Raw genomic sequence first — 109,968 nt, forward strand, 5'->3', positions numbered from 1 at the left:
CACCAACCACCAGTCCCCCGGCGGCGGCTGCACTTACCAGTCACCAACCGACCTGACCACTGACTGGCACACGATCGCCCAGCAACTCGGCCCCGACGAGACCGTCTGGTATCTCGACGGCAAGGAGATCTGCCGGCAGGGCGCGTACACCGCCGGCACCAGTGACGCGCTGATCCTCGACCTGTTCGTGTACGGCAAGATCCCGCCGACGGTCAGCTCGGGGTCGATGCAGATCGACTACGTCCACGTCTACCGCCCGTAAAGGCTGAGGCCCAGCACCTCGTGAAGAGGTGCTGGGCCTCGGGGAACACCTGTCGTGCCCGGGTGTGGCTACTGCCCGGTGAAGGTGAAGGTGCTGCCGGGCTCCTTCAGGATGTCGCCGTCGCGGGAGTTGGTGATCGTGACGTTCGACAGGTTCGCGTTGCCGCGGGCGCCGCCCATCGCGAGGATGCCGGAGCCGTTGTTCGACTTGTCGATCTTCACGTTGCTGATCGCAACGTTCGGCATCTCCCCGCCGCCGGTCTTGAACTGGATGCCGTCGTAGGTCGAATCGTAGATCTCGGTGTCCCGGATGGTGACGCCGGGGATCGGGAGGTTCGACGGGAACAGCGTGATCGCGCCGAACTCCTGGTCCTCGTTCCAGAACACCCCGCCGCACCGGTAGAGCGCGTTGTTCGCGATCGTCGTCGTCCCGGAGAACGGCAGCGGATCGTGGTCGGTGGCCAGCATGATGCCCGGGTAGTTCATCGTGTCGTAGACCAGGTTGTTCTCGATCCGGTTGCCGTACCCGCCGTAGATCGCGAGGCCGTTCGCCCGCCAGGGCAGCTGGATGGTGTTGTTGGTGAACGCGTTGTCGTGGCCGACGTCCACCGACTGGTCCTTGACGTACTTGTTCGCCCACACCGCGAGCGCGTCGTCGCCGGTGGTGCGGAACGACGAGTTGAACACCTTCGAGTTCCGGGTTCCGTTGGAGAAGTTGATGCCGTCGGCGTACGTGTCCCGGATCCGCATCCCGCTGAACTCGAGCCCGTCGGCCGGACCCCACAGCTCCGGGATGTTGTCGTAGTCGCGGCCGACCCAGACCCCGACGTTCGAATGCTCGATCCAGACGTTGCTGATCTTGGTACCGGTCCCGAAGCGGCCGTTCAGCCCCACCCCGCCCTCGGCGTTCCCGTCGCCGCCGCGGATCCGGCCGGACCCGAAGATCGCGATGTCCGACAGCTGCACATTCTTGTCGATGTCGAACCCGAAGTTGCCTTCGTGCGGGTGGTTGATCCCACCCGCGTTCTGCGGCTCGATCAGCGAGTACAGCTGCGAGTACCACATCCCGGCGCCGCGGATCGTCGCGTTGCTGATCCCGACCTGGTTGAACTGACCCCGATTCTGCGGGTCGTCGGTGAGGATCTTCTTCTCCTGCCGCCACTGGCCTTCGGGGATCCAGACGCAGCTGATCACGCCGTTCTGGTCGTCCGTCACCGCGCGCTGGATGGCGTCCGCGTCGTCGATCCCGTCGTTCGGCACCGCGCCGTACTGCGTGATCGACGTACACCCGGCCGGCTGGGACAGCGCCGGCGCGACCTGCTCGAGGTCGACCAGGTCGATGATGTAGTACGACGCCGTGTCGCCGGCGTCCCGCTGCAGACGGAACGTGGTGCCGGCCGGGTAGGACTGGTTGAGCAGGGCGTGCGACTCGTCGAAGAGGCGGCGGGCGTCACCGCCGGGGGTGTTGGTGAGACCCTCCGGCGAGTCGGTGTTGCCGTAGAGCCAGCTGTTGTGGCTGCTCAGGTTGAGCTTCTGCTTGAACGTGCCGTTCACGTACAGACTGATCGTTGCCTGGAGCCCCTGTCCGTCGGCGGAGTCCGGGATCGAGTTGCGGACCACGACCGAGTTGGTCGGCACGGTCGAGGTGAACTCGACGTACTGACCGCTGGAGTTCAGCCGGACCGACTGCCGGCCGGACGACTCCGTGGCGAAGTTGGTGTGCCCGAAGGTCCGCTGCGCGTCGGCGGTCAGCAGGGTGCCGGTGTAGTTGCCCGCCTCGGCCTCGTACGACGTGAACGGTACGGCGGCGCCGCGGCCGACCACCATCGACTTGGTGAAGGTGTTGTTGGTTTCGTTGGTCTCGGCAACGGCGTTGCCCGCATCGGCCGCGGCCGTCAGCGTCGCGCCGCCGTTCGTCGCGGTCCAGGTACCGCTGATCGCGACGTTGGCGGTGGCGCCGGCCGCGATCGACGGCGCGTTGCCGTTGAGGGTGGTCGTGCCGACGACCAGGCGCGCCACGCTGGCCGCGGCGGCCGACGTACCGCGGTTGTTCACGGCGACCGTGAACGAGACCTGGGCACCGGGTGCCGGATTGGCCGGGTTGGCCGTGATGCCGGTGACCTGGAGGTCAGGCCCCGCGGCCTGGGCGACTGTCAGCTGGGTCGCTGCTTGGAGCGTGTTGTTGGTGTCGCTCTGCTCGACGACCACGTTCGCCGGGTCGGCGACGGCGGCGACGGTGTAGTTTCCTTGCGCACGCGTCCCAGCGCTGGCGGTGACCGTGGTGGACGCACCGGCGGCGAGTGCCTGGACGTTCGCGGTTCCGGCGACCGAGCCGCCGAGCAGGAAGTTGAGGCTGCTGGCCGGCGCGGCTGCCGAGCCGTTGTTCTTGACGGTCGCGGTCAGGGTGATCGGCGTCGACTCGGTCGGCGCGGCAGGTGACCAGTTGACGTTCGTCACGACGAGGTCCGGGTTGGGCGCCGCCGTACCGAAGACCTGCAGCTCGGCAACCTGGCCGCCGGGAGCGCCGGTGTTGCTGAACAGTTGCAGGCGAAGGTCGGCGTACCGGCCGGTGACCGGGATCGTCACCGTGTTCTGGTTGGCCGACGGGTCGAACTGGTAGTTGGTCCGCGCGACGGCCGACGTGAACGCGGTCGCGGACTGTTCACGGCCGAGGACCTCGATGCTCTGGGTGCGTGGACCCCAGACCGGGTCCGGGCTGAGCTTGACGACGACCGAGCTGACGTCGGCGTTCGCGCCGAGCTTGACGGTCAAGGTCGACGGGAAGCCGTTCGACTCCCAGTAGGTGCCGGTGTTGCCGTCGTTGGCGTTGGTCGCGACGAAGCCGAACACCGAGCTCGACGCCTCGATCGCCTTGCCGGCGGCAAGGTCCGTGCCGGTCGGGGGTTCGACCGGCCCGCCACCAGGCCCGGCCAGCGCGAACTCCGACAGTTGGGCGGCCGGCCAACCGGTGTTCGCGGTGAACGTCAGCCGGACGTAGCGCACCGAGGTGTTGGTGAAATCGATCGTGACGACGTTGGTGCCGCTGAAGGTGTACGCCGTGCTGCTGACGAGTGTGCTGAACGAGGAGCCGTTCGCGCTGCCCGATACCGTGACGGTCTGGGTGCGCGGCCCCCAGGAGGACGGGAGTTTGAGCGTCACCTGGTTGACGTCCTTCGTGGCGCCCAGGTCCGCCTGCAGCCACTGCGGGAAGGCGTTGTTGCTGCTTTCCCAGTAGCTGTTCTGGTTTCCGTCGCCGGCGTTGCCGCTCGGGTATTCACCAAGCGAACTGCTGGCGGTCAGGGTCTTGGTCAGGTCGGCGGCCATGGCGGTCGGGACCGACAGCAGACCGGCGGCGACGAGCAGGGCGGCCAGCAGGAGCCGCAGAAGATTCTTCCGATGCATCGGGTGGTCCTCCATCGGGGGCGGTGGGAGGTTCCAGCGCTACGGAAATTGCGTGACTCTGACGATTTCTTGCAGCGCGGGTATCCGAAGCTTGCAGCACCGGTCGCAGCACGTCAACACTTCGTCACGACACAACACCCCGCCGCCGGCGAACCGGGGCGGGGTGTCAGGTGCTGGTGATCAGATGCGCCGAGTCAGGCGCGGCGCTGGGTCGCCCAGTCGCGGATCAGCTCGATGCGATCCTTCAGCTCGATCGACGAGGCATGCGCGGCGGCCGGACCGCCGAGCTTGCGGCGCAGGTCGTTGTGGATCACGCCGTGCGGCTGGCCGGTGCGGTGGTGCCAGGCGGCGACCAGACCGTTCAGCTCGCGGCGGAGCAGCGCGATCTGCTCGTGGGTGGCCAGCTCGGTCGGCGTCGGGTCCTCGCGGTCACTCGTGGACCGCGAGGACTTCTTCTGCGCCGCCAGCGACTTCTGCTGGCGTTTGTGCAGCAGCTCGCGCACCTGGTCGGGCTCCAGCAGACCCGGCAGACCGAGGAAGTCCAGCTCCTCGTCGGAGGCGTTCTCGCCGCCGGTCCCGTAGTCACCGCCGTCGAACACCACCCGGTCGAAGCTCGCGTCCGACCCGAGCGCCTCGAAGTTGCCCTCGAGCTCGTCGCTGGCGCCCTCGGCCTGGTTCGCCTGCTTCAGCAGGTCGTCCTCGAGGGCGAAGATGTCGCCGTCCTCGTTCGTGTTCTTCCGGCCGAGGACGTGGTCGCGCTCGACCTCCATCTCGGCCGCGAACCCGAGCAGCCGGGTCACCGAGGGCACGAACACCGACGCCGTCTCGCCGCGCTTGCGGGCCCGCACGAACCGCCCGACGGCCTGCGCGAAGAACAGCGGCGTCGACGTCGGTGTCGCGTACACGCCGACGGCGAGCCGCGGTACGTCGACGCCCTCGGACACCATCCGCACGGCGACCATCCACCGGGAGTTGTCCTCGGAGAACTTCGCGATCTTCTTGCTCGCCGCTTTCTCGTCCGACAGCACGACGGTCGGCGCCTCGCCGGTGAGCTCGCGCAGCGTCTTCGCGTACGCGCGGGCGGTGTTCTGGTCGCCCGAGATCACCAGGGCGCCGGCGTCCGGCATGTGCCGGCGGACCTCAGTCAGCCGCTTGTCCGCGGCCGCCAGCACCGCGCCCATCCACTCGCCCGCCGGGTCCAGCGCGGTGCGCAGCGCCTGGGCGGTCAGGTCCTTGGTGAGCGGCTCGCCCAGCCGCGCGGCGATCTCGTCACCGGCCTTGGTCCGCCACCGCATCTCACCGGAGTACGACATGAAGATCACCGGGCGGACGACGTGGTCGCGCAGCGCGTGCCCGTACCCGTAGGTGTAGTCGGCCTTGCTCCGGGCGACGCCGTCGTGCCCCTCCTCGTACGTCACGAAGGGGATCGGGTTGTCGTCGCTGCGGAACGGCGTCCCGGTCAGACAGAGCCGGCGGGTCGCGGGCTCGAACGCCTCGCGGACACCGTCGCCCCAGCTCAGGGCGTCACCGCCGTGGTGCACCTCGTCGAGGATCACCAGGGTCTTGAACCGCTCGGTCCGGACCCGGAACGCCAGCGGGTTCACCGCGACGCCCGCATACGTCACCGCGACGCCCTGGAAGTCCTTGTTGGTCTTGCCGCGGCGCCCGGCGAACGCCGGGTCGATCGAGATCCCGGCCCGGTCCGCGGCGTCGGCCCACTGCACCTTGAGGTGCTCGGTCGGCGTCACCACGGTGACCCGCTCGATCTGCCGCCGGTGCAGCAGCTCGGCGGCCACGGTCAGCGCGAACGTCGTCTTGCCTGCGCCCGGTGTCGCCACCGCGAGGAAGTCCCGCGGGTTGTTGTCCAGGTACAGCTGGAGCGCCTCGGCCTGCCAGGCTCGCAGCTTGCTCGCGGTCCCCCACGCTGCGCGATCCGGATAGGCCGGTGGCAGGACAGCAGGGTTGGCCGGCACGTGCGAATCCACAGACAGCTACTCCCCCGAAGGTCGACAGTGTGCCGGGCAGGAAGGTTACCCGAGATCCGTTACGAGATCAGATCGGCAGGCACCACCGTCACCTCGTACGGACTCGTCAGGTGCGCCGCTTCGCCGCCCGTGGCCTTCGCGACCTGCACATATGCGCCGTCCTGCAACTCCCAGGCGATCAGACTCGGCGTGTCGGGATCCACCACCCAGTACGCCTGACAACCGGCCGCCTCGAGCCGCGAGAACTTGAGCATCAGATCGAACCGGCGGGTGCTCGGCGACAACACCTCGACGGCCAGTAGCGGCGCGCCAGGCAGGTCCTGCTTCCCGAAATCCTCCCGGGCGGCAACCACCAGGTCCGGCTGCAGCACGGTGTCGGTCGCCAGCACCACGTCGACCGGAGCGAACAGCGCCAGCATGTCGGCCGGGCAGGCCCGCCTGAGAAGATCGCTGAGGTTGCCGGCGACGATCTGATGCCGGATGGCCGGGCCCGGGCTCACGAGCAGCACTCCGTCGATGAGCTCGTACCGGCGGCCGTCATCGGGCATCCGATCGAGATCGGCTCTGGTCAGCGGCATGTTCGGCGGCTCTAGCCACAAGTTCGGGGTCGGGAGAGGTTCCACGACACTCATAGTGCCTCCTTCGGTCGGTCATGCCGGAGAAGGTGCCGTGATCTGCCCCTGGATTCCCCGGGATTCCCCGGGCTGTGGAAAAGTTCCTGGTCTGCTGGTGATGCGTCCTACACTCGGGGGTATGAGCACACAGCTGACCCCCGGCGCGGAGACGGTTGTCGACGAGCGGACGCAGACGTCGCCGGCCGAGCCTGGCGATCACGAGCGGTTCTCGCACTACGTGCCGAAGGACAAGCTGACCGAGGCGATGGTGATGGGCACCCCCGTCGTCGCCCTTTGCGGCAAGGTCTGGGTCCCGAGCCGCGACCCGCAGCGCTTCCCGGTCTGCCCGGAGTGCAAGGAGATCTGGGACTCCCTCAACCCCGGCGACGACGACCAGGGCGGCGACGAGTAGTCCCCCGCAAGGGGTTAGTTGAGCGTGGGGTCGTCGGGGTAGGTGGCCAGGTAGGCCATCTGGTCTTTCTGGCGGCGGAGGACTCGGCGCCAGAGGGTGTCGGGGTCGTGGCCGAAGACGTCCTCGGGGTGGGATTCGACGACGTACCAGGCGCCTTCGGCGATCTCGCCCTCGAGCTGGCCGCTGGACCAGCCGGCGTAGCCGGCGAAGATGCGCATCCGGGTGATCGCGCCCTCCAGCAGCGCCGGTGGTACGTCGAGGTCGATCAGCCCGATCCGGCCGAAGCACTCCCGCCAGCCGGGCGGGTCGGTGGTGGCGATGACCTCTGCGACCGCGAGTGCACTGTCGGTGCCGACGGGGCCGCCCATGAACAGCACGCCGGGCTCGTCGACCGCGGACGACCAGTTCGGCAGCACCTGGTCCACGGACAGGTCGGCGGCGCGGTTCACCACCACCCCGAGTGCGCCGTCGTCGTCGTGATCCAGCAGCAGGATCACCGACCGGCGGAAGGGCGGCTCGTCGAGCAACGGGGTCGCCACCAGCAGCGAACCGGTCAGGGTCGAGACCGTCATACCTCCATCATGGCGTACGACGGGTCGCCCGTGACCCCAGCCAAGCGCCCAGCGCGACCCCGGCCAGGTCGGCCAAGGTGTCGAACGGGTCGCCGTCGCGCTGCGGCAGCCAGTGCTGCACCAGCTCGCTGACCACCGCGTTCGCGACGAGAGCTCCGAGCAGCCAGCGCGCCGGTACACCGACCTTCAGACCGGTGAACGCCACCGCCGCGAACAGGAAGCAGTGCGCGATCTTGTCCACCTGCGGGAGCCCGACGTGCGGACCGGCCTCGCGCGGCGCGTAGACGCCGTACAGCTGCAGTGCCACCGCCGCCACGAAGGCGATCCGCCAGGCCCAGACCCGTACCCGCGACCCGGTGGCCGGCCCCGTCAGCGTAGAAGTCACCTGTCCACCGTACTCACAGCGCGGGAGCGTCGTCCGGGTAGCTCTCGTGGGCCGGAGCCTTGCCGCCGGCCGCCTCACGAACGGCGTGGGCCACCATCGTGTGCACCTCCGGGTGGAAGACGCTCGGCACGATGTAGCTCGCGTTCAGCTCGTCGTCGGTCACCACGCCGGCCAGGGCGCGCGCAGCGGCCAACTCCATGTCGACCGACACCTTGGACGACTGTGCGTCGAGCAGACCGCGGAAGACCCCCGGGAAGACCAGCACGTTGTTGATCTGGTTCGGGTAGTCGCTGCGGCCGGTCGCGACCACGGCGGCGTGCTCGCCGGCCTCGGCCGGGTCGACCTCGGGCACCGGGTTGGCCAGCGCGAACACGATGGCGTCCTCGTTCATGGTGGCGATGTCGGCGCCGGTCAGGATGTTCGGCGCGGAGACGCCGATGAACACGTCCGCACCGGCCAGCGCACCCTTCAGGTCGCCGCTGTACTTGGCGGCGTTGGTGTTCTCCGCGATCCAGCGCAGCTCCGGCGACAGCCCGTCGCGCTCCGGGTGGATGACGCCGCCGATGTCGGCGACACAGGTGTCCTTCACGCCGGCCGCGAGCAGCAACTTCAGGATCGCCGTACCCGCCGCGCCCGCGCCGGACAGCACGACCCGCACGTTGCTGATGTCCTTGCCCACCACGCGAAGCGCGTTGTACAGCGCGCCGACGACGACCACCGCCGTACCGTGCTGGTCGTCGTGGAAGACCGGGATGTCGAGCTCCTCACGCAGCCGGGCCTCGATCTCGAAGCAGCGCGGCGCGGAGATGTCCTCGAGGTTGATCCCGGCGAAGCCCGGCGCGATCGCCTTGACGATCGAGACGATCTCGTCCGGGTCCTGGGTGTCCAGGCACAGCGGCCAGGCGTCGATCCCGGCGAACCGCTTGAACAGCGCGGCCTTGCCCTCCATCACCGGCAGCGCGGCCTTCGGGCCGATGTTGCCGAGCCCCAGGACGGCCGAACCGTCGGTGACCACCGCGACGCTGTTGCGCTTGATGGTCAGCCGACGGGCGTCGTCGGGGTTGGCCGCGATCGCCAGGCAGACCCGCGCGACACCCGGCGTGTAGATCATCGACAGGTCGTCACGGTTGCGGATCGGGTGCTTGGCCTCCATCGAGATCTTGCCGCCGAGGTGCATCAGGAAGGTCCGGTCCGAGACCCGGGCGATCTCGACGCCCGGTACGGCGCGCATCGCCTCGACCAGGCGGCCCGCGTGCTCGGTGTCGGCCGCCGCGCAGGTGACGTCGATCCGCAGCCGCTCGTGGCCGGACGCGGTCACGTCGAGCGCGGTGACCAGACCGCCGGCCTGCTCGACCGCGGTCGTCAGCTTGCTCACCGTCGAGCCGCCGGCGGGCACCTCGAGGCGAACGGTGATGGAGTACGAAACACTCGGCAAGGCAGTCACGCGGGTGATCCTCTCACGTCACTGGTCATGCTCCGAGGTTACGTACGTTAAGTGCACGGCACACCTCTGGGTAATCCATTACTCGCCCGGCATACTGGTCGGTCAGGAAGGGAGCCAGAGTGCCGACTGTCAGCGACGTGGCCACACGGGCCGGGGTGTCGACGGCGACCGTCTCCCGGGCCCTGAACGGCAAGCCGACGGTCGACCCGGACCTCGCGGCACGGGTACGGCGGGCCGCCCACGAGCTCGGGTACCAGCCGAACGGCCCCGCGCGCAACCTGCGCCGCCAGGAGGCCGCGGTGGTCGCGCTGATCATCTCCGACGTGGAGAACCCGTTCTTCACCGCGATCGCCCGCGGGGTGGAGGACGTGGCGCACGAGGTCGGGTACTCGGTCGTGCTGTGCAACTCCGACGAGAGCGCGGAGAAGGAGAGCCGCTACGTCGACATCGCCCTCCAGGAACGGGTCGCGGGCGTCATCCTGTCGCCGAGCGGCCCGGCGTCCTCGGTCGCGAAACTCGCCGCGCGAGGTACAGCGTACGTCGCGGTGGACCGGCCGCTGCCGGGACAGGACAGCGACGTCGTCCTCGTCGACACCCGGCTCGCGGCCCGCGAGGCGACCTCGCATTTGGTTGCCCAAGGCTACGAACGGATCGGCTGCATCACCGGCCCGGCCGGCGTCCGTACGGCGGACGACCGGCTGGCCGGATACCGCGAGGCACTGAAGGCCGCGCGGCGGCGCCGGACGACGAAACTCGTCAGGCGCTGCGAGTACAAGGCCGCCGGCGCGCACCGCGCCGCGCTCGACCTGCTCGCACAGCCGGAGCCGCCGGACGCCCTGCTCGTTGCGAACAGCGCGATGGCCGTCGGCGTATTGCAGGCCCTGCAGGAGCGCGGTGTGCGGGCAGGACGTGACGTCGGGCTGGTCACGTTCGACGACGCGCCGTGGACGGCACTCGTCGACCCGCCGCTGACGGTCGTCGCGCAACCGGCGTACGAGATCGGCACCGTCGCCGCCCGCCTCCTCCTGGCACGCATCGCCGACAGCACCCGGCCCGCCACCGCCACCACCCTCGGCGCCCGCCTGATCCCGCGCGCCAGCTCCAGCCGCTGAGGGCAGGACATCTGTCTCAGCCGGTGGGGTTCTCCTCGGCGTAGATCTGGGCCGCGTTGGTGGTGTCGATCAGGCGGGTCGGGAGGATCTGGGACTTCTCGATGGTGCCGCAGTCGACGAGCAGCTTCTTGGCGGCGGCGACGGCCTCCTTGCCGTTCGTCGGGTAGGTGAAGGTGGCCGACAGCCGGCCCTGCTCGACGGCCTTGATGCCGCCGGACGGGATCGGCAGCGCGTCGATGCCGGTGAACTTCATCTCCTTCTCCCGGCCGACCGCCTTCGCGGCCAGGTACGCGCCCTCGGCCATCGGGTCGTTGTGCGAGTAGACGACGTCGATCTTCGGATTCGCCTTCAGCAGCGCGTCCATCTGCGCCTGGCCCTTCTCCCGCAGCCAGTCACCACTCGCGGCGGCGATCACCTTGACCTTCGGGTTGCCCTTGATGCCCTCGACGAATCCCTCGTGCCGTTCGGCCTGCGGTGTCGCGCCGGCCAGGCCCTTCAGCTCCACCACGTTGCCGCCCTGCGGCAGCAGCTTCTCGGCGATGTACTTCCCGGCCTCGCGCCCGATCTGTACGTTGTCGCCGCCGATGAACCCGGTGTACGCGTCGCCCTCGACCTTGCGGTCCAGCACGATCACCGGGATGCCCTTGTCGTAGGCCTTCTTCACGACGGCGGTCAGCGGCTTCGCCTCGTTCGGGCTGATGATCAGCAGGTCGATCTGCTGGGTGATGTAGTTCTCCACGTCCGCGACCTGCTTGGCGTTGTCCTGCGCCGCGTCCGCGAACTTCACGTCGAACTGCGGCACCTCCTTGGCCGCGGACCTGATGTCGTCGTCCATCCGCTGCCGGTACGGCTCGGCGACGTTGGCCTGGCTCATCCCGATCGTGTACTTGCCGTCGGCTCCCTTGCAGGACGTTGACGAGCCCGGCGACGCCGCGCCCGAGGTCCGTTCACTGGTGGTCCCACAGCCGGCCAGCACGAGTGCAGCGACTGCCGCTGCTGCCAACGGAATCTTCACAGAACGCATGACGGAACCTTCCTCACGAGGCGGGGCGGAGTCGCTGCAGCGCGGCGGCGGCAACGATCACCAGTCCCTTGATCAGGAGCTGGATGTTGGAGTCGATGTTGTTCAGGGCAAGGATGTTGTTCAGGACGCCGAGCAGCAGCGCGCCCGCCACCGTCCCGGCCACCGAACCGCGGCCGCCCGCCAGGCTGGTGCCGCCGATCACCACCGCGGCGATCGCGTCCAGCTCGTAGCCGATGCCGTCGTTCGGGCTGCCCTGGTTGAGCTGGACGGCGTGCACGATGCCTGCCAACGAGGCGAGCAACCCGCAGATCGCGAACACGGCGATCTTCACCCGGACGACCGGTACGCCGGACAGCCGCGCGGCCTTCTCGTTGCCGCCGACGGCGTACAGGTGCCGGGAGAACGCGCTGACCCGGAGGAACACCACCGCGGCGATCGCGACCACCGCGAAGATCAGCACCGGGATCGGCACCAGCCCGCCGAAGGTCCGTTCGCCGAGCAGTGCGAACGACGCCGGCGCTTCCTTGGGCCCGTCGCCGTACGCGATCGCGACGCCCTGCCCGCCGGACCAGATCCGGGCCAGCCCGCGGGCTATCTGCAGGCCGGCGAGGGTGACGATGAAGGACTGGATCCCGATCATCGCGGTCGCGGCGCCTTGCAGGGCGCCGAACACCAGTCCGATCGCGAGCACGAGCACGACCGACGGCAGGAAGCCCCAGTCGTTCTCGACCATCAGGACGGCGGACCCGACCGCGGCGAGCCCGAGGACCGCGCCCACCGACAGGTCGATCCCGCCGATCAGGATCACGAACGTCATGCCGACCGCGATGATCCCGATCTCGGACACGGCGCGGACCACGTTCGCCAGGTTGTCGGCGCTGACGAACAGGATCTCGCCGTTCTTGCGCGGCGAGAAGATGATCGCCGCGACGAAGACCGCGATCAGCCCGAAGACACTCTGGAACCGGAAGAGCGTGGCGGCCAGGCTGCGCTGCTCCACCGGGCCGTCCTGCCCAGGCGCGACGGTTCGGTCCTGTACGTCGGTCATGGCATTCCTCCGACCTCGATTTGTCCCATCGCGGCGGCGAGCAGATCGCCTTCGCCCGAGTCCGCCGTACTGAACGAGGCGACGTCGCGGCCGTCCCGCAGCACGACGACGCGGTCGCAGACGCCGACCAGTTCCGGCAGCTCGGACGAGGCGAGCAGTACGCCGAGCCCCTGCCCCGCGAGTTCGCCCAGCAGCCGGTAGATCTCGGCCTTCGCGCCGACGTCGACGCCGCGCGTGGGCTCGTCGAGGAGCAGCAGCTTGGGCTCGGTGAGCAGCATCCGCCCGAACACGACCTTCTGCTGGTTGCCGCCGGACAACGTGCCGACCTCGTCCTGCAGGCGCCCGAACTTCAGCCGCAGCCGGTCGGCCATCCGCACCGACGCGGCCCGCTCCCTGCGGCGCGCGATCACCCCGAGCCGGCCGTACGCCGGGAGGCTCGAGACGACCGTGTTGGCCAGGATCGAGTGGAACAGCACGAGCCCCGACGTCCGCCGGTCCTCCGGGACGAACCCGATGCCGTGGGCCAGCGCCTGCCGCGGCCCGCGCGGGCGAATCGGCTTGCCCTGCAGGAGGATCCGACCCGTGTGGGTGCCGCCGGGCGCGACGCCGTACAGGGTCTCGAGCAGTTCGGTGCGGCCCGCGCCGAGCAGACCGGCCAGGCCGACGATCTCGCCGGCGCGGACGGTGAGCGAGATACCGTCGGGGTCGCGGCGGCCGGGCCGCGGGCGGCGCGCCTTCAGCCTCAGGTTCTCGACGCGGAGCAGTTCGTCGCCGGTGGCGCTGTCGGGGGTCGTGAACATGGTCTGCACCGGGCGGCCGACCATCGCCTCGACGACCTCCGCGGTACTGAGCTCGCGCGGGTCGAAACTGGTCACGATGCTGCCGTTGCGGAGCACGGTCGCGCGGTCGGCGACCCGGGAGATCTCCTCCATCCGGTGCGAGATGTAGACGATGCCGACGCCGCTCTGCCGGAGCTCGCGGATGACGTCGAACAGCCGCTCGACCTCGGAGCTGGTGAGCGCCGAGGTCGGCTCGTCCATGATCAGCACCCGGGCGTCGAGCGAGATCGCCTTCGCGATCGTGACGAGCTGCTGCTCGCCGACCCGCAGGTCGCCGACCGGCCGCCGCGGATCGAGGCCGACGCCGCTGCGGTCGAGCAGCTCGCGGGCCTCGCGTTCCATCCGGCGCCGGTCCACCGTGCGCACCGCGGTCCGCAGCTCGCGGCCTAGGAAGATGTTGTCCGCGACCGACAGGCCCGGGACGAGGTCGAGCTCCTGGTGGATCATCGCGATCCCCGCGGCCTGCGCGTCGGTCGGTCCGCTGAACCGCACCGGCGCGCCGTTGATCGCGATGCTGCCGTCGTACTCGGTCACGTCGCCGGACAGGATCTTCATCAGCGTGCTCTTGCCGGCGCCGTTCTCGCCGAGCAGCGCGTGCACCTCCCCGGCGCCGAGCACGAAGTCCACCTCGTGACAGGCCCGCACACCGCCGTACCGCTTCCCGATCGCCGTCATCCGCACGAGGTCCGGCACACAACACCTCCGCGATTCGGGCGAGTAATCGATTTCCCGGACGCTAGACCGCAGCCTGCTGACCCGTCAACCCCTCACCACGCCAACGGCCGGAACCGTGACCAAGCTTCCGTGATGCGCCGGTGATCGGGCAGCTGTTCGATCTGGGTGGAAGGTCGGGGCGGACCTCCACCACCCACCAACTCGTCCGGCCGACGCGCGACTCCGCCCGCGGGAGCGTGAGCTCGCACGGGCGGAGGCAGTTGGTGAGTGATGGCGGTCCGGGATCAGCTGCCGGCGACGCTCACCTTTGCGAACAGCGGGCGGCCGCTCGGCGGCATCACGAAGCCCTGGACGCGGGAGCGGACGGCGGCGTTGGACGCGAGCTCGGCCGGGAAGATGCCGACGGCGTCGTCCCAGATCGTCTGGCCGGCCTGCTGGTAGAGCTTCGGGCGGGCTGCCTGGTCGACCGACGAGCGGGCGTCGAGAAGCAGCTTGTCGAGGGCCGGGTTGCAGTAGCCGTTGCGCTTCGCGGTGCACACGTACAGGCGGGCCAGGGTGTAGTCGGCGTCACCAGTGCCGGTCACGTTGGTCTGCAGGTTCATGTCCCAGTTGAGCTTGCCGAAGTCCTCCAGCCACTGCGCGCGTTCCTTCTCCAGCGGCTTGACCGTGACGCCGATCTTCGCCCAGTCCGAGATCATCGCCTGCGCCAGCGCGCGGATGTTCGGCCCGCCCTCGAGCGGCCACTGCATCGAGGTGGTGAAGCCGTTCGGGTACCCGGCCTCGGTCAGCAGCTGTTTCGCCTTCGCCGGGTCGTAGGTGTACGGCGACAGCTTCGGCGCGCCGATCACGCCCTGGGCGAGCGGCGCCTGCGCGACCGACGCGAGATCGCCGAACAGGTCCTTCACGGTGCCCTCGAGGTTGAGCGCGTGCCACATCGCCTGCCGGACCCGCTTGTCGGTGAACGGCTTGCGGTTGGAGTTGAACCAGTCGAAGTAGTACGTCCAGCTCGGCGTGGTCGAGTACGTGATCTGTTCGCTGCCCTTCACCGAACCGACCTGGTCCGGCGGGATCTGCGTCAGCACGTCGACCTCGCCGTTCTCCAGCCCGGTGATCCGCCCGGCGACCTCCGGGATGTTCACGAACTCCAGCTTGTTCAGCTTCGGGGCGCCGTCCCAGTACGTCGGGTTCGCGGCGAGCTCGAGCTTCTCGTCGGGCCGGAACGCGGTGACCGTGAACGGCCCCGTCCCGATCGGCTTGTTGAAGAACCCGTCGGTGTCGACCTTGGCGGCCGGCCCGATGAACAGCAGCGTCAGCGAGCTCAGCAACGTGCCGAGCGGTTTGCTGGTCTTCACCGTCACGGTCTGGTCGTCGGTGGCCGCGAACGACGTCACCGTCGAGTACAGCGGTACCAGCGGACCGTCGAGCTTCTTGTGCCGTTCGTACGACGCGACCACGTCCTTCGCGGTGAACGGCGTACCGTCGGAGAACTTCACGCCGGAGCGGAGCTTGAAGACCCACGTCGTCGGGTCCGGGTTCTCCCAGGACGTGGCCAGCACCGGCACGATCTTGCCGTCGTCGACGCGGACCAGCGGCTCCATGATCTGCTGGATTGCGGTCTGCACAGCCTCCTCACCGGCGTACTTGTGGGTGTCCAGCGACACCGGGAACATCGCCGGCGCGTACCGCAGGACCTGTTCGCCGCTGCTCGGCTCACTGGCCGGCGAGCAGGCGGCCACCGCGGCCAGGGCGATGGCGCCGAGCGCCGCCGCGAATCGCTTCCTCAGCACAGGGGTTCTCCTCAAAGCGTGTAGGTGGCGACGACCGGATGGTGGTCGGAGGGGGCGCAGCCGTCGTGGAAGAAGTCGACGACCTCACTGGACCGGGCGGCGAGCGGGCCGCGGGCGAAGATCCAGTCGATCGCCTTGGGGGGTGAGGCGAGCGGTGACAACCGGGTCCCGATCGGACCGGTCGCGACCGTCGGCACCACCGGATGGGTCACCGGTGAGTGCCGGCCGAGGGCGGTGAAGCTGTCCAGGAACCCGGCGTTGCCGAGCTCCCACTGCGGTGGGCCGATGTCGTTGATGTCGACGGTGAACAGGCAGGCGTCCTGGCCGGCCAGCCGTTCGAGGGCCTCCCCGATCGCGCGGGCCTGGGCGATCCGGCGGTTGACGTGGTCGGTCCGCTCGTCCGGGTGGCCGGGCCAGGTGAGGTGCGCCGTACTGAAGACCAGCTCGGCTTCGTCCGGCGTGCGGAGCCGGACCCAGAACAGGTGCGCGTCGGGCGACAGGATGCCGACGTCCTCGGTGCCGTGCTCGACGTACGTGAACAGGTCACGCCGCCACCACAGGTTGCTCTGCGTCTCCCAGCCCGCGGTCCCGTCGACGCGGTCGTGATCGGGCAGGACGTCGTCGAGCAGCTTGCGGGTGACGGGCCGGAGCTCCTGTACGGCGAGCAGGTCCGGCGGACGGGTCGTGAACAGGCCCGCGATCGCGTCGCGGCGCTGTTCGAGGTGGAAGTCGGCCCACAGGTTGTAGGTCATCGCAACGAACGTGAAGGTCATCGGTCCGTCCCGGTCGGCAGGTTGTACGCCGCGAGTCCGTCGAGGCGCAGGATGGTGAGAGAGCAGTTCACGGGCGGGTCCAGCAACATCTCGGCCCCTGGCTGCAGCTGCAGCGCCGACGCGGCCGCGACCCGGATCGGCCCGCCGTGTGTCACCACCAGCACCCGTCGCCCGCGCCCGCCGACCCGCGCCCCCGCGTCCGCATCAACCGCGCCTCCCGCACCGTCGGCCGTGGTTGCGTGATCGGCGAGCTGCGTCGCCGCCTCCCACACCCGCGCCCGCAGCTGCGCGAAGGTCTCCCCGCCGCCGCGGGCCACGTCTTCGCCCCGGGCGAAGGCGTCCACGACATCCGGCTCGTCGGCGTACACGTCGGTGAAGGTCCGTCCGCCCCAGGTGCCGACGTCGATCTCCCGCCATCTCTTGTCGACCCGCACCGGCAGGTGGTCGCAGGTGTCCAGGTACGGCTGCAACGTCTCCTGCACCCGCTGGAGATCGCTCGCGACGATCGCGTCGAACTCGAACGACCGCAGGTACTCCGCGGCCTGCTTCGCCTGCTGCCGGCCGAGCGCGCTCAATCCGGTGCCTTGCTGGCCCTGGTACCGGTGCTCGGCGTTCCAGACCGATTCGCCGTGCCGGAGGAGGACTAGTTCGGTCACGAGGCGGCTCCGGCGAGTTCGGTGGCGAAGTGGCAGGCGGCAGGGTGCGACTCGAGCCGCGTGGTGAGCTCAGGTACGTCGTGCGCGCAGCGGTCCTCGGCCTTCCAGCAGCGGGTCCGGAAGCCGCACCCGGACGGCGGGTCCGCGGGTGACGGGACGTCGCCGCCGATGATGATCTGCTCGCGGGCGGGTTTGTCCCACGGCTTCGGGTCCGGGACGGCGGACAGCAGCGCCTGTGTGTACGGGTGCAGCGGGCGCGTGAACAGCTCGTCCTGGGACGCGGTCTCGACGATCCGCCCGAGGTACATCACCGCGACCCGGTCCGAGATGTGCCGGACGACGGACAGATCGTGGGCGATGAACAGGTACGCGAGGCCGAGGTCGCGGCGCAGGTCCCCGAGCAGGTTCAGGACCTGGGCCTGGACGGAGACGTCGAGCGCGGAGACCGCCTCGTCGCAGATCACCAGCTTCGGCCGGAGGGCGAGCGCGCGGGCGATGCCGATCCGCTGCCGCTGGCCGCCGGAGAACTGGTGCGGGTACCGCTCGGCGTGGTCGGGGTTGAGGCCGACGCGTTCGAGCAGGTCGCGGACCTCGGCGCGGTGCCGGTTCCGGGGGACGACGTCGGGGTGGATCTGCCAGGCCTCGGCGATGATCTGCTCGACGGTCGCGCGCGGGTTGAGCGAGGCGTACGGGTCCTGGAAGATCATCTGCAGCTGGCGGCGGACCCGGCGCATAGATGCCTTGGGCAACGAGGTCAGTTCCTCGCCGTCGAAGACGACGCTTCCCGACCGCGCCTTCTCCAGCCCGATGACGGTCCGCGCCACGGTCGACTTCCCCGACCCCGACTCCCCCACCAGCCCCAGCGTCCCGCCGGCCGGGATGTCGAAGGACACCCCGGCGACGGCCTGGATCTGCCCCACGGTCCGCCGCAACACCGAGGACCGCATCGGGAAGGAGGTCTGCAGGTCCCGTACGGACAGCAACGGAGACTCAGTGGGCATGGGTGAGAGCTCCTTCCGGGTGGTGACAGGCGGCGCGATGGGTGGGACGGCCGGAGAGTTGGCGGAGGTCGGGCTCGACGTCGGCGCACACGGCGTCGGCGTACTGGCAGCGGGGGCGGAAGGAGCAGCCGGAGGGGAGGGACAGGAGATCTGGTGGGGATCCCTGGATGGGGATCAGGCGGTCGCGGGGACCGTCGAGAGCGGGGACCGACGCCATCAGGCCCGACGTGTACGGGTGGGCGCTGTGCTCGTAGACCTCGCGGAGCGGGCCCGTCTCGACCACGCGGCCGGCGTACATCAGGACCACCCGGTCGGCGACGTCGGCGACCACGCCGAGGTCGTGGGTGATGAGGACGAGAGACATGCCCTCCTCGGACTGCAACCGGGCGAGGAGCTGCATGATCTGCGCCTGCACGGTGACGTCGAGCGCGGTCGTCGGCTCGTCCGCGATCAGCAGCCGCGGCGACAGCGCGAGTGCCATCGCGATCATCACCCGCTGCCGCATCCCGCCGGAGAACTGGTGCGGGTAGTCGTCCAGCCGCTTCGACGCCGCCGGGATCCCGACCCGCTGCATCAGGTCCAGTGCCGCCGCCCGCGCCTCGCGCCGGGACGCCCCGCGATGCCGCCGGAACATCTCGCCGATCTGCGCGCCCACCCGGAAGACCGGGTTCAGCGAGCTCAACGGGTCCTGGAAGACCATCGCGATCTCCCGCCCGCGCAGCCCCTTCGCCGCTCCGGGCGCCAGCAGGTCGCGACCGTCGTACGAGATCGACCCGCCGCACACCCGCCCGGCCGGTTTCGGCACGATCCCCAGCAGGGCCTGGGCGGTCACGCTCTTCCCGCTGCCCGACTCCCCCAGCAGCGCAACGGTCTCACCGGCATCGACGTCGAACGACGCACCGTCGACCGCGGTCACCACCCCGCCGGACGTGGCGAACTCGACCCGCAGGTCGCGGACACTCAGCAACGTCATCACAGACTCCTCAGCCGCGGGTCGTACCGGTCCCGGAGCGCGTCGCCGAGCACGCCGAGCGAGATCACCAGGAAGGCCAGCGCGATGCCCGGGATCGTCGAGATCCACCACGCGTCGGCCAGGTAGTTGCGGCCGTTCGCGATCGTCACGCCCCAGCTGGGCGTTGAGGCCGGCGTCCCGAGACCGAGGAAGCTCAGCGACGCCTCGGCCAGGATCACGTGCCCGATCTCGACCGTCGCGACGACCAGCACCGGCGCGACACAGGCCGGCAGGACGCACCGCGTGACCAGCCGCCAGGTGCCGGCGCCGAGCGTCCGGGACGCGTCGACGAACTCCCGCCGCCTCGTCGCCAGCGCCTGACCGCGGGCGACCCGCGCGAACGTCACCCAGTTCGCCACCGCGAGCACGATCACCACGTTCACCACCGACGGGCCGAGCAGCGCGGCGATGAAGATCGCCAGCAGGATCGACGGAAACGCCAGCTGGACGTCCGCGAGTCGCATCAGCACGCCGTCCAGCCAGCCGCCGAAGTACCCGGCCGCGAGACCGATCGTGACCCCGATCGTCCCGGCCAGCACCAGCGTCGCCAGCCCGACCGCGATCGAGATCCTTGCCCCCTGCAACATCTGCGCGAACAGGTCCTGCCCGACCTGGTCGGTGCCGAAGATCGCGAACGACCCGTCGGACAGCCGCGTGAACGGCGGCTTCAGCCGGTCCGCGGTGCGGGTGCCGACCGGGTCGTACCGGAACAGCCACGGCCCGATCGCCGCGGCCACGACGTACACCGCGATCACCGCGAACCCGAACCGGATCCGGGCCGATCCGGCCCTGGTACGACGGCGCACGGCCACCGGGGCCGGCACGGAAAGCTCGACAGTCAAGGTCAGTCACCCGCCAGACGGACCCGCGGGTCCAAGAAGCCGTACAGGAGGTCGACGAGCAGATTGATCACCACGAAGATCGTTGCCACCAGCAAGATCGAGGCCTGCACGACGCCGTAGTCGCGGCGCCCGATCGAGTCGATCAGCAACCGGCCGACGCCCGGCCACGCGAACACCGTCTCGACGATCACCGTGCCGCCGAGCAGCGCGCCGAACTGCAGCCCGACGACGGTCACGATCGGGATCAGCGCGTTCCGCAACGCGTGCACGAGAACCACGATCCCCTCGCCGAGCCCCTTCGCCCGCGCGGTCTGCACATAGCCCTCGTGCACCACCTCGAGCAGCCCGCTGCGCGTCAGCCGGACCAGGATCGCCAGGAACGGCAACGCCAGCGTGATCGTCGGCAGCACGAGGTGCGCCCACGTCCCGGATCCCGCACTCGGCAACATCTTCAGCCCACGGGCGAACACGAGGATCAGCACGATCCCCAGCCAGAAGGACGGCGTCGACTGCCCCATCAGCGAGAACACCGAGATCGACCGGTCCACCCAGCTGTGCGCGCGGAGCGCGGCGATCACGCCGAGCGGAAGGCCGATCAGCAACGACAGCAGCAACGCGGTGGTCGCGAGCTGGATGGTGGCCGGGACCCGTTGCAGGACAAGGCTCATCGAGTCCGCGTTCAGCCGGAACGACTCGCCGAAGTCCAGGTGTACGACGTTCGCCAGGTACGTCGCGTACTGCTGGATCAGGGACTGGTCGAGCCCGAGCTGCGCGCGCAACGCGGCCACCTGCGCCTGGTCGGCGTCCGGCCCGAGCATGATGTACGCCGGGTCGCCGGGGACGAGCCGCAGGACGACGAAGATGATCGTGACGGCGCCCCACAGGACGAAGAGCGAGAAGAACAACCGCCGGACGACGTACGCCGCCATCAGACGCCGCTCCGCAGCACGGAGACCACGCGCCGCACCTCGTCGACGGACCCCGGCTGGATCAGCTCGGCGCCCAGCGCGCCGGCGCAGGAGCCGTCGGCGCCGCGGACCGGGACGGCGACCATCCGCGGCAGCGACGCGACCGGCCGTGAGTTGTGGGCGAAACCGGACACCCGGATCCGCTGCAAGGCGTCGAGCAGATCAGGCGTGCCGGTCACCTCGTCGACCGGCAGCGCGGAAAGGTACGCGCGACCGAGCGCACTGCGCCGCAGCGAGACGGCATGACCGGGCCGAACCGGTGAGTGGCCGGCGACGCTCACGGCCGGGGCGGAGCCGCCGGGCCGCGTTCCGCCCAGCGGCGTACCACCCCGTGGCGGTAACGCGTAGTCGCCGCTCCCACGAGCGCTGCCGCCTGCGACGTCGGCGACCTGGAGCACCAGGCCGGCGCTCTTCGGCAGCGGCTTGGCCAGCACGACCAGGCGACCGAGGCGGGCTCCCAGCTCGGCCAGCGAGTGCTCCGGTGACGCCGGACGTCGCGTGGCCGGGCGGAGGGCGGCGAGGCCGTCCCGGGCGGTGTAGCGGTGGTCGTCGACGCGCGCGGCCAGGCCGTGCGCGCAGAACGTCGCGAGGATCCGGTGGACGGTGCTCTTGTGCAGGCCGACGGTGACGGCCAGCTCCGTGACGCCGTACGGGCGGTCCTCGCGATTGAGCTCGGCCAGGACGGTGAGGGCACGGCTCAGCGACTGCATGGTGCCTCCCAGGGAAGAGGATGCCACCGTGAACGTTAACGGTAGCGTTAATGCACCGTAGAAGTGTGTGATTTACGTGTCAATAGACCACCGTTGCTGTAGGTGGAACGGCCCGTTGACGGCAATTTCCCGTGAACGTTAACTTCACCTAGAGGTCGCGCAAAGAGGTGGGGCGGCGCGCAGCAGGCGCCACCTCTTTGCGGGACCTCTACCATCCAACTTCCTGGGAGGCACTGCGTGACGACATCCGACGTACGCGCCGCGCTACTGTCCGCCGATCCGAAGCTGTCCAAGTTCTCGCCGCTGCCGCGGATCCTGGCCTTCGACGAGTTCGACAGCGGCGCGCACGGCTGGACCGAGCTGCTCGGCAACTACAACGGCCGCGGCGACCTCAGCACCGTCGACGACCACATGCGCGACTTCCGGCCGCCGCAACTGTCGGCCTGCAACTTCTTCGACATCGGCACGCACGGCGCGCTCAGCGGCACGTACGCGCTCAAGCTCGCCACCCGCCCGTACAAGGGCCACACGGCGGTCGCGATCCGCCGGCTCACGATGAGCGGCCGCGGACTCGTCCAGCTGGAGACGTACTTCGCGTTCAAGTCCGAGGCCACCCTCGGCGGCAGCGCCGAGCTGGACAACTTCGGCGACGTGCAGTGGGACGGCAACACGCACCCGTCCGAAGCACAGTTCGGCGCGTTCACGGTCGCGACCGACCTGTGCGGCGACGGCGGCCTGCGGTACCACACGGTCGCGCGCTACCAGAACACCGATATGGACAACCACTTCACCCGGCGGTGGATGGCGCCGACCGTCCCCGAGCCGACGCCGCGCGAGCACTTCGAGGGCAAGGTGAAGCTGGAGTACGCCGCCGACTTCACCGCACCGAACCCGGAGGACTGGCAGCCGTTCGGCGAGCCGCAGGAGCTCTGCTACAACGAGGTCCCGACCAAGGTGAACTGGCACTACCTGCGCTGGCTGGTCGACACCGACAAGCGGCGCAACGTGGAGCTGCAGGTCAACGACCGGGTGATGGACATGCGCGACGTCCCCGTCCCGCCGTACGAGGAACGCTACGAGACGCTCGAGAACCTGCTGAACTTCTACTTCTCGGTCCGCACCCACAGCTCGGTGCGCAACTTCCTCTTCCTCGACTCCGTCCTCATCTCGGTTGATTGGTAGGCCCATGCGACAGTCCATGACGGCGGTGCTGGAACGCGACACCACCTTCGACACCCGGTTCGCCACCGAGCCCTACGAGGTCGCCTGGGCGAGTGAGGCGCGCTGGTTCGTGCAGCACGTCGGCGGCGACGGTACGGCGACGTACGTCACGCAGGTGTCCCCGGACGGGATCACCTGGTGCGACCTCGACGGCGCGGAGTACGTCGTCGAGCCGGGCAAGCTGGTCAGCTGGCCGGCCGCCGGGTTCGGCCACTGGCTGCGGTTGCGCGCTAAGGTCGAGGGCTCGGTCCAGGTACGGATCCACCTGGCCGTGAAGGCGTAAGAGGGGGACGGATGACGGAGGGCCCACGGCCGCGGCCGACGTTGCGGGACATCGCGACGGCGCTCGGCCTGTCGGTGAACACGGTGTCGCGCGCGCTCGGCGACAAGGACAGTGTCAGCGCCAGCACGCGCGCCGCCGTCCAGGCCGAAGCGGCGCGGATCGGGTACGTCCCGAACACGCTCGCGCGGTCGCTCGTGCTCGGCTCGGCGATGACCCTGGGCCTCGTCATCACCAACCCCTCCAACCCGTTCTACGCGCAGCTGATCAGCAGCATCGAGCTCCGGGTCCGCGCCCAGGGGTACTCCTTGCTGCTGCTCGTCACCGACGAGAGCGTGGAGAACGAGCAGCGCGCCACCGAGGCGTTGCTGCGCTCCGCGGTCGACGGCGCCGTGGTCGTACCGGTGCAGGCCGAGTGGGACCACTGGCGCCGTGTCCGGGACAGCGGGATCCCGCTGGTGTTCGTCAACCGTGACGTGCCCGAGCTCGACTGCGACATGGTCGGCGTCGACTACGAACGCGGGTCGTACGAAGCGACCAGCCACCTGATCGCCGGTGGCGCGCGCAGCCTGCTGCTGCTCGAGGAGGACCTGCCGATCACCACGACGGCGGACCGGATCTCGGGGTTTCGCCGGGCGATGACCGACGCCGGGCTCCCGGTCGCGGACGACCTGGTCCGTACGGTTCCCACCCGCCGGTACGACTCGCTCGCCCTGCCCTGGCAGCCGGAGGAGGCGTACCGGTTCGCACAGTCGCTGGACCTGCCGGACGGCATCGTCACCGGGAACGACTACTTCGCGCTCGGTCTGCTTCGCGTCCTCGCCGAGCGCGGCCTTGCCGTACCGGGCGACGTCGCGATCACCGGATACGGCGACCACCCGTACGCGGCGTACCTGCAGCCGCCGCTCACCACGGTCCGCCTGCCCGCCGCCGAGGTCGGCACCACCGCAGTCGACCTGCTGCTGCAACGTCTGAAGTCCGGTGTCGAGCGTCCGCGAAAGACGTTGATCCGCCCGGAGCTGGTGGTCCGGGCGTCGACGGGCGGACGCCCAGCACTCACCAACCTCCAGGACCAGCCGAGTCCGGCGCCCAGCTGAGCGTTGGCTCGGCGGGTGGGGCGGGGTTGGTGAGTGGCTCAGGTCCGCCTACTCTTCCAGCCAGGCGCGCACCGAGTCGTTGTGTTCGCCCAACCGGGGTGGCGGGAGATTGGTCTCGCGCGCGCCGGCGTAGGCGTTGTCGTCGAAACGCAGCGGCGGGCCGGGCAGCTGGATGGTGCCGAGCGTCGGGTGCTCGACGTCGATGAGCAGGCCCTGGGAGCGGGTCTGCTCCCACTCGTACACCTGCTGGAAGTCGCGGACCTTGCCGGCCGGAATCCCCTTGTCCGCAAGGCGTTGCAGCCACACATCAGCCGGTGCGCCGGCGAACGCGTCCTCGATCGCCGCCGTCAGCTCGTCACGGTGCGCCACCCTCGCCGAGTTGGCCGCGAACCGCTCGTCCGCCGGATCGAGGCCGACGATCGGGGCGAACAGCCGCCACAATCCCTCGCTGCCGACCGCGACCTGCACGATGTCGTCCTGGGTGCGGTAGAGCCCGTACGGCGCGATCTGCGCGTGGTGGTTACCGACCCGCACGGGCAACTCGTGCGCGACCGTCCACTTCGTGCCGTGGAACGCGTGCACGCCGACGACCGATGCGAGCAGGCTGGTCCGCACCACCCGGCCCTTACCGGTGATCGAGCGCTCGTGAAGCGCGGCCAGGGCGCCGTACGCGCCGTACATCCCGGCCAGCAGGTCGGCGATCGGCGCACCGACCTTGGTCGGCTCGGTCTCGCCGGTGATGCTCATCAGGCCGCCCTCGCCCTGGGCGATCTGGTCGTACCCCGCCCGGCCGCCTTCGGGGCCGTCGTGACCGAACCCGGTGATCGAGAGGATCACCAGACCGGGGTTCAGCTCGTGCAGCCGCTCGGTGGAGAAGCCGAGCCGGTCCAGGACGCCGGGCCGGAAGTTCTCCAGCAGGATGTCGGCCTTCCGGACCAGCTTGGTCAGGAACTCCTTGCCCGCGTCCGACTTCAGGTCGGCGGTCACCGACTCCTTGTTCCGGTTCGCCGACAGGTAGTACGTCGACTCGCCGTCCACGAACGGCGGCCCCCAGCCGCGGCTGTCGTCCCCGCCGTCCGGCGTCTCGACCTTGATCACGCGCGCGCCGAGATCCCCCAGCATCATCGCCGCGTGCGGACCGGCCAGCGCGCGGGTCAGATCGACGACCACAACATCGGAGAGAAGGTTCTGCACGAGGTCGAGAGTAGGCGAGGACGCCGCGGCGGGCCGTGACGCGACTCTCAGGCGATCACCTTGCGCGCCAGGGACGCGAGGCGGTGCGTGACGTCTCGGGGACGCTCCTGCATGAGCATGTGCCCGGCGCCCGGGTAGATCCACAGGCGGGCACTCGGGAGTTGCGCGGCGATCCGGTTCGCGTGCCGCGGCGGGAGCAGCCGGTCGCGGGTGCCGTGCATGATCTCCACGGGCAGCTCTTCGAGTACCTTCAGCGCGTCCCCGCGGTCGTGCTCGAGCATGGTCTCGAAGAACCCGCCGTACGACGCACCGGGCACCACCGCCAGATCCGCCATGAACAGGTCCACCTCGGCCGGATCCGGCTTCTTCCCGAACACCACCCGCCGCAACGCCGGCCGCTGCAGACCAGCGGCAACCGCCGCGGCCCGCCGCGCGGCGGTCTGCGCCCTGGCCGCCGCACCAGCCGTCCCGGCCTCGCGCGCTTCGGCTGCCGCCTTCCGGGCCAGAGCTTCTGCCTTGCGGGCGTCGCGGCGGTCGATGCTCCGGCCTACCGCGTTCAGCACCCGCGGCGCGATTCGGCTGGCCGCGGGGTCGAACCTCGTGGGGAGGCCGAGGGCGCCTTCGGTGAGGTGGCCGCAGGTGGTGCTGACCAGGGCCGCGGCGCGGATCCGGGAACCGAACAGCTCCGGGCGCCGGTCGGCGGCCGCCATCAGCGTCATCCCGCCCATCGAGTGCCCGGCGTACACGACCGGGCCGGCACCGACGACCTCGTCGAGAACGGTGGCCAGGTCGTCGGCGAGCTGATCGAGACGCGTCGTCCCGGCCGGTGCCGCGTCCGAGCGTCCGTGGCCGCGGTGGTCATAGGTGACGACGCGAACGGCGTCCGGTCCGAGGATCTGCGGCAGGCTCTCGACCTGGTTGTGCCACGAACGCGTCGAGCACGTCCACCCGTGCACCAGCAGCACCGTCACCGGTGCGTCGGCCGGCCCGGCGACCTCGACGTTCAGCCGCACTCCGTCCGGAGTCGTGACCCCGGAGCGCTCCAACTGGATCGTCACGCAGTCTCCCGTTCCCGTTCACCTTCGGCCAGATGGGCTGCTCGCATCCGCCCACCGCGGGCGCCGCGCCCGACCAGCCAGGCGATCCCGATCACCTCGAGCAGTCCGACCACCGCGAGCAGGGCGTACCCGGCGTTCCACATCCATCGTGGCACGTCGGTCCGCTCCTCGCGCCGCAGCACCTGCTGCTCGTCGACGAACTCGACCGTCTGCCCGTTCGACACCTGGATCGCGGGCTTCTCGATCGCCGGGTCCTCCGGCGCGTACACCCAGCTCGCCACCATGTCCCGCCGACCCTGATGCAGCCGGATCATCGACTTCCACTTCCCGTACATCGGCAGCGGGTCCGCCGACCGGTACGTGCCATCGGCAACCTTCTCCATCGGGTGGAACACCAGCCCGCCGCCCTGCCAGGCCAGCGCCTCGAACCAGCGCGCGCCGTCGGCCGCATCGGCGGGCGTGAGAGTGATCGTGACGTACGCCGTCGGCTCGGCCCCCGTGGCCACCCGCTCCAACGACACGACCCCGGACACACCCGCATCCGCCGTCCGCGGCACGCAGAAGAACACCGTCGCCACTACCGCGACCAGTCCGACCGCGCCCAGTTGATGGGTCCGCCGGACCGCGACCGGGCGGATGTGCTTGATCCCGATCGCCCGCTCCTCGCCGGCCACCTCGGCGTACCGGGTCGCGAGCCAGGCCCCGATCAGGCCGGCGCCGGCGCCGACGACCACGCTGTACCCGATCGCGGACGGCAGCACTGACGACGGCCAGGCGATCGGCATCCAGATGTGGCTCCAGGCGTACTCCGCGACCACGCCGACGGTCCCGATCAGCAGGCCGGCGACGGCGCCGAGCCGGAAGCGGTTCTTGTTGCCGAGGGCAAACGCCACGGCCTCGACCAGCAGCGCCTCGACGACCAGCAGCGGGAAGTGCCCGACGATCTCGCCGAGCGGCTCGGCCACCGCCCAGGCGATCCCGCCGCGGATCACCAGGTACACAGCCAGCGCGGCGAACGTCGTCCCCGGACCGCGCCGCGCGCGCAGGATCGTGAACGCCATCGCGGCGCCGAACACGATCAGCAGCGGCTGCAGGATCAGCGGGAACTGCGGTACCCCGTAGTTGAACTCGGTGCTGAACAGGTCCCAGGCGATCAGCAGCGCGCCGACCGACACGATCTCCTGGAACAGCCGCCGCTTGTTCGGCCCGGCCAGCTGCTCGACCTCGGCGATCGCGAGCAGCCGCGCGAAGATCGAGAACACCACGCCGCCGATCATCAGCAGGTGGGTCGGTCCCCAGAGCGTGACGTCCTCGCCGAACAGCCGGTGCCAGACGTCGTCGAGCGGGAAGCCGACCAGCGCGAACGTGCCGCAGACCGTGACGAGCGCCGCGCTGCACGGGATCCGCCAGCCGCGGGTGAGCTTGATCGTCCGGGCAGGCAGCGGCTTGCCGGCGAGCGCGATCGGCAGCACGCCGGACACGATCACGCCGAGGATGCCGAAGAAGATCGGGTAGTGCGCCGGCGTACCGAACGGGCCGGTGTCACGCCCGCGGTCGATGTGCACCGCGATGTCCCACCAGACACCGAACGCGCAGGCGAGCAGCGAGACGGCGTGCAGGTACGGCGTCAGCGCGGCCCATCGGGGGACTCCATCCAGTCTCCCGATGGTGTCCGCGAACCGTCCTACCAGCGTGACGTGGCCGGTGCGTTCGCGCCACAGCAGCACGGCGAGTGCGAGGTAGAGCACCGACACGACGCCGGTGACGATCGCGATCTGGTCGAACGTCGCCGTACCGGTGGTCGCCAGCGGGATCGCCATGGAACTCCTTCACGACATGAGGCATGCGCCATGGTGCATGTTACATCTACTATGTAACGTGGAGTCTGGAAGACTGTCAAGGGTGGATGAGGAGCTCACTGTCGACCAGCTCGCCGCCAAGGTGGGCATGACGGTCCGGAACGTGCGTGCCTACGCCGGGCGGGGGCTGATCCCGCCGCCGCGGCTGGTCGGCCGGACGGGGTATTACGGGCACGACCACATCGCCCGGCTGACGCTGGTCCGCGAGCTGCTCGACAAGGGCTACACGCTGGCCGCGGTCGAGCGGATGATGGGCGAACTGCCCGACGGCGCGATGGCGCTCGGCGTGTTCGAGACCCTGGTGAACCCGTGGACGCCGTCGGAGCCGGAGGAGCTCGACGAGTTCCAGCTCGCCGAGCGGGCCGGCGTACCGCACGACCCGGCGGTGATCGAGCAGATCGTCGAGCTCGGGATCGCCGAGCGACTGGACGACGGCCGGCTGCGGATCCCGAACCCGGACCTGTTGCGCACCGGCCTCGAGGTGATCAAACTCGGCGTCCCGATGCAGGCGATCTTCGAGATGCTGCCGAAGCTCTTCGCACAGGCCGACGCGGTCGCCAAGACGTACGTCGAACTGTTCCGCTCGACCGTCTGGCGCGACTTCACCAACGCCGGCATGCCCGCCGACGGCTGGCCCGAGATCCAGCGCACCCTCGAAGGCATCATCCCCCTGGCCGGCCAGGCCCTGGTCGCCGCCTTCCGCGAAGCCATGGCCCACGAAATCGAAACCGTCGCCTACGAAGAACTCGGCCTCGACCCCAAAGCCCTCCCCTCAACAGGCTGATCGAGGCGCTCGGCAGGCATTTTCCCTACCCCGAAAAACTGTCCATGGTCCCCGGTAGCGTCCCTTAGAGAACCCGGACGTGACGGCCGGGGGCGGTTGGGTAGTCGGATAGGTAATCCTCCGCATGTCTGAACCGCGCCTCATCCGGGAGCGTTTAGCTACCAGAACAACCCGGCAGGAGGAAGAGGATGCGACAGCAGCAGATTCGTCGGCGGCCCCGCACCACCACCACGCGCCGTCAGACGCAGACCCTCGATCTCCGGACCCCGTCCGGCCGCCGCCTGCCCTTCTGAGAGCCAGTGCCATGAAACTCCGACTGCATGTCCACCACGTCCGCACCGGCGGCTGGTGTGCCGACATCGACGACGACAACGACCGGCAGCCCGACGACCCGTACTGGTGCGTCGCCGACTGGCCGACCCTGGAGTCCGCCCTCACCGCCGGCTGCGCGCGCCTGGCCGAGCTGGCACTGGCCGGCACGCCGTCCCGCGTCAGCGGCTACTACGAACCGGCCCTGGCCGCCTGAACCAACGGGGAACGGGGAGGCCCGGCGAACCGCAGGGGGTTTGCCGGGCCTCCGCCGTTTCAGTCGCCGCGCTGGTCCGTCCAGCGCCCGTCGCGCGGCCGACTCCGAAGTCTCCGCAGGAGGCTTTCAAGCTTGTCCTGCGCGCCTACGTCCATGACTTCGATCTGTGCGCGCTGTGCCTTCGGCCCGGTCGGCGGCGGCAGGATGACGATCGTCCCGCGCGGGACATCCTTGGACCGCGAGATCTTCGCATCGCCCTTTGCATCGATCCTGATCACGACCCCGCGCGCCAGCCCGCGAACCAGCCGAAGAATCGCAGACACGAGCATGGTGAGCGACGCCGAGCCCACCAGCGCGTACTCGAGATAGGTGAATCCCCCAGCGATCTGCGCGTTGCCGCTCTCCTCCGACAGCCCGACCTCAGCCGTCGTCCGGATCTCACTCAGGTACCCGTACGCCTCCAGCCCGTTCTGGATGTTGATGACCTGGTTGAGCGAACCGACGTACTCGAAGGCGAGGATGTCCTCCACCTGACGCACCGACCAACGGGTCTGATCCGAGTTACTCGACCAAGAGGCCGTCTGCGATATGTAGCGCAGCGCATCGAGATCAGGGTCTTCACGAACCTTCGAGAACTCCGGACCCACCGGGTACCAGTACTTGCCACTGGACGTCGGCGACGCGTGCTCGACGTGGAACAAGGTCAACTGCGCGATTCGCGCACCCGGTGTCAGCGCGATCGGAGTGTCGCTGTTGTTGACCAGCTCGAGAGTGACGCACCCCCTCGAACGAGGCTGCACCTGGACAGCAGTCGCTGTCGTCAGTCCGAGACGCCCGTAAGAGCTTCGCGTCACGACCTGAGCGACTACGTCGTCCGGAAGTACGATGTACTCGAGCGTGCTCGCGAGGACCAGCTCGCGCGGATGCAGGATGAAAGACTCGCCCCAGGTCTTCACGACATGCTCCTGGAGGTTGCGCGGATCCTGCTCCGCACTGACCGGATCGAACGCCTTGGTCGCCGAATGCCGGAAGACGATGAAGTCGGGACTGAGCCGTACGTCGATCCCCGCAGCCTGAACAGCTTCGGGAAGCAGCGGCGTGACCACGATCCGTCGCTCGTCGCCAAGCGCGATCCGGCCCTCGATGGCTGCCCGGGACATCACCCCACCTGACAGCTCGACTGCAGGCGCGTTGACGGGCGGCATCGGCAGAACACTCTCACCGGCCGCCCGCCACAGAGCACAGAACTCAAGTGTGTCGATCGCCTTGCTGGCAAGATCGTCCAGCACGACACGCTGTTCGCGGCCCTCGAACGTCACACCCTCGAGCGGCGCAACCTCGTCCTCTTTCGGCTGCTCGACGACAAGCCGCTCGCGCGCATGCCACGAGGCGTTGACCACGTCGGCGACCGAAACCTCTTCGCCGAGGGCGGCCGGACTTAGGCAATGCGTTCCACCGGGCACACCGGACAGCAGCTCGTCGCGCAGCCAGGAGATCACGTCGACACGCGCCGCGGGCGTATACATCTCACCCCACGACATGACGCTCGCCGCGATCTTGTCGATTCCCCGATCCAGAACATTCGTCAGATAGCCGGCCTTCGGCGCCGCACGCCCATTCGTACGCTTCAGATAGTCCCGCCACGCATCGAGCCCTGGGCTCGTCGGTGACTGCCCCATAAGTTCCATCAACCTGAACATCGCGCCGATCCGCGTCCCGAGACTGGGATGCGTGCTCGACGCATCTTGCGGGGCTCCTGACTCGGGCCCCCGTCGTCGTCTCAGCGCCGAGAGGAATTCAGCCACCGCGCTGAGTCCGGCCGGCCCGTACAGACGGACCGCGTTGAGATCACACGCAATCTCCTCGACCCATCGGCCCAGGATCTGCCGAAGATGCTGGACTACGCCCAGCTCGCCACCACCGCCCAACGGCGAGGCCTCGTCGATCAGAGCGGCGAGCTCGGCATCCTCGTCGTCGATCAAACCGCCGAGATTGGGCAGGCCCTTGCCGTAGCCGCGGAGCGCTTCGATCCGTACATGTGCCAGTTCGTGGCCGATGCTGATTGGGTACCACAGCGCCCGAGTGCCCTCGATGTAAGGAACCGAGATAACCGCCAGCCGCGGTATCGGGAGCGTGCTGTTGAACTCACGCCACCTGATGGTGAAGTTCCGGAACAGGTACGAACCCAGATCGGAGCGGTGCGTCTCGAAACTGTCCGGAGGACCGACGGTGAGCACCGGCTCGAAGTCGTTCAGTCCGTGTGCTCGGAGCTCCCTGCGGGCGATGGTCCGCAGCGCCCGCGGTACGTCGCTCTGTTTCCCGCGCGCGAACCTTTCGTCGAAAAGATTCTCCTTCTCGGAGAAATCCTGCAGGCGCATTTCGAGGACGGCGTTCTTCATCGCCGGATTGGCGCTCATGGCCAGGTCCGCTTCGACCTGCAGACCGACCAGGTCCGTGTAGAGATAGAACATCTCAAGCGCGGCGTTATAGGCATCGTCAGTCCGGGAGTGGCTGGCTTGCAGCGATCTCACGTACGACCCCAGGCTTCCGGCTCTGTCCAGCAAAGAACGACTCAGCGTGCTGGCATAGTCGGCCACAAATCCCCCTCTTCGATTTCGCGGCAACTAGAAAATGTCGACGGAGCCGCCACCGACCAGCCGGCGCGCAGCCGAGGAGAAGATGTCCGAGACCTTGGCGGCGCCGGACGTGCTGCCACGCCGGGTCGCGCGGATCCATTCCAAGACTTCGGCAATCAGATCGATCCGCAACTGCCGCTCCTGAGCCGGACTGCCATCCCCCTCGTGCTGCTGTGGCAGGAGCGATTGCAGCGTGATGGCGGACAGTTGGGCACCGTCCCCCAGCGCACTGCGCAGCGCCGCGACCGGCGGTGCCGCGTCGAAATCCTCACCATCCAGCATGATCGCCAACTCGGCGGTCAATGTGCGCTCCGCGTCGTCCAGCGCCCAGTCGAGCGACCTCGGCTGTCCTGTCGCCACCTGATCAGCTGCCACGGCGACATACGGAACAAGTAATGCAGGCGCCATGGGCAATAGGCTGGAATTGTCTGACATCGCCCCTCCACTCCGTCAGTCCCCCATGACGGATAGTCGCACGGAATCAGCCTGTGCGGAACCATTTACGGAGCATCTAAGTTCAAGCGTCTATCTATCTGCGGGCTCAGCCTTCCATGCAGCCGGCGATTCCGGCAGGTCGCCGAGGTCGGCGTCCCAGTCGTCTTCGTCGTCGGGGAGGGTCGACTCGTTGCGGCGGGCGATGCGGAGGAAGGCGACGATGAGGAGGATCGGGCCGAGGACCATCGCGGTCTCGGGGATCCCGCCCATGTGCATCGCGATCATGAGGCCGTCACCAGCGCGATCCCGCCGGCCGTGAAGGCGACCATCGCGGCCAGCATCGGGTACTGCGCCCGGCGCAGCTGCCTGCGGCGGAACAGGCCGGTCGCGCGATCGTGCGCGGACACCACCCCGAGGACGTGTCCGAGCACGATCGCGCCGATCTGGATCCCCGCGATCAGGCCGGTCCCGAGGAACGCGTAGTCGATCGGCGTCCCGCTCGTGCCGAGCAGGTCCCAGCCGCGCCCGAACGGGTCGGTCGCGAGCAGCCAGCCCGCCTGCCCCTGGAACAGCGCGAAGGAGAAGTAGTGCGCGACGGCGTACCCGATCGCGATCGGCAACAGCGAGTGCGCGAACGCTCCTGGCAGTCCGGCCGCCCCGACCGCACCCGGGCGGATCCGCGCCGCGCCGGTCGTGCGCGCGGCCAGCAGGAACAGCCCGGTGACGATCGCGACCGTGACGACCAATCCCAGCGTGTACGCCGGAATGTGGGCGATCCCACCCGTCAGCCGCGTCCAGACGGACCAGCGAGAGATGCCGTCGAAGGCCGTCGACCCGAGCAGCAGGCACAGCAACCCGACGATCCCCGGCTCCTGCGGCATCGTCGCCAGTCCGGCCAGCGGGTTGCGCAGCTCGAGCCGGCCGTGGCCGTCGCGCCCGAGCGGGCTCAGCCGCGCGAGCACCTCGGCGTACACCTCGAAGCTGTCCCCGGTCCCGAACCAGGCCGGCCCGTAAACGATGCCTGCGGCAACGTTCAGCACGGCGTACGTCGTGGCGAAGAACGCGACCACCCGCGGGTCGGATCCCTCCGGGTAGACGAGTTCCAGCCACAGGAACCCGGCCAGTCCGGCGACGGCCGGCCAGTACGCGATCCCGCGGGGCAGCGGCCGGTACGACGTGCGCCGTACGACGCCGGCGATCGTCCGCAACGGGTTCGCGAGCCGCCAGATCGGGCCGCAGAGCAGCGAGAGCGGGATGATCCCGACCCAGATCCACACGTACAGCCAGGTCGGCGCCGGGTTCAGCGATGGGTCGCCGAGCCAGGCGGCGCCGAGCAGCAGCGCCAGCAGCACCAGCCCCACCACCTTGAGGACGACACGGGTCGCCGGGGCGTCGACGATCCGGGTCAGCACGCCGAGCGGCCGGCCCACGGTCCCCTCGAACCGCGGGCGCGACCAGAAGGCAGCCAGCGCGAAGAACGACACCGCGACAGCGGCACCGGCGGAGTAGATCGCCAGCCACAGCGGCACCGGCAGGTCCCCGCGACCGCCGATCCCGTGCAGCGGCAGCAACTGCACCAGCACGCGCGCCGCCTCCGATCAGTATCAGACCGATCGAATGTAACACGCACGATGTCACATAGAAAGCGTCTGATACTCACCGGGATCGAAGTGCCGGGTCAGCTGCCGGAACCGGAAGGTGAACGACGGCCACAGGGTCGTGTTGCGGCCCTCCGAGTCCAGGTACCAACTGGTGCAGCCGCCGCGGGTCCAGACCGTGTTCCGCATCGACGAGCGGACCCCGTCGACGAACGCGCGCTGCACGTCCCGCCGTACTTCGACCTCCCGGAGGCCCTGCACGTCCATGGTCTTCAGCGCGTCGAGGATGTACGCGATCTGGGACTCGATCATGAACACCATCGAGCTGTGGCCGAGGCCGGTGTTCGGCCCGATCAGCATGAAGAAGTTCGGAAAGCCGGCGATCGCCGTCCCGAGATGGGCCTCCATGCCGTCGGCCCAGGCCGCGCGCAGCGAGACGCCGTCGCGGCCGTGCACCATGTCCATCACCGGCAGGTCGGTGACCTTGAAGCCGGTGCCGTAGATGATCGTGTCGACCTCGTGCTTCACGCCGTCGGTGGTGACGATGCCGGTCGGCGTCACCTCGGCGATCCCGTCGGTGACCACCTCGACGTTCGGCCGCGCGAGCGCCGGGTAGTAGTCGTCGGAGATCAGCACGCGCTTGCAGCCGAGCGTGAAGTCCGGCGTCAGCTTGGCCCGCAGCAGCGGGTCGCGGACCTGGTGCGCGAGATGCTTCTCGGCCACCTTCTGCGCCTGCTTCATGATCGCCGGCAGCTTCGTGAACCCGAGCACCATCGACTCGCGACCCCAGTAGATCCCGGCCCGGACAGCCTTCTGCACCAGCGGGAAGCGGCGGTACACAGCCTTCTCGGCCGCGGTGATCTTGCGGTCGGGCCGCGGCATCACCCACGGCGGCGTCCGCTGGAACAGGTGCAGCTCCTCGACCTCGGGCTGGATCGCCGGCACGAACTGGATCGCCGACGCGCCGGTGCCGATCACGGCGACCTTGCGGCCGCTGAGGTCCAGGTCGTGGTTCCAGCGCGCGGAGTGGAAGACCTCCCCCTCGAAGTCCTCGATGCCGGGCAGCTTCGGGTACGACGGCTCGGCCAGCGGGCCCATCCCGGACAGCAGGATGTCCGCGGTGAACGTCTGCTGGTTCGTGGCGATCTGCCAGCTGCCGTCCTGCCGGCGCGCCGACTCGACGGTGTTGCCGAAGCGGATGTGCGGGCGCACGCCGTACGCGTCGGTGACGTTGCGGAGGTAGTCCTCGATCTCGGGCTGCGGCGAGAACGTCGACGACCACTCCGGATTCGGGGCGAAGGAGAACGAGTACAGGTGCGACGGCACGTCGCAGCGGCACCCCGGGTAGGTGTTGTCGCGCCAGGTGCCGCCGACGTCCTCGGCGCGCTCCAGCACGACGAAGTCGTCGTATCCGGCCTGCTTCAGGCGGACCGCCATCCCGATGCCCGCGAACCCGGTCCCGATCACCACGATCCGATGCCGCTCGCCCATGAGGTTCTCCAGCCCATTGTCGGAAGCCACTCGGTCGGAACTTACTCGCAGTAAGTTACTCGGAGTCAGTTAGACTGCGCAAGTGACCTCGACCACGGAACGTCCACCGAAACGCCGCCGTGATCGCGCGGCCCGCGAGCGGGAGATCCTCGAGGCGGCCGAGCGGATCTTCGGCGAGCGCGGATACCAGGGCACGTCGATGGACGACGTCGCCGCGAAGGTCGGGGTGTCCAAGCCGCTGATCTACCAGTACTACGGCTCCAAGGACGGCCTGTTCCTCGCCTGCCTGGCCCGGCTCCGCGGCCACCTGCTCGACACTGTGGCCGACGCGGTGATGGCCGCCCCGAACGCCGAGGACGCGCTGTACGCCGGGTTCCTGGCCTGGTTCCGCTTCCTCGACGAGCACCCGCAGGCGTGGTCCGTCCTGGTCGACGAAGGCATGCTGAGCGCCGGCCCGGCCGCGGCGGCGACCGACGAGGTCCGCGCGGCGTTCATCGAGCTGATCGCGACGATGGTGCGGATGAACCTCCCCGCCGGCCGCGCGATCGACGACGACGAGGTCCAGATCGTCGCCCAGTCCATCTCCGGCGCCACCGAGCGCCTGGCCATCTGGCGCACCCGCACCCCCACCCCGCCGACCCCCGAGAAGGTCGCCCGCACCCTCCAGGACCTCCTCTGGCAGGGCCTGCACACCCTGAAGTCGAGCTGATGCAGGTCGAGTCCTACCCGGAGGCCGCCGTACCCGCGGCCCTTCGCGCCCAGGTCCACGAGCTACAGAACCAGGCCTGGCCGTCCGATCCCCCGCCACCCGCCGATACTCCGGTCCATGACCCGGCGCTGCATCCGCTCTCGATGCTTCTCGTCGACGAAGGGCTGGTGGTCGCCGCGCTGGACGTCCTGCGCAAACCGCTCCAGCACAGCGGCACCACCTTTCGCGCCGGCGGCCTCAGCACTGTCGTCACCCGCGAGACACTCCGCGGCCGCGGGTACGGTCACCAGCTGGTCGCCGCGGCCCGCGACGTGATGGCCGACCTGCGCCTCGACCTCGGCCTCTTCACCTGCGACCGTGCTCTGCAGCCGTTCTACGAGTCAGCAGGCTGGCAGCACCTTGCCGGCACGGTCCTGATCGGTGGCACGCCCGACGACCCGTTCCCCAGCGATCAGCCCGGCTTCGACAAGGTCACGCTGGCCGCGTTCTTCACCTCCACCGCCCGGCAACTCGCCCCGACGTTTCGCAACGCCCGCATCGGACTCTACCCGGGCTCGATCGACAAGCTCTGGTGACTTCAGGCGCTCGACGTGAAGTCGCTCAGGATGTCGGCGACGGATTCCTGGCCGTCCGCGAGGGTGCCGGGGCGGCGGTCGAGGTAGTACGGGATCGCGATGACCACCAGGGAGAGCGCCCAGCCGCGGGCGCGGAGCCAGGTGGCGTCGTCGATCTCGAGGGCTTCGCGGTACGCCGCCCGCGACGCGCCCTCGAACAGCCACCACGCGGGCAGGACGTCGCCGGCCGGGTCGGCCGCGCTCGCCGTACCGAAGTCGATCACCGCCGACAGCTTGCCGTCGGCAACCAATAGGTTGCCGGACATCAGGTCGCCGTGGATCCACCGCGGTACGCCGTCCCAGGTGTCCGCGCCCAGCGACTCCTCCCATGCGGCCGTCAGCAGACCGGTGTCGAAGTGTTCCTTCAGCTGGTCCAACGCCTCGCGGAACATCACGTCACGCGGCGCCAACGGCGTACCCCGGGTGAACGGGTCGCCGTCCGGCACCGGCGCATCGGTCGTGTCCACCTCGCGCAGCGTCCGTACGAAAGCAGCCAGATGCCGTGCAGCTCGTACGGCGTCGACCGACTCCGGCGCGAACGGCGCCCCAGGCAACCATCGGTAGACGCCCCAGGTGAACGGATAGTCCTCGGAGGGCCGCCCGAGCTCCAGCGGTTCCGGGATCGGCAGCGAGACGTGCGGCGCCAGCCGCGGCATCCACGCCAGGTCCTTCTCGACCTGCCCCTGGTTCCGCACGGTGCGCGGCAGCCGGACGGCCAGCTCGTCGCCGACGCGGAACGTCACGTTGTCGGTGCCCGATCGCTCGACCACCCGCGCCGGCAACCCGGCCCACTGCGGGAACTGCTCGGCCAGCAACCGCTCCACCAGCGCGGAGTCGATCGCCACCTCGTCGTCATGCAGCTTCGGCACACCCGTCACCGCGCGACCCTCACACCGGCCACGCCGGACGGTCAACCGATTTCCGGCGGCAGGGCCTAGAGTGTTTACCTCGTGGAGCTTCCTGAGGCGTGGCAGCGCGCCGTCGTACCACCGCTGCCGACCACCAGGTCAGACATCGTCGACGAGTTCGCACGCACGATCTACGGCCGTACGCCGACGGGTGGTGAGGTGACCGAGCTGGTCCTGCGTTCGCGCGACGACGGTGTGCTCGACGGCGCGGCCGATCGGTTGCGGCACCACGCGGTGATCGCGTGCCCGCTCGGCAACCTCGAACTCGACACGCTCACCCACCTGCCGTCCGGCGCGAGCGACGCGCCCGTCGTCGTGGTGCTCAACTTCAAGGGCAACGACGAGACGATCGAGGCCTGGCCGTACGCGAAGGCGACCGCGGCCGGGTACGCCGTACTCACCGTCGACTACCAGCAGATCGAGCCGGACGACCCGGCGCCGTCCGCAGCCGGCGTCCGCGCGTTGTTCCCCGCGGAGACTTGGGGCGCGGTCGCGGCCTGGGCTTGGGGACTATCGCGCCTGCTCGACATCGCCGGACGCATCTCCGGCATCGACACCGTCGGCGCGGTGGTGCTCGGGCACTCGCGGCTCGGGAAGGCCGCGCTCTGGGCCGGCGTGCAGGACGAGCGCTTCGCCGTCACCGCCGCTAACAGTTCCGGCTGCTGCGGCGCGGCGCTGTTCCGGCACCCGGCCGGCGAGGACATCGCGGCGATCACCTCACGGTTCCCGCACTGGTTCGTGCCGTCGTTCGCGGCGTACGCCGGCCGCGAGAACGACCTGCCCGTCGACCAGCACCAGCTCCTGACGAGCATCGCCCCGCGCCGCGTCGCCGTCACCAGCGCCGAGGACGACGCCTGGGCCGACCCGATCGGCGAATACCTCGCCGTGGTCGCCGCCCGCCCGTCGTTCGCCCCGAACGCCATCGGCTACCACCTGCGCCCCGGCGGCCACGACCTCCTCGAGGAGGACTGGCTGTACGTCCTGGACTTCGTACGCAAGCTGGTCGACTGACGGATGACCTATCCTCAGAATCTCACTGAGGGGCGGCAGTTGGGGGCGGAGTTGGACACGCGGGAGAACCGGCACGAAGCAGGTCGGGGATGGGTTGCGCTGCAGGCTTGGATGGCAGCTCTCGGGATCCTGAGTCTCACTGTGTTGGTCGTCTCGGGAGTGCTGTGGATCGCAACCGTTGGCGGTGCTGGGACGGTGGCTCTGTGGTCCTGTGGGATCGCACTCGTGACCTTCCTGCTCGCCTTGGCTCTGGCGCAGCATCCGCAGGTCAAGCAGGACATGCAGAAGCGTTCCGAGGATGCCGAGCAGGAGCGCTTGCGCAAGATCGAGGCGGACGCCGAGGCGGCGACTCGTGAATCCGCGGCCCGGCGACAATTACTTGAGGCCGGCTTCGAGAACTCGGTACGGCGACGGGCACAGGCCATTCCGCCGCTCGGGACTCCACTGAAGGAAGCTTTGACGATCGTTGCTCCTCTGGACAATCAATGGAACCCGGAGCAGATCGCCGCCCGCGCCTATCGGTTCTCGCGGGTAGAGATACGACCTGACGAGCGGATCATCGCCATCATCGCCGACGGCCAGCGCCCCGAGCTGACGGTGGTCATGACGACCCGAGGCGCGGTCGCCAAACGAGGAGCAGATGTCTGGCGTACCGAGGGCGACAGAACGCCCGATCCGTCGCTGATGGCCATCGATCGGGAGCAATGGCTGAGCTACGCGGCCCCCGGCATGCGGCCTGACACTTACACGCTCGCCGTCGAGGTCCGTCGCCGCCTGCAAGGCGAGGAGAAGAGCAGCCGCGGGTCAGGGCGCGGCCGTCGCACATCCGCGACCAGGCCGGTGCAGCGTTTGATCAGGGATGCTCGTGACGCGGAACTCGTCGCCGCCGAATGGATGCGGTTCCTCGGGTTCGCAGATGCCACAGTCACGCCGGTGGGCGCTGACGCCGGGATCGACATCGAGGCATCGAAAGCCGTCGCGCAAGTCAAGATGGAGGCGGTGCCGACGGGGAGACCCGCTCTGCAGCAACTGCACGGGGCGGCCGTCGCAGTCGGCAAGCGTGGCCTGTTCTTCTCGCTCGCCGGCTACACCCCGCAGGCGAGCGCCTGGGCCGAACAGGTAGGCATACCGCTCTTCCGCTTCGATCTCCAGGGCGTTCCTGAACCAGTCAACTCCAGCGCCGGCGTTCTGCTTGCTGACGCCGGACAGGACATTGCACCGGGCGCCTGAACCGCCGCGGTTCAGTCGCCGAACATCTCGTGGATGGCGGCTTCCTGGTCGTCGGTCAGGTCGGTGTGGATCAGCTTGGCGCGCAGGCCGGTGCGCTGGAAGGTCGCACGGACCTGATCGGTCACCTCGTCGCTGGACAGCAGGAACAGCGCCGACGTACCCGGCGTCACCTGGCGACGGACCTCCTTGATGAAGTCGTCGTCGATCCCGACGTCGATCAGCGATCCGGCGACCGCGCCGGCCGCCGCACCGATCGCGGCGCCCGCCCACGGCATCAGGAAGATCGTCCCGAACAGCATTCCCCAGAACAGCCCGCCGACCGCTCCCGGACCTGTCATGTTCCGCACCTGGCGAGTCCGCGGCCGCCGCTTCTCCGGCTGCCACGACACGGACGCTGCGTCATGGATCCGGATCAGCTTCTGCTTCGCCAGACTCTCCAACGTCCCGATCGCCTGGTTGGCCCCGTCCCAGCTCTCGAACTTCCACACCGTCAACGTCGCCACCACACCGCTCCCCTCACGCCCATCCACAGTCTCCTGCGCAGCGCACGCCTGCCGATGTACGCCGACCCGCACGCCCGTAGGCACCCCGCCCCGCGCCCGCCGCACGCACACCCCGCCGTGCACGACGCCCGCCGCACCACGCACTCCAGTCCCCACGTCACTCACCCCGATCGCCTGTCCTGCCTCAACACTTCACTGGACGCTCCTTCCCACCGATCAGTTGCCGACTTCTCACCCCGAGGACGCAGTCCATCACCACCAACCCCCAGGAGCCAGACCTCACCAACCCCTAGGTATCCCTCACAGGGTTTCGGCTGACGGATGTCATGGGTAGCTCGTGACGGGCGATCGATGGGTGCGGCGGGGTGGTCCAGCAGGCTTCTGGGTATGACGACAACGACTGCGGTCAGCCTGCGGGGTGTGACCAAGAGGTATGCGGACGTGCAGGCCGTCGCCGGGGTGGATCTGACCATCCGGGCCGGTGAGGTGGTGGCGCTGCTCGGGCCGAACGGGGCGGGCAAGTCGACCACGATCGAGATGCTGCTGGGTCTGGTCAAGCCGGACCAGGGCGCCGTCCAGGTGTACGGCGGTACGCCGACGGACGCGATCGCCAAGGGCCAGGTCGGCGTGATGCTGCAGAGCGGCGGCATCATCGAGGACGCCAAGGTCGGTGAGCTGCTGGAGTTGGTGGCCGGCCTGCACAACGACCCGATGCCGGTACGGGAGGCCCTGGAGCGGGCCGGGATCGCGGACCTCACCAAGCGGACGATGAAGGCCCTGTCCGGCGGCCAGAAGCAGCGGGTCCGGTTCGCGATGGCGATCATCCCGCAGCCGGACCTGATCGTGCTGGACGAGCCGACGACCGGGATGGACGTCGAGTCCCGGCGCGACTTCTGGGCGTCGATGCACGCCGAGACCGCCCGCGGCCGGACGGTCCTGTTCGCGACCCACTATCTGGAGGAGGCGGACTCGTACGCCGATCGCGTGGTGCTGATGCGCAGCGGCAAGGTCGTTGCCGATGGCACCGCCGCGCAGATCAAGGCGAGCGTGTCCGGCCGCACCATCCGCGCCACGATCCCGGGCGCCGACCTGGCGGCGCTCGCGTCGCTGCCCGGCGTCCGCAACGTCGAGACCCGCGGTGACGTCGTGCTGCTGCAGTGCGGCGACTCCGACGGCACCTTGCGCCACCTGCTCGAGAACACGAGCGCCCACGACATCGAAGTGACGTCCGCCGACCTCGAGGACGCCGTCCTCGCGATCAGCGCGGCCCAAGAGGAGAGCCTGGCATGAACCGCGACTACCTGATCTTCGACATCCGCCGCACACTGCGGAACCGGCGGGTGCTGATCTTCTCGATCCTGATGCCGCTGGTGCTGTTCCTGATCTTCGGCCTGACGATCCCGCAGGACGCCAACGAGGCCGGGATCTCCGCGATCGCGTACGTGATGGTCAGTATGGCGATGTTCGGCTCGATGTCCGCGGCGATGAGCAGCGGCGGTGTGATCGCGGCCGAGCGCGACGGGGGCTGGAACCGCACGCTGCGGCTCACCCCGTTGAAGCCGCAGGCGTACGTCGTCAACAAGGTGATCCTGAGCCTGCTGCTCGCGATCCCGCCGCTGGTCGTGGTGTTCCTGTGCGGCATGACGTTCGGGCACGTGCACCTGAGCGCCGGCCAGTGGCTGACGGTCGCGCTGGTGTCCTGGCTCGGCGCGCTGCCGTTCGCCGCGATCGGCCTGGTCATCGGGTACATCGCGAAGCCGGACAGCGTCCAGCCGATCACCGGTCTGAGCACGATGCTGATCGCGGCGTTCGGCGGCCTGTGGCTCCCGGTCGACCAGATGCCGTCGGTGATGAAGCACATCGCCCAGCTCACCCCGGCGTACTGGACCGGTCAGACCTCGCGGAGCGCGCTGGCGCAAGGCGGGCTGGACACCCACGCGCTGCTGGTGGTGCTCGGCTGGACCGTCGCGCTCGGGTTCATCGGCCTGCGCCGGTTCCGGGCCGACACCGCCCGCGCCTGAGCACCGGGCGATAGCGTGACCACCGTGAAGACACCGCCGACGCTTGTGGAAGCGCTCGCCGAGCGCGGAGGCCGCCCAGGACCTGGGCGGTGGGGCTGGCTGGCGGCCGGGGTCTGGTTGTTCTACCTGTCCCAGCCGTTCGAGGAGATCATCCACCGGCAGGGAACGACCCGGGTCCTCGGTCTGGTCACGCTGTCGCTGTTCGCGCTGTCGTATCTCGGTTTCTTCGGCTGGGTCCGCTGGGTGGGCCTCGGCGCCGGCGGGATGCCGACCTGGCAGCGCCTGCTGTACCTCGGCGGCATGCTCGCCCTCTGCCTGCTGATGCTGCCTGCGGCCGGTCAGCAGGCGCTGACCTGCCTCGTCTACATCTCCGCGGTCGCGATGATGGCCGTCGATCTCCGGATCGCGATCGGCATCGTCGCGCTGCTGCTCGGCGGCGCCGAGTTGTCGATGCGGATCGTGCCGGGCTGGACCGACGACGGCAGCTACGGGTTCGCGATCTTCCTCGGCGCGCTGGCCGTGTTCGGGATGCGCCGGGCGATCCAGCGCAGCCTCGAGCTGAACGCGGCCCGCAAGGACATGGCCGAGCTGGCCGTCCAGGAGGAGCGGAACCGGTTCGCCCGGGACCTGCACGACATCCTCGGCCACTCGCTCACGGTCATCACCGTGAAGGCGGAGCTGGCCGGCAAGCTGATCGCGGCGAACCCGGCGCGGGCAGCCGCCGAGGTCGCGGACGTCGAGAGCCTGGCACGGGCCGCGCTCGCGGACGTGCGGGCGGCAGTCGCCGGGTATCGCGAGCTGAGCCTGGCCGGTGAGCTGGTCTCGGCCCGCGCCGCGCTGCAGGCCGCCGAGATCAAGGCGGACCTCCCGACCGCGGTCGACGAGGTTCCCGAGGAGAACCGCGAGCTGTTCGCCTGGATGGTTCGGGAAGGCGTCACGAACGTCGTACGACATTCCGGCGCGAAGCGCTGCACGATCCGGATCTCGGCGACGCAGATCGAAGTACTCGACGACGGAAAGGGCCCGACGCCGGGCGGCGGCGCGTCCGGCCACGGGCTGGTCGGGCTGCGCGAACGGGCGAACCAGGCCGGTGCGAGTGTGCAGGTCGGTCAGGCGCCGGGCGGCGGGTTCCGGCTGGCAATGAACGTCGGGCTGTGAGGATGGTGCGGTGAGCATCCGACTGCTGATCGCCGACGACCAGGCTCTGGTCCGCGGTGCCCTGGCCGCCCTGCTCGACCTGGAGCCCGACCTGGAGGTGGTGTCCGAGGTCGGTCGCGGCGACGAGGTGATCGACGCGGCGAAGAACGCCCGGCCAGACGTCGCCCTCCTTGACGTGGAGATGCCCGGGCTGGACGGCATCGAGGCGGCCGCCGCGCTGCGCGCCGCCGTACCGGGGGTGCGGGTGCTGATGGTGACCACGTTCGGCCGGCCCGGGTACCTGCGCCGCGCGATGGAGGCCGGGGCTGCCGGGTTCGTCGTCAAGGACACCCCGGCGACGCAGCTCGCGGACGCCGTACGACGCGTCCACCAGGGGCTGCGCGTGGTCGACCCGTCGCTCGCCGCCGAGACCTTGGTGGCGGGGACGAGCCCGTTGACTGGCCGCGAGTCCGACGTACTGCGGGCTGCCCGCGAGGGCGGCACCGTGGCGGACATCGCCAAGGAGCTGCATCTGTCCGAGGGAACGGTGCGCAACCATCTCTCGGCCGCTATCGGCAAGACCGGCGCACGGACCCGCGCCGAGGCGGCGCGGATCGCGCTCGACAACGGCTGGTTGTAGCCGGTCCCTACCTCTAGGGTTGCCTCAGGGGAGGGATGTTCGATGTCGATCGAGAGTTTCAGCGTTCGGGGGCGGTTGGCGGACACGGGTGAGGGGATCACCGCCGACGAGTTGCAGCTGGCGGCGCGGAATCACGGCATGCCGCTGGAGGGTCTGCGGTACGACGTGACGCCGCCGGGACTGCATTACGTGCTGGTGCACTACGACATCCCGGCGACGAACGCGGGCGACTGGGTGCTGAGCGTGGACGGGTGCGTCGAGCAGCCGTTGTCGTTCGGGCTGACCGAGTTGCGCGCGATGGGCCGCCGGACCGTCCGGGTCACGTTGGAGTGCGCCGGCAACGGCCGGGCGACGCTGCAGCCGCGGCCGATCAGTCAGCCGTGGCTGTCGGAGGCGGTCGGTACGGCGGAGTGGACCGGTGTGCTGCTCGCCGACCTGCTGCGGCTGGCCGGGCTGCGCGCGGACGCCGTGGACGTGGTGTTCACCGGCGCGGACCACGGGGTGGAGCGCGGGGTCGAGCAGGACTACCAGCGCGGCCTGTCGGTGGCGGAGGCGATCGACTCGGGCGCGATCGTCGCCTGGGAGATGAACGGCGGGCCGCTGCCGCCGCAGCACGGATACCCGCTGCGCCTCGTCGTACCAGGCTGGTACGGGATGGCCAGCGTGAAGTGGCTGCGGTCGATCGAGGTGATCGACCACGCGTTCGACGGCTTCCAGAACTCCGTCGCGTACCGGATCCGGACCGACGCGGAGGACCCGGGGATGGCGATCACCCGGATCCAGCCGCGCGCACTGCTGATGCCGCCGGGGTTCCCGGACTTCATGAGCCGGCACCGGTTCGTTGCTGCCGGCACCGTTCCGCTGTTCGGCCGGGCCTGGTCCGGGTGGGCGCCGATCGAGCGCGTCGAGGTCAGCACCGACGCCGGCGTGAACTGGCACGAGGCGACATTGGATGCCGTGGGCAATGACGAGCTCGCCTGGCGGGCCTTCGCCTACGACTGGGAGGCGACGCCGGGCGAGCACGTGCTCACGGTCCGCGCGTACGACGCCGCCGGGAACGAGCAGCCGATCGAGGCCGAGTGGAACCGCGGCGGCTTCAGCAACAACACCGCCCAGCGGATCACGGTCCTGGTCACCTGAAGGCGCGTGTCGTTCGGCCGATCCGCGGAGGAACCGTTTCATTCTGGAGACGGACACGGTCTCACTCCAGGAGTGGTGCGGTGAACGAGCTGGGAACAGAGATCCATCTGCACGCGCGGGTGTTCCGGTCGGCCGGTGAGTGGTACGCCGACATCGACGACGAACGCGATCCGCAGCCGGACAACCCGCTCTGGTGGGGCTCGTACGGCTCACAGCGCGCGGCCATCACCGCCGCCTGCGAACGCATCGCCGCCCTGCACCGCGCCCAGGCCCTGCACCTCGACGACCAACGGGCCTCCTGACCCTCACCCGAACGCGATCGCCACGCCCATCCACAGACAGAGCAGCGTGAGGACGATTCCGAGCGGCCAGGCCCACCAAGGCGTCGACCAGTCGACGGCCGCGGCGACCGGATAGCCCGGATCCCCCGGGTCGACCACGATGTCGATCGTGTCTCCGACAGCAGGCCTCGGGTCCAGGTCGTTGCCGCCGTCCACCTCGACCGGAACCCCGTCCCCGGGCCGTGCCACTTTCACGATCACGTCGTCGTACTTGGACCACTTGTCCTCCTCGACCGAGACGACCACGGCCTGCTGGACCGGCCCGTCGGCGACCAACTGCTGGTTGTCGTTCCCGGCCGCGATCCCCAACGGCACGATCGCCAACGACCCCAGCGCAATCGGCACGCCGACCAGGATGCGTCCCGCCCTGATCAGTCCCTCGGCCCATCCGATCCGGCGCCGGCTCCCGGTCCGGGCCCGGTGCCGGGCATCCGCCAGCGCGCGCTTCAGCAGCCGGTCCCGGCGGGCCTGGCGGCGTTGCTCGAGCCGGTTCCACCACGCGAAACGCTCGGCGAGCCAGCGGGCGGGGAAACAGGCCCCGCCCGCGATCGCCGCGCAGACGAGCGGATTGTCGTACAAGAAGCTCGGCCGGGTCAGCCAGCCGACGAGGTACAGGCCGCCGCCGGCCGCGCCGAAGAAGACGAGCAGAAACACCGCCTGCCAGCCGTGCAGGTCGTCGTCAGGCGTGCTCATCGAAACATCATGAGTGATGGACGTCCCGCGACGGCCGGCGGTTTCACTCCGGTTCGTTGTGGGAGTCGCCGCCGACGCGGTACGGCGTGGTCACGCCCTCGTACATCAGGTGGGTCATCAGCCCCTCGGAGGCATGCGGGAGGTTGTGGCAGTGGTCCATCCAGAGGCCGGGGTTGTCGGCGACGAAGGCGATCTCGTACGTCTCCTTGTTGCCGACCTCGAGGGTGTCGACCCACCACGGCGAGCCGGTCGCCGCGACACCGTTGCGGGACAGGACGACGGCGTGGTGCCCGTGCAGGTGCATCGGGTGCGCCTGGCCGCTGGTGTTGGAGATCTTCATCCGGACCACGTCCCCCTCGGCGACCATGAACATCGGTACGTCGGGGAACTTGTGGCCGTTGATCGTCCACCACAACCCCGGCACACCGTCGAGGAACCCGGGCCGGCGCCCGATCCGGTACTCGAAGTTGCGGTCCGCCGCGGCCGGATCGAAACCGATCGGTGCCGCCGTCCCGTAGGTCAGCAGATCAACCGTCTCCGCGGGCAGCTCGCCCTTCGCCGGGTCACCCGGACCGATGCCGAGCGACAACGCCGACGTACCGGCCACGAGCCGCATCCCGCCCGCCGGCACCACCGCCTCCAGATCGACGCGGGCACCGGCCGCCAACGGGAACGCCGCGGTGACCGCTGCCGGGCCGTGGACGTCCCGGCCGTCGACCGCGACCACCTTGTACGGCGTCCCGGTCAGGCCGACCCGCAGGATCGCGTTGTCGGTGTTGATCACCCGCACGCGCGCCGTCGTACCCGGCTTCAGGTCGATGTTCGCGGTCCCGGTGCGGCCGTTGATCGTCCGCTTCCCGTCGTACGTGTGGATCGCGGCCACCACCTCACCGGGCGACGGCGGCGCGATCACGATCGAACCGAACAGCCCGCCCTTCACCTCGTCGCTCGACACCTGGTGCGAGTGGTACCAGTACGTCCCGGCCTGCTCCGCCTTGAACCGGTACACGTGCTTCCCGCCCACCGGTACGGCGTTCTGCGTCACCCCGGCGACCCCGTCCTCGGCGTTCGGCACGTCGATCCCGTGCCAGTGCAGCGTCGCGCCGTCCTTGACGGCCTCGTTCACCAGCGTGACCTGGACGAGGTCGCCGACGCGCGCCCGGATCAGCGGACCCGGAGAGGCGCCGTTCAGGGTGTACCCGTCGACCGTCTCGCCGGACGCCAGCTGGAACTTCTGCTTCCGCGCGACGAGCGTGACGTCCACGTCCGGCGTTCCAGTCTTCGGTCCGGTCAGGTCCGCCACGCTCGTCCCGCCGTGGTGATGCTCGTGGCCTGACGACGGGCCGCCGCCGTAGTCGGCGTACCCCATCTCCGCCGGGTCGTACTCCCCCGGGACCAGGCTGGTCGCCCAGAGGTACCCGAGCGGTACGAGGACCGCCAGGGTGATCCCCAGAGCGAGCAGCCGGCCCCACCGGCGCTTCTTGACGTCAGGCACTGGTCACAGGCTGCTTCGCTACCGCGGCCCGGCGTGCGGCCGCGCTCGCCACACCGGCGATCGCGAGCCCGTTGATGCCGTGCAGCAGGCCGAGCGCCGGCACCCCGAAGGACACCACCGCGAGCAGGAACTGCAGGACCACCAGGCCGACCACGATCCCGGCCAGCACCCGGCCGCGCGGGACGTCGGTCAGGAACGACACGATCAGGAAGGCCAGCGCGAGCAGCGCGATCACCGAACCGGCGATGCTGTGGTAGCTCTGCCCGAAGTTGCTGTAGTCGGCGCCGATCGAGGTGCCGTCGTCGGCGTCCTTCGCGATCGTGAAACCGGCGAGCGCGATCGAGGCGACCTGCAGGACGACCGCGACCGCGATCAGCAGCCCCAGGACGCGGTACACGTTCCTCATGCGCGCCGCTCCGTCCGCCGCTTCCGCACGAACAGCACGGCCCCGACGATCAGCAGCAACGGCAGCACCGGCGGATGCCCACCGCCGACCACGCAGCCGACGGACGCCAGCACGGCGAACACGCCGAGCAGGGCCAGCAACGGGAACGGGATACGCCCTAGAGGCCCACGTGCAGCCCACGGCGGCCTGCTGCTGGATCCAGGACCGCTGGTGTGAGCGGCATCCTCCGGAGCCGTCCACGGCGGCTTGCTCCATCCCCACGGACCGGCCCAGCTCTCAGCCCCCTCGCCGCCGGCAGCCTGGTGGGTCCCGGGCAGGTCGGCGAACAACGCCTCCAGATCCGCGCCGGTTCTGGCACGGAGGGCCTGGTCGACGCGTTCCGAGTGTTCCTCGGCGCTCAGCCGGCCGGCTTCGTAATGCTCGCCCAGACGCTTGACCGCGTCCTCACGCTCACTGTCGCCGATGCGGATCGATCCGCCCGGCCTCTCGTCGCTCATGACACTCCTCGGTGCTCGTGGTCCTTCCAACGGCACCAAGACTGGCTTTCAGGCCCCCTTCACCGCGTCGCCCCAGCGGCGACACCTCCGCTACCCCCGGAGGAGCACGCTGCACCGCAGGACGCAGTACGACGTACTCCCCCGGGCGTAGGACACCCCCAGGGTGAACCCTCAGCTGTTCGCGGACAGGATCTGGTTCACGTCGTCGTTCGCCTTCGCGAGCGACGCCGGTTCGGCCTCGAACGACATCACCGCGTCCATCGCCGGTGTCATCACCGCGGTCACGTCGGCCGCGTTCGGGTTGGCCGGGTACGCGAAGACGTCACCCGCCTCGACCGGTTCCAGGAACGGCGTCACGTCCCACCCGCTCTTCGCGAACGCCGCCTTCGCGGCCGGCATGCTCGCCGCCACCGCCGGGAACACCACCCCCGCCTTCGCGACGATGTCCTGCGCGGTCTGCGAGCCGAGGAACTTCACCCAGGCCCAGGACGCGTCCCGCCGGGTGGTCCCGGCCCAGATCGTGTCCGCGAGGCCGTTCATCATCGACATCCGCTTCCCGACCGGACCGAGCGGCAACCGGGCGAGCTTCGTCTTCACCTGCTTCAGCCCGCCGTACGTGCCGAGCATCCAGGACCCGTTCGGCGTGATCGCGTACTTCCCCGCACCGAACGAGGTCGTCACGTCCACACCGGACTTCGCCTGCGCGTACGTCGGCATGTACCCCTTGGTGATCAGCGAGCGCCACCACCCGATCGTCGCGGTGAACTTCGGGTCGCCGTAGAAGAACTTCGTCCCCCACGGTTCACCCTCGGAGTACTTCCAGCCGTTGCTCGCGGCGTACCAGCTCCAGCTGGTCTGACCGTCACCGCCGCCGGCGTCGCCGTACCCGAGTCCATAGACCTTGACGTTGTCCTTGTCGAAGCCCGGCTGGTCGCCGCGGCGGCCCTTGGAGTCCACCGTCAGCCGGCGGACGATCTGCTCGAACGTGCCGCCGTCCTGCGGGTTCCACGTCATCGAGTTGAGCTGCTCGGTGCTGATCCCGGCCGCCTCGGTGAACGCGCTGTTGTAGAAGTAGACCTCGGTGTCCCAGTCCTTCGGCAGGCCGTACCGCTTGCCGTCGTTGCCGATCCAGCGGTCCGCCAAACCCTTCTCGTAGATGCTCAGATCGACGTTGTCGCGGGACACGTAGTCGTCGATCGGCAGCACCTGCCCCTTGTCCGCGAACAGCGGGTACTTCGACGAGTGCCCGGTGAACACGTCCGGTGCGGTGTCCGAGATGAACCCGGTGACCAGCTTCGACCAGTAGTCGTTCCAGCCGTACTGCTCGATCTTCACCGAGTACTGCGGGTTCTGCTCGTGGAACACCTTCGCGCACTCGGTGTACATCGGCAGCTGGGCGGAGTCCCACAGCCAGTAGATGATTTCGCCGTCGCCCCGGGCCGCCGCCCCGTTGTTGCACGCGGCAACCGACGGTACGGCGAGCGCGGCCAGTCCGGCCTTCAGCAGGGTCCTGCGTGAGAGATTCATCATTTGATCCCCGAGAAGCCGATGGAGTTCGTGATCCGCTTGGCGAACGCCAGGAACAAGATGATCATCGGCAGCGCCGCGATCAGCGTCGCCGCCATCAGGCCCGCCCAGTCCGGGCCGCCCTGCGGCGTCTGGGACCGGAAGACGCCTAGCGCGACCGTCAGCACCCGGACGTTCTCCTGCTGGCCGACCAGCAGCGGCCAGAAGTAGTCGTTCCACGAGTTGATGTAGGTCAGGATCGCCAGCGTCGCGATCGGTGCGCCGCTCATCGGGATGATCAGCCCGAAGAAGATCCGCCGGTGCCCGGCGCCGTCGATCATCGCCGCCTCCTCCAGCTCCCGGTTGATCCCGAGGAAGAACTGCCGGAGGAAGAAGATCGCGAACGGCGTCATGAACGCGCCCGGCAGGATGATGCCGGCGAAGCTGTTCAGCAGCCCGAGGTTCTTGATCAGCACGAAGTTGGGCAGCGTGGTGAAGATCGGCGGCACCATCAGCGCGGCCAGGAACAGCGCGAACACCTTGTCCCGCCCGGGCCAGCGCAGCCGCGCGAACGCGTACGCCGCCATCGCACTGAAGAACACCTGGCACACCGTCGTGATGGTTGCCACCACCAACGAGTTGCGCAGGTACAGCCAGAAGTTGACCGCGGCGCCGGAGCCGCCCTGGGCCTGCGCCTCCTCGATCGTGGACAGCCCGAGCACGCGCTTGAACGCGCCGAGCGTGCTCTCCACCGGCAGCAGCGAACCCGGGTGGCCGGGCAGCTGGGTGTTGTCGGAGAAGGCCGTGCGCAACATCCAGTAGAACGGGAACAGCGTGACGATCAGCAGGATGAACAGCAGCACCCAGGCGACCGTACGGCCGACGCTCATCTGCCGCCTCATGCGAGATCACTCTCCTTGGCGCGCAGCAGCCGCAGCTGCACCAGGGACACGACGGCGAGGATCGCGAACAGCACCAGCGCCATCGCGGACGCGTACCCGAAGTCGAACCGGGTGAACGCCCGCTCGTAGATGTAGTAGTAGATGACCCGGGTCGCGTTGATCGGACCGCCCTGCGTGGTCACGGCGACCGTGTCGAAGATCTGGAACGAGCCGATCATGGTGACCACCAGGACCATCACCAGGACCGGCCGCAGCAGCGGCAGCGTGATCCGCCAGAACGTCTTCCACTCGGTCGACCCGTCCACCTCGGCGGCCTCGTAGACGTACGCCGGGATCGTCTGCAGCCCCGCGAAGACGAGCAGCGCGGTGTACCCCATGTGCCGCCAGACGTTGATTCCGGCGACCGTCGGGATCGCCCAGTGCGAGTCGCCGAAGAACGCCACCGGGTCGATCCCGAGCCAGCTGAGTCCCTGGTTCACGATGCCGACCTGGAAGTCCAGCATCCAGTACCAGACGAGCGCGACGACGACGTTCGCGACCAGGTACGGCGCCAGGATGACCGCGCGGACCGTGATCGACTTGGTCAGCCGGTACATGACCATCGCGATGCCGACCGCGAGCACGGTCTGCACGCCGATGTTGATCACGACGTACTCGACGGTGACCACGAGCGCGTTCCAGAAGAAGCTGTCGTGGAGCATCCGCTCGTAGTTGGCCAGGCCGTTGAACTTCGGCGCCGACAGCAGGCTGTACTCGGTGAAGCTCAGGTACGCGCCGCGCAGCGTCGGCCAGATGTAGAACACGACGAAGCCGAGCGTGGCCGGAGCGAGGAAGATCATCGCGACCTTGAGGTCGCCCAGGCTGCGCCGCCTCCCCGGCGGCGCCGCCTGTTCCCCGTGACTTCGTTTCCTGGTAGGTGGTGCGTTGGTGGTCGCGGTCACGGGGGATCTCCTACTCTGTCTTCTCTGTCCGGCGATCGGGCGGGCTTACCCGATCCCCCTTTGTTCAGAGCACTGTCACGTCCAGCAAGATCGCGCTCTCGGGCCACTGCGCCGGCATCAGCACACCGACCGAGGCGAGGGCGGCGCCGTTCAGTTCCACGCGTCCACCGTCGGCCGACCAGGCCGCGGACCGCGACTCGGGCCCGGGTGTCGCCACCTTGCTGATCCGGTACGTCCGGGCCGGGTCCAGTCCGGGCAGGCGGACCCGCCCGACGGCCGAGGTCACCGACTGCTTCGTCTGGACGACGCTGAACACGGCACGTGCACCGTCCTGCGCGACGACGCCGTGGACCAGCACGTCCTCAGGGCCACGGTCGGCGCGGACCACACGGCCGGAGTGCAGCAACGGCCGCAGCTCCTTGTGCAGCGCGACCCAGCCCTTGAGCTCCGCGCGCTCCTCGGCGGAGGCCGACGCGATGTCCCATTCGATGCCGAAGTGGCCGAACAGCGCGGTGATCGCGCGGAACGACAGCGTCTGGGTCCGGCCGGTGGTGTGCGCCCGCGGCGGGCCGACGTGGCAGCCGATCAGCTCCGGCGGCAGCAGGAGCTGGGTGTAGCGCTGGATGGTCTGCCGCTCGAGCGCGTCGTTGCTGTCACTGCCCCAGATCCGGTCGGTGCGCTCCAGGATGCCGAGGTCGACGCGGGCGCCGCCGGACGAGCAGGACTCGATCTCGAGCCCCGGGTGCCGGCGCTTCAGCTCGTCGATCAGCCGGTACACGGCCAGGGTCTGCTCGTGGATGCCCGCCGTGCCAGTGTGCTGGTTGCCGCCGTCGACGAAGTCGCGGTTGTGGTCCCACTTCAGGTACGCGATGTCGTACTCGGACAGGATGCTGTCCAGCCGCTCGAGGATGTAGTCGCACGCCGCCGGGACGCCGAGGTTCAGGCCCTGCTGGTGGCGTGCGGTCGGCGGCATCCGGTCGCCGGCGGCGAGGATCCAGTCCGGGTGCTCGCGGGCCAGGTCGGAGTCCGGGTTCACCATCTCCGGCTCGACCCAGAGCCCGAACTGCAGGCCGAGGCCGGTCACGTGGTCGACCAGCGGGTGCAGGCCCTTCGGCCAGATCCCCTCGTCGACATACCAGTCGCCGAGCCCGGCGTGGTCGTCGCGCCGGCCGCGGAACCAGCCGTCGTCCAGCACGAACCGCTCGGCGCCGACCTCGGCGGCCGCGTCCGCGAGCGCCTTCAGCTTGTCCAGGTCGAGGTCGAAGTAGACCGCTTCCCAGGTGTTCAGCACGACAGGGCGCTCGGTCGCCGGGTGGTTCGGGCGGGCGCGCAGGTAGTCGTGGAAGCGCTGCGAGACCTGGTCGAGGCCGATGCCGTACGAGCCGTAGATCCACGGGGTGCTGTAGGTGCCGTCCGGTGCGATGCGGCCCTCACCCGGCAGCAGCAGCTCGCCGCCGCCGATCACGCCGTACCCGCTCATGCCGCGCTCGGCGTACGAACGGTGGTTGCCGCTCCAGGCGGTGTGCACGCCCCAGATCTCGCCGGTGCGGAAGCCGAAGCTCTCGGTGCCGGCCAGCAGCAGGAGGGTCGCGTCGGCGCCGGTGCGGCCGCGGCGGTTGTCGCGGATGTGGGCGCCCTGGGTGAACGCGTGCCGCTGCGGGTGCCGCTCGCCGATGTGCCGGCCGGTCATGTCGAGCAGCTCGGTCGCCTCGGTCGGCACCGGCAGCGCCAGGTACAGCCCGTCGACCGTGTACGGCGTCGTGCCGGTGTTCGTCAGGTCGGCCTGTGACCTGACCAGGCCGGAGTCGGTCAGCTCGACGGTCAGCAGCAGTCGCAGACCGGCCTTGGCGTCGGCGGCGCCGACCCGCACGCTGTTGCCCGTCTGCGCGACGCTGGTCAGTTCGAAGCTCGCCGAGAAGTCCTGGCCGTCACGGTGCCCGTTCAGGCCGGGGAGGCCGAACCAGCCGGACGAGTACTCCGGGACGATCGCGATCGGACGGTTCTCGTCCAGGCCGTTGCCGTCCTGGACCGCACCCGCGCCGCGGCGCAGCTCCAGCAGAGCGTTCTCGGTCAGCTCGCCCAGGTCCGCGCCCCAGTGCAGGACGGACGGCAGGCCGGGACCGGAGCAGTCCAGCACCAGGCTGACGCCGCCGGCACGGAGCTGCAGAATCTCGATGTTCGACACTGTTGATTCACTCTGCTTTCTGATTGATTTCAGGACGGAACTATTTACCCCGCCGAGCCGGTTGTCAATGCTTCACGAAGTTAAGTAAATAGCTTAGAGCTGACATCGCTGTCAGGACAGCGGCTTTGGCAACCGCTTCCCCAGCCGCGGTCAGGCGGTGCCGAGACTCCGTCTCCGGACGGACCGCAACCAGCTGTCGACCCGGGCAACGTCGGGCGTCGCCGGGAGGACCGTGTGCTGCAGCGCTTTGTCGAGCTCCTCGTGCAGGGTGAGGCGCCAGCGTTCGACCTCGTCCCAGGGCAGCTCGCCGCGCTTGATCGCGAGCAGGCGTTCGCGGTGCGGGCCGACGTCGACGACGAGGGTTGCCTCGAGCAACAACTCGCGAGCGGACAGCAGCAGCCGGATCAGGTGCATGACGTGCTTCCACTTCGGCCCGCCGTCGCGGCGGAAGTCGGTCTCCAGCTTCTTGAACTGGCTGAGCACGTAGCCCGAATACGTCTGGTAGGCCAGCTGGGACAGGAAGGACCGGCGAAGACTCACGAGTTCCTCGCCCAACGCCGTCTGCCGGACCACGAGCGGAGAATGCAGGACCTCGAGCAGGTTCGGGTTCGACTTCAGCGCGAGCTCGCAGAACCGCTCGACCTCCCAGGAGAACCATTCCGGCTCGGGCCCGTCCACATGGGCCGGCGGTTTCGCGAGCGACCAGAACGCCTCGGTCGGAGCGACGTACACGCCGCGGGTGTCGGTGTCCGAGTCGTCGGTGTCGAGCCCGAAGGCACGCGACCCGACGACCGCGGCATAGATCGTGTGCTCGCGCACCAACCGGTCGCCGTCCGGCTGGTCCAGCTCGATCGCCTCGTCCTGGTACGCCGTCCGCAGACTGAGCTGATCGCGCCGCGCCACCGTGTCCCGCCCGTCGACAAGCCGGACCGTGTAACGGCCGTCGGCAGTGGTCCCGGCGACCCGCCCGGTCGCCCCGCGCTGCGCCGTACCGCCCCGACCATCGGGCGCCGCCACGCGCAGCACCACCTGCGTACCCACCGGCAACTGCGGACCCATACCGGCATCGTTCCATCCGCGCGGTCGATCTATTGACAAATTTTTCTGTCAAGTGGAGATTGAGGGCATGCTGCGGTACGTCGAGGAGCCCGAGAAGGTGCGGCTGGCGCTGTCGCCGATCCGGCGGCGGCTGCTCGACCTGCTGCGCGAGCCGGCGTCGGCGACCCAGCTCGCGGCCGCGCTCGACCTGCCGCGGCAGCGGGTCAACTACCACCTGCGCGAGCTGGAGAAGGCCGGCCTGGTCGAGCTCGTCGAGGAGCGGCGGCGGCGCGGGTTCACTGAGCGGATCCTGCGCGCGTCGGCCTTGGTGATCGACCCGGCCGTGATGGGGCAGGCGTTCACGCAGATCCAGGACCAGTACGCCGCCGAGCACCTGGTCGAGGTCGCCGCCGGCACCGTGCGGGACGTGGCGCGAATGCAGAGCGCCGCCGACGCGGACGGGAAAAGGCTGCTGACGTTCACGCTCGAGGCAGAGGTGCGGTTCGCGGAGCCGGGCGACGTCCACCGGTTCACCGACGCACTGACCGCGGCGATGCAGCGTGTGGTCGAGGAGTTCGACAGCGAGGGCGGGCGGCCGTACCGGTTGATCGCGGGCGGTCATCCCGCGCCCCGCCGTACCGAGGGAGGGACATGAAGATCGTGGTGACGGTGGCCGCGCCGGTGGCGACGGTGTGGGAGGCCCTGCGGAACAAGGACAAGATCCGGCACTGGCACGGCTGGGAGTACGAGGGCGGGCTCGATCAGGAGATCGACCTGATCTACTTCACCCGCGCGGTCGAGGACGGGACCACGCTGCGGCTCGGCAACGGCGACGAGTTCGCCGTCGAGGCCGTCGACGGCGGGTCCCAGGTCACGCTCACCCGCGCGCCGCTGGGTGCGGACCCGGACTGGGACGCGTACTACGACGACGTCACCGAAGGCTGGATCACCTTCCTGCACCAGCTCCGCTTCGCCGTCGAACGCCATCCCGACGACCCCCGGCGCACCCTGTTCTACTCCGGCAACGGCGCCGTGTCCCCGATCGACGAACTGCACATCCCGGCCGGTGACGCCTTCGAGCTCGACCTGATCGGGGAACGGGTGACGTGCGAGGTCTGGTACCGCTCCGCCCACCAGCTCGGCCTCACAGTAGATGCCTGGGGCAACGGGCTGCTGGTGCTCAGCCACATCCCGCCCGGCGACGGCAAGCCGGACGGCGCCACGATGGCGATCCTGTCGCTGTACGGCGACGTGGACCGCGACGCTGTCGACGCCCGCTGGCGCGCCTGGTGGAGCGAGCGCTGGCCGGAGGAGCTGGAGCTCCCGACCGAGCCCTGACCAAGCCCTGACACTGCCGTGACACTGCCGTGACAGCGCGCAAACGTGTCAGCACGCTCGGTCTACCGGACGGTGTTACCGGGAAGTATCTTGCCGACAGTGATCGCACGATCACTGAACTCCGGCGAGAGAGGCCTTCCGGTGAAACCATCCAGAAGTCGTCGAGTGTCAGCCGCAATCCTCCTACTGTCCCTGACCGGGCTCGGCCTGGTCGCTCCCCCGGCGCACGCCGACGGCCCCGGCTCCGGGACGCCGTACGTCGTGACCGTCGGGGACTCCTACATCTCGGGTGAGGCCGGCCGCTGGGCCGGGAGCTCGAACGACTCCGAGACGCCGGCCGACGCGCTCGGTGCGCACGCCTACCACGACAACGCGAGCCACACGGCCGAGGTGATCCCGCGGTGCCACCGCAGCCTGTCGGCGGAGGCGTACATCGGCGGCGGGGTCGGCGGCCTGAACCTGGCCTGCTCGGGTGCGCGCACCACGACCTCGACCGGCGACTACTTCAAGCCGGGCATCGACTTCTACGACGACGGCGCCGGCCACCAGGGCCAGGCGAAGATGCTGCAGGTCTTCGCGGCGACCCACAACGTGCGGCAGGTCGTCGTCTCGATCGGCGGCAACGACTTCAACTTCGCGTCGATCGTCACCCAGTGCGTGCAGGACTTCCTGCTTTCCCCGTCCTGGAACCCCGACTACTGCCGCGATGACTCGTCGGTGGTCGCGAACTTCACCTCCGCCAACATCACGACGGTCCGCGGCAAGATCGCGACGGCGTTCCAGAACGTCCGGACGGCGATGCGCAACGCGGGGTACGGCGACAGCGCGTGGAGCCTCGTAGTCCAGACGTACCCGTCGCCGATCCCGGCGTCCAGCGGCTTCCGCTACGGGCAGTCGGGCTACACCCGGCAGAGCGTCGGCGGCTGCGGCTTCTGGAACGCGGACGCCGACTGGGCCAACGCCACCGCCCTCGTCACGATCAACAACACGGTCCGCGCCGCGATCGGCCAATCCGGCCTCGGCAACGCCCGCCTGCTCGAGCTGCAGTCCGCGTTCAACGGCCGCCGGCTCTGCGAGAAGACCGTCGGCCTGTACGAGGAGGTCGGCCTCAGCTCGTGGACCCAGCCGACCGCGGTCGACAAGACCGAATGGATCAACCAGATCCGCACCGTGACGACCGTCGGCTCGAACTACTACATCCAGGAGTCCCTGCACCCGAACTACTGGGCCCAACTGGCGCTGCGCTCTTGTGTCCGCCAGGCCTACAACCAGAACCGCGGCGGCACCTGCACCATCTCCGGCACCGGCCTCGTCAACGGCGAACCCCGGATGACGCTCAACTGATCGACAGCGAGACAGACACGAAGCGGCCGCCGCACCCCTCGCCCGGGTACGGCGGCCGTTTCAGCTGTTAGGTCAGCTCAGGTTGAGACCCGTGTCGTCGATGACGAACGAGGTCTGCAGGGAGCTGTCCTCGGTGCCCGTGAAGCTGATGGTCACCGTCTGACCCGCGAACGACGAGACGTTGAACGACTTGAGCGAGTAACCGCTCGCCTTGTTCAGGTTCGAGTACGTCGCCAGCGTGGTCGAGCCCGCCTTGACCGTGAGCTTGTCGTACTGCGTGGTCGTGGTGGTCTCGGCGGAGTCGATGTGCAGGTAGAACGACAGCGTCGCGCTGCACCCGGCCGGGATCGCCACCGACTGGCTCAGCGTGTCGGTGTGGGTCGTGCCGTAACCGTCCAGCCACGCCTTCCAGGTGCCGCTGCGGGCCGGCTGGGAGGCGGTGTTGTCAATCACACCCGCCGACGCCGACCACGGCGCCGCCGTACCGGTCTCGAAGCCCGGGTTGCCGAGCTTCTGGCCGGAGCAGCCACCGGTGCCGCCGATCGTGAAGGTGAACGAGGTGTTGCCGGATCCGCCTGCGCTCGCGGTCGCTGTCACGGTGACGTTGAACGTTCCGCTCGCGGTCGGCGTCCCCGACACGGTGCCGGTGGACGAACCGATCGTGATACCGGCCGGGAGACCGGTCGCGGACCAGGTGTACGGCGCGGTGCCGCCGGACGCGGTCATCGTGAACGACGCGATCGCGGTACCGACCGTGCCGGACTTGTTGCCCGGGTTCGTGACCGTGACGCCGCCGGAGGTGGAGCAGGTCGGGTCACCCGTCTGCGCCGGCACGCTGACCGCGTCCCAGGCCGCCTTCACGGTGTTGAACTCGGCGCAGCTGCCCGGGTACAGGTTCTTGGCCGCGGTCAGCGTCCAGGTCCGGTACTTGAGGTACGAGCTGCTGCTGGTCTTCATCAGCATCGCGTTGTACATGATCCGGATGGCCTTCTGGATGCCGATGCCGGTCACGGTCGAGCTGTTGCAGGTCGGGCTCGTCGGGGAGCCGTTGCTGCCCTGCGAGAGCAGGTAGAACCAGTGGTTGCCCGGACCGGCCGCCGCGTGCACCTCGGTGCCCGGGATCGAGCTCGAGTAGCAGTTCGGGTCGCCGAGCGCGGACGGGTTGTACATGTTGCGGATCGGGCCCTGGCCGACCAGGTTGACCTCTTCACCGACCAGGAAGTCCGGCGGGTCGTACGACGCCCCCTGGTTGCTGTAGTACTCGGTCGCCGCGCCGAACGTGTCCGCGACGAACTCCTGCGTCCCGCTGCCGGAGATCCCGCCCGGCGTGTGGTCGTCGATGCCGTGACCCATCTCGTGCGCCACGACGTCGAGCGAACCGATCCAGCCGCCGGCGGTGTTCTTGCCGATCTGGACCTGCGTGCCGTCGTAGTACGCGTTCTGGTCGTTCAGCCCGACCCGGATCGGCCAGGCGCCGCCGCTACCGTCCATACCGTTGCGGCCGAGCCAGTCGGTCAGCATCTTCTTCTCGGTCTGGGCGGCGAACAGCGCGTCGACGCAGCCGGTCTCCTTGTTGGTCGCCGTACCGTTGCCCCAGTTGTCGTCCGGGCCCGAGAACGTGGTGTTGTTCGCGGCGTCCTGGCACGACAGGTTCGTGGTGTTGGGGTCCTTCATCGAGTACGTGCTGCCGGACAGGGTGGTGTCCAGGTGCAACGGGTTCGGGCCGCTGTAGACCGCCGTACCGTTGCCGGCCATCACGTGTTCCTTGGTACCGAGCACCTTGCCGCTCTGCGCGTCGACGTACACCGACAGGCTCGACGGCTCGTGGCCGTTGCTGCCCGTGACCCGGGACTGCCAGGCGAGCTTCGGCGTACCGTTCAGGGCGTAGACCGCGAGCGTCGGCGTGGTCGACTCCTTGACCTGCTTCAGCTGCTTGTTCGCGGTCTGCTTCGCGGCCGCGGAGGTCACCTTCGCGGTCGTGGACAGCTCCGGTACGGCGGTGGTCTGCGCGACCGAGGTGTACTTCACGGCGCCCTTCGCGTCGGTGACCACGACGAAGTCACCACCGACGACCGGGAGGCCCTTGTACGAACGCTCGTACGGGACGTACTGCAGACCGCTCTGCTCCGAGATCACCGGCTTCGCGACGAACTTGTCGTCCTTCGAGGCGTGCAGGGCGCTAGGACGCCCGGCCACCAGCGACGACGCGGAGCCGGCCGCGAACGCCTTGGACTCCGCCTGGGTCGGCCGTGGCGGGGGTGCCGCACTCGGGGCCGCGCCGGCGGCCGATGAGCCGAGCCCGGCGAGTGCCGCCGCCGCGAGGCCGGTCAGCCCCAGGACGACAGCAGGTTTGCGGAAACGCTGGAACAAGACCATGGATGTGGTCCCTTCACGATGCGGTGCTGGGCGGGTTGCGCCTCGCCGGACTGCAGTCGGTGCACCACTCCGGCTGGAACCTCCGGCCTACCCATCGACCCGGGCCGGCGGAGGACCCCTGTCCATCCAGCCCCGATGGATCGCGCGGGGGGACACTATGTCCGCCACCGCGGCCGGGCAAGGCGCTGTCGTGCCGTTGGCACCCCGATGACAACTGACCGCGTTGTCATGGCTACCAAGCGCTGACAAACCCGCCCGAATCTGAGAATCATCACGGCCGGCCCGGATCGGTGAGCGGCTTGTCGCGGAGGGTGGTCGGGTGGGACTGCCGGTGGTCCGGGGCGGGTGTGAATGGCAGAATCGCGCCGACGGAATGGCTGCCACGGGTGCGACGCGCCGGCGGCGGGACCGATCGCGATCAGACGACGCCGGCTGGGGTGTGAGTGGAAACCGAATTCGTGCTGTCGCTCGGAGAGCAGCAGTGGACGCTGCCGGCCGGGACCGACACGATCACCATCGGCCGCGCCTCGAACGCCGACATCCGGCTGCAGGCCGACGACCAGATCTCCCGCATCCACGCCCGCCTCGACCGCGACGGCAGCACCTGGACCCTGTACGACGAGTCCCGCAACGGCACCGGCCTGAACGGCCGCCGCCTCACCGGCCCGACGCCGCTCACCACCGGCGACAAGATCCACATCGGCCGCTCGGTCCTGACCTTCACGAAGTCCAGCACCCCCTCCCCCCGCACCGACCCCACCCCACCGCCGTCCTCGGCAGCTGTGCCACCGGCCGCGTCCGCCGCAGAGCCCTCGGAACCACCGCCTTCGACGCCGCTGGATCCTGCGCCGCCGTCTTCGGCCTGGATGCCAGCTGCGGCGTCCGCCGAAGAAGCCGCTCCCGCGGAACCGCCGTCTTCCGCATCGCCGGCCGCTGCACCGCCGTCCTCGGCACCTGTGCCACCGGCCGCGTCCGCCGCACCGCCGTCAGCCGCCGGCAGCTGGCTCGAGGCAGAGCCGCCCTCGCCCGACGAGTACGGCGCCCCCACGCCGCCGCCCCCTCCCCCCGCGGCCGGTTCGTCCGACCGGGCCAACCACGCCCCGGCCGGTTACCCACCGGCCGACTACGGACCGGCCGACCAATCCCCCGTCGACCATGCACCGGCCGATCACGCACCGGCCGACTACGCACCGGCTGCCGAGCCGCGCGTCGACCGGTCGCGCGGAGAGGGCAGCCCCTTCGCCCCGACACAGCAGGCACCCGACGGCAACCCGTTCGCACAGCAGCGGACGGACGACGCGGAGGAGTACGGAGCCGACGGCAATCCGTTCGCGCGCGAGCGCGTGGACGACGCGGAGGAGTACGGCGCCGCGGGTGTGGTTCCTGGGTTCGAGCGGTCGGGTGACGGCGGGACGTGGGCGGCGTACCCGTCGGCCGACAGCGCGGAACCGGTCCGGTCCCCCTGGGAGGTTTCCGGCCAGATCGACCACGCCGAGCCGAACTGGAACGAGTCGGCCAGCTGGCCCGACCCGACGCCGGCCGCGCCCGACCGCCGGGCCACGCCCGACGCACGAACCGGCCCGGACCCACGAACCGGCAGGGAACAGCGAACCGGCGCGGACCAGCGAACCGGCACGGACCAGCAGACGGGCGCAGACCGCCGGAAAGGCGCCGACCGGCGTGGCGCGTCGCGGGACCGCCGCGCAGCGGGAGCTGACCGCCGCTCGACCACCCCACGACCCGGCACCGAAGGCTACGACGGCTACGGCACGGAACAGCCAAGCAGGCGCTCATCCGAGCAAACAGCTCGCGCGCAGCGGCTGCCCGCCGCGGATCGCAGTACGGACGACGACGCGGTCGGGACCGTACGCCTGACACGGCTGCTCATCGCCGCCGGCGGCGTGATCCTGCTCGGCATCATCGTGAACCTCATCGTCACGTTCCTCGCCGACGGCCCCGACGGAGCACTCCGCTGGCTCGTACCGCCCGGCATCGCGCTCGTCGTCGCGATGGTCCTCGCACTGCTCGACGCAGCCACACCGACGACCCGCCGCCGAGGCCGCCTGGACGTGTCGGTGCTCGTCGCGATCGCGGTGGTGCTCGCCGGCGTCGGTGTCGGCGGGTTCGCGCTGACGGCCGGCGCGGAGTACGTCGGCGGCTACCTGACCGGCAACGAGTCCGGCGAGGACCGGCTGATCAAACCGGTCGCGAAGGCGGGCTCCGGCATCACGATGACGGTCGAGAACGTCACGTACACGAGCCATTTCACCCGCGTCGAGGTCAAGCTGACCAGCACCGCCAAGGAGGCGGTCAAGATCCCGATCGACGGGACGACGTTCACCGCCGCCGACGGCACCGTCCTGCGCGCCGACCCCGGCAAGAGCTCGTGGCCGAGCCGGATCGCGGCCGGCGGCACGGAGCACGGCACGATCACGTTCAAGGGCCACCTCCCGGACAGCGCCGACGCGGCCGTCCTCACCTTCAAGTCCGGCAGCACCACGTTCGCCGTCCCGGTGGCCCTCAGCCACTGAAGTACATCGATTTTTGATATAGTCGCGTCCGTGCCCGACCTGGACGTCGACCGGCTGACCACGGTCATCGAGGACTTCAACACGATCTTCATCCGCCTGCCGTCGGTGCGACGGCTGAACTTCTCGGCCCTGTCCGTGCTGCACACCCTCGGCCGGCGCGGACCGCTGCGACTCACCGACCTGCTGACCACGGAGCAGCTGAAGCAGCCCGCGCTGACCAGCCTGGTCGCGAAACTCGAGCAGGACGGGCTCCTGCAGCGCCGGCCCGATCCCGCCGACGGCCGCGCCAGCCTGCTGTCCCTGACCCGCACCGGCCGGGAGCTCGTCCGGTCCCGGCATGCGAACCGGGTCGAGAAGCTGGCCGCCCTGGTCGCGCGGCTCACCCCCGACGAGCGCGCGGTCCTCGCGGGCTCGATCGACGTACTGCACCGCCTGACCGACCTCGCGGAGGACACCGCATGACTCCCACCCCGATCGCCGTACCCGACGACGTCCTCGACGACCTCCGCCGCCGCCTGCGCGCGACGAAGTGGCCACGTGACGCGGGGAACGACGACGGTTTCTACGGCGTCCGCCGGACCCGCCTGCAACCGCTCGTCGAGTACTGGGCGGACGGTTTCGACTGGCGCGCGGCCGAGCGGAACATCAACGCGTACGAGCATTACCGCGTCGATGTCGGCGACGTGCCGGTGCACTTCCTGCGCCGGCCGGGCGTCGGCCCGCGGCCGGTCCCGCTGATCCTGAGCCACGGCTGGCCGTGGACGTTCTGGCACTGGTCGAAGGTGATCGACCCGCTCGCCGACCCCGCGTCGTACGGCGGTGACCCGGCCGACGCGTTCGACGTGATCGTCCCGTCGCTGCCCGGGTTCGGCTTCTCGACGCCGACCCGCCCGGACATGAACTTCTGGAAGATCGCCGACGTCTGGCACGAACTCATGACGGGCGTCCTCGGCTTCGGAAAGTACGCCGCGGCGGGCTGCGACGTCGGCGCGCTGGTGACCGGGCAACTCGGGCACAAGTACGCCGACGAGCTGTACGGGATCCACATCGGATCGGCGCTGAAACTCGACTTCTTCAACGGCGACCGCGGGTGGGACCTGAGCGGCGGCCGGCCGATCCCGGAGGGGCTGCCGCCGGAGATCCACGCCGGGATCGTCCGGTTCGAGCGCCGCTTCGCCGCGCATCTCGCGGCGCACGTGCTGCACCCGACCACGCTCGGATTCGGCCTCGCGGACTCCCCCGCCGGGATGCTGGCGTGGATCATGGAGCGCTGGCTGAGCTGGTCCGAGGGGGACGCCGCGTTCACCGACGACGACCTGCTCACGCACGCGACGATCTTCTGGGCCGGGGACGCGATCGACACCTCGATCCGCACCTACGCGAACAACAACCGCTACCCGTGGACGCCGTCCCACAACCGGACGCCGGTGGTCGAGGCCCCGACCGGCATCACCTTCGTCGGCTACGAGAACCCGCCCGGCGTCAGCACACCCGAGCAGCGCGTGCAGAACTTCCTCGCAAGCGACCGGGCCGCCTGGTACAACCACACGAACGTCACCGCCCACCCCAACGGCGGCCACTTCATCCCGTGGGAGGCCCCCACGGAATGGACCGACGACCTACGCCGCACCTTCGCTCAGGTACGCCGGAAGTAGTTCAGGAACGTCAGGAACCCAGGCAAACATTTGCTTAACGGAAGGTGAACACGAAAGCGCCACAAGGGGGTTCCATAGGCGGCACGAAAAACCGAGAATGGGCCCCCAAGGGCTACAGGTCATCATCCTGAGGGGGGCACGGATGACCAAGATTCTGGTGATCGACGACGAGCCGGACCTGATCCGGTTCGTCCGGCGGGCGCTCGAGGCCGAGGGCTACCAGGTGCTGGGGTCGGCGGACGGGCTGGGGGGCCTGCGGCTGGCGCTCGAGCACCGGCCGGCGTTGATCGTGCTCGACCTGCTGATGCCGCGGATGCACGGCGAGGCGGTGCTGTCGGCCTTACTGGCGCAGGATCCCGCGTTCCGGATCCTGGTGCTGTCCGCCACGGCGGACATCCAGCTGCGGATCAGCTGCCTGGAGCAGGGCGCGGTCGACTTCCTGGCGAAACCGTTCGCGATCCGCGAGCTGGTCGCCCGGGTCCGTGGCCGGCTCGGCGAGGACGCGAGCAACCGGCGCAAGAACCGGCTCCGCGTCGGTGACATGGTGCTCGACCTGGAGGCCCGGCAGTTGCTGATCGACGGCCGGCCGACGGTGCTACCGAAACGCGAGTTCCTGCTGCTGCGGCACCTGATGCGCAATCCCGATGTCGTCTGCTCCCGGCAGGAACTGCTGTCGGAGGTCTGGGGCTACGACTTCGACCCGTCCACCAACGTGGTGGACGTCTGCGTCGGCCGGCTGCGCTCGAAGATCCGGCCCGACCTCATCGTGACGGTGCGCAATGTGGGCTATCAGCTCCAGAGCGCCTGACCTGGCGGTGCCGCGGGCCGTCCGGCGCCCGTCGCGGCGGATCAGCCTGCTGATCGACATCGCGGTGGCCGTCGTCGTCGTCGGCATGCTCGGGCTGATGATCATCGAGCCCAGCCTCGAGGCGGGCCCGTTCCACATCATGTTCCTCGCGGTGGCGATCGCCTACGGCTACCGGATCTGGCCGCCGCTCCCGACCGTGGCCGCGACCACCGCGTTCACTCTGCTGGCCGGCTGGCTGATGGTCAGGCAGGCTGCCGAGGGCCACTTGCCGAAAGCCGAGCTCGCCGAGATCCCGTTGATGCCGATGGTGCTGCTGGTGATGATCTGGCACGTCCGGCGCCGGGTCGCGGCGATCGAGGAGATGCAGCTGATGGCAGGCCGGCAACTCGAGGCGGCCCAGCGGGAACGCGAGTTCGTCCGGGACACGTCCCATGCGATCCGGACCCCGGTGACGATCGCGCGCGGCCATCTGGAGCTGGTGGCCGCACAGGACCTGGACGTGGAGGTGCGGTCGGACCTGTCGGTCGCGATGCTGCAGCTCGAACGCATGACCGCGCTGTCGAACCGGCTGCTGGCCGTCGCCCGGCTCGACTCCGGTGGCGCACTGTCCGAACAGCCGACCAACCTGAGCAGCCTGGTCCGGGAGCTGGCCTCGAACTGGTCGGCCCAGGAGGACCGCGACTGGCAGGTCGATTGCGAACCGACCGGCTGGATTCCGGCCGACCCGGAGTGGATCGAACTGGCCCTGGACGCCCTGATCGAGAACGCGCTGAACTTCACGCCGGTGGGCGGCGAGATCAGCCTGGGCTGCCGGCGATCCGCCGACCGCTGCGTCGTCGAAGTGGCCGACTCCGGCCCCGGGATCGAGCCGGAGGACCTGCCGCACGTGTTCGAACGGTTCTGGCACCGGCCGCCGCCGAACGGCCGGACGGGCACCGGTCTCGGGCTCGCAATGGCACGGTCCGCCGCGGTCGCGCACGGTGGCCGGCTGTCGGCGCGGAACGGCCCGAACGGCGGCGCGCTCTTCGAGCTGGAGCTGCCGGCCAACTGACCAGTCGATGACGGCCACGTCATCTTTGTTGCCACGCCCGGGCGTCCGGTCCCACCCTGCTGGGGGGAACCCGCTGCGTACGCCCGCCGAACCCCGGACGCACCCCACATGCTCCGGGCGCCGCGCCGGTCCCGGTCCACGACACCCCCCTCGTCGTGACCGGAATTCCTGACCGGCCCGGTCACGAGGCGTACGCAGCCGTTCTCCTGCCGTCGGCACGATCAACTACGCCGAACGGGCGATGCGGACCGGCACCAACCGGCCGCAGTCTGTGGTTATGAAGCTTGGTGTCCGGTTGGCCGGCGTGCTCCTGGTGTCGGGAGCCGCACTCGCGTGTCCACTCGTCGCGCGCGCCGCGACGACGACTCTGTACGTCGACCGGACCGTGGCCGGTTGCTCCGACGCCGGCCCGGGTACGTCGACCACGCCGTACTGCACCGTCACCAAGGGGGTAGCGAAACTCGCCGCCGGGTTCACGCTGTACATCGGTGACGGGACTTACAGCGAAACGATCAAACCCGTCGTCTCAGGGACGGCGGACGCGCCGATCACGATCACCGCCTGGCCGGGGCGGCACCCGGTCCTCACACCTACGAGCTTCGGCGCGAACATCTCCTCGCGCGCCTACCTCACCCTGTCGGGTCTCACCTTCACCGGGACCAAGTACGACGGCGTGTACGTGACCGGCAGCCACGACATCACGGTCAGCGGCAACACGGTCACCGGCGCCGGGCAGCCGGTCTCCGGCCAGACGGCGTACGGGATCAGCATCCGCTCGTCCAGCTCGTCGGTTGTCAGCGGCAACGACGTGAACCACAACAACGGCAGCGGAATCCTGCTCACGTCAGGGTCGACCGGGATCCTGGTCAGCGGCAACGCCGCCAGTTTCAACGCCGAGGGGTACCGCCGGAACGCCAACGGGATCAACGTGATCAGCGCCGGCAACACCGTGCTGCGCAACGTCACGCACGACAACGAGGACTCCGGCATCCAGTTCTACACCGGCGGCAACGACAACCTGGCGGCGCTGAACGTCACGTACAACAACGGCGACCACGGCATTGACGACCTGAACGTCACCGGTGGCCGGCTGATCGGCAACACCGTGTACCGCAACTGCACGACCGGCATCAACGTCGAGGGCACCTCCGGCAACTATGTGGTCTCGAACAACGTCGCGGTCGACAACGCGGTGTACCCGGCGTACAACGGCATCGCCTGTACGCGGCGGGCCGGGAACATCGGCATCTGGGACTCGGCGCCCGCATCCACGACCGTGGACCACAACCTGGTCTGGCTGACGACGAGCGGGAAGATGTACGCCTTCGGTACGACGTACACTTCGCTGGCGGCCATGCAGGCGGCCACCCACCAGGAGTCACACGGGGTACAGGCCGATCCTCGCTTCGTGTCGGCCGGCTCGTGGAACCTGCACATCGGGGCCGGGTCCGCGGCGATCGACCGCGGCGACTCGGGCGTGTCCGGTGCCCAGTCCACCGACATCCAAGGGCTGGCCAGGGTCGACGATCCGGCGACCGCCAACACCTTCGCGGAGGGGCCGCGGCGCTACGACGACCTCGGCGCCTACGAGTACCAGCCCTGACCTCGGGCCGAAACATGACGTGAAGATGACCGAATCATGACGTCTGCCGCCTGCCCCTGCCTCTTCACCTGGTGACGGCCTGTACTGGTCCCTTAAGACCGGGACGCGTGCCGTGGGGGGCCACAGCGGAGAGGCCAGGACGGAAGGAATGACCGTCCGTTGTCGTCGAGGGCTCGGTGCGTGTGGCCGCGGTGGGCGGCCGGCTCGGTCGGGGGACCTGAGGGGGGTCATCGATGAGCGCTGCCGACCCGTCGCCGGCCAGGGGTGGATTTGCCGGCGACCCGGAGCACCTGCTGCGCCTGTGCCACGATCTGCGGCAGTACGTCGCCGCAGGTCTGTGTCTGTCCGAACCGACGGCCGAGCTCGACGCGGTACCGGCGCGGCTGGCACTGATCCGTCAGCAGTTCGACGCGATCGCCGAACTCCTGGACGTCGAGCAGGTGCCCGCGCGGCGGATCGGCGGGGTCAACCTGACCCAGCTGGCCGGTGAGTGCGCCGACGTGGTTCGGCTGACGTACCGCGCGCCGGTGATCTTCGACCGCGTCGCGCGGGTCGTGGTCGCCGGGGACCAGGCACTGCTGCGGCGTGCCATCGGCAACCTGCTCGACAACGCCTGTCGCGCGGCCGGCGGCACCGGGCACGTCCACGTTCGCGTCGGTGCCGACGAGTCGGCCGATGGGGAGGCGTACGTCGAGGTGTCCGACGACGGCCCGGGCTTCGGTGACGTCGCCGCCGGAACAGGCCACGGCCTGCGGGTGGTGGCGGCAGCGGCGCGCGCTTTCGACGGCCGGCTGGAGATCAGCAGCGTGCCCGGTCGTGGAACCACCGTCCGGCTCTGTCTGCCCCGTGGGGGCCACCCGCCGGTGAGGTCGGCATGAGGCTCGCGATCTGTGAGGAGAACTGGCTGTTCGCCTCGGTCGTCGCCGCCGCATTCGAACTGCAGGGCCACGAGGTCGTCACGACCACCGACGATCCGCGCCAGTTGTTCGACGGCACCGGCCGCCGTCCGGACCTGTACGTCCTGGACAGCTCTGCCGTGACCGAACTACCGCACCGCGGTGACCGGACGCCGTACGTGGTACTGCTCACCGATCCGCAGGACGAACAGGCGTGGGACGCCTTCGACACCGGGACGGCCGACGGCGTGGTCAGCAAGACCTGCAGTCTGCGAACGTTGCTCGAGGCCACCGAATCGGTTGCCAACGGCCACCACATTGCGGCCGGGCGGCCGGCCGCGGACCGGCGCAAGCAACAGCCGGTGGTCGACGCCCTGACCGCCCGGGAGCTGGAGGTACTGCACCTGGTCGTCCAGGGCTACAACACCGAACAGATGGCCCGCATCCTCGGCGTCAGCAGGCACACCATCCGCACCCACGTCCAGCAGGTACTGCGCAAGCTCGGCGTGCACGGCCGCGGCAAGCTCGCCCGCGCGGCCGCCGACGCCGGGCTGGTCGACGTGCAGGAGCTGATCGAGGGCGGCCGCCGGTGAGGGAATCGTCCGGGGTGGCGATCCTGCTGGTCGACGACCATCGCGTCTTCGCCGAAGCACTGGCGGGCCTGCTCGCGACCGAACCCGGCATCGGCCACGTCGGCACCGCCTCGAACCTGACCGCCGCACGAAAGCTGCTCGGTTCCGGCCGGCCCGATGTGATCCTGCTCGACCTGTCGCTGGCCGAGGAGTCCGGCTCCGACCTGCTGGCCGAAGTGATGGCCGAACCCGACCCGCCGGCCGTGATCATGCTGTCCGGCAGTACCGACCCGCGGTTGATCGTGCAGGCCATCGACGCAGGTGCTCGAGGCTGGCTGGCGAAGACCACCCGGCTGCCCGCCCTGGTTGCGGCGATCTGGCAGGTCCTCGACGGCCATCTGTACCTCGCGCCCGCGACGCTCGGACCGGTGCTCAGCCATCTCCTGGGCGATCTGCGCCGGCAGCGCGCGGCCGCCGGCTTCGTGGATCGGCTGACACCTCGCGAGCTCGATGTCCTGCGCTGCCTGGTCTCCGGGATGACCAGGGCCGAGGCGGCCGACCACCTGTTCCTGTCCACGAACACGGTCCGGACCCACATCCAGAGCCTGCTCCGCCGGTCGGAGCAGCACTCGGCGCTCGCACTGGTCGCCTTTGCCCGTTCACACGGTGTGACGGGGATCGACGAGAACGACGGGTCCGTAATGACCACCGGGCGCGGATCATCCTCTTGACGTAGAGGTTCTCGTCTCGCAGGCGGGCGCGGGCGCCGGTCACATTTCGTAGCGTCGAGGGACATCAGGGCCCGTGGGGGCCTCGAGGGGGGCATCGGGATGACTACCCGAATCACTGCTGCGGCGCGTCCGCTACCGGCGGCGGAGATCGCCGTACCGTTCGCGGATTGTGACATCACCGCCGAGGCGCAGGCCGCCGTTCTGCGGGTCCTGCAGTCCGGGTGGGTGACCACCGGCCGGGAGGTGGCGGCGTTCGAGACCGAGTTCGCGGCCGCGGTCGGGGCAGAGTTCGCGGTGGCCGTATCGTCGTGCACACAGGGGATCGAGCTGGCGCTGCGGTCACTCGGGCTGCCACCCGGATCGCTGGTGCTGAGCTCGACGATGACGTTCTGCGGCGCGGTCCAGGCGATCGTGCACGCCGGGCACCAGCCGGTCCTGGTCGACGTCGACCCGGTCACCGGCATGCCGACACCGGCGACGGTCCGAGCCGCCGTACAGTCCTTCGGCCGGCCCGCTGCCCTGACCGTCGTGCACTGGGCCGGCGACGTGGCCGACGTACCGGCGCTCGCCGAAGCGGCCGGTGTGCCGCTCGACCACGTCGTGGTGGACGCCGCGCACGCGCTCGGCACGTACGCCGGCGACGCGCCGATCGGCTCCGGCCCCGGCGCGACCTGCTTCAGTTTCTACGCCACCAAGAACCTCCCGCTCGGCGAGGGCGGGATGATCACCACCGACGACGCGGCACGCGCCGACTGGCTGCGCGGGGCGCGCCTGCACGGGATGACGGCCGACGCCTGGCGGCGCTACCTGCCCGGTGGCAACTGGCGCTACAACGTCGCCGACGCCGGTCTGAAGGCGAACATGACCGACATCCAGGCGTCGATGGGCCGCGCGCAGCTCACGCACTTCCCGTCCTGGCAGCGGCGGCGCGCCGAGATCGCGGCCCAGTACGACGATCGGCTCGCGGGACTGCCCGGTGTCGGGCTGCCGCACCGGCCGGCCCCCGGGGAGGGCACGCACGCCTGGCACCTGTACCCGGTTCGGCTCCGGCTGCACGGCGGGATCGATCGCGACGAGGTGATCGCCGCGCTCTCCGCTCGCGCCATCGGCACCTCGGTGCACTTCATCCCGGTCCATCGACTCGCGTACTTCAGCCAGACGGCCCTGATTCCGTCGGCCGGACTGACCGGGGCGGACGCACTGTTCGACCAGCTGCTGTCGCTGCCGATGTACCCGCGGCTGACCGGGCAACAGCTCGACGCGGTCTGTACGGCGGTCACCGACATCGCGCATGAGGGCATCTCGGGAAAGGGAACGGAATGAGTGAGCCTCTGCTGCTACACGACAGCGACAACGGCCTGTTGCGGACCGTTGTGGTCGGGGCCGGTGAGGCCGGGGTCGCACTGGCCCGCGACCTGCACCGGGTCAGCTCGTTCGGGCTGGAGCCTGTCGGCTTCCTCGACGACGATCCCGGCAAGGCGGGCCGGCGGTACGGCGGGCGGAAGGTGCTCGGCACCCTGGCTGATCTCGAGGAGGTCCTCGAGCGGACCGGGGCCGACGTCGTCGTGGTCGCCATTCCGTCGATGCCGTCGCACGAGGTGAAGCAGCTCGGGCTGCGCGCCGCCGCGCTGGGCGCGACCGTGCTGCACCTGCCGCCGTTCCTCTCCGTGCTGCAGCGTCAGATCGCCGGGACCGACATGCGGGCGCTGCAGATCGGCCCGCTGATCGGGCGGCCGGAGATGCACGTCGTCAGCAGACACGCCCGGGACGCGATCGCCGGCAAGCGGGTCCTGGTCACCGGCGCCGGCGGTTCGATCGGCAGCGAGCTGTGCCGTCAGGTGTACGGCTTCGGCCCCGAGCAACTGATCATGCTCGACCACGACGAGTCCAACCTGCACCGCACGCAGCTCGAGCTGTGGGGTGAGGCGCTGCTGGACACCGAGAACACCGTGGTCGCGGACATCCGGGACAGCGAGCGGCTGTTCCAGCTGTTCCGTGATCACCGGCCGCAGATCGTGTTCCACGCGGCGGCCCTGAAGCACCTTCCGGTCCTGGAGCAACACCCGTGCGAGGGCGTGAAGTCGAACGTCCGCGGTACCCAGAACCTGGTCGAGGCCGCCGTCGTCCACGACGTCGAACGGTTCGTGCTGATCTCCACCGACAAGGCCGCGAACCCGGCCTCGGTGCTCGGGGCAACCAAGCGGCTGGCCGAGCTGGTGCTGGAGTCGCAGCAGCCGGCCTCGACGGTGCTGACCGCGGTCCGGTTCGGCAACGTGCTGGGCAGCCGAGGCTCGCTGCTGCACGTGGTCCGGGACCAGCTCGCCAGCGGCACACCGGTGACGATCACGCATCCCGACGTCAGCCGGTTCTTCATGACGATCGAGGAAGCGGTCGGGCTGGTCCTGGAGGCGGCGCGGATGTCGCACGGCTCGGCGACGTACGTCCTGGACATGGGCGAGCCGGTGCGGATCGTCGACCTGGTCCACAACTTCGCCGGCCTGCTGAACGTCCGCGACGTCCACGTGAAGTACACCGGTCTGCGGCCGGGCGAGAAGCTCACCGAGGAACTGTTCGGCGCCGGCGAGGAAGCCACGCCCACCGATCATCCACGGATCTCGATGACCGTGGCGCCACCGCCGCCGGCCGGCTTCCGGGCCGGGCTGCAGGAGCTGTACGACGCCGCCGCGCACAACCGGCCCGACGAGGTCTTCCGGCACCTGCGCCGGCTCGTTCCGGAGTACAGCCCGACGCCCGGTCTGGTGTCGGCCTGCGCGCCCTATCCCGACGACTTCTGACCTGCCCACCCGACAACAGACTGTGAGTACAGCATGACCACAGAGGCCAGGCCGCCACTGGACGTCCGCGTCCTCGACGGTACCGTCGATGTCCCCCCGACGGTCTTCGATGACCCCACCCTGCTCCCCGCGGGCCGGGCGACGATCACGGCGCTCGGACATCGGGTCGAGGGCGCGGACCTGGCCGCCCCGCCGGTGGTGCTGCCGGACTTCCACCACAAGTCGAAGATGGAGCTGCCGTCGAGCGTCGCGGTCGCGACCAGCGGCACTGTCCGTCCTGAGCTGACCAGCTCGTCGGTGAACTGCGGGATGGCGCTGATCGCGGTCGACTCCGAGGTCCCCGACGACAAGGCCGTCGACGTCTTCATGCGAGCGGTCCGCGAGCGCTATCCGTACCCGACCCGGGGCACCGCCGAACTCAGCCGCCAGGAGGTCGCCAAGGCGGTCGGCGCCGGGTCCGAGTTCAGTGTGGAGCGCTGGGGCGCGCCGGCCGAGGACCTGGAGCGGATCGAGGAGGGCGGCCGGATCGACCTGGAGCGGTACGGCGGCCTCGACCGGCTGCGCGCGGAGCTTCCGGGGATCGCCTTCCAGCTGGCCCGGTACCGCTTCGGAACCATTGGCCCGTCCAACCATTTCGTCGAGCTCCAGCGGGTCGAGGAGATCCTCGACCCGGAGCGGGCCGCCAAGCTCGGAGTGACCGAGGGCCAGCTGACCATCCAGTACCACGGCGGCGGCGGGGTCTTCACCGGGGAGATCGGGCGCCTGTTCTTCCGTCGCAAGGACTATCCCGCTCAGATCAAGGCCGTGAACGCGGCACTGAAGCCGTGGTTCCACCTCCGCTCCGCGCGTTCTTTCGCACAACTACGCGCACGGCTCGGTCTGTACTTCACCGCCGGCTGCACGCCGCTTCCGCTGGCCAGTGACGAAGGCCAGCGGCTGATGCTCGCGACCGCGGCCGCGATGAACTACGGCTTCGCCTTCCGCACCGCGACGTACGCCGCACTCCGCCGGATCGCGGCCGACTCCTTCGGCGGCGCCACCGGGCGGCTGGTGGTCGACTCGCCGCACAACAGCATCTACGAAGAGCCGGTCGGGGACCGTACCGGCGTCGTCCACCGGCACAACTCCTGCCGTGCCTTCCCGGCCTCGATGATGTCGCCGGGGACGACGTTCGCCGAGACCGGACAGGCCGTGCTGCTGCCCGGTACGCACCGCACCTCCAGCTACCTGGCCGTGGCGGGCGACCGTGCGGCGAGCAGTCTGTACTCCGCCTGTCACGGCGCCGGCACCGTGGTCTCCGACCTGGTGGCGCGCGGCATCTCCGGCGACCACCCGCTGAAGCACAAGACCCGCCGCTACCGCTACGACGACGGCGCGCCCACCGATGCCCACCACTTCGACGATCTCGGCGTGAACGCGGCCCTCGACGTCCTCGTCCGCCACGGGCTGGTCAAGCCGGTAGCGCGGATGCGACCTGTCGCAGTTCTGCACTGACGGTTCGGGAGAGAACATGAACAAGCGGCTACGGAGTCTGGCGACGGCCACGGTCATCAGCTTGACCGCGGCGCTGGTGCTGGTCGTGACGAGCAGCCCGGCGAACGCCGTCGGCACCGGCTACTGGGTGAACAACACGGTCACCTGCAGCGACACCGGCACGGGAACCCAGGCGGCGCCGTTCTGCACGATCTCGCAGGGCACCAAGAAGGCCGTGCTTCCGGGCGACACCGTGCATGTTGCTCCGGGCACCTATCGGGAGCAGGTCACGATCAATGCGTCGGGCACCGCCACGGACCCGATCACCGTCGTCGGAGACGCCCCGGGCGTCATCGTGCTCGGCACCCGGTCCCTGGCCGGCGCAGCGCTCTGGACCGCGACCGGTACCACGGCCTGGTCCACGCCGTACGCGCCTCCGTCCGCGCCCAAGCAGGTCTTCGTCGACAACCAACGCCTCGCGACCGCTACCTCCGCCACCACGACGACGCCGAACAGCTGGTTCTACGACGGGACCGCCAAGGTTCTGTACGTCGACATCGGCGGCGCCAACCCGGGCGACGGGCACCAGGTCGAGGCCGGCGCCCAGTCGTTCGGCGTCACGACCAGCAGCAAGCAGAACGTGGTCGTCAGCAACCTCGAGCTCGACCGCGCCAACCTGGCCGGTGTTCGGTTGCTGTCCTCGTCCGGGATCACCGTCGACCACGTCACCACGTCCCAGTCGGCCGGTAACGGCGTCCTCGTCGACACCTGCCCGAGCAGCTCGATCACGATCCGTTCCGCGACCGTCGACAACGCGCTGTCCACCGGCATCAAGCTGAACGCGTCCAGCGGCGTGACCGTCACCGCGTCCGGCAGCCACAACAACGGCCTGCACGGGATCGGCCTTGCCACCTCGGCGAACAACCTGCTCACCGGTAACACGACGTACGCGAACGTCTCACTGAATCCGAACGCGACCGCCAACGGCATCGATGTCGACACCAGCTCGCCCGACAACCGTGTGATCGGCAACGTCGCCTACCAGAACCAGGACAGCGGGTTCCAGGTCTACAGCAGCAGCCACCGGGCTCTGGTGGCGCGCAACGTCTCCTACGGCAACGGCGACCACGGCTTCGACACGCTGACCTCGACCGGTGTGCAGTACCTGAACAACACGGCGTACGGGAACCGCCGGGACGGCATCTCGATCGAGGGCACCTCGACCGGCGCCACCGTTGTCAACAACCTCCTGGTCGACAACGGCACCACCGCGACCGAGTACGACCTGTACGTCGACGCCGGTTCGTACTCCGGCCTCACCGCCGACCGCGACATGGCCTACAACCACGTGGTTGCACCGAGCACGAAGGTCAACGGCGTCATCTACAAGACGCTGGCCGCGTTCGCCACCGCGACCGGTCAGGAGGCCCACGGCCTGTCCGTCGACCCGGACTTCGTCAACCCGGCCGGCGCGGACTTCCGGCTGACCGCCGGTTCCGCCGCGGTCGACTCGGCCGACTCGTCGCCGGCGAACTTCGTCGCCGCCGACCAGGGCGGCAACGCACTCGCCGACGACCCGATCGTGCCGGACACCGGCACCGGTACGCCGGCGTACGCCGACCGCGGCGCGCTGGAGTACCAGCCGATCGCGGGCCCGGCCGACTACCCGCCGCACGCGGCCGTGGTGCTCGACCCGAGCGCGGTGAACATGCCGCCGGCGACGCCGGTGACCGCGGATGCGAGCGGTTCGAGCGACGCCGACACGAATGGCATCGCGTCGTACACCTTCGACTTCGGTGACGGCACCGTCGTCGGTCCGCAGGCGACGGCGACCGCGACCCACAAGTACGCGGCGACCGGCACGTACACCGTCACCACCACGGTCACCGACACCGCGGGGCTGACCGACACCGCGACCGCCCAGGAGATCGTCAGCCTCCGGCAGGTGCAGACGTACTCCGTCGAGCAGACGAACCCGTCCTGCAGCGACAGCGGGCCGGGCACCACCGCCACCCCGTTCTGCACGATCGGCGCGGCCACGAAGAAGATGCTGGCCGGCGACACCGCGCTGGTCGGCGCGGGCCAGTACCGCGAACAGGTCCAGGTCACCGCGAGCGGTGAGGCCGGCGCGCCGATCACGCTGCGGGCGACCTCGCCGTCGGCGGTCATCCTCGGCACGAACGACGTGTCCGACGCGGCCGGCTGGTCCGCGACGTCGACGACGGCGTGGAAGCACGCCTTCACCCCGGTGCCGGCGCAGGTCTTCCTGGACGGGCAACCGTTGGCCAAGGCAACGAGTAGTACGACCACCACCAGCGGCACGTGGTTCTACGACACCCCGACGGCGACGCTGTACGTCGACACCGGCGGGACGAACCCGGCCACCGGGCACACCGTCAGCGCGGGCGCGCGCAGCTTCGGCATCCTGCTGCGCCAGGTCACCGACGTGAACGTCAGCGGCTTCGCGGTCCGGCAGACCAACCTGAGCGGCGTGTACTTCGACACCGTGCAGCGGGTCTCCCTCGACACCGTCGACACCGCCCAGTCCGGTGCCCAGGGCGTGACCGCGGACAACTCCAGCCAGGTCATGCTGAGCGGCATCCAGGCGTCGGCGAACCAGTCCATCGGCATCCGGCTGTTCAGCAGCACCGACAGCACGGTGAAGACCTCGGTCACGCACGACAACAGCTTCCACGGCGTCAGCGTGCAGGGCGGCGCGCGGGACACGGTGACCGGCGTGACGACGTACCGGAACAAGCGGCTCTCGACCCGGATCGCGGCCGGTATCGACGTGTCGTCGGCCGCCCAGAACACCGTTGTCGACGGCAACTTGTCCTACAGCAACGACGACTCGGGCATCGAGTCCTACACCGGCGCGACCGGGACCCTGGTGCGCCGGAACGTGGTCTACGACAACGGCGACCACGGCATCGACGACTTCCAGGCGCCCGGCTCGCGGGTGATCGGCAACACCGTGGTCGGCAACGCCACCGCCGGGATCAACTTCGAGGGCGGCTCGACCGGTGCCCTCACCCGGGACAACGTGACGATGGACAACGCCGTCGGCAGCACCCGGACGATCGGCGAGATCCGGGTCGACGAGACGTCCAGCCAGGGCACCAGCCTGGACCGGGACCTGGTGTTCCAGAGCAACGGCGGACCCCTGTTCGAGTGGGCGTCGCAGCCGTACACGACGCTCAGCTCCTACCAGGCCGTCAGCGGGCAGGAACCGACGGGCAAGGCGGCGAACCCGCAGTTCGTCAACCTGGCCGGCCGTGACCTGCATCTGACCGGGACCTCCCCGGCCATCGACGCCGCCGACACGTCGCCGGCCGGCTGGAGCGCGACCGACAAGGACGGCGGCACCCCGATCGACGACCCGGCCGTCGCGAACACCGGCACCGGCCCGGTCACCTTCGCCGATCTCGGTGCCTTCGAGTTCAACGGCCTCGTGATCGTGGTGACCGTCTCCCCGACCGGTGGTTTCGCACCGCTCGACGTGACGATCGACGCCTCGCACAGCGCCGGCCCCGCGCCGATCACGTCGTACCGGATCGTCTGCGGCAACGGCACGGTGCTGACACAGTCCAGCGGTGTCTGCCACTACGGTGCGGCAGGCACATTCACGCCGACCGCGACAGTCACCGACTCCACCGGCGCCACCGCCACCTGGACCGGTGCGCCGATCGTGGTGAAGCCGAACGGCGTACCGACAGCACGGATCACGGCCACACCCAGCCAGGCGTACGCACCGCAGCAAGTGGTACTGGACGCCTCCGCGTCCTCGGACGCCGACGGCCGGCCGCTGGTCTCCTACTCCTTCGACTGCGGCAACGGGCACACCACAGGTCCGATCACCACACCGACGACGACCTGTGACTACCCGGCCGCCGGCACCTACACCGTCGCGGTGACGGTGACCGACACCGACGGGCTCACCAGCCGGGCGACCACCAAGGTCAGGATCCTGGCCGAGGTGGCACCGACCGCGGCGCTGAACCTGTCGAAGAACAACATCAAGCGCGGCCAGTCGATCACCGCCGACGCATCCGGCTCGACCGACCCGGACAAGACGCCGATCACGACCTACCAGTTCAGCTGTGGGACCGGCACCACCTTGCCGCCGCAGACGGCCCCGACCACGACCTGTACCTACCCGGCCGCGGGGACCTTCACCGTGAAGGTCGTCGTCACCGACACGGGCGGGCTGACCGGCACCACCACCAAGAGCGTGAAGGTCCAGTGATGGACGGCACGAGGAAGGCTCAGCTATGACGCTCGAAGAGATGTTCCGCCGGATCGTCCGGGCGCACCTGGCACTGATCCTGGTGTGCATCCTGGTACCGGTGGCCGGTGCCGCGATCCTGGTGGCGAACCGGCCGGACCCGAGCATCGCCTCGCTCCGCCTCCAGGTCATCTCCGGCTCACCGAAGTCGGCGACCGAGGCCGAGGGGATGAACAGCCGGGTCCTCGCGGTGGCGACCACGCCGAGTGTGCTCGGTGCGGCGCTGGAGGCTGCGCAGGCGCAGCGTGACGTCGACACGTACGCGGCGACCAACGTGGCCGCGCAGCGGATCGGCGGGTCCTCGATCGTCGAGCTCAGCGTCAGCGACAACGACCCGCTGGTGGCCGGAAGGGTCGTCTCCGAACTCGCCGCCCGGGTCGCGGCGTTCATGAACCAGGGTGACCAGGCAACCTTCCGCAGCACACTGGCAGACCTGACCGGCCAGATCGACGCCGCGACCGCACGCCGGGACAAGCTGGTCGCCCAACTGCGAGGCATTGCCGACGTGACAGCCCGCGCCGACCTCGGGGTGCAGATCCAGTCGGCCAACCAGTTGCTGAGCCAACTCAGCAGCCAACGGGCGACCTTGGTCGCGGACAACGCGACCAAGGACCAGGTCGTCATGGTCGGCACCCAGCCCGACATCCGGCGCGAACCGCACTCGATCCTTCCGCAACTCGCGCTGGCACTGCTGCTCGGTCTCGTGCTCGGCCTGACCGCGGCGACGGTCCTGGAGACGTTCCGCCCACGGGTCACCGGCATCCGCGCGCTGGCCCGGTTGCTGCAGGCGCCGGTGCTCGGCAAGTCGACCGAGGACATCGAGTCGCTCCGCAACACGATGGCGCTGGCAGCCCGGCGGCAAGGCGTCGATGCGGTCGTGCTGATGGGCGCCGACGACGAAGACGCGGACACCGTGAGCAAGCTGCTGTTCTCGCTGTCCGGACGCACGCACGCATCGAAGCAGTCGAAGCAACCTGCCGCTCCGGGTGACGGCGGGCCGGTCTTCGACATCGACGGGTTCACCGATGTCCGCTTCACCGGACTGTCGGCCGTCACGCCCGAGGACGAGATGACGGCCGGGGTCGTCGTCGTGTCCAGGGGCACGGTGCTCCTGCGCCGGCTCGACGACCTCGACGACGTCCTGAAGGCCGTTCGCTGGCCGGTGCTGGGCATTGTGCACGGTCCGGCACCACGCCGCTTCGGCAGGCTGCGGTGACCAGCCGGATGACAACCGCCATGCTCCACACAGCCGGCCAGCGCGTGGCGCTGGACGGACCGGACAGTGCCGTACGCACGCTGCTCGCGGCCGCGGGCGGGCCCGAGCGACCCGGGCTCGCGGCGGCGGATCCGCCGAACGTCGTCCTCGCGGTCGAGGAGAGCCGCCAGCCGTTCCGCACGGACGGGGCGGAGCTGATCACGCGGGGCGTCTGGGCGACACCGGGCAGCGAAGTGGTGCTGACGAACGTCGGCGGATCCGGTTTCGACCAGCGGTGGGCGGTCGACGTCGACGGCCTCCGGGTCGCCAGCCGGTGGCGGCCGCCGTACCAGGAGTCCGTCGCAGCCAGGCTGTTCCCGGCTCGGCAGCGTGCGCTGAACAGCCAGGTCCTGCTGCACTACCCGGCGCTGTGGTTCGCGATGCAACAGCGGTTCGCGCCGCTGCACGTCTCGGTCGTCGAGGTCGGTGGTGTCGTCGTCCTGCTGGCCGGGCCGGGCGGCGTCGGCAAATCGACGCTGGTCGCGCGCGCCCTGGCCGACGGCTCGCGGGCAACGTGCGACAACCTCGCGGCCTGCGACGGAATGACGGCGTACGGCGTCGCCGAACCACTGCGGCTGCTGGACGGTACCGGGCGGCGGGCGTTGCACGGGCGGCGCGAACAGCCGTGGACGCACCGGGTCAGGTCGTTGCCGCCGGAGCTCGTCGTCGTCCTGCGGCGCGGGACCCAGGAGTCGCCCACGTTGCGCGAACTCAGCCCCGCGGAGGCGGCTCGCCGGCTCGTCGCGGGCACCTACGCGGCCGGTGAACTCCGCCGGTTCTGGTCGATCGCAGCGCTCGTCGCGACCGCGACGGGATGCGGGCCGGTGCACCCGCCGATCGAGGAGATCGCCGCGCGGCTGACGACCCGGCTGCCCGCGGTCGAACTGCTGCTCGGCCGGGAGCCCGGCGCCGGACTGACCGAACTGCTCCGCCGCCCACTGGCCGCGGTCCGGACCGGGCGGGCCGGTTGATGGGCACCCGGATCGAGGTCGCCCAGATCGTCACCCGCTTCATCGCCGGTGCCGGTGGGGTCGCGCTGCGCGGCGTCCTCCCGCTCGACCCGGACCGCTACCGGGTCACGATCATCACCGGACAAGGCGGCCCACTCACCGACCGGGCCGCAGCCGCCGGGATGCGCGTCCTGATCGAGCCGTCACTGGTCGCACCGCTGTCACCGAACGACGACCGCCGGGCCCTGCGGGAACTGACCGCGTTGTGTGCCGCCGGCAGGTACGACGTCGTCCACACGCACAGCGCGAAGGCCGGGGCGCTCGGCCGGCTCGCCGCGCACCGGGCCGGTGTGCCGCGGATCGTGCACACCTATCACGGCTTTCCGTTCCACCAGTTCCAGAACCCGTTGCGGCGTACGGCGTACATCGCCGTCGAGCGCCGGCTGGCGCGCATCACCGCTACGGTGCTCGCGATCGGAACCGGGGTGGCGACCGAGGCGCTGCGGCTCGGACTCGCCACGCCGAGCTCGCTGCGCACGATCACACCCGTCGTGGAGTCGGTCACCGTTCCGCGCACGGACAGCTCGCGTACGGCGGCGCGCGCCGAGCTCGGGGTCGGCGCGACCACCCCGCTGATCGGCACCGTCGGCCGGATCGACTACCAGAAGGCACCGGAACACCTGATCGCCGCGGTCGCCGGGCTGCGGCACACCGACGCGGTCGCGGTCTGGATCGGCTCGGGTCCGGGCGACCGCGCGGCGAAGGACCTGGTCCGCCGCTCGGGTCTCACCGACCGGTTCGTCTTCGCCGGCGAGCGGTCCGACGTACCCCAACTGCTGCCGGCGTTCGACGTGTTCGCCATGGCCAGCCGGTACGAGGGTCTGCCCTGCGCGGTGGTAGAGGCGATGCGCTGCGGCCTTCCGGTCGTGGCGACCGCGGTCAACTCGGTGCCTGACCTGGTCATCCCCGGCGAGAGCGGGATCTTGGTTCCACCGGGACGTCCGCGCCTGCTGGCCGAGGCAGTCGACGACCTGCTCGACGACCGCCCGAAGGCCGAGCGGATGGCTCGGCGCGGGCAGGCGTCGGCCGGCAGTACATACGACGCCGAGAGCCTGGCCGAGGTGCTCGACCAGGTGTACTCCGCCGGACGGCCGGCGGAGCTGGTGGGGTCATGACGAGTCCGGAAACGGCCGAGCGGATCCGGCGGCCGATGTCGCCCTGGCTGCAGCTGTGCCCGCCGGGGACGGTCGAGCACGACCTCCGCTCCGGACCGGTCCGGGCGGATCAGGTGTCCACCGACGGGCCGGTCGTCCTGATCGACCAGCGGCCGCGCAGTCGTCGCCGGCTGCGGCGGACGGCGCGTGAGCTCGGGGTCGTGGTGGAGCGCGAGTTCGTCGTCCTGCCGACGCTCGACCGGCCGATGGTGGTCGTCGACGACGTCGAGGAGGCGATCAGGCACTTCTGGACCGCGGTGGCCACGGTGCCTCCGGGACTCGCGTTCGCCGTACCGGCGTCCGCACTGCTCGGGCTGGCACGACGCGCACCCTGGCGCTGGACCGGCGCGCTCGCACCGGCCCGCGTCGTCGTCGGGAGGCGGCGATGACCGAAGCTCCGAAGGCGTTCCAGCCGCGCCCCCGGTCGGTGCACGACCTGTTGTTCGCGCCCGGGAGCCGGGGCGTGCTGATCGCGACGTCGAAGGATCCCGACGCCAAGCGGACCTTCGTCGTCACGCCGCCCGCCGGTACCTACGTGGACGGCCCGGCCGGGCCGGTGGCGATCAAGATCCCCGTCACGGTCGCAGCCGCGGGCGCGGTCTCCCGGGAGACCCGGATGCTGATCGCGCTCGGCGAGACGGACCTGGGCGAACTCGCCAGGACCGTTCCGCGCTACCTGGAGACGCTCGACAGCGACGGCCTGCCGGCCGTGGTGACGACGGTACTGCGTGGCGTCCCGATGAGTGTCGCGTACCACCGCTGGCTGCACACCTCGCGGCAGCGTCCGGTGGCCGAGGACTTCGCGCTGGCGGGCGGATGGCTCCGGCACCTGCAGCTGGCGACAGCCGGCGAGCGGTCCCGGATCACCTGGGCGGGCGAGGTCGCCGGCCAGCTGCGTGCCCGCTGGCCGGGGCATCCGAAACTCGAGGCCGCGCAGGTCCGGGTCGCGGCCGCGGACCGGCAGCTGCGCGCTCATCGGGTCGCCACCACGGTGGTGCACGGCGACTACTGGTTCGGGAATCTGCTGGTCGACGACGGCCGGATCTCCGGAGTCGTCGACTGGGAGAGCGGCGCGCGCACCGGCTCGCCGCTGCGCGACCTGGTCCGGTTCGCGCTCAGCTACTGCCTCTACCTCGACCGCCACACCCGGCCCGGTCGCGAGGTACGCGGACACCGCGGCCTGCGGCGTACCGGGTTCGGGGCCGGGATCAGGTACGGCCTGCTCGAGGCCGGCTGGCTACCTGACCTGGTCCGGCTGTACCTGCGCACCGGGCTCGAAACTCTCGGCCTGCCGACGATCCTCTGGTACGGCGCCGCGCTGGCCGGGCTGGGTGAGATCGCCGCGAACGCCAACGACGACGAGTTCGCCGCACAGCACCTGGACCTGCTGGCGAGTCTGCCGTACTGGCCGCTCACCGACGGAGCTGAACCGCGATGAGCACCTCGACCCAGCCGGTACGACCGGCCGGCATCGTCGGCTCGCCCGGCACGCCGCGCGGTGACGCGCTCGTGGCGATGATGGGCCTGACGACGTGCCTGCTGCCGTTCCTGGTGCCCGCCGGTCCGGGCAACACGGCCCTGGCGGACGCGGGCATCCTGCTGTGCGTCGTGCTGAGCATGCTGTGGGCGGGCCGGGAACAACTGCCGATCAAGCTGCCGTACGCCACCGGTGTGGCCGGGCTGATCCTCGGCGGCGCGTTCGCGGCGTACGTCTCGGTCGCGCCGGTCGGCACCGCGCTGGTGCTGATCCAGGATCTGCTGCTGTTCGCGTGGTCTGCGGCGCTCGCTCTCGGTCGCCACAATCCGGCGATCGTCCGCGCCGTCACGGTGTCCTGGTGCCACACGGCGACGCTCTACTCGGGCGTCATGGTGCCCGCGTACCTGGTCGGCTTGAACGCGATCACCGGGGTGTCGGCCAAGGACGGTGTGCGTGCGCCGTACACGTTCGGTGATCCCAACCTGGCCGGAAACTACCTGGTCGTCTCGTTGTTCCTGATGGCCGCGTGCAAGCATCCACGGTCCCCCGGCGTCCGCCGGATCGCCTACCTGCTGGTGCTCCTGGCGATCGGGTTCACCGGCTCGAACGGCGCGATGCTCACCCTGCTGGTCGGCCTGGTCCTGGCCGCCGCGGTGACCGCCTACCGCCGCCGGGGCGCGGTCGGCGGCCTTGCCGTACTCGCGAGCGCGGCTCTCGCCGGCGGGCTGATGGCGGGGTTCGTCATGCCCCGCGTCGACCTCGGTCAGCTCCGTGAACAGGCCGCCGGCAGTGTGCCACTGCTGCGCGACTCGTTCGGGCGTAGCGCGAACTCCAGCGGCGAGCGGGCCACGATCGTCGGCGAGGGCGCGAACCTCTTCCTCCGCGGCGACGCCGCCGGCTACGGGCCGGCCCGGACGAAGGCGACCCTGGAGGCCACGCAGGCGCCGTACGTCAAGGAAGCCCACAACGACTACCTCGCGACGCTGCTGGAACGCGGGGTGATCGGGGCGATCGGTCTGCTGCTGTTCGGCGTCGGCGTGCTCGCGCGCTGCCTGCGGCTGGTTTTCGGGAACCTGCCGAAGGCGTACGCCGAACTCGTACCGAGACCCTGGCTGCTCGCCGTCATCGGACCGGTGATGGCGACCGCCGCGGGGTTCTACGAGGTTCTGCACTTCCGGCACCTGTGGACCTGGCTCGGTCTCGTCGCGGCGCTCGTCCTCGCGATGCAGGACCAGCACGAGGAGGCCTGATGATCCGTTCCGTCCTGTCCAACACCTCGGCGCGGCTGCTCGCCATCCTCGGGCTCACGCTCGCCACCGTGCTGGTCGCGCGCACCGGCGGACCGTCGGCGGTCGGCGAGTACGCGCTGCTCCGGATGCTGCCCGGCCTGGTCGGGGTGCTGTGCGTCCTCGGCCTGCCCGGGGCCCTCGCCTACTTCCTCGCCGTACCGCGCCGCGACCTGCCGCGGCTCTGGCCGACGTTGATGGCGATCGGAGCCGCCGGGGCGGTTGTCGGTACGGCGCTGTGGGTGGTCGCGGCGCCGCTGCTCGCCAAGGTCTTCTTCCCGCACGAGGCGCCGTGGCTGATCGCGGCCGCGGGGGCAACCGTGGCGACCCAGCTCGCGCTGACGCTCGGCAAGACCGCCCTGCAAGGACTCGAGGACCGGCGCGGCGGTGACGTGGTGATCGCCGCCGAGGAACTCGCGTTCCTGCCCTGTTTCGTGCTCCCGCTGCTTGTCGGCGTTCACGGCATCGCTGCGATCATCCTCGGACTCGGGCTCGCCGACGTGGTCGTCGCGGTCGACGCGTGGCGCCGGGTCGGCCGGCGGCTCGGGTGGCGGCGCCTGGGCGTCGCGTGCTGGTGGGGGCGCCCGGACAAGGACTTCGCGCGGCAGGTCGCGTCGTACGGACTGCGGGGTCAGGTGGGCGGCCTGATCACGTTGCTGAACCTCCGCCTCGACGTCGCGATCCTCGGCGCGATCGCCGGACCCGCCGTCCTCGGCGGCTACGCGGTCGCCTCGAAGTACGCCGAACTGCTGCGGCTGCCCGGTACCGCACTGACCTGGGTCTTCTATCCGCGCCTGGCGAAACTCGACGAGCAGCGGGCCGCCGAGCTGGCCCGGCGGCTGATCCGGCCGACTCTGGCCGGCGTCGCGGCCGCCGCGATCCCGGTCGCGATCCTGGCCGGACCGGTGATGCGGCTGCTGTACGGCGCCTCGTTCGCACCCGCGGTCACTCCGGCCCGGATCCTCGTCGCGGGCATGATCCTGGCCGGCGCCTCAGGGGTCGCGAGCGCTTATCTCTACGGTCGCGGTACGCCGGGGCTCAACTCGATCGTGCTCGGCGCCGGGCTCGTCGTCACCGTGGTCCTCGACGTGACGCTGATCCCGCGGCACGGAGCGCTCGGCGCGGCAGTCGCGTCGACCGCGGCGTACCTGTCGACCGATGCTCTGCTGATCGTTCTGCTACTGCGGCTCAGCGCACCGCGGGCCCGCCGCCGCGCGACCCTCGTGATCGGGGAGGGAACACCATGAGAGCTACCGCGATCGCCGCCGGCCTGCTCGTCCTGCTCGTTGGCTGTTCCAACGGTTCGCCGAGCGGTCAGCCGACCACGTCCCCGGACAGCGGACCGCCGATGAGTACGCCGGCCGACCCGACCCAACCGCCACCCAGCAGCCGGGCGACCGGCGGTGCAGCGGCCGTGCTGCCCGGTGACCGGTACGTCGCGCTCGCCACCGCGCTGCACCACCGCGGCGTCGCGATCTGGTGGGAGACCGACCTGGTCAAGCGCTGGCTCGACGGGCCGGCCGCCTTCGACGGAGCGGTCGCCCGGCTCGGGCAGCTGGCCGCGGTCCCGGGAACAGTCGGGTTCAAGATCTCCGACGAGATCGGTTACGGCGACGGGCTGACCTCTCCGGCGCAGGCCGCCAACTTCCTCCGGCAGGCCCGGAGCAGTCTCGCGAAAGTTGCGCCCGGCAAGCAGATCCTGGTCGACGCGGTCGTACCGGAGCTCGGGTGCCTGCCGTGGCGCGGCGGCAACCAGGAAGGGTGCGCGCAACGGGTCCGGCTGAAGTACCCGGCGGCCAGTGCGGCGGCGGTCGAGAGCTACCTGCGCGGCCATCTGATCGACCGGCTCGACCTGAGCACCGGGCTGCTGAGCCCTGGCACCTACGCAGGCTGGGGCCTGACCCAGCAGGCCGCACAGGCCGAGATCTGGAGCCGGATCCGCGGCCAGGGCTGGGAATCGCTGACCACGCTGCAGTCCCGCAAGGCACTCGCGGCCGCCGACGGCTACCAGGGATCAGCCACCCAGGCCGCCACCGACACGACCATGTACATCGCCGCGCCCGTCGCGGCCGGCGCGAAGGCCGTGGACATCTGGACCTGGCGTCAGCACTACCAGGGCAAGGTGTTCAGCCTGCTCGCGCCCGACCTCGCCGCCAACCCGCTCTGGACCTCCCTGATCCAGGAACGACGGCACGGAGTGCAGTTGATCACCCACATGACGCCGTCGACGATGCCCACCGATCCCGGCTCGTTCGACCACGAGTGCGATCTGGCGGCCCAGGCGTTCACCGCGGTCTTCGTGGCCGCCGGTACCGGTTAGGAGACAGAATGTCAGCACAGGTTGGTCCGGGCCGCCGATTTCTGGACGTGCTCATCGGGGGGCTGCTACTGGTGGCGGTGTCGCCAGTCCTGCTGATCGTCGCGGTACTGGTGCTCGTCACCAGCAGCCGGCCGGTGCTGTTCCGTCAGGCCCGCGTGGGCGAGAACGGCCGGTCGTTCACGCTGTACAAGTTCCGGACCATGCGTACAGTTGCCTCCGGCCCCGAAGTGACCGCCGCCACCGATGCCCGGATCACACCGCTCGGCGCGTTCCTGCGGCGGACCGCGCTCGACGAGCTGCCCCAGTTGTGGCACGTGGTTCGCGGGCAGATGACGCTGGTCGGTCCGCGGCCGGAAAGCGCGACTCTGGCGGCGCGCTATCCGGACGCGTACCGGCCGGTGCTGCTGGCGCGGCCCGGGCTGACCGGTCCGGCGCAGCTGCGGTACCGCGAACGTTCCGCCGTACCGCCGGACACCTGGACGGACGTGGAGCGCTGGTACCTCGACGTACTCGTGCCGCTGCGGGTGGCCGCGGACCGCGAGTACCTGGACCGCCCGACGATCCGCCGCACCCTGTACTACGTCCTGCTCACCGGGCTGTTCGTGGCCGGGCTGGCGGATCTCCAGGTGCCGGTCAGACCGCCTCTTCCACATCCGGCTCCGGCTTCACCAGAACCGGGTCACAGCGGGCGTTGAGACAGGTCCCGTCGGTCAGGTCGAACTCGAAGTTGTGGCCGAGACAGCGCAGCACGCCGTTCACCACCACGCCCGTCTCGGCCAGGTCCTCACCGGCGTGCGGGCAGTACCTGCTCACCCGCAGCTGCTTGCCACCGACAACGATCGTGGTGGTCTCCTCCGGGTCACGGGCGGCCTCGAACCGCTCGACGGCCCGGAGCGCGGCCCGGTCGGCGTGCTTGAGCAGGCCGACCAGGTAGTCGTTGTACCGGTCGGGCTGCCGGCGTGCGGTGAAGCGCATCGACAGCAGCAGCTCCTCCCAGCGGGTCCGGCCGGACACCACGCCGTCCAGCCACCGGCCGTCCATGGTCAGGCGGTAGTCGGCGTGCCCGGCGCCGCCGTCGAGATCGACGACCACCCGGTCCGGTCCGATGTGCGCGTCCCAGACCCCGCCGTGCGGCCCGGACACGTCGAAGCGCAGCGTCATACCGATCCGGGCGAGGAAGTACTCCGACAGCGTGCCGAGTGACTCCAGGTGGGTCTTGAAGCGATCGGCCAGCCTGGGCCGCGACACGGGGTTCGCGGCCCAGGCGGCGTCGATGGCTGGCCGGCGGCGGGCGGCGTACTCGGTCAGGTACCGCCGCCGCTCCTCCGGTCCGGCGTCCAGGGCGAAGTCCTTCCAGTGCGCGTCCCGGACCACCGTGAGGTCGTCCAGCCGGATCTGGTCACCCGGCAGCAGACAGACCCCGCGCTGGTCGGGGATCCGGTCCGCGAGCCAGGCCAGCGCCTCGCCCTGGTCCGGGAAGATCCCGCCCGGACGCAGGCCGCTGTTCAGCTCGAACAGTTCGTCGTCGAGGAAGCACGGCGGACCGGCGTACGGCATCACCAGCCGCGGCTGGACCTGCCGGACCAGCCGGGTGACGGCCTTGAACTTGCCGACCCGCTTGATCGTCGAGATCCGCTCCCGCTCGACCTCGTCGTACTCGTACCGGACCGGGTGCCAGCTCGCGCCCGACATCTGCACGCCCATCACGTCCAGCGGCCCGCCGGCCTCGGCCATCGCACGCCGCGCCTGGGACAGCGAGATCCGGGCGTCGTTGGTGTGCAGCACGCTGCGCTCCCCGAGCTTCAGCAGGACGGCGGAGTCGTGGCTCATCGGGCACTGCTCGGGGATCACCGTCAGCCAGTCGCGCTCGTTCAGCGGGTACCGCTGCCACGCGTCCAGCACGACGACCCGGGTCCGCCCGATCGCACGCAACCGGCGCTGCATGATCGTCGACGGATACCGCGGGACCAGCACCGGCACGGTCTCCGGCAGCCCGGCGATCAGATCCAGGTCCAGGTGGTCCAGATGCTCGTGCGACACCACCACCAGGTCCACGTCGAGGAGCTCGGGCGTCACCAGATGCGCGTTGTCCGGGAACGGGAACCACGCGCCCAGGAACGCGCCCCCGGCCGACAACCACGGATCGGCCAGGATCCGAACCTCACCCGCGTCGATCCGCAACCCGGCATGCCCCAGCGCAGTGACCATCGGCTCACCCATAGCGTCAAGGCTCCCGGCCCGGTCCGCCCCCGGCATCACCCGCCCGCACGAGAACACCTACGCCATCGGCGGTAGTCCGCCGCAGCACGGCTGGGACGACATTCAGATGGCTCGATCCAGGTCAGCGGATCGTGGCGGCGAGGTGTTGGTATGCGGGGACGAGGTCGGCCCAGCGGGGTTCGGGGTCGGGCGGTTCCTGGTGGGTGAGGTACGCAGCGAGGTTCTCCGCGCGCAGCTGCCAGCCGGCGCCGAAGTACTCGATCTTGTCGAGCGGGAGGCCGGCGATCTCGATCGTCAGGATGGTCTGCGAGCCGTCCGCGATCAGCGTGGCCTCGATAGTCTGCCTGAACGGGGGTGGACCGTCGCCGCGGTGCGCCGACTCGTCGGTCTCCCTCGTCGTGACACGCAACCGCGCCGGGGCCTCGCACACCTCGACCTGTCCGATGCTCTCCAGTTCCGCGGACTCGACGTACACGGTGAAGGAACCACCGAGGCGAAGGTCTCCCTCCACCTTGCCGTACCACCGAGCCAGCCGGTCGGGATCGGTGACCGCCGCCCACAGGTCGTCGATACCGGTGTCGTACCGGTCCTCGATCCGTACGACCCCCGCGTCGCCGACCACTCCCAAGCGACCAAGGACGCGGCTGGTGCTGTCGCTCATCTCGTACTCCGTCTCCCTCGGGCGAGCTCGCAGCACTCGCGGATGCGAATGTACCCATCCGTGTATGTAACCGTCAAGGTACATAAGGGCCGATCAGGTGCTGTGCACGGACTCGTCGTGGGTCGTGCCATACAGGTGGCGTTCCTCGCGGACGAGGTGTAGGCGGATCTGTTGTGCGATCGTCTCGGGGGCGTTCTCGTCGGGGGCGTTGTGGTCGAGGCCGTTCAGGATCGCGTACTCCGCGTTCGGCAGGATCGCGGTCAGCCGCGGGAGGACTCCGGTCAGGTACGCAGGCGACTTCTCACCACCGAGGAGAAGGGTCTGCGACGCGATCGCGGCGTACCGGCTGCCGTCGGAGTCGAGGCGGGCGATCTCCGCGATCTCGGCGGGAGTCGTCGGCATCATGTCCCGCGTCTCGCGTCCGCCGGCGCCACGGAGCATCAGGAAAGAGAGTGCCCAGAGCAACGGCGCCTTCCGGAACGGCGCCAGGTCCGTGCCTTTGAGGAACGTCGTCATGGCCGCCATGTGCCGGCCGCTCGCGAGCTGCTGGGTGAACGTCTCCAGCCAACCTGCGTCGAACGACCCGTCGAGGCTCACTCCGGGCTCATAGGCCACCAGAGCGTCCAGCTGCCGCTGTAACCCCACGTGCAGCGCGATGAGCCCACCGTAACTGTGCCCGAACACCACCCGTGCCCCAGTGTGCTCGAGCACGCCGAGGACGTCGTCCACGTCGCTGTCCACGCTGTACGCCGTACCGCGCGCCGCGCTCGCCCCACGCCCCCGGCGCTCGACGACATGCACCGTGTGAGCCCCCGCCAGCTCCCGCGCCAGCTTCTCGTAGTGATGCGCGCGGCGATTGTTCCCGGGCACGACCACTACCCCCGGCCCGGCCCCCAGACTCATCACCGCCACGTCGTCGACCTGCTCGACCTGCCACCCCGCACGCCGCATCCCCACACCTCCCGTTGTCCACACCCCACTCTCGTCAACACCACTGACACCCCTCTGGCTTCCCGCTGGCACAGGATTCGGCGTCGACCGGGCGTGGACATGAGAACGCCCAGGTCAGCTTGTGCTGACCTGGGCGTCTCACAGGGGTGGAGGTGGCGGGAATCGAACCCGCGTCCTTCGGCGTCGTTTCAAGGCTTCTCCGGGCGCAGTCTGGATGTCGCTTTTCTCAGCCCCAGCGTTTGTACAGACATCTCGCTGACAGGCTCAGTCACTGTAAATGTCCCGTGCTAGCCCCGTGACCGGACTAACAAAGCAAGCTCCCTAGATGAGGCCAGGAGCCGGGGCGGGAGCATCCCCGGGCTGACCGCTTCTTTAAGTGCTCAGGCCGTCAGGCGGCGAGAGCGAAGCTACTGCGCTTAGCGTTGGCAGTTATTGGTTTCCAGAGATCGTTAACGAGATAACCCTGGATCCTCGGCCCGCTTCCCTTGGAACGTACGTCCAAAGTCGAAACCGTTCACCCCCTGTTGAGTTGTCAAACTCCCACCCGAACCGCGGTGGAAGATCCACACTACCAAGTCCAACAGGCTGCCCGCACCCGACATTCCCCTCCGGGGGACCTACTTGATCAGGCGCAGCGTGAACGGGTAGCGGAACTTGCCGCCGGCCGCGGTGGCCAGGCCGCCGATGCCGGTGAGCAGGAACCACAGGATGCCCAGGACCGGGAACAGGAACGACAGGAACCCGTGGGTGATGCCGGTGGCGATCCCCAGCAGCGCGAACGCGCCGAACGCGGTCAGCTGGAAGTTCAGCGCCTCGACGGCGTGCCGGCGTACGGCGGGGTTCTTCTGGCCCGCGCTCGCGACGACCAGCGCCGGACCGACGAAGAACGTCGGGTACCCGAGCCAGTGCGCGATCGTGCCCATCCCGCGCCCGTCACCGCGGTACGTCTGCACCGGCGCCGGCCGGGTGAACGCGGCCGGGGCGTACGTCGGCACCGGGCGGGACACCAGCCCGTCGAACGTGCTGTTCAGCTCGGCCCGGGTCCGCGCCTTGAGTGCCTTGTCCAGCCGGAGGTCGAACTCCATGTGGTCGAGGCGGCCGTCGGCGTACATCTCTTTCAGGATCTCGACGGCCCGGTCGCGCTGCGCCGTCGTCACCAGCAGCTCTGAAGTGGACATGGTTCCACTGTGCGCGCGGGACGCCGCGCACCCCATCGGGTTCAGCCCGGAAGCACCCCTGACCCGACCCCGGAAGCCCCGGAACAGCGCCTGACCAGGCGTCCGATCAGCGCCTGGTCAGCGGCTGGTCAGCGCAGCTGCCGGCCGTAGTCGGCCAGGACGAACGGCGGGATCAGGTCGGCGACACCGCTCAGGACGGGCAGGACCGTCAGCGTCCGCGGCACCGTCCACGGCTTGGCGGCGTACGCAACGACCAGGCTGCCGCAGACCCGGAAGTTCACCGGCGGCTGGTCGAGCAGCCACTCCATCATCCGTGGGTGCAGCACGGCCGAACCGTAGCGGGCGTCCACGGCGGCCGCCCGGAACTGCCGGTTGAAGGCCTCGCTCTCGACCTCGACCCGCTCCATACCCGGCTCGACGGTCGCTCCGTCTCCGACGAGGGGTTCCGCGCCGAAGACGAGGTCCGGGCCGACGGCCAGGTCAGGCAGCCGGACCGGCAGCTCGACCGCGATCAGGTGGTTGACCCATGTGGTCGGCAGATACCGGCCCCGGGTCGTGTGGACGAACTCGGCCATCCGCACCGGGCGGCCCTGGTACTCCCCGATCAGGATCCGGCGCAGCTGCCCGTCCGGCGCGAAGATGCGACGGCCGGCCGTGAGGAGCTGCTCGTCGACGTCGGGTCCCGGGTGCCAGCCGTACCGTTCGGCGCCTGCCTGCTCGCGGGCGAGCTGGGCCTTCGCGCGGTCCACCCACGGACCGCCGAGGCGCGCGATCACCAGGCCGAACAGGACGGCGAAGCCGATGAACAGCGCGAAACCGAGCAGCATCCCACCGACGGCTTCGAGCCAGCGCGGCACCGAGAGAGCGAGCACGGTCGCAACCTAGCCGACCTCGAGGTCCGCGAGGCGCCGGACACTACCCCCGGCGACGCTCGGACAGGGCGCGCTGCGCCTCACGGTTGGCCTGGCGCTCGGCCAGGGCGTGACGCTTGTCGTAGTCCTTCTTACCGCGGCCGGTGGCGAGCTCGACCTTCGCGTAGCCGTCCTTGAAGTACAGCGACAGCGGGATCAGGGACACGCCCTGCTGCTCGACCTCGCGGATCAGCTTCTGCACCTCGTCCTTGTGCAGCAGCAGCTTGCGGGTCCGGCGAGGCTCGTGGTTGGTCCACGTGCCGTGCTTGTACTCCGGGATGTGCATGCCCTGCAGCCAGAGCTCGTTCCCGCGGACGGCCGCGAACGCGTCGACGAGGGAGGCCCGGCCCTGCCGCAGGGACTTGACCTCCGTCCCGGTCAGCACCAGCCCAGCCTCCACCACGTCGTCGATGTGGTAGTCGTGTCGCGCCTTACGATTCTGCGCGATCGGCTTCTCTCGGCCGGACTGTTTCACCATCCGACCAGTATCCCAGATCGTCTACAGCCACTTCATGGGATTAACCACGCGGCCGTCCTGGTAGACCATGAAGTGCAGGTGGCAGCCGGTGGAGTAGCCCGTCGTCCCGGCGTACCCGATGATCTCGCCCTTCTTCACGCGTTCACCGACGTGCGCCTTGTACCGCGAGAGGTGGTTGTAGACGGTGGTGATGGACGACCCGTCGATCACACCGTGTGAAACGAACAGCCGGTTCCCGTAGCCGCCGTTGTAGTACTTGTCCGTCACCTTGCCGTCGGCCGCGGCGCGGATCGGCGTACCGCACGGAGCGCGGAAGTCGGTGCCGTCGTGCAGCTTCCAGTAGTGCAGGACCGGGTGGAACCGCATGCCGTACGGCGACGTGATGTAGCTGCTGACGGGATAGCTGAGCCCGCCGTCGCTGTCGCCGCCGCCCGGGTTGTCCGGAATCTTCCGCGGCGGGCGGTTCTCCTTGCGCGCCTTCGCCCGCTCCGCCTTCTCGGCCGCGGCCTTGCGCCGCGCCGCGGCGGCCTTCTCGGCCTTCGCCCGCGCGATCAGGAGCTGCTCGACCCGGTTCCGCTCGCGCAGCAGCGAGTTGTACTGCGCCAGTTCGGTGTTCTTCTCCTTCTCGGCGGCCTTGAACGCGGTCAGCTTGACCTTGGCGATCGCCGCGGCCTCGGCCCGGTCGGCCGCGACCTGCTTGGTCAGCTCGGTCACGCGCTTGACGGTCGCCGCCGCCTCGGCCCGGGCGCCCTCGGCGTCCTTCTCGGCGGCCGCGACCTTGACCCGCTTGCTGGCAAGCTGCGCCTGCGCGTTGTTCAGGTTCGTGATCGCGTTGCTCTGGATGCCGAAGACGTTCCGCTGGACCTGCATCCCGGTCGCGATGTCGGCCGGCGCGGCACCGCGCAGCGCGATCGTCAGCCCGACCAGGCCGTTCTGTTGCTGGTACGCCGACCGGACCGCGCGACCCGCCACGGACCGCTTCTCCGCGATCAGCTTCTCGCCGGCCTCCACGTCGGAGACCGCGACCCGCAGCGCCGCCTCGGCCGCGGCAAGCTTGCCCGCGGCCACCGCGTCGGCGGCCTTCGCGGCGGCCAGCTGGCCCTGCGCGGCGGCGTACCGGACCTGGACGGCCTGGTACTTCACGACAGCTTGGTTGTACGCGGCAACGGACTTGCCGAGCTGGTCGGAGGCGTCGTCGAGATCAGCCTTGGACTGGTTGATCTGCGAGTCGAGTTGCTTCTTCTTGGCGGCTGGGTCCGGCGGTTTCGCCTCCGCGGACGGAGCGGACGGAACCGCGGCCAGGACACCGGCGGACAGGGACAGGACAAGGCAGCATGCGGCAACCACCGTCTGCCGGCCCGGCGGTCGCGTGCGTGATCGCGGGTACGGCGCTGCGGAGGTGCCGGTGCTGTCGTCTCGCTTGATGCTCCCCCGCTCAGGCGGGTTCGCACCGGGGAAGTGCGGGACCACAGGTCGACCCCTTGCTCTGGATGAAGTTGTGCGGTACGGGAGTGACTGCTGTTACTCCTGTTACTGCACGATAGGTCACCCGGGTCAGACTTTGAGGTATTTCCGCGTTGTCAGGAATGTCGGGATCACGGCGAGGATGATGCCGACCAGCACCATGTAGAGCATGGCTCGGAAGGTCTCGGTGGTGCCCACCCACTGCCAGACCCGGAACGTCTCCTGCGCCCGCTGCATGACGATCAGGTACACCCCGAGCCACAGCGTGCCGCAGGCAAGCACCGCCCCGACCAGGGCCGCCAGCACCGCTTCCAGCAGGAACGGTAGCTGGATATAGAAGTTCGAGGCGCCCACCAGGCGCATGATGCCGATCTCCCGTCTCCGGGCGTACGCCGCCAGCCGGATCGTGTTGAAGATCTGCATCAGGGCCGCGGCGAGCAACAGGCCGGCCGCGAAGATCGCGCCGATCTGCAGGCCGTTGAGGGCCTTGAACAACGGATCGAGGTACTGGCGGAGGTCCTGGACGGTGTCGACGCCAGGAAGGCCGGCGACCGCGCTGACCAGGTTCTGGTAGCGCTGCGGATCCTTCAGCTTGACCCGGAAGGACTCCTGCATCTGGTCCTCGGTGACCGTGCTGACGATCGGCGAGTCCTTGTACAGCTTCTTGAAGGACTCGAAGGCTTCCTTCTTCGACTCCGAGAACACGCCGTCGGGCGCGGTGTCCGGGTTCGTCTGGATGACCTGCTGGATCCGGTTCTTCTGCTCCTGGGTCACCTCGGCGCCCGAGCAGCCGCGGCCTCCGGAGTCCTTGGTGCACAGGAACACCGAGATCTGGATCTTGTCGTACCAGTTGCCCTTCATCAGGCTGACCTGCGAGTTGGCCAGCAGCGCGCTGCCGAACAGCGCCAGCGAGACCCAGATCGTGACGACGACCGCAATCGTCATCGAGAGGTTCCGCTTCAGGCCGATGCCGAGGTCGGAGAGGATGTAGTTCAGGCGCATCTTCAGTCAGTCCCTGTGCTCGGCGATCAGTGCTGGTAGCCGTAGACGCCGCGCGACTCGTCGCGGACGACGTGGCCGTTCTGCAACTCGATCACGCGCTTGCGCATCTGGTCGACGATCGACACGTCGTGGGTGGCCATCACGACCGTCGTCCCGGTCCGGTTGATCCGGTCCAGCAACTTCATGATGCCGACCGACGTGCCCGGGTCGAGGTTTCCGGTGGGCTCGTCGGCGATCAGGATCATCGGCCGGTTCACGAACGCGCGGGCGATCGCGACGCGCTGCTGCTCACCGCCGGACAGCTCGTCCGGGAGCCGGTCCTCCTTGCCGTCCAGACCGACCAGCTCCAGCACCTCGGGCACCGTCTTGCGGATGTGCGAGCGCGGCTTGCCGATCACCTGCAGCGCGAAGGCCACGTTCTCGGCGACGGTCTTGTTCGGCAGCAGCCGGAAGTCCTGGAACACGGTGCCGATCTGGCGGCGCATCTGCGGGATCCGCCAGCTCGCGAGCCGGTTCAGGTCCTTGCCGGCCACCATGATGTGGCCCTTGGACGTCCGCTGCTCACGCAGCACCAGGCGGAGGAACGTCGACTTGCCGGACCCGGAGGTACCGACCAGGAAGACGAACTCGCCTTTCTCGATATCGACGTTGACATTCAGCAGAGCGGCCCTGGACTGGCCCTCGTACGTCTTGGACACATTCTCGAAGCGGATCACGGGTTCATCCGGCCGTGGTCGGGAACAGGGAGCGACGCGACGGTAACCACGAAGTGCACCGTACGCCACCGGAGCGGCCGGCGATCAGTCTAGGCGCTCCACGGCGTGCCGCCGACCAGACCTGCCGGTCCGTACACCCCCGTCCGATACCCGGTCCGTTTGAAACGCCCGTACGACGCCTTGCGCCGCCCGCCCTGTTCTTTCCTGCTCGAGCGTATCCGTTCCGGCGATTCGGCGAGTGAGGTTGTCCACAGCCGCCGTCAGGCGGGTGCTACGGCGGGGGCTCCGTTGCCGTTGTCGGGGCGGGCGTCGGCGATGCGGGCGACGCCGGCGTCGGGTTTGCGGCCCGCGCGGCGGGCGGCCTCGACGTGCAGGCGGGCCAGTTCGACGGCTTGGCGGGAGACCTTCACGGTCTTCTTCTCAGCCATGCTCATTGTCTCCCTCGACGACCTCGATGTCCGCGTCCGCGATATCAGCGTACGCGGCCGGGCCGACGCGGTCGATCGCAACGGCGGCGGTCAGCGCGGCGACCAGGTCGTAGTCCTCCGGCTGTAACAGCTCCGACCTCATCAGCGAACGCAGCGTCACCACACCGGCGTCCGTCCCGGCGTCCTCCCCCTCGAGGATCTGCTCCACCGCCCACCGGACCATCCGCATCGTTTCCTCACGATGCCGCCAGGTGTCGAGCTCGCGATCGGACTTCCGCGTCAGGTACGACCCCAGCAGCACGCCTCCGAGAGCGAGCAGCGGACTCAGCACCGTCACCACGACCCCGACAACCGAGATCCAGGTAGGGATCACGGACACCCCTCCCAATTCCGTGGTCTTGATCGGCCGATGATGCTACGAAAGAACCATTCCACCCGCCACCGACAACACAGGATGACAAGGAGCAGTGTCACGATGACGGACGAGCAGGACCGCTACGACGTGTTCGTGCAGGGGACCGTGTTCCTCGACATCGTGATGACCGGGCTCGAGACCGCCCCGACCACCGGGACGGAGATCTTCGCCGAGGGGATGGGGTCGTGCCCGGGCGGGGTGGCGAACTTCGCGATCGCGGCCGCGCGGCTCGGTCTGCGGACCGGGCTCGCGTCGGTGTTCGGCGACGACGCGTACGCCGACTTCTGCTGGCGGACGCTCGCGGACCAGGAGGGTGTGGACCTGTCGCACTCGCGGCGGATCGGGCACTGGCACTCGCCCGTGACGGTGTCGATGTCGATCGACCGGGACCGGGCGATGGTCACGCACGCGCACGAGGCGCCGGGCGACCCGAGCAAACTGGTCGGTCCCGGGCTGAAGACGCGGTCGGCGATCGTCCCGGTGGCCGACGAGTTGCCCGGGTGGACGGTCGAGGCGCGGGAGTCCGGTGCGCTGCTGTTCGGCGACGTCGGGTGGGACCCGACCGACGAGTGGTCGCCGGCGGTTCTCGACGTACTCGAGGGGTTCTACTCCTTCACGCCGAACGCGAGCGAGGCGATGGCCTACACCCGCACCGACACCCCGAAGGCCGCGCTGCACAAGCTGGCCGACCGGGTGCCACTCGCGGTGGTGACGAACGGCGCGGACGGCGTCCTCGCGATCGACTCCGAGACCGGCGAGGAGGAGCAGGTGCCGGCGCTGCCGGTCCGTTCGTACGACCCGACCGGCGCCGGCGACGTGTTCCTCGCCTCCCTGGTGCTGGGCACCCTCCGCGGCTGGCCGCTCGCCCACCGGCTTGCCTTCGGCAACCTGTGCGCGGGCCTGTCGGTCCAGCACTTCGGCGGCTCGCTCGCGGCGCCCGGCTGGGGCGACATCATCGACTGGGTCCGCGACCACAGCCGGCACCGCCCCGGCGACGTCGACCCCGACGTCCTCCGGCACTACGCCTTCATCGGCGATGTCCTCCCCGCCGGCCCGGTCCCGATCGTCCGCCGCGCCTCAGCCACCATCGCCCGCCTGTCGGACGCCTGAGCACGCGCCCGCTCAGTCCAGCGTCCCGCGCGGCGCCACCCAGAGGTGCGGTTGCCCGGTGACAGCAGCGATGTGTTCGAAATCGGCGTCGTAGTGGAGGATGATCGCGCCGTGCTGCTCGGCGACCGCGGCGGTGATGACGTCGACCACGCCGGCGGCCCGGTGCTGTCCACGGGCCGCCATCCGAAGCTGAACCTCGCGGGCGCGCCTCGCGACGGAGTCGGTGATCGGCAGGTCGACGTACAACGCCTGCCGCCGCTCGGCGATCGTTCGCACGTCGTCGTGGTTCCGGCCGGAGTATCCGGCCTCGAGGTCGACGGTCAGGCAGGTGGCGGCCGCGTGGTCGACGATCAATCCGGCGATCACCGAGCGCACCAGCGGGTGCTTGCTCCGCGCCTGGGCCGAGGTGTCGACCAGGTACAACTTGCCGACCGTGCCGGCCATGGCAGCACTGCTCAACGGCGCGCCTCGCGCATGACGTCGGGGTCATCGATGTCTGGGCCGACGCCCAGCGCGTAGGGATCGTCGAGCAGCGCCTCGATGCGCTCCCGGCGCTGGGCGACGAACGCGAGCGCCGCGTTGACCGTGTCCTTCTTCGTCACCGTCCCGAGCTCCTTCGCGGCGAGTGCCAGCACCCTGTCGTCCACATCGATCACTGTCTTCACAGCACCGAGAGTATGTTCCGATATATATAGACCTACATGGCCGGATATACAAATTCACTCAATCGTTGTCAACGGCCTGACGCCGTGAGGGCCGTGGCGACCAGGGTCAGGAGGACGCCGCCGGCGAGGAAGCCCCAGGCGGAGGTGGAGTGGTCGATGATCAGGCCGGCGAGTGCTGAGCCGGTGGCGGAGCCGAGGTTGTTTGCTGTGTTGATCCAGGTGCTGGCCTCGGTGCGTTGGTGGGGTGGCGTGAGGTTGTCGGCCGCCAGGTAGGCGACCACGAACATCGGCGCAACCGCGACACCGGCGACGGCGAGCAGGGCGCCGAGCATGATCAGGCCGGTCGCGAAGGAGGCCGCTACCAGTCCGGCGGCGAGTACGGCGATCAGCCCGGCGAGCTGCGTCGTCCAGGACCGGGTGTGCGTACGGCGTGCCCAGAGCAGCCCGCCGATCACGCTCCCGAGGGCGATCGCCGCCTCGACGTACCCGGCCGCCCCGGGACGTCCCGCGTGGGCCGCGACACCCGCCACGCACACGTACGCCGCGCTGATCCCGGACGCGGTGACCATGATGACGAGCAGGATCCACCGCAGCCCGGAGATCGCCAGCGGCCCCAACGGATGCCGGGCCGGCGCCGAAGCCGCGGTGTGCGTGGTCACCGGGCTCGTCACCATCGTGAGCGTGCCGACGAGCATCAGGGCCGCCGAGCAGCCAAGCGCGACCGGCGCCGACAGGAGGCTGATCAGCGTGCCGGCGATCAGCGGCCCGCCGAGGAACAGACACTCCTCCGAGACCGCGTCGACCGCGTACGCGCGTTCCTTGAGCGCGGTGCCCTCGGTGAGCAGGCGCCAGTTCGACCGCATCGACGGTCCCAAGGGCGGCGCGAGCAGTCCGGTCGCGCCGACGAGCAGCAGTACGGCGGCAGGCGTCGTACTGGCCGTGGCGACGACGACCAACCCGGCCGAGGAGCCGGCCGCGAGCAGCGGGAGGACGCGGCGCTGGCTGTAACGGTCGACGAGACGTGCCTTGAACGGCATCGACAACGACGCCGCTCCGAAGACGGCGACCGCAGCGCCGGCCGTGGTGAAGGAACCGGTCGACGACCGGACGGTGAAGAGCAGGGACAACGGGAGCAGACCGTACGACAAGCGGCCGAGCAGCGCAGGCACGAACGTGCGCAACGCCGACGGCAACAGCAGGACAGCACGGTAGCTCCCGGCACGAGTGGTGCCGGACACGAGAACGCTCCTAGAGACTCACCAGGGAAATGGGCTCGGACCACGCCGGGGCGTGGGAGCGGTCTCTAGTCACGGGGGCAGGACATGGCCGACAGCATATCGTTCTCGGCGGCTGGAAATCACGGCGATCTGGGCCCGTCCGGTCGTAGGGTCGGTGGGTGGTGCGCGGGCTGTGGGACCGCGCCGGACGGAGGTACGTGAGATGACGATCAGTCGGCGGCAGGTCCTCGGGTTCGGGGCCGGCCTGGCCGCGATGGCGGTGGCGGGATGCGGGTCGAACTCCGGGCGGCCGTCGTCCGGCGGGTCGGACGGGTCGAAACCGACGCTCCAGCAGTGGTACCACCAGTACGGCGAGGCTGGCACGCAGCAGGCCGTCGAGCGGTACGCGAAGGCCTACCCGGACGCGACGGTGAGCATCCAGTGGTCGCCGGGCGACTACGACAAGAAGGCGTCGACGGCACTGCTGACCGACCAGGGCCCGGACGTGTTCGAGTACGGGAACGGGCCGACGATCGACATGATCAAGGCCAACCAGGTGGTCGAGCTCACCGACGTCCTGGGTGACGCCAAGGCCGACTTCAACCCGGCGCTGATCGAGCGGATGACGTACCAGGGCAAGCTGTACGGCGTTCCGCAGGTCGTCGACATGCAGCTGCTCGTGTACCGCAAGAGCCTGCTGAGCGCGGCCGGCGTGCAACCGCCGCAGACCGTCGACGAGCTGCTCGAGGCGGCCAAGAAGCTCACCAACGACAAGGTGAAGGGCCTGTTCGTCGGCAACGACGGCGGGGTCGGCATCGTCGGCGGGCCGGCGCTGTGGTCGGCCGGGCTCGACTACCTGACCGCGGACAACCAGTTCGGGTTCGACGACCCCGCGGCCGTCGAGTCGCTGCGCAAGCTGCGCGAGTTCTGGACCGCGAAGGTGCTGCTGCTCGGAGCCCCGACCGACTGGTCCGACCCGTCCGCGTTCACACAGGGCCTGACCGCGATGCAGTTCACCGGGCTGTGGACGCTGCCCGCGATCGAGAAGGCGCTGCCGGGCGACTACGGCGTCCTCCCCTGGCCCAAGCTCAACGCCACCACCGGCAAGCCGAGCGTCCCGGTCGGCGCGTACGGGTCGTGCGTGAACGCGAAGTCGAAGAACGTCGACGCCGCGAAGAAGTACGTGAAATGGCTCTGGGTCGACCAGACCGACGACCAGCTCGACTTCGCGCAGTCCTACGGCTTCCACATCCCGGCCCGGAAGAGCCTGGTCGAGAAGGCCGAGAAGCTGAAGTCCGGCCCGGCCGCCGACGCAGCCAAGCTGGCGACCGAGAACGGGCACGCGCAGACCCCGATCCTGTGGTCGCCGAAGTCCGGCACGGCGTACACCGACGCGCTGAACCGGATCATCCGCAGCGGCGCCGACCCGGCGGCCGAGATCAAGAAGGTGAAGACGGTCGTCGACGCCGAACTGCAGCGGATCGCCGGCTGATGGAGCTGCGCCCGCTGACCGACGACGACCGCGAGCTGATCGAGCTGGCCCGCCGGACGGTCGACGCGAACACCGACGGACCCGACGGCGTCCACACGATGGGCGCCGCGGTCCGCGGTGCGGACGGCCGGATGTACGCCGGTATCAACCTGTACCACTTCACCGGCGGCCCGTGCGCCGAGTTGGTCGCGCTCGGCCGGGCCCGCGCGGAAGGCGCCCGCGAGCTCACCACGATCGTGGCCGTGGGCAACGAAGGACGCGGCGTGGTCGGACCGTGCGGCCGCGACCGCCAGATCCTCGTCGACTACCACCCGACGATCCGCGTCATCCTGCCGACACCCGACGGCCCGGCGTCGGTCCTGGTCACCGACCTGCTGCCCGGCGCCTACCGCTGGACCCCGAACCCGTAGGAGTTGCGATGACGTTCTCGATCGTGGCCTTCGATCCGGACTCGCGGTCCTGGGGAATCGCGGTCGCGTCCAAGTTCCTGGCGGTGGGTGCGGTCGTGCCCTGGGGACGGGCCGGCGCCGGCGCGGTCGCCACCCAGGCCACGGCCAACCTCTCCTACGGACCGGACGGCCTGGACCTGCTCACGGGCGGCGCGACCGCCGACGACGCCGTGGTTCAGCTGACCGGGGCCGATGACGAGCGTGATCATCGCCAGGTCGGCCTGGTCGACGCCGACGGCCGCGGCGCCACGTTCACGGGACCGTCCTGCCTGGACTGGGCGGGCGGCCAGGCCGGCGACGGATTCGCGATCCAGGGCAACATCCTGGCCGGTCCGCAGGTGGTCGAGGCGATGGCTGAGGCGTGGCAGGCGCACGCCGACCAGGCATTCGAGCGACGACTGGTCACGGCACTGGCGGCCGGCGACCGGGCCGGTGGAGATCGCCGCGGGCGCCAGAGCGCGGCGCTGCGGGTGTGGCGTGCCGGAGCGGCGTACGGCGGAGTGCTGGACACCGCCATCGACCTGCGCGCCGATGACCATCGGACGCCCGTCGAGGAACTGGGGCGGCTCCTCGACCTGCACACGTTGTACTTCGGCAAGCCGGACCCAGCCACCCTGCTGCCACTGGAAGGCGAACTGGCAACCGAGGTAGCTGACGCCCTCGAAACGCTGGGTTATCCGGCCGCCGACCTCGCCGAAGCCCTCGACACCTGGGCCGGCACCGAGAACTTCGAGGAGCGGCTGGTGGACGGCCAGCTCGACCCGGTGGTCCTGGAGCAGCTCCGCCGTCAGGTCGCCGCCATCAGAATGCCGGAATGACGTCCTTCCCGTACGACGCCAGGGTCTCCTCCTTGGCGTCGTGCTGGAGGTACAGCGCGAACTGGTCGACGCCGAGCTCCTTCAGCTCGGCCAGCCGGGCCAGGTGGTTCTCGACCGGGCCGAGGATGCAGAACCGGTCCACGACCTCGTCCGGCACGAAGTCCGTGTGGATGTTCCCGGCCCGCCCGTGCTCGGCGTAGTCGTACCCCTTCCGGCCCTCGATGTAGTCCGTGAGCGCCCGCGGGACCGCGCCGGACGCCCCGTAGCGCGCGACGATGTCCGCGACGTGGTTCCCGACCATCCCGCCGAACCAGCGGGTCTGGTCGCGCTGGTGCGCCAGGTCGTCCCCGACGTATGCCGGCGCCGCGACGCAGAACTTGATCGCCATCGGGTCCCGGCCCGCCTGCTCCGCGGAACGCCGTACGGCCGCGATCATCCACGCCGCGATGTCCGGATCGGCCAGCTGCAGGATGTACCCGTCGCCGACCTCACCGGTCGCCTTCAAGGCGCGCGGCCCGTACGCCGCGACCCATACGTCGAGGGCGCCGTTGTCGACCCAGGCGAACTTCAGCTCCTGGCCGCGATAACTGACGGTCTCGCCGCGGGCGAGGGACCGCACCACCTCGACGCACTGCTTCAGCTCGTCGATCGTGCCCGGCTGCGCGCCGAGCGTCCGCAACGCCGAGTCGCCGCGCCCGATCCCGCAGATCGTCCGGTTGCCGAACATCTCGTTCAGCGTGGCGAACTGGGACGCGATCACCGTCCAGTCCCGCGTCCCCGGATTCGTCACCATCGGCCCGACGACGACCCGCTGCGTGGTCGCGAGGATCTGGCTGTAGATCACGAACGGCTCCTGCCAGAGCAGGTGCGAGTCGAACGTCCACACGTACGAGAACCCGGCGTCCTCCGCCTTGCGGGCCAGCTCCACGACCGTGGACGCGGGCGGATCGCACTGGAACACCACACCGAAGTCCACGACATCCCCCTTACATCAGATACGAGGAGAGGCCGCGCTTCAGGAACTTCCCCCGGCCCTTGCGGCCATGGTAGTTGCCGTCAGCCACGATCACCTCGCCGCGCGAGATCACGGTGCCCACCCGGCCCTTGATCTCGACCCCTTCGTACGCCGAGTGGTCCATGTTCATGTGGTGCGTCGCGACCCCGATCCGCGTCGTACCGTTCGGGTCGTAGATCACCAGGTCGGCGTCCGATCCGGGCTGCACGATCCCCTTGCGCGGGTACAGCCCGAACATCCGGGCCGGCGTGGTCGAGATCGTCTCCACCCAGCGCTCCAGCGACAGCTTCCCGTCGACGACGCCCTGGAAGACCAGGTCGACGCGGTGCTCGACGCCGCCGATCCCGTTCGGGATCTTGGAGAAGTCGCCGAGCCCGAGCTCCTTCTGGTCCTTCATGCAGAACGGGCAGTGGTCGGTCGACACGATCGCCAGGTCGTTGTTCCGCAGGCCCTTCCACAGGTCGCGCTGGTGCGGCTCGTGCTTGCTGCGCAGCGGTGTCGAGCAGACCCACTTCGCGCCCTCGAAGCCGGGCGCGCCGAGCTGGTCCTCGAGCGTCAGGTACAGGTACTGCGGGCAGGTCTCGGCGAACACGTTGCGGCCCTTGTCCCGCGCCGCCGCCACATGCTCCAGCGCCTGACTGGCCGACAGGTGGACGATGTACAGCGGGCAGTCCTGCGCCACCTCGGCGAGCGCGATCGCCCGGTTGGTGGCCTCGGCCTCGAGCGCGGCCGGGCGAGTGATGCCGTGGTAGATCGGGTCGGTCTCGCCGCGCTGGAGCGCCTGCTGGACCAAAACGTCGATCGCGATGCCGTTCTCCGCGTGCATCATGATCATCGCGCCGTTCTCCCGCGCGGTCTGCATCGCGCGGAGGATCTGCCCGTCGTCGGAGTAGAAGACGCCCGGGTAGGCCATGAACAGCTTGAAACTCGTGATGCCCTCGTCGGTGACGAGCTGGTCCATCGCCTTCAGCGCGTCGGCGTCGACGCCGCCGAGGATCATGTGGAACGCGTAGTCGATGTGGCACTCGCCGTCGGCCTTCGCATGCCAGGCGGCGAGCCCGTCCTGCACCACCTCGCCGGTGCGCTGCACGGCGAAGTCGATGATCGTCGTGGTCCCGCCGTACGCCGCCGCGCGGGTGCCGGTGTCGAACGTGTCACTGGCCGCCGTCCCGCCGAACGGCAGCTCCATGTGCGTGTGCGCGTCGATCCCGCCCGGGATCACGTACTTGCCGGAGGCATCGAGCACCTCGTCGACCGTGATCGTCGGGCTGAACGACGGATCCAGGACCGCGACGATCTTCTCGCCCTCGACCAGCACGTCCGCGACCCGGGTCCCGGTCGGTCCGACGACGGTTCCACCCTTGACGAGCAACGACATTCCCTGTCCCCTTCTGTCCCCGCTACGGTTTCGTCAGGTCGCCGTACGCGTCGGGGCGGCGGTCGCGGTAGAACTGCCAGCGGTCGCGGACGGTGTCCAGCAGGCCCAGGTCCAGGTCGCGGACGATCAGTTCCGGATCGTGGTCGTGCCCGACGTCGCCGACGAACTTCCCCTCCGGGTCGACGAAGTACGACGTGCCGTAGAAGTCGTTGTCGCCGAACTCGGCCTCGATCCCGACCCGGTTGATCGCGCCGATGTAGTACTCGTTGGCGACCGCGGAGGCCGGCTGCTCGAGCTTCCACAGGTACGCCGACAGGCCGCGGCTGGTCGCCGACGGGTTGAACACGATCTTCGCGCCTGCCAGGCCGAGCGCCCGCCAGCCCTCCGGGAAGTGCCGGTCGTAGCAGATGTAGACGCCGATCCGCCCGACCGCGGTGTCGAAGATCGGGTACCCGAGGTTGCCCGGCCGGAAGTAGAACTTCTCCCAGAAGCCCTTCACCTGCGGGATGTGGTTCTTCCGGTACTTGCCCAGATAGGTGCCGTCGGCATCGATGACCGCGGCGGTGTTGTACAGCACGCCCGGCTGCTCCTGCTCGTACACCGGCAGCACCATCACCATGCCGAACTCTTTGGCGATGGCTGCGAACCGCTCGGTGGTCGGGCCTGGCACGGACTCGGCGTACTCGTAGTACTCGGCGTCCTGCTTCTGGCAGAAGTACGGCCCGTAGAACAACTCCTGGAAACAGATCACCTTCGCACCCGCCGCGGCCGCCTGCCGCGCGTAGTCCTCGTGCGCCTTGATCATGGACTCCTTGTCACCCGTCCACGACGTCTGAACAAGCGCAGCCCTGACAACCTCCGCCACAAGAACCTCCCCAAGTAGCCGAGTCCCCATGCTCCATCCGTCCCGGGTCACCCGTCAACGGATGTCCCCGATCCCGGCGCTCATCCCGCCCGAGCCGGACTCCCCCGGGTAGCCGGCCAGTCACCGCGCCGTACTCCGCCGCCGTCAATCCGAGCCAGGCATCGTCCCCCCGCGCGACCGTCCCAAGCACCGTCGAGCCGCCCGCTCGTCTCAGCGCCGGCTGCTGAGTCTGCGAGCCGCGCGGACGGCGGCGTCGTAGATCCTGCCGTACTCGTCGTGGGTGCGGGACTCGCCGGCTTCGGTTGCCACCTTGGTGACGACGCCGAGGCTCGGCGCTTCCGGACCCAGGCGGTTCCGGGCGCCGATCTGAAGGTTGACGGCCCCGTTCAAGGAGAGCGTGGCCGAGTCGACATGGGGCAGCCTCGCGACGATGTCCGGCGACTGGCGTTCGCTGACGATGAAGTAGTCCCAGTGCCCCGCGGCGACCAGTCCGGCGAGCCCGGCCGGGTCTATCAGCCGTGCGTCGGGCACGTACCGCTCAGGCCCGGGGACGAGTTCGTACATCACCAGCCGGTACGGCCCGAGGTCCTCCGGAAGCGCCGCCAGCAACTCGCCGATCTCCTCGGCCCTCAGAGCAGGAAACTCCCGCCTCCTCCCCTGACCGACCCGGCGCCAGATCTCCGGGCTCAAGACTGCGGCGTTCAGATCGTTCACGCGGGCTCCCGTTGCAGGAATGAGGGTTCCTCACTAATCACCACGATCATCATCGACCTGGTTCCGACCGACCGCCGCGCCGGCTACTGCCGGTCGGCGATGATCTTCTGGATCTCTTCGACGCTCGGGCGATAGTGCCGCCGGCTCTGCATGCGCAGCTCCTGAAGCTGCGGGAGATCGGCGATCGGGCTCAGATCACCGTCCATGATTCTCGTCGAGCCGAACAACAGCAACTCCCGCAGTGTCGTCAGCGCCCGCAGTGGTTGAGCACTCGTGAAGTTCGCACCGTCACTCAGGTTCAGGACTTCGAGATCACCGCACGTTGCCACGTCGTCGAGGGTGGACACCTTCTTGCAGGCTTCCAGGTGCAGTTCGCGCAGCATTGACGCACGAACCGCGCTGGTATCCAACAGCCGCGTGGCGAGATAGATGCCGAGATGCCGAAGACCCGGCAGGCCCGCCAGCCCGTCGAGCGACTTCAAGCGCGGCCGATCCTTCAACACCAGCGTCTCAAGGCGGCCGGCCGACGCCAGAACCGACAGGTCCTCCTCCGTGTATCGCCCCGTGAACAGTCGTACGAGGTGAACCGCAGAGCGGAACGTCTGCCTGATCTGGCCCCAGTCCGCCCGGATCTCACTCAGGTCGGGCAGGCGTTCGAGATCAACCGTCAACATAGGATCCACCGTGAGGCTCATGCTTCTCAACGTCGATGCAAGGCCGTAGATCGGGTCCAACGACTGCACGCGCCGGTCGATGACCGTCAGATTCCGCACCGGCAGCCCGCCGAGAAATCGCAGGTCAGGCATGTCGAATCCGAGGGCGTAGTTCAGCAGGAGGGTGTCGGCGCCTTGGTCGACGAACGCCGCGCCGGCCTCGTCGGACCACGGCCCTGTCACCACCATCTCGATGGTCCCATTCGGTCGCGGCCCGACCGCAAAGGATTGTTCCGTCATCTGCTCCGTGGTCTCTCGGCTGGTCTTGTTCCCGACAACACCTTGGCGTGCAGCATTATCGGCCTCTGCTTGGGTGAACCTGCAGGTACGGCGCAACGCCGTGACCGCAGCCTCAGCCCCGCTCGAGCCGGACTCCCCGGGGTAGCCGGCCGACCACCGCGTCGTACTCCGCCGCCGTCAACTCGAGCCAGGCATCGTCCTCCTGCGCGACGGTCCCGAGCACCGTCGACCGGTCAGCCCGCAGCAAATGCAGATCCTCGGGCAGCCGCGGCCAGACCCAGTCGAAGAGGCTCGATGCGGCCGTCGTGAGCACCCCGAGCGACTCTTCGTCCAGCCGGAACAGGTACCGATCCTGGGTCGACGTACCCACGATCAGGGACCCCGGCCAGGCGTGCACCTCATCCGCCTCGAGCAGATGCTCCCCGAGCCTCCGCAGGACCTGCCGCCCCGGCTCGTCCATCCGTGTCCCACGGCCCTTGTCCAGCACCCCGAACACCACCGCCAACGGCGCCACGGCCCGCAACAACGCCCGATAGTCCTCCCCCACCACAGGACCAACCAGGTTGTAGGGTATCCATCAGATCTCCCGCAGCGCATCCGCCGCGTCCAGCCCGGCAGCGTTCAGATCATCGGCCACCCTCCGCCCGAAGTCCCGCACGCCGGCCTCAACCTCGACCCAGGACACCGGCGTACCGACGGACTCAGGCGCGAAAGCCGACCCGAACACCCAGCCCCCACCCTCACGACGCACGGTGAGTGCCCCCAACTCCTCGAACGACATCGAGTCGAACACGAAGTCGTCCCGCTCCCCCCGCCCCACCCACCTCAGGAGACTCCACGCCAACTCCACCACCGGAAACGACAATTCCTCATACAGCACCCGCCCGCCGTCCACCAGCCGGAAATCACCCTCAACCCCCACGAGCACATCCGCCTGCGACGTTCCTGGCAGCTCGCCGACGTTGAACCGGCCATAACTCAGCAGCATGCCCACCAGTCTCCTAGCCACGGGCCCCGTAGCGCTCGTCCCACTCCAGCTCGACGCCAGGGTCGACTCGCCTACCTCGTCGTACATCGAGTCGGCGGGCAAGCTCACCGGTGGGACTATCTCGCTAACGGTGTTTCCGGCGGTGTTCTTCAGTAGGTTTCGGCGGCCGGGAATCGGTCGCCGAAGGTGATCGCGAACGCGTTGAGTGCTGGTTTCCACCGCATGGCCCATCGTGCCCGGCCGGTGCCGGTGGGGTCCAGCGAGCGGGTCACGAGGTAGAGACACTTCAGCGCGGCTTGTTC

At 69.6% G+C, this 109,968-nt stretch carries 105 protein-coding genes, 1 other RNA gene and 1 pseudogene (1 of these 107 running past the window's edge); 47 read left to right on the top strand and 60 right to left on the bottom strand.

The features are described 5' to 3' along the window. Positions 1 to 262, top strand: the final stretch of a protein-coding gene (locus AB0I12_RS31980; RefSeq protein WP_359936564.1) for a glycoside hydrolase family 16 protein. The gene continues 488 nt to the left of window position 1, outside the view; the window shows 262 of its 750 coding nt (coding positions 489-750); its start codon lies beyond the left edge, outside the window; the stop codon is at positions 260 to 262. Between the two features lie 68 nt (positions 263 to 330). On the opposite strand, the gene AB0I12_RS31985 is transcribed toward AB0I12_RS31980, so the two are convergent. The 3 genes from AB0I12_RS31985 to AB0I12_RS31995 all read right to left on the bottom strand — a co-directional run bounded on the left by AB0I12_RS31985 (position 331) and on the right by AB0I12_RS31995 (position 6,280). After that, positions 331 to 3,663, bottom strand: coding sequence for a CARDB domain-containing protein (locus AB0I12_RS31985; protein ID WP_359936566.1), 3,333 nt, complete (start codon positions 3,661 to 3,663; stop codon positions 331 to 333). 194 nt (positions 3,664 to 3,857) lie between these two features. Beyond that, a complete protein-coding gene (locus AB0I12_RS31990; RefSeq protein ID WP_359936569.1) occupies positions 3,858 to 5,648 on the bottom strand; it encodes a DEAD/DEAH box helicase in 1,791 nt (596 codons plus the stop codon). A 59-nt stretch (positions 5,649 to 5,707) separates the two neighbouring features. Further along, positions 5,708 to 6,280: a Uma2 family endonuclease gene (locus tag AB0I12_RS31995; RefSeq protein WP_359936572.1), complete on the bottom strand. Its 573-nt coding sequence runs from the start codon at positions 6,278 to 6,280 to the stop codon at positions 5,708 to 5,710. A 121-nt stretch (positions 6,281 to 6,401) separates the two neighbouring features. On the opposite strand from AB0I12_RS31995, the gene AB0I12_RS32000 reads away from it, so the two are divergent. After that, entirely contained in the window at positions 6,402 to 6,674 is a 273-nt protein-coding gene (locus AB0I12_RS32000; protein WP_355472882.1) for a DUF3039 domain-containing protein, read from the top strand. 14 nt (positions 6,675 to 6,688) lie between these two features. Here AB0I12_RS32000 and AB0I12_RS32005 read toward each other — a convergent pair whose 3' ends face one another. From AB0I12_RS32005 to AB0I12_RS32015, 3 genes are read right to left on the bottom strand one after another with little or no spacing between them, the layout of a single operon-like run. Beyond that, entirely contained in the window at positions 6,689 to 7,246 is a 558-nt protein-coding gene (locus tag AB0I12_RS32005; protein WP_359936575.1) for a YqgE/AlgH family protein, read from the bottom strand. 7 nt (positions 7,247 to 7,253) lie between these two features. Next, the gene (locus AB0I12_RS32010; RefSeq protein ID WP_359936578.1) at positions 7,254 to 7,631 is read right to left on the bottom strand and encodes a VanZ family protein; all 378 of its coding nucleotides are present in this window, start codon (positions 7,629 to 7,631) and stop codon (positions 7,254 to 7,256) included. 13 nt (positions 7,632 to 7,644) lie between these two features. Further along, on the bottom strand, positions 7,645 to 9,075 hold the full coding sequence (locus AB0I12_RS32015; RefSeq protein WP_359936580.1) for an NAD-dependent malic enzyme: 1,431 nt from the start codon (positions 9,073 to 9,075) through the stop codon (positions 7,645 to 7,647). A gap of 119 nt (positions 9,076 to 9,194) precedes the next feature. Here AB0I12_RS32015 and AB0I12_RS32020 point away from each other — a divergent pair, with 119 nt between their 5' ends. Next, the gene (locus AB0I12_RS32020; RefSeq protein WP_359936583.1) at positions 9,195 to 10,187 is read left to right on the top strand and encodes a LacI family DNA-binding transcriptional regulator; all 993 of its coding nucleotides are present in this window, start codon (positions 9,195 to 9,197) and stop codon (positions 10,185 to 10,187) included. 16 nt (positions 10,188 to 10,203) lie between these two features. Here the strand turns inward: AB0I12_RS32020 and AB0I12_RS32025 are convergent, their stop codons facing one another. The 11 genes from AB0I12_RS32025 to AB0I12_RS32075 all read right to left on the bottom strand — a co-directional run bounded on the left by AB0I12_RS32025 (position 10,204) and on the right by AB0I12_RS32075 (position 21,522). Next, positions 10,204 to 11,211, bottom strand: a complete 1,008-nt coding sequence (locus tag AB0I12_RS32025) for a substrate-binding domain-containing protein (protein WP_359936586.1) — start codon at positions 11,209 to 11,211, stop codon at positions 10,204 to 10,206. Positions 11,212 to 11,224: 13 nt separating this feature from the next. Continuing rightward, positions 11,225 to 12,259, bottom strand: a complete 1,035-nt coding sequence (locus AB0I12_RS32030) for an ABC transporter permease (protein ID WP_359936589.1) — start codon at positions 12,257 to 12,259, stop codon at positions 11,225 to 11,227. Continuing rightward, positions 12,256 to 13,791 (bottom strand): sugar ABC transporter ATP-binding protein, encoded by a 1,536-nt coding sequence (locus AB0I12_RS32035; protein WP_359936592.1) that lies wholly within the window; start codon positions 13,789 to 13,791, stop codon positions 12,256 to 12,258. Before AB0I12_RS32035 ends, AB0I12_RS32030 begins: the two co-directional genes overlap by 4 nt. 266 nt (positions 13,792 to 14,057) lie before the next feature. Continuing rightward, on the bottom strand, positions 14,058 to 15,560 hold the full coding sequence (locus AB0I12_RS32040) for an ABC transporter substrate-binding protein (RefSeq protein ID WP_359936596.1): 1,503 nt from the start codon (positions 15,558 to 15,560) through the stop codon (positions 14,058 to 14,060). An 11-nt stretch (positions 15,561 to 15,571) separates the two neighbouring features. Next, positions 15,572 to 16,333 (bottom strand): endonuclease/exonuclease/phosphatase family protein, encoded by a 762-nt coding sequence (locus AB0I12_RS32045; protein ID WP_359936599.1) that lies wholly within the window; start codon positions 16,331 to 16,333, stop codon positions 15,572 to 15,574. Next, positions 16,330 to 16,989 carry a histidine phosphatase family protein gene (locus AB0I12_RS32050; protein ID WP_359936602.1) on the bottom strand — a complete coding sequence of 220 codons (660 nt, stop codon included), beginning with the start codon at positions 16,987 to 16,989 and terminating at the stop codon, positions 16,330 to 16,332. The genes AB0I12_RS32045 and AB0I12_RS32050 overlap by 4 nt, the downstream gene beginning before the upstream one ends. Beyond that, entirely contained in the window at positions 16,986 to 17,990 is a 1,005-nt protein-coding gene (locus AB0I12_RS32055; protein ID WP_359936605.1) for an oligopeptide/dipeptide ABC transporter ATP-binding protein, read from the bottom strand. Before AB0I12_RS32055 ends, AB0I12_RS32050 begins: the two co-directional genes overlap by 4 nt. Then, entirely contained in the window at positions 17,980 to 18,963 is a 984-nt protein-coding gene (locus tag AB0I12_RS32060; protein WP_359936608.1) for an ABC transporter ATP-binding protein, read from the bottom strand. The genes AB0I12_RS32055 and AB0I12_RS32060 overlap by 11 nt, the downstream gene beginning before the upstream one ends. Beyond that, positions 18,963 to 19,844 carry an ABC transporter permease gene (locus AB0I12_RS32065; protein WP_359936611.1) on the bottom strand — a complete coding sequence of 294 codons (882 nt, stop codon included), beginning with the start codon at positions 19,842 to 19,844 and terminating at the stop codon, positions 18,963 to 18,965. Before AB0I12_RS32065 ends, AB0I12_RS32060 begins: the two co-directional genes overlap by 1 nt. Positions 19,845 to 19,846: 2 nt before the next feature. Continuing rightward, the gene (gene nikB / locus AB0I12_RS32070) at positions 19,847 to 20,773 is read right to left on the bottom strand and encodes a nickel ABC transporter permease (RefSeq protein ID WP_359936613.1); all 927 of its coding nucleotides are present in this window, start codon (positions 20,771 to 20,773) and stop codon (positions 19,847 to 19,849) included. Then, entirely contained in the window at positions 20,773 to 21,522 is a 750-nt protein-coding gene (locus tag AB0I12_RS32075) for a helix-turn-helix domain-containing protein (protein ID WP_359936616.1), read from the bottom strand. Before AB0I12_RS32075 ends, nikB begins: the two co-directional genes overlap by 1 nt. Positions 21,523 to 21,759: 237 nt before the next feature. Here AB0I12_RS32075 and AB0I12_RS32080 point away from each other — a divergent pair, with 237 nt between their 5' ends. From AB0I12_RS32080 to AB0I12_RS32090, 3 genes are read left to right on the top strand one after another with little or no spacing between them, the layout of a single operon-like run. Next, entirely contained in the window at positions 21,760 to 22,704 is a 945-nt protein-coding gene (locus tag AB0I12_RS32080; RefSeq protein ID WP_359936619.1) for a DUF6772 family protein, read from the top strand. 4 nt (positions 22,705 to 22,708) lie between these two features. After that, a complete protein-coding gene (locus AB0I12_RS32085; protein ID WP_359936622.1) occupies positions 22,709 to 23,026 on the top strand; it encodes a hypothetical protein in 318 nt (105 codons plus the stop codon). Positions 23,027 to 23,037: 11 nt separating this feature from the next. Next, entirely contained in the window at positions 23,038 to 24,120 is a 1,083-nt protein-coding gene (locus AB0I12_RS32090; RefSeq protein WP_359936625.1) for a LacI family DNA-binding transcriptional regulator, read from the top strand. A 48-nt stretch (positions 24,121 to 24,168) separates the two neighbouring features. Here the strand turns inward: AB0I12_RS32090 and AB0I12_RS32095 are convergent, their stop codons facing one another. Genes AB0I12_RS32095 through AB0I12_RS32105 form a run of 3 tightly spaced genes read right to left on the bottom strand, consistent with a single transcriptional unit; the run spans position 24,169 to position 28,192 of the window. After that, positions 24,169 to 25,314, bottom strand: a complete 1,146-nt coding sequence (locus AB0I12_RS32095; RefSeq protein WP_359936628.1) for a CoA transferase — start codon at positions 25,312 to 25,314, stop codon at positions 24,169 to 24,171. Positions 25,315 to 25,361: 47 nt separating this feature from the next. Beyond that, on the bottom strand, positions 25,362 to 26,372 hold the full coding sequence (locus tag AB0I12_RS32100; protein WP_359936631.1) for an alpha/beta hydrolase: 1,011 nt from the start codon (positions 26,370 to 26,372) through the stop codon (positions 25,362 to 25,364). After that, positions 26,369 to 28,192: a hypothetical protein gene (locus tag AB0I12_RS32105; protein WP_359936634.1), complete on the bottom strand. Its 1,824-nt coding sequence runs from the start codon at positions 28,190 to 28,192 to the stop codon at positions 26,369 to 26,371. The genes AB0I12_RS32100 and AB0I12_RS32105 overlap by 4 nt, the downstream gene beginning before the upstream one ends. 82 nt (positions 28,193 to 28,274) lie before the next feature. Between AB0I12_RS32105 and AB0I12_RS32110 the strand changes: the two genes are divergently transcribed. Beyond that, positions 28,275 to 29,015: a MerR family transcriptional regulator gene (locus tag AB0I12_RS32110; protein WP_359936637.1), complete on the top strand. Its 741-nt coding sequence runs from the start codon at positions 28,275 to 28,277 to the stop codon at positions 29,013 to 29,015. Between the two features lie 304 nt (positions 29,016 to 29,319). Continuing rightward, positions 29,320 to 29,541, top strand: coding sequence for a hypothetical protein (locus tag AB0I12_RS32115; RefSeq protein ID WP_359936640.1), 222 nt, complete (start codon positions 29,320 to 29,322; stop codon positions 29,539 to 29,541). Positions 29,542 to 29,600: 59 nt separating this feature from the next. Here AB0I12_RS32115 and dcd read toward each other — a convergent pair whose 3' ends face one another. From dcd to AB0I12_RS32140, 5 genes are all read right to left on the bottom strand, one after another. Continuing rightward, the gene (dcd, locus tag AB0I12_RS32120) at positions 29,601 to 32,138 is read right to left on the bottom strand and encodes a dCTP deaminase (RefSeq protein ID WP_359936643.1); all 2,538 of its coding nucleotides are present in this window, start codon (positions 32,136 to 32,138) and stop codon (positions 29,601 to 29,603) included. Between the two features lie 27 nt (positions 32,139 to 32,165). After that, entirely contained in the window at positions 32,166 to 32,612 is a 447-nt protein-coding gene (locus tag AB0I12_RS32125) for a hypothetical protein (protein ID WP_359936646.1), read from the bottom strand. 90 nt (positions 32,613 to 32,702) lie between these two features. Beyond that, on the bottom strand, positions 32,703 to 32,897 hold the full coding sequence (locus AB0I12_RS32130) for a hypothetical protein (protein ID WP_359936649.1): 195 nt from the start codon (positions 32,895 to 32,897) through the stop codon (positions 32,703 to 32,705). Then, positions 32,894 to 34,195, bottom strand: a complete 1,302-nt coding sequence (locus AB0I12_RS32135) for a hypothetical protein (RefSeq protein WP_359936652.1) — start codon at positions 34,193 to 34,195, stop codon at positions 32,894 to 32,896. The genes AB0I12_RS32130 and AB0I12_RS32135 overlap by 4 nt, the downstream gene beginning before the upstream one ends. A 51-nt stretch (positions 34,196 to 34,246) precedes the next feature. Further along, positions 34,247 to 35,701: an NAD(P)/FAD-dependent oxidoreductase gene (locus AB0I12_RS32140; RefSeq protein WP_359936857.1), complete on the bottom strand. Its 1,455-nt coding sequence runs from the start codon at positions 35,699 to 35,701 to the stop codon at positions 34,247 to 34,249. Between the two features lie 82 nt (positions 35,702 to 35,783). Here AB0I12_RS32140 and AB0I12_RS32145 point away from each other — a divergent pair, with 82 nt between their 5' ends. After that, positions 35,784 to 36,410: a TetR/AcrR family transcriptional regulator gene (locus AB0I12_RS32145; RefSeq protein WP_359936655.1), complete on the top strand. Its 627-nt coding sequence runs from the start codon at positions 35,784 to 35,786 to the stop codon at positions 36,408 to 36,410. Then, positions 36,410 to 36,985 (top strand): GNAT family N-acetyltransferase, encoded by a 576-nt coding sequence (locus AB0I12_RS32150; protein ID WP_359936658.1) that lies wholly within the window; start codon positions 36,410 to 36,412, stop codon positions 36,983 to 36,985. Before AB0I12_RS32145 ends, AB0I12_RS32150 begins: the two co-directional genes overlap by 1 nt. Positions 36,986 to 36,987: 2 nt before the next feature. Here the strand turns inward: AB0I12_RS32150 and AB0I12_RS32155 are convergent, their stop codons facing one another. Then, positions 36,988 to 37,893 carry an aminoglycoside phosphotransferase family protein gene (locus AB0I12_RS32155; RefSeq protein ID WP_359936661.1) on the bottom strand — a complete coding sequence of 302 codons (906 nt, stop codon included), beginning with the start codon at positions 37,891 to 37,893 and terminating at the stop codon, positions 36,988 to 36,990. Between the two features lie 81 nt (positions 37,894 to 37,974). Here AB0I12_RS32155 and AB0I12_RS32160 point away from each other — a divergent pair, with 81 nt between their 5' ends. Both AB0I12_RS32160 and AB0I12_RS32165 read left to right on the top strand, forming a co-directional pair. Beyond that, positions 37,975 to 38,943: a hypothetical protein gene (locus AB0I12_RS32160; protein ID WP_359936664.1), complete on the top strand. Its 969-nt coding sequence runs from the start codon at positions 37,975 to 37,977 to the stop codon at positions 38,941 to 38,943. Between the two features lie 225 nt (positions 38,944 to 39,168). Beyond that, positions 39,169 to 40,173 (top strand): restriction endonuclease, encoded by a 1,005-nt coding sequence (locus tag AB0I12_RS32165; protein ID WP_359936667.1) that lies wholly within the window; start codon positions 39,169 to 39,171, stop codon positions 40,171 to 40,173. An 11-nt stretch (positions 40,174 to 40,184) separates the two neighbouring features. Here AB0I12_RS32165 and AB0I12_RS32170 read toward each other — a convergent pair whose 3' ends face one another. Then, positions 40,185 to 40,676 (bottom strand): DUF1269 domain-containing protein, encoded by a 492-nt coding sequence (locus AB0I12_RS32170; RefSeq protein ID WP_359936670.1) that lies wholly within the window; start codon positions 40,674 to 40,676, stop codon positions 40,185 to 40,187. 387 nt (positions 40,677 to 41,063) lie between these two features. On the opposite strand from AB0I12_RS32170, the gene AB0I12_RS32175 reads away from it, so the two are divergent. From AB0I12_RS32175 to AB0I12_RS32200, 6 genes are all read left to right on the top strand, one after another. Next, complete coding sequence (locus AB0I12_RS32175; protein ID WP_359936673.1) at positions 41,064 to 41,966, top strand: ABC transporter ATP-binding protein; 903 nt, start codon at positions 41,064 to 41,066, stop codon at positions 41,964 to 41,966. Continuing rightward, positions 41,963 to 42,697 (top strand): ABC transporter permease, encoded by a 735-nt coding sequence (locus AB0I12_RS32180; protein ID WP_355697074.1) that lies wholly within the window; start codon positions 41,963 to 41,965, stop codon positions 42,695 to 42,697. Before AB0I12_RS32175 ends, AB0I12_RS32180 begins: the two co-directional genes overlap by 4 nt. 24 nt (positions 42,698 to 42,721) lie before the next feature. Beyond that, positions 42,722 to 43,855: a sensor histidine kinase gene (locus AB0I12_RS32185; protein ID WP_359936676.1), complete on the top strand. Its 1,134-nt coding sequence runs from the start codon at positions 42,722 to 42,724 to the stop codon at positions 43,853 to 43,855. A 10-nt stretch (positions 43,856 to 43,865) separates the two neighbouring features. Continuing rightward, on the top strand, positions 43,866 to 44,474 hold the full coding sequence (locus AB0I12_RS32190) for a response regulator transcription factor (protein WP_359936679.1): 609 nt from the start codon (positions 43,866 to 43,868) through the stop codon (positions 44,472 to 44,474). A 42-nt stretch (positions 44,475 to 44,516) separates the two neighbouring features. Further along, positions 44,517 to 45,614 (top strand): sulfite oxidase, encoded by a 1,098-nt coding sequence (locus AB0I12_RS32195; protein ID WP_359936682.1) that lies wholly within the window; start codon positions 44,517 to 44,519, stop codon positions 45,612 to 45,614. A gap of 80 nt (positions 45,615 to 45,694) precedes the next feature. Continuing rightward, entirely contained in the window at positions 45,695 to 45,916 is a 222-nt protein-coding gene (locus AB0I12_RS32200) for a hypothetical protein (RefSeq protein ID WP_359936685.1), read from the top strand. Positions 45,917 to 45,919: 3 nt separating this feature from the next. Here the strand turns inward: AB0I12_RS32200 and AB0I12_RS32205 are convergent, their stop codons facing one another. From AB0I12_RS32205 to AB0I12_RS32245, 9 genes are all read right to left on the bottom strand, one after another. Then, the gene (locus AB0I12_RS32205) at positions 45,920 to 46,648 is read right to left on the bottom strand and encodes a hypothetical protein (protein ID WP_359936688.1); all 729 of its coding nucleotides are present in this window, start codon (positions 46,646 to 46,648) and stop codon (positions 45,920 to 45,922) included. Positions 46,649 to 46,691: 43 nt separating this feature from the next. Further along, complete coding sequence (locus AB0I12_RS32210) at positions 46,692 to 48,143, bottom strand: multicopper oxidase family protein (RefSeq protein WP_359936691.1); 1,452 nt, start codon at positions 48,141 to 48,143, stop codon at positions 46,692 to 46,694. Then, positions 48,136 to 48,549 (bottom strand): hypothetical protein, encoded by a 414-nt coding sequence (locus AB0I12_RS32215; protein WP_359936694.1) that lies wholly within the window; start codon positions 48,547 to 48,549, stop codon positions 48,136 to 48,138. The genes AB0I12_RS32210 and AB0I12_RS32215 overlap by 8 nt, the downstream gene beginning before the upstream one ends. After that, positions 48,546 to 49,046 (bottom strand): DUF1707 domain-containing protein, encoded by a 501-nt coding sequence (locus AB0I12_RS32220; RefSeq protein ID WP_359936696.1) that lies wholly within the window; start codon positions 49,044 to 49,046, stop codon positions 48,546 to 48,548. Before AB0I12_RS32220 ends, AB0I12_RS32215 begins: the two co-directional genes overlap by 4 nt. A 171-nt stretch (positions 49,047 to 49,217) precedes the next feature. Continuing rightward, the gene (locus AB0I12_RS32225) at positions 49,218 to 50,573 is read right to left on the bottom strand and encodes an extracellular solute-binding protein (protein ID WP_359936699.1); all 1,356 of its coding nucleotides are present in this window, start codon (positions 50,571 to 50,573) and stop codon (positions 49,218 to 49,220) included. After that, complete coding sequence (locus tag AB0I12_RS32230; RefSeq protein WP_359936702.1) at positions 50,573 to 51,454, bottom strand: carbohydrate ABC transporter permease; 882 nt, start codon at positions 51,452 to 51,454, stop codon at positions 50,573 to 50,575. The genes AB0I12_RS32225 and AB0I12_RS32230 overlap by 1 nt, the downstream gene beginning before the upstream one ends. Next, positions 51,451 to 52,395 carry a sugar ABC transporter permease gene (locus AB0I12_RS32235; RefSeq protein WP_359936704.1) on the bottom strand — a complete coding sequence of 315 codons (945 nt, stop codon included), beginning with the start codon at positions 52,393 to 52,395 and terminating at the stop codon, positions 51,451 to 51,453. Before AB0I12_RS32235 ends, AB0I12_RS32230 begins: the two co-directional genes overlap by 4 nt. Positions 52,396 to 52,459: 64 nt before the next feature. Next, the gene (locus AB0I12_RS32240) at positions 52,460 to 54,580 is read right to left on the bottom strand and encodes an alpha-galactosidase (RefSeq protein ID WP_359936707.1); all 2,121 of its coding nucleotides are present in this window, start codon (positions 54,578 to 54,580) and stop codon (positions 52,460 to 52,462) included. A 150-nt stretch (positions 54,581 to 54,730) separates the two neighbouring features. Next, complete coding sequence (locus AB0I12_RS32245) at positions 54,731 to 55,639, bottom strand: nucleotidyltransferase domain-containing protein (protein WP_359936710.1); 909 nt, start codon at positions 55,637 to 55,639, stop codon at positions 54,731 to 54,733. A gap of 67 nt (positions 55,640 to 55,706) precedes the next feature. Here AB0I12_RS32245 and AB0I12_RS32250 point away from each other — a divergent pair, with 67 nt between their 5' ends. The 3 genes from AB0I12_RS32250 to AB0I12_RS32260 all read left to right on the top strand — a co-directional run bounded on the left by AB0I12_RS32250 (position 55,707) and on the right by AB0I12_RS32260 (position 58,300). Next, a complete protein-coding gene (locus AB0I12_RS32250) occupies positions 55,707 to 56,273 on the top strand; it encodes a helix-turn-helix domain-containing protein (RefSeq protein WP_359936713.1) in 567 nt (188 codons plus the stop codon). Beyond that, positions 56,270 to 56,956, top strand: coding sequence for a hypothetical protein (locus AB0I12_RS32255; protein ID WP_359936715.1), 687 nt, complete (start codon positions 56,270 to 56,272; stop codon positions 56,954 to 56,956). The genes AB0I12_RS32250 and AB0I12_RS32255 overlap by 4 nt, the downstream gene beginning before the upstream one ends. A 165-nt stretch (positions 56,957 to 57,121) precedes the next feature. After that, positions 57,122 to 58,300: a hypothetical protein gene (locus AB0I12_RS32260; RefSeq protein ID WP_359936718.1), complete on the top strand. Its 1,179-nt coding sequence runs from the start codon at positions 57,122 to 57,124 to the stop codon at positions 58,298 to 58,300. A 72-nt stretch (positions 58,301 to 58,372) separates the two neighbouring features. Here the strand turns inward: AB0I12_RS32260 and AB0I12_RS32265 are convergent, their stop codons facing one another. Next, the gene (locus AB0I12_RS32265; protein ID WP_359936721.1) at positions 58,373 to 60,676 is read right to left on the bottom strand and encodes a M4 family metallopeptidase; all 2,304 of its coding nucleotides are present in this window, start codon (positions 60,674 to 60,676) and stop codon (positions 58,373 to 58,375) included. A 443-nt stretch (positions 60,677 to 61,119) separates the two neighbouring features. On the opposite strand from AB0I12_RS32265, the gene AB0I12_RS32270 reads away from it, so the two are divergent. The 22 genes from AB0I12_RS32270 (at position 61,120) to AB0I12_RS32375 (ending at position 88,273) form a co-directional block, all read left to right on the top strand. Continuing rightward, positions 61,120 to 63,207, top strand: a complete 2,088-nt coding sequence (locus AB0I12_RS32270) for an FHA domain-containing protein (RefSeq protein ID WP_359936724.1) — start codon at positions 61,120 to 61,122, stop codon at positions 63,205 to 63,207. A 30-nt stretch (positions 63,208 to 63,237) separates the two neighbouring features. Continuing rightward, a complete protein-coding gene (locus tag AB0I12_RS32275) occupies positions 63,238 to 63,669 on the top strand; it encodes a MarR family transcriptional regulator (RefSeq protein ID WP_359936727.1) in 432 nt (143 codons plus the stop codon). After that, positions 63,666 to 64,862 (top strand): epoxide hydrolase family protein, encoded by a 1,197-nt coding sequence (locus AB0I12_RS32280; RefSeq protein WP_359936730.1) that lies wholly within the window; start codon positions 63,666 to 63,668, stop codon positions 64,860 to 64,862. The genes AB0I12_RS32275 and AB0I12_RS32280 overlap by 4 nt, the downstream gene beginning before the upstream one ends. A gap of 142 nt (positions 64,863 to 65,004) precedes the next feature. Then, a complete protein-coding gene (locus AB0I12_RS32285; RefSeq protein WP_359936733.1) occupies positions 65,005 to 65,670 on the top strand; it encodes a response regulator transcription factor in 666 nt (221 codons plus the stop codon). After that, positions 65,642 to 66,721, top strand: coding sequence for a HAMP domain-containing sensor histidine kinase (locus AB0I12_RS32290; RefSeq protein ID WP_359936736.1), 1,080 nt, complete (start codon positions 65,642 to 65,644; stop codon positions 66,719 to 66,721). Before AB0I12_RS32285 ends, AB0I12_RS32290 begins: the two co-directional genes overlap by 29 nt. 277 nt (positions 66,722 to 66,998) lie before the next feature. Further along, positions 66,999 to 68,324 carry a right-handed parallel beta-helix repeat-containing protein gene (locus AB0I12_RS32295; protein ID WP_359936739.1) on the top strand — a complete coding sequence of 442 codons (1,326 nt, stop codon included), beginning with the start codon at positions 66,999 to 67,001 and terminating at the stop codon, positions 68,322 to 68,324. A 233-nt stretch (positions 68,325 to 68,557) separates the two neighbouring features. Continuing rightward, the gene (locus AB0I12_RS32300; protein WP_359936742.1) at positions 68,558 to 69,202 is read left to right on the top strand and encodes a HAMP domain-containing sensor histidine kinase; all 645 of its coding nucleotides are present in this window, start codon (positions 68,558 to 68,560) and stop codon (positions 69,200 to 69,202) included. Then, positions 69,199 to 69,813, top strand: coding sequence for a response regulator transcription factor (locus AB0I12_RS32305; protein WP_359936745.1), 615 nt, complete (start codon positions 69,199 to 69,201; stop codon positions 69,811 to 69,813). Before AB0I12_RS32300 ends, AB0I12_RS32305 begins: the two co-directional genes overlap by 4 nt. Further along, positions 69,810 to 70,523 carry a response regulator transcription factor gene (locus AB0I12_RS32310; RefSeq protein ID WP_359936748.1) on the top strand — a complete coding sequence of 238 codons (714 nt, stop codon included), beginning with the start codon at positions 69,810 to 69,812 and terminating at the stop codon, positions 70,521 to 70,523. The genes AB0I12_RS32305 and AB0I12_RS32310 overlap by 4 nt, the downstream gene beginning before the upstream one ends. A 99-nt stretch (positions 70,524 to 70,622) precedes the next feature. Then, positions 70,623 to 71,846: a DegT/DnrJ/EryC1/StrS family aminotransferase gene (locus tag AB0I12_RS32315; RefSeq protein ID WP_359936751.1), complete on the top strand. Its 1,224-nt coding sequence runs from the start codon at positions 70,623 to 70,625 to the stop codon at positions 71,844 to 71,846. Beyond that, the gene (locus AB0I12_RS32320; protein ID WP_359936753.1) at positions 71,843 to 73,318 is read left to right on the top strand and encodes a nucleoside-diphosphate sugar epimerase/dehydratase; all 1,476 of its coding nucleotides are present in this window, start codon (positions 71,843 to 71,845) and stop codon (positions 73,316 to 73,318) included. The genes AB0I12_RS32315 and AB0I12_RS32320 overlap by 4 nt, the downstream gene beginning before the upstream one ends. Before the next feature lie 33 nt (positions 73,319 to 73,351). Continuing rightward, the gene (locus AB0I12_RS32325) at positions 73,352 to 74,812 is read left to right on the top strand and encodes an RtcB family protein (RefSeq protein ID WP_359936756.1); all 1,461 of its coding nucleotides are present in this window, start codon (positions 73,352 to 73,354) and stop codon (positions 74,810 to 74,812) included. A gap of 16 nt (positions 74,813 to 74,828) precedes the next feature. Then, complete coding sequence (locus AB0I12_RS32330) at positions 74,829 to 79,037, top strand: PKD domain-containing protein (protein WP_359936759.1); 4,209 nt, start codon at positions 74,829 to 74,831, stop codon at positions 79,035 to 79,037. A 25-nt stretch (positions 79,038 to 79,062) separates the two neighbouring features. Beyond that, the gene (locus AB0I12_RS32335) at positions 79,063 to 80,292 is read left to right on the top strand and encodes a hypothetical protein (RefSeq protein ID WP_359936762.1); all 1,230 of its coding nucleotides are present in this window, start codon (positions 79,063 to 79,065) and stop codon (positions 80,290 to 80,292) included. An 8-nt stretch (positions 80,293 to 80,300) separates the two neighbouring features. Further along, positions 80,301 to 81,302, top strand: a complete 1,002-nt coding sequence (locus tag AB0I12_RS32340; RefSeq protein WP_359936764.1) for a hypothetical protein — start codon at positions 80,301 to 80,303, stop codon at positions 81,300 to 81,302. After that, complete coding sequence (locus AB0I12_RS32345) at positions 81,302 to 82,456, top strand: glycosyltransferase (RefSeq protein WP_359936767.1); 1,155 nt, start codon at positions 81,302 to 81,304, stop codon at positions 82,454 to 82,456. The genes AB0I12_RS32340 and AB0I12_RS32345 overlap by 1 nt, the downstream gene beginning before the upstream one ends. After that, positions 82,453 to 82,884: a hypothetical protein gene (locus AB0I12_RS32350; RefSeq protein ID WP_359936770.1), complete on the top strand. Its 432-nt coding sequence runs from the start codon at positions 82,453 to 82,455 to the stop codon at positions 82,882 to 82,884. The genes AB0I12_RS32345 and AB0I12_RS32350 overlap by 4 nt, the downstream gene beginning before the upstream one ends. Next, a complete protein-coding gene (locus AB0I12_RS32355; protein ID WP_359936773.1) occupies positions 82,881 to 83,933 on the top strand; it encodes an aminoglycoside phosphotransferase family protein in 1,053 nt (350 codons plus the stop codon). The genes AB0I12_RS32350 and AB0I12_RS32355 overlap by 4 nt, the downstream gene beginning before the upstream one ends. Continuing rightward, complete coding sequence (locus AB0I12_RS32360; protein WP_359936776.1) at positions 83,930 to 85,222, top strand: O-antigen ligase family protein; 1,293 nt, start codon at positions 83,930 to 83,932, stop codon at positions 85,220 to 85,222. Before AB0I12_RS32355 ends, AB0I12_RS32360 begins: the two co-directional genes overlap by 4 nt. Beyond that, the gene (locus AB0I12_RS32365; RefSeq protein ID WP_359936779.1) at positions 85,222 to 86,505 is read left to right on the top strand and encodes a polysaccharide biosynthesis C-terminal domain-containing protein; all 1,284 of its coding nucleotides are present in this window, start codon (positions 85,222 to 85,224) and stop codon (positions 86,503 to 86,505) included. Before AB0I12_RS32360 ends, AB0I12_RS32365 begins: the two co-directional genes overlap by 1 nt. After that, on the top strand, positions 86,502 to 87,578 hold the full coding sequence (locus tag AB0I12_RS32370; protein ID WP_359936781.1) for a hypothetical protein: 1,077 nt from the start codon (positions 86,502 to 86,504) through the stop codon (positions 87,576 to 87,578). The genes AB0I12_RS32365 and AB0I12_RS32370 overlap by 4 nt, the downstream gene beginning before the upstream one ends. 8 nt (positions 87,579 to 87,586) lie before the next feature. Beyond that, positions 87,587 to 88,273 carry a sugar transferase gene (locus tag AB0I12_RS32375; protein ID WP_359936784.1) on the top strand — a complete coding sequence of 229 codons (687 nt, stop codon included), beginning with the start codon at positions 87,587 to 87,589 and terminating at the stop codon, positions 88,271 to 88,273. On the opposite strand, the gene AB0I12_RS32380 is transcribed toward AB0I12_RS32375, so the two are convergent. From AB0I12_RS32380 to AB0I12_RS32435, 12 genes are all read right to left on the bottom strand, one after another. Beyond that, positions 88,212 to 89,798 (bottom strand): MBL fold metallo-hydrolase, encoded by a 1,587-nt coding sequence (locus tag AB0I12_RS32380; RefSeq protein ID WP_359936787.1) that lies wholly within the window; start codon positions 89,796 to 89,798, stop codon positions 88,212 to 88,214. The genes AB0I12_RS32375 and AB0I12_RS32380 overlap by 62 nt on opposite strands. A 121-nt stretch (positions 89,799 to 89,919) precedes the next feature. Beyond that, a complete protein-coding gene (locus AB0I12_RS32385; protein ID WP_359936790.1) occupies positions 89,920 to 90,459 on the bottom strand; it encodes an SRPBCC domain-containing protein in 540 nt (179 codons plus the stop codon). 93 nt (positions 90,460 to 90,552) lie between these two features. Continuing rightward, entirely contained in the window at positions 90,553 to 91,410 is an 858-nt protein-coding gene (locus AB0I12_RS32390; protein ID WP_359936793.1) for an alpha/beta hydrolase, read from the bottom strand. Between the two features lie 144 nt (positions 91,411 to 91,554). Further along, positions 91,555 to 91,932: a transfer-messenger RNA gene (gene ssrA / locus AB0I12_RS32395) on the bottom strand. Positions 91,933 to 92,027: 95 nt separating this feature from the next. Then, positions 92,028 to 92,588 carry a DUF1707 and DUF4870 domain-containing protein gene (locus AB0I12_RS32400; RefSeq protein ID WP_359936796.1) on the bottom strand — a complete coding sequence of 187 codons (561 nt, stop codon included), beginning with the start codon at positions 92,586 to 92,588 and terminating at the stop codon, positions 92,028 to 92,030. A gap of 128 nt (positions 92,589 to 92,716) precedes the next feature. Continuing rightward, positions 92,717 to 93,460: a hypothetical protein gene (locus tag AB0I12_RS32405; protein ID WP_359936799.1), complete on the bottom strand. Its 744-nt coding sequence runs from the start codon at positions 93,458 to 93,460 to the stop codon at positions 92,717 to 92,719. Between the two features lie 43 nt (positions 93,461 to 93,503). Then, positions 93,504 to 93,977: an SsrA-binding protein SmpB gene (gene smpB / locus AB0I12_RS32410; RefSeq protein ID WP_355473012.1), complete on the bottom strand. Its 474-nt coding sequence runs from the start codon at positions 93,975 to 93,977 to the stop codon at positions 93,504 to 93,506. Positions 93,978 to 93,998: 21 nt separating this feature from the next. Beyond that, complete coding sequence (locus AB0I12_RS32415; protein WP_359936802.1) at positions 93,999 to 95,447, bottom strand: M23 family metallopeptidase; 1,449 nt, start codon at positions 95,445 to 95,447, stop codon at positions 93,999 to 94,001. An 84-nt stretch (positions 95,448 to 95,531) separates the two neighbouring features. Beyond that, complete coding sequence (gene ftsX, locus AB0I12_RS32420; protein WP_359936805.1) at positions 95,532 to 96,443, bottom strand: permease-like cell division protein FtsX; 912 nt, start codon at positions 96,441 to 96,443, stop codon at positions 95,532 to 95,534. Positions 96,444 to 96,469: 26 nt separating this feature from the next. Then, positions 96,470 to 97,159, bottom strand: a complete 690-nt coding sequence (gene ftsE / locus AB0I12_RS32425) for a cell division ATP-binding protein FtsE (protein WP_355697026.1) — start codon at positions 97,157 to 97,159, stop codon at positions 96,470 to 96,472. Positions 97,160 to 97,419: 260 nt separating this feature from the next. Next, positions 97,420 to 97,587 carry a hypothetical protein gene (locus AB0I12_RS32430; RefSeq protein WP_355697024.1) on the bottom strand — a complete coding sequence of 56 codons (168 nt, stop codon included), beginning with the start codon at positions 97,585 to 97,587 and terminating at the stop codon, positions 97,420 to 97,422. Then, positions 97,580 to 97,960, bottom strand: a complete 381-nt coding sequence (locus tag AB0I12_RS32435; RefSeq protein ID WP_359936808.1) for a hypothetical protein — start codon at positions 97,958 to 97,960, stop codon at positions 97,580 to 97,582. The genes AB0I12_RS32430 and AB0I12_RS32435 overlap by 8 nt, the downstream gene beginning before the upstream one ends. Before the next feature lie 102 nt (positions 97,961 to 98,062). On the opposite strand from AB0I12_RS32435, the gene AB0I12_RS32440 reads away from it, so the two are divergent. Then, entirely contained in the window at positions 98,063 to 99,112 is a 1,050-nt protein-coding gene (locus tag AB0I12_RS32440; protein ID WP_359936811.1) for a PfkB family carbohydrate kinase, read from the top strand. 12 nt (positions 99,113 to 99,124) lie between these two features. Here AB0I12_RS32440 and AB0I12_RS32445 read toward each other — a convergent pair whose 3' ends face one another. From AB0I12_RS32445 to AB0I12_RS32455, 3 genes are all read right to left on the bottom strand, one after another. Next, a complete protein-coding gene (locus AB0I12_RS32445; RefSeq protein ID WP_359936814.1) occupies positions 99,125 to 99,556 on the bottom strand; it encodes a PIN domain-containing protein in 432 nt (143 codons plus the stop codon). Positions 99,557 to 99,567: 11 nt separating this feature from the next. Further along, complete coding sequence (locus tag AB0I12_RS32450) at positions 99,568 to 99,777, bottom strand: type II toxin-antitoxin system VapB family antitoxin (RefSeq protein ID WP_355697017.1); 210 nt, start codon at positions 99,775 to 99,777, stop codon at positions 99,568 to 99,570. A 68-nt stretch (positions 99,778 to 99,845) separates the two neighbouring features. Next, positions 99,846 to 101,015 carry an MFS transporter gene (locus AB0I12_RS32455; protein WP_359936817.1) on the bottom strand — a complete coding sequence of 390 codons (1,170 nt, stop codon included), beginning with the start codon at positions 101,013 to 101,015 and terminating at the stop codon, positions 99,846 to 99,848. 202 nt (positions 101,016 to 101,217) lie between these two features. On the opposite strand from AB0I12_RS32455, the gene AB0I12_RS32460 reads away from it, so the two are divergent. Genes AB0I12_RS32460 through AB0I12_RS32470 form a run of 3 tightly spaced genes read left to right on the top strand, consistent with a single transcriptional unit; the run spans position 101,218 to position 103,753 of the window. Further along, positions 101,218 to 102,486, top strand: a complete 1,269-nt coding sequence (locus AB0I12_RS32460) for a sugar ABC transporter substrate-binding protein (RefSeq protein ID WP_359936819.1) — start codon at positions 101,218 to 101,220, stop codon at positions 102,484 to 102,486. Then, complete coding sequence (locus AB0I12_RS32465) at positions 102,486 to 102,896, top strand: cytidine deaminase (protein WP_359936821.1); 411 nt, start codon at positions 102,486 to 102,488, stop codon at positions 102,894 to 102,896. The genes AB0I12_RS32460 and AB0I12_RS32465 overlap by 1 nt, the downstream gene beginning before the upstream one ends. Positions 102,897 to 102,904: 8 nt before the next feature. Next, positions 102,905 to 103,753: a DUF1028 domain-containing protein gene (locus AB0I12_RS32470; RefSeq protein WP_359936824.1), complete on the top strand. Its 849-nt coding sequence runs from the start codon at positions 102,905 to 102,907 to the stop codon at positions 103,751 to 103,753. Here AB0I12_RS32470 and AB0I12_RS32475 read toward each other — a convergent pair. The 8 genes and pseudogenes from AB0I12_RS32475 to AB0I12_RS32510 form a co-directional block, all read right to left on the bottom strand. After that, positions 103,737 to 104,729, bottom strand: coding sequence for a TIGR03842 family LLM class F420-dependent oxidoreductase (locus AB0I12_RS32475; protein WP_359936827.1), 993 nt, complete (start codon positions 104,727 to 104,729; stop codon positions 103,737 to 103,739). The two genes, AB0I12_RS32470 and AB0I12_RS32475, sit on opposite strands and share 17 nt — an antisense overlap. A 10-nt stretch (positions 104,730 to 104,739) precedes the next feature. Beyond that, a complete protein-coding gene (gene hydA / locus AB0I12_RS32480; RefSeq protein WP_359936830.1) occupies positions 104,740 to 106,146 on the bottom strand; it encodes a dihydropyrimidinase in 1,407 nt (468 codons plus the stop codon). A gap of 22 nt (positions 106,147 to 106,168) precedes the next feature. Next, a complete protein-coding gene (locus AB0I12_RS32485; RefSeq protein ID WP_359936833.1) occupies positions 106,169 to 107,011 on the bottom strand; it encodes a nitrilase-related carbon-nitrogen hydrolase in 843 nt (280 codons plus the stop codon). Positions 107,012 to 107,221: 210 nt separating this feature from the next. Then, complete coding sequence (locus tag AB0I12_RS32490) at positions 107,222 to 107,725, bottom strand: hypothetical protein (protein ID WP_359936836.1); 504 nt, start codon at positions 107,723 to 107,725, stop codon at positions 107,222 to 107,224. A gap of 83 nt (positions 107,726 to 107,808) precedes the next feature. Next, the gene (locus AB0I12_RS32495) at positions 107,809 to 108,678 is read right to left on the bottom strand and encodes a hypothetical protein (protein ID WP_359936839.1); all 870 of its coding nucleotides are present in this window, start codon (positions 108,676 to 108,678) and stop codon (positions 107,809 to 107,811) included. Positions 108,679 to 108,790: 112 nt separating this feature from the next. Beyond that, a complete protein-coding gene (locus AB0I12_RS32500; RefSeq protein WP_359936842.1) occupies positions 108,791 to 109,225 on the bottom strand; it encodes a hypothetical protein in 435 nt (144 codons plus the stop codon). 30 nt (positions 109,226 to 109,255) lie between these two features. Continuing rightward, positions 109,256 to 109,774 (bottom strand): hypothetical protein, encoded by a 519-nt coding sequence (locus tag AB0I12_RS32505; protein WP_359936845.1) that lies wholly within the window; start codon positions 109,772 to 109,774, stop codon positions 109,256 to 109,258. Positions 109,775 to 109,815: 41 nt separating this feature from the next. Next, positions 109,816 to 109,968: pseudogene (locus tag AB0I12_RS32510) on the bottom strand (IS256 family transposase); the annotation flags it as partial.

This window comes from Kribbella sp. NPDC050459 (assembly GCF_040655315.1).
GTDB lineage: Bacteria > Actinomycetota > Actinomycetes > Propionibacteriales > Kribbellaceae > Kribbella.

Excerpts from the sequence above, each read along its gene's own strand:
- AB0I12_RS31985 (WP_359936566.1), bottom strand. The coding sequence starts at position 3,663 with ATGCATCGGAAGAATCTTCTGCGGCTCCTGCTGGCCGCCCTGCTCGTC.
- AB0I12_RS31995 (WP_359936572.1), bottom strand. The coding sequence starts at position 6,280 with ATGAGTGTCGTGGAACCTCTCCCGACCCCGAACTTGTGGCTAGAGCCG.
- AB0I12_RS32000 (WP_355472882.1), top strand. The coding sequence starts at position 6,402 with ATGAGCACACAGCTGACCCCCGGCGCGGAGACGGTTGTCGACGAGCGG.
- AB0I12_RS32005 (WP_359936575.1), bottom strand. The coding sequence starts at position 7,246 with ATGACGGTCTCGACCCTGACCGGTTCGCTGCTGGTGGCGACCCCGTTG.
- AB0I12_RS32025 (WP_359936586.1), bottom strand. The coding sequence starts at position 11,211 with ATGCGTTCTGTGAAGATTCCGTTGGCAGCAGCGGCAGTCGCTGCACTC.
- AB0I12_RS32030 (WP_359936589.1), bottom strand. The coding sequence starts at position 12,259 with ATGACCGACGTACAGGACCGAACCGTCGCGCCTGGGCAGGACGGCCCG.
- AB0I12_RS32045 (WP_359936599.1), bottom strand. The coding sequence starts at position 16,333 with ATGACCTTCACGTTCGTTGCGATGACCTACAACCTGTGGGCCGACTTC.
- AB0I12_RS32055 (WP_359936605.1), bottom strand. The coding sequence starts at position 17,990 with ATGCCCACTGAGTCTCCGTTGCTGTCCGTACGGGACCTGCAGACCTCC.
- AB0I12_RS32060 (WP_359936608.1), bottom strand. The coding sequence starts at position 18,963 with ATGACGTTGCTGAGTGTCCGCGACCTGCGGGTCGAGTTCGCCACGTCC.
- nikB (WP_359936613.1), bottom strand. The coding sequence starts at position 20,773 with ATGGCGGCGTACGTCGTCCGGCGGTTGTTCTTCTCGCTCTTCGTCCTG.
- AB0I12_RS32075 (WP_359936616.1), bottom strand. The coding sequence starts at position 21,522 with ATGCAGTCGCTGAGCCGTGCCCTCACCGTCCTGGCCGAGCTCAATCGC.
- AB0I12_RS32085 (WP_359936622.1), top strand. The coding sequence starts at position 22,709 with ATGCGACAGTCCATGACGGCGGTGCTGGAACGCGACACCACCTTCGAC.
- AB0I12_RS32090 (WP_359936625.1), top strand. The coding sequence starts at position 23,038 with ATGACGGAGGGCCCACGGCCGCGGCCGACGTTGCGGGACATCGCGACG.
- AB0I12_RS32105 (WP_359936634.1), bottom strand. The coding sequence starts at position 28,192 with ATGGCGATCCCGCTGGCGACCACCGGTACGGCGACGTTCGACCAGATC.
- AB0I12_RS32115 (WP_359936640.1), top strand. The coding sequence starts at position 29,320 with ATGAAACTCCGACTGCATGTCCACCACGTCCGCACCGGCGGCTGGTGT.
- AB0I12_RS32125 (WP_359936646.1), bottom strand. The coding sequence starts at position 32,612 with ATGTCAGACAATTCCAGCCTATTGCCCATGGCGCCTGCATTACTTGTT.
- AB0I12_RS32130 (WP_359936649.1), bottom strand. The coding sequence starts at position 32,897 with ATGATCGCGATGCACATGGGCGGGATCCCCGAGACCGCGATGGTCCTC.
- AB0I12_RS32140 (WP_359936857.1), bottom strand. The coding sequence starts at position 35,701 with ATGGGCGAGCGGCATCGGATCGTGGTGATCGGGACCGGGTTCGCGGGC.
- AB0I12_RS32150 (WP_359936658.1), top strand. The coding sequence starts at position 36,410 with ATGCAGGTCGAGTCCTACCCGGAGGCCGCCGTACCCGCGGCCCTTCGC.
- AB0I12_RS32175 (WP_359936673.1), top strand. The coding sequence starts at position 41,064 with ATGACGACAACGACTGCGGTCAGCCTGCGGGGTGTGACCAAGAGGTAT.
- AB0I12_RS32180 (WP_355697074.1), top strand. The coding sequence starts at position 41,963 with ATGAACCGCGACTACCTGATCTTCGACATCCGCCGCACACTGCGGAAC.
- AB0I12_RS32195 (WP_359936682.1), top strand. The coding sequence starts at position 44,517 with ATGTCGATCGAGAGTTTCAGCGTTCGGGGGCGGTTGGCGGACACGGGT.
- AB0I12_RS32205 (WP_359936688.1), bottom strand. The coding sequence starts at position 46,648 with ATGAGCACGCCTGACGACGACCTGCACGGCTGGCAGGCGGTGTTTCTG.
- AB0I12_RS32215 (WP_359936694.1), bottom strand. The coding sequence starts at position 48,549 with ATGAGGAACGTGTACCGCGTCCTGGGGCTGCTGATCGCGGTCGCGGTC.
- AB0I12_RS32220 (WP_359936696.1), bottom strand. The coding sequence starts at position 49,046 with ATGAGCGACGAGAGGCCGGGCGGATCGATCCGCATCGGCGACAGTGAG.
- AB0I12_RS32225 (WP_359936699.1), bottom strand. The coding sequence starts at position 50,573 with ATGAATCTCTCACGCAGGACCCTGCTGAAGGCCGGACTGGCCGCGCTC.
- AB0I12_RS32230 (WP_359936702.1), bottom strand. The coding sequence starts at position 51,454 with ATGAGGCGGCAGATGAGCGTCGGCCGTACGGTCGCCTGGGTGCTGCTG.
- AB0I12_RS32245 (WP_359936710.1), bottom strand. The coding sequence starts at position 55,639 with ATGGGTCCGCAGTTGCCGGTGGGTACGCAGGTGGTGCTGCGCGTGGCG.
- AB0I12_RS32250 (WP_359936713.1), top strand. The coding sequence starts at position 55,707 with ATGCTGCGGTACGTCGAGGAGCCCGAGAAGGTGCGGCTGGCGCTGTCG.
- AB0I12_RS32255 (WP_359936715.1), top strand. The coding sequence starts at position 56,270 with ATGAAGATCGTGGTGACGGTGGCCGCGCCGGTGGCGACGGTGTGGGAG.
- AB0I12_RS32265 (WP_359936721.1), bottom strand. The coding sequence starts at position 60,676 with ATGGTCTTGTTCCAGCGTTTCCGCAAACCTGCTGTCGTCCTGGGGCTG.
- AB0I12_RS32280 (WP_359936730.1), top strand. The coding sequence starts at position 63,666 with ATGACTCCCACCCCGATCGCCGTACCCGACGACGTCCTCGACGACCTC.
- AB0I12_RS32285 (WP_359936733.1), top strand. The coding sequence starts at position 65,005 with ATGACCAAGATTCTGGTGATCGACGACGAGCCGGACCTGATCCGGTTC.
- AB0I12_RS32290 (WP_359936736.1), top strand. The coding sequence starts at position 65,642 with ATGTGGGCTATCAGCTCCAGAGCGCCTGACCTGGCGGTGCCGCGGGCC.
- AB0I12_RS32295 (WP_359936739.1), top strand. The coding sequence starts at position 66,999 with ATGAAGCTTGGTGTCCGGTTGGCCGGCGTGCTCCTGGTGTCGGGAGCC.
- AB0I12_RS32300 (WP_359936742.1), top strand. The coding sequence starts at position 68,558 with ATGAGCGCTGCCGACCCGTCGCCGGCCAGGGGTGGATTTGCCGGCGAC.
- AB0I12_RS32305 (WP_359936745.1), top strand. The coding sequence starts at position 69,199 with ATGAGGCTCGCGATCTGTGAGGAGAACTGGCTGTTCGCCTCGGTCGTC.
- AB0I12_RS32315 (WP_359936751.1), top strand. The coding sequence starts at position 70,623 with ATGACTACCCGAATCACTGCTGCGGCGCGTCCGCTACCGGCGGCGGAG.
- AB0I12_RS32320 (WP_359936753.1), top strand. The coding sequence starts at position 71,843 with ATGAGTGAGCCTCTGCTGCTACACGACAGCGACAACGGCCTGTTGCGG.
- AB0I12_RS32325 (WP_359936756.1), top strand. The coding sequence starts at position 73,352 with ATGACCACAGAGGCCAGGCCGCCACTGGACGTCCGCGTCCTCGACGGT.
- AB0I12_RS32330 (WP_359936759.1), top strand. The coding sequence starts at position 74,829 with ATGAACAAGCGGCTACGGAGTCTGGCGACGGCCACGGTCATCAGCTTG.
- AB0I12_RS32335 (WP_359936762.1), top strand. The coding sequence starts at position 79,063 with ATGACGCTCGAAGAGATGTTCCGCCGGATCGTCCGGGCGCACCTGGCA.
- AB0I12_RS32340 (WP_359936764.1), top strand. The coding sequence starts at position 80,301 with ATGACAACCGCCATGCTCCACACAGCCGGCCAGCGCGTGGCGCTGGAC.
- AB0I12_RS32345 (WP_359936767.1), top strand. The coding sequence starts at position 81,302 with ATGGGCACCCGGATCGAGGTCGCCCAGATCGTCACCCGCTTCATCGCC.
- AB0I12_RS32350 (WP_359936770.1), top strand. The coding sequence starts at position 82,453 with ATGACGAGTCCGGAAACGGCCGAGCGGATCCGGCGGCCGATGTCGCCC.
- AB0I12_RS32355 (WP_359936773.1), top strand. The coding sequence starts at position 82,881 with ATGACCGAAGCTCCGAAGGCGTTCCAGCCGCGCCCCCGGTCGGTGCAC.
- AB0I12_RS32360 (WP_359936776.1), top strand. The coding sequence starts at position 83,930 with ATGAGCACCTCGACCCAGCCGGTACGACCGGCCGGCATCGTCGGCTCG.
- AB0I12_RS32365 (WP_359936779.1), top strand. The coding sequence starts at position 85,222 with ATGATCCGTTCCGTCCTGTCCAACACCTCGGCGCGGCTGCTCGCCATC.
- AB0I12_RS32370 (WP_359936781.1), top strand. The coding sequence starts at position 86,502 with ATGAGAGCTACCGCGATCGCCGCCGGCCTGCTCGTCCTGCTCGTTGGC.
- AB0I12_RS32375 (WP_359936784.1), top strand. The coding sequence starts at position 87,587 with ATGTCAGCACAGGTTGGTCCGGGCCGCCGATTTCTGGACGTGCTCATC.
- AB0I12_RS32380 (WP_359936787.1), bottom strand. The coding sequence starts at position 89,798 with ATGGGTGAGCCGATGGTCACTGCGCTGGGGCATGCCGGGTTGCGGATC.
- AB0I12_RS32385 (WP_359936790.1), bottom strand. The coding sequence starts at position 90,459 with ATGAGCGACAGCACCAGCCGCGTCCTTGGTCGCTTGGGAGTGGTCGGC.
- AB0I12_RS32390 (WP_359936793.1), bottom strand. The coding sequence starts at position 91,410 with ATGCGGCGTGCGGGGTGGCAGGTCGAGCAGGTCGACGACGTGGCGGTG.
- AB0I12_RS32400 (WP_359936796.1), bottom strand. The coding sequence starts at position 92,588 with ATGTCCACTTCAGAGCTGCTGGTGACGACGGCGCAGCGCGACCGGGCC.
- smpB (WP_355473012.1), bottom strand. The coding sequence starts at position 93,977 with ATGGTGAAACAGTCCGGCCGAGAGAAGCCGATCGCGCAGAATCGTAAG.
- ftsX (WP_359936805.1), bottom strand. The coding sequence starts at position 96,443 with ATGCGCCTGAACTACATCCTCTCCGACCTCGGCATCGGCCTGAAGCGG.
- AB0I12_RS32430 (WP_355697024.1), bottom strand. The coding sequence starts at position 97,587 with ATGGCTGAGAAGAAGACCGTGAAGGTCTCCCGCCAAGCCGTCGAACTG.
- AB0I12_RS32440 (WP_359936811.1), top strand. The coding sequence starts at position 98,063 with ATGACGGACGAGCAGGACCGCTACGACGTGTTCGTGCAGGGGACCGTG.
- AB0I12_RS32445 (WP_359936814.1), bottom strand. The coding sequence starts at position 99,556 with ATGGCCGGCACGGTCGGCAAGTTGTACCTGGTCGACACCTCGGCCCAG.
- AB0I12_RS32460 (WP_359936819.1), top strand. The coding sequence starts at position 101,218 with ATGACGATCAGTCGGCGGCAGGTCCTCGGGTTCGGGGCCGGCCTGGCC.
- AB0I12_RS32465 (WP_359936821.1), top strand. The coding sequence starts at position 102,486 with ATGGAGCTGCGCCCGCTGACCGACGACGACCGCGAGCTGATCGAGCTG.
- AB0I12_RS32470 (WP_359936824.1), top strand. The coding sequence starts at position 102,905 with ATGACGTTCTCGATCGTGGCCTTCGATCCGGACTCGCGGTCCTGGGGA.
- hydA (WP_359936830.1), bottom strand. The coding sequence starts at position 106,146 with ATGTCGTTGCTCGTCAAGGGTGGAACCGTCGTCGGACCGACCGGGACC.
- AB0I12_RS32495 (WP_359936839.1), bottom strand. The coding sequence starts at position 108,678 with ATGACGGAACAATCCTTTGCGGTCGGGCCGCGACCGAATGGGACCATC.